Genomic DNA, 115,343 nt, shown 5'->3' with positions numbered 1-115,343 from the left:
ATGGGGCTGAGATAGCCGCTCAGGGGCGGAGGCAGGCGCTCGTGGTACGCAACGCGGACGGGGAGCAGCACCGGGTGGCCATGCTGCGCCTGGAGCCGCTGCGCCAGCTCGATCTCCGTGCGCGCCATCTCACTGTTGACGGAGAACGGGGACAGCAGCGAGATGAAGAAGTCCGCCTGGCGGATCTCCGCATCGATGCGCTCCGCCCACTTCTCGCCCACGAGCATGGAGGTGTCGATGAAGACCTCATGGGAGACCTTGAGCGCCTTGACCAGGGCGTTGGCGAGGTCCTGATCCGGCGTGACATCGCGCTTGTAGCTGATGAAGACACGGGCCATAGGGGTGGGTTTGTCGTCCCGCAGCTCAGGGCAGGTTGGGACACGTCTTTCGATAGGGAGCAACCCCGCTCACATCCGCGGGCCACTCCTGAGGCTTCAGGTTCCGAGGCAGCAACGCGCAGGCAAGCTGGAGCCAATCCGCGGTGAGCACGGGCCACACGCGCGCGGAGCCATCCGCACTGGCCGTGGCCAGATGCGTGCCATCCGGGCTGAAGGCCACGTCCAGCACCCGGCTCTCGTGAGGCAGGCGCGCCACCCGGTGGCCAGTGGCCGCATCCCACAGGCGCGCCGAGTCGTCCTCGCTGGCCGTGGCCACGCGCGTCCCGTCCAAGCTGAAGGCCACGGCGGTGACGGAGAGATCGTGCGGCAGTTGCACCTTCTGTCGGCCCGTGGCCGCGTCCCACAAGCGCGCCGTGCTGTCATCGCTGGCGGTCGCCAGCGTCTTCCCATCCGGGCTGAAGGCCAGCGCGGTGACGACGAGTTCGTGCCGCAGCGGCGGGCCCAGCGGTTCGCCCGTGGCCACGCTCCACAGGCGCGCCGTCTTGTCCTCACTGGCGGTGGCCAGGGTTGCTCCATCCGGGCTGAAGGCGACGGCTCGGATACTGGCCTCGTGCCGCAGGGGCCTGGCCTGGGGCTCTCCCGTGGCCACGCACCACAGGTGCACGGAGCCATCATCGCTGCCGGTGGCCAGCGTCTTCCCATCCGGGCTGAAGGCCAGGGTCATGACGGCCTGCTCATGAGGCAGCTGCCACTGTTCGCGGCCAGTGGCCACGTCCCAGAGCCTCGCGGTCCGGTCTTCGCTGGCGGTAGCAACCTGAGAGCCATCCGGGCTGAACGTTACCGCCACCACCTTGTCGTTATGAGGCAGGCGCGCCAGGAGCGTGCCGGCGGGAAGGCTCCACAGACGCGCGGTCTTGTCCTCGCTGGCCGTGGCCACGACTCGGCCGTCTGGACTGAAGGCCACGGCACGGACGCGGGCCTCATGCTGCAGAGGATTGGCCACCGCTTCGCCCGTATCCGCACGCCACAGGTGCGCGGCATTACCTTCACTGGCGGTGGCCAGCACTTGGCTGTCGGGGCTGAACGCCACGACCGTGACAGCCTTGTCGTGAGGTAGGAGCACGAGCGGGGGGCTCGGCACCGTCCCCCAAAGCTGCGCCGTCCTGCCCTCGCTGGCGGTGGCCAGCCCCTGGCCATCGCTGCTGAACGCTACGGAGTTAACGGCGCTCTCGTGCGGCAGGAGAACCAGTTGCTGCCCGGTGCCTACCTCCCACAAGCGTGCCGTCCGGTCCGCGCTTGCGGTGGCCACGGTCCTGCCATCCGGGCCAAAAGCCACAGCGGTGACGGCCTTGTCATGAGCCAGGAGAACGCTGGGCAGCCGGGTGTCCGTCTCCCACAGGCGCGCGGTCTTGTCCTCGCTCGCGGTAGCCAGGAGCTTGCCATCCGGGCTGAAGGCCACCGAGAGGACACGGCCCTTGTGCTGCATGGGGTTGCCCACCCGCTTGCCGGTGGCCGCGTCCCACAAGCGCGCCGTCCGATCCGCGCTCGCGGTGGCCAGGAGCTTGCCATCCGGGCTGAAGGCCACAGCGGTGATGGGCCTCCGATGGGTGATGGGCGCGGACAGAAACTCGCCGGTGGTCGTGTTCCACAGGCGCGCGGTGCCATCATCGCAGCCGGTGACGAGCCGCATCCCATCTGGGCTGAAGGCCACGGAGTTGACGGAGCCGATGTGCTTCAAGGGCTGGGTGCGAGGCTCCCCGGTGTCTGTGCTCCACAGGCGCGCGGTGCCATCATCACTCCCGGTGGCCAGCATCATCCCATCCGGGCTGAAGGCTACCGCGGTCACGGCGTTGTCATGCGGCAGCCGCAGCTTCAGCTCACCCGTGGAGACGTCCCACAGCCGTGCCGTCTTGTCCTCGCTGGCGGTGACCACCACGCGGCCATCCGGACTGAAGGCCGTGGCCAGGACGTTGTCATCGTGAGCCAGCCGCACCCTGGAACGGCGCAGTTGGACGAGCGCGCGGATGAGCGAATCCATGGCCTCGGCGGAGGAATTGAGCCGCACGGCCTCTGTGGAGAGCGCGGTGCTGGTGGTCAGTGCCGAGGACGCCCTGCGCAGGGTGGCATCTGCCTGACTGATGAGTACATAGGAGGCGGCCTCGTGCAGCTTCTTGTCGGCCTCGGCTCGGGCCCGGGCGTTCTCCTGCTCGGCCAGGGCCTTCTTGTCCAGCGCCAGCTTCGCCTCGGCCTGTAGCCGCAGCGCCTCCACGCGAAACTTCTCGGCCTCGCTCTTCGCCCGGCTGGCGTCATCCTGGAGCTTGAGCGTCTCCTTCTGGGCTTGCTCGCGGAGGCTGCTCGCCTCCTCCTGCGCCTGGCGCTTTTCATCCTCGGCTTCCTTGCGGTTCTGCTGCGCCAGGTTCGCCTCCGCACGAACCGCCTTGGCTGCTCGCTCCGCCTCCGCGAGCTGCTGGTACAAGAGCACCGAGGCAGGCAGGAGCACGATGAAACCCACGATCACCAGCCCCAGCGCCGCCAGCCGCACCACCCGCCAGTCCACCGGGAGCTGGTTCCGTGCCCAGGCCACGGTGAAGACACGCTCATAGATGGTGTTGCGCACCCGAAGCGCCTCACCCTCCCGGCGTACCACCCCCGAGAGCTTGAGGTGCGCCTTCATCAGCGACCGTTCCTCGTCGGGCACGCGCCGGCCGCGCCGGATGTCCTGATAGGTCCGGAGCACGCGCTCTGGATCCGGCGCCCTCCGGGTCAGCATGTCGCGGACGAACACCAGGTTGTTGTCCTGGAAGCTCTTCTCCGTGAAGAAGGTCCGCTCCACCACGTGCTGCACGCGCTGCCGGGTCCAGCCGCCACCAGCCACGTCCCTGTGCTCGTCGACCAGGGCCTGGCACAGCCGCTGCGTCAGGTAGGGGTGGCCTTTCGTCCACTCGAGCACCCACTCCAGTACTCGCTGCCCTTGCTCGGACGAGTCCGCCAGCCCCTGCGCCAGGGGCGCGGCTTCCTCCAGGGTGAAGTCCGTCAGTTCCACCCGTTGCCCCAGGTTGAAGGGGGTGCGCGTCTCGTCCTGGATGAGGTCTCCGGGAGTGGCCACCCCCACGAGCACGAAGGAGAGCCGCGTCAGGTCCGGGTTGCCCGCCCGCGCGTTGTAGAGGTAGCGGACGGCCGCGTAGAAGTCATCCGTGAAGCCCATGCCCAGGGTGGTGTCGATCTCATCCACGAACACCACCACGCGCTCCGGGACTTCCGCGAGCACCACCTCCTCCAGGAAGCGCGTCATCCGCTGCACGGGGCCCTGGTCGTGGTGGCTGCTCCACCACTCGGCGGCATCCGTGCTCAGCTCAAGCTGCTCCTGGATGACGACCAGCAGCCCCACGTACCACTGGTCCGCCGTCACCTGCTTGCCAATGCGTGTCAGGTCGATGATGACCGAGCGGATGCCCTCCTCGTAGAGCTGCTCAGCGGTGCGCACCATCAGGCTCGACTTGCCCATCTGGCGCGCGGTGAGCACGAAGGCAAACGTGCCATCCCTGCACAGCGAGAGCATCTCTGGATCGGCTCGCCTGGCGAGGTAGACACCTCCGCCGGCCTGCACCGTGCCGCCCACTGTGAACAGACTCATGTTGCTTACGCTCCGAGGGTCATCGAGCCCCATCCACCACATCCCTCTTCCTCGGGAGAGGGCCGCTCACCGCCCTGCGAGCTGGCGGCGCGTGGGTCAAGGTTCTGCAAGCCATTGAATCGCGCTGCGAACCGCTCAATCAGCGCGCAACTGCGGAGTGTTTCGCCTTGTGTTCCGCCAGGAAGCCCGCATCCGAGAGCAGCCACTCCGCTGCTTCATGCAAGAGCGCCGCCACCCCTCCACCCGGTCGGCCCGCTCGCCCTCCTGCCCCACATTCGCAGGAGAGGTCCTGCGTTGACGCGTCAATGGCGCGTCAATGGCACGTCAGGCTCCGACTTGTGGAGACAATCTGCGGGAAGCGCGGGATTTCGATCGCGGCGAGCGAGATTGCCCATGCCCCTGCGACGCATCAAGACCTTGTCAGTTCGAGGCGTTACCTCGTCAGACTGGCAGCGGTCACGCGGAGCGTTGACCCGCGTTTCCGGGAGATCGCGTCAAGTGAAGGGAGCTGACGCGTGAGCTTGCGCGTATTGACGCGTCAATGGACGCCCCTCTCCTCGAGGCAGCCGCCCTCCTCGTGGGGAGCCTCCCTGGCGTGTGGCTTGCAATCCACCCTTCCAGAGCGTCTCACACGCTCTGAGGAGGTTGGAATTGAAGACGCCGTCATGGAGGGAAGTCCCCACCCTGCCCCCAACCTGGATGAAGCTGCTGCTGCTGCTCGTGAGCACCAGCCTGGGTTGCAGCCAGCCGTCAGAACCCGAGGCTCCCCCCAAGAGCCCGGAGCCCCGGGGGAGCTCGCTCTCCCTCCTTCGGGAGTGGAGTTTGACAGATACTCTCGCTACGGGCCGCACGTATCACACAGCGACGCGGTTGCCTTCTGGCAAGGTGCTGGTGGCCGGAGGCTGGGGCGAAGTGGAAGGCAGTCTCGCCAGCGCGGAGGTGTATGACCCTGCCGCCGGGACATGGAGCCCCACGGGCTCCATGTCCACAGCCCGCCGCAGGCACACGGCCACCCGCTTGCCCTCCGGCCAGGTATTGGCCGCCGGAGGCGAGGGCGGAGGGTCGAGCACTACCAACACCCCCTTCAACAGCGCGGAGCTGTACGACCCGGCCACAGGGACGTGGAGCCCTACGGGCTCCATGATCACGGCTCGCGAAGAATACACGGCGACGATGCTGACCTCTGGCAAGGTGCTGGTCGCCGGGGGTTGGGGCAGCGGTTACCTCAACAGCGCGGAGCTGTACGACCCGGCCACGGGGACCTGGAAGAAGACGGGCCCCCTGCACACAGCTCGCGGCTACCACACGGCGACGCTGCTGCCCTCGGGCAAAGTGCTGGTGGCCGGGGGCTACGACTTCTTCGGGGCCGGCTACTTCAACAGCGCCGAGGTGTACGATCCGGCCACAGGGGCCTGGAGAACCACAGGAGCCATGAACACCGCTCGCGCCCACCACACGGCGACACTGCTGCCCTCGGGCAAAGTGCTGGTGGCAGGAGGCTCGAACGATCACTCGCTTGCCTCTGCGGAGCTGTACGATCCGGCCACAGAGACTTGGAGCCTAGCGGGCACCATGGCCTCGGCACGCCTGGACCACACAGCCACGCTGTTGCCTTCTGGCAAGGTGCTGGTCGCCGGATTCAGTGAGAGCGAGCTGTACGACCCGCTCACGGAGTCCTGGAGCCCCGCCGGCTCTCTGGTCGCGGCCCGACGGAACCATCGGGCGGAGACACTGCCCTCGGGCTGTGTGTTGCTCACGGGAGGCTGGGGCTCCAGTGCATTTATCGACATCGCGGAGGTGTACTGCGACTCCAACTTGGTGGTGGCTCCGGCCTATGGCTCGATCACCTCTGACAACACGCCCACCTACAGCGGCACCGCGGAGGTGGGCAGCACCATCACCGTCTACGTGGACGACATCTGGATCGGAGCTACGACGGCCGACGGCTCGGGAGTCTGGAGCCTCCAGCAGCCTCAGGAGCTGGCGAATGGCCCCCATACGGTGCGGGCGCAGACCACAGACACCGGGGACAATGCCAGCACTGAATCGTTTGCCAGCACCTTCACCGTGGACACCCGCACTCCTGCCGTCCCGGTGGTCACCGCTCCCCTCAGCGACTCGGCGACGAACGACAAGACACCGACCTACAGCGGCACGGCCGAGGCGGGGAGCACCATTACGGTGTTCGTGGACGGAGTCGAGAGAGGCGTGACGACAGTGACGCCTTCGAGAGAGTGGAGCTTGCTGCAGCCGGAGGAGCTCGGGGAGGCCGTCCATGCGGTGAGCGCCCGAGCAACGGATACAGCGGGAAATACCAGCACCCCCTCGAACAGCATCTCCTTCACAGTCGACACCACGCCGCCCGAAGTGCCTGTAGTGGACATGCCTGAGGCCATCTACACCGTGAAGCCCACCATTACCGGGACGGCGGAGGCCCAGAACAAGGTGACGGTGTGGCTCGATGACACAGAGATCAAAACCGTCACCGCGGACACAAAGGGGCGCTGGAGTTTCACACTTGACACGGAACTCCAGTGGGCCAGCCACTCCGTCTCGGTCATGGCCACGGACCCAGCGGCTAACAACAGCCTTCGCTCAGGCGAGTACTCGTTCACCGTTCAGCGAAGCCATTATAGCTTGGGTTGTGCCACCGCTTCTCCCCTGTCCGTCACCTGGGTCCTGCTCACCTGGGCCCTCTCTCTGGGCAGGCGCCACCGGCAGCGGACGTGACAGTGCCAATAGCGCTCATGCGGAACCAAGGACGTCGCGGGGTCTTCGGCAACCACACAGCGGCTGGAACTCCTACGAAAACCACCCTCGAACGTTCTGAAACGTTCTCCGGGAAGCCTCCCTATCAGTGACTGGTACTGGCAGGATCCGCGCCCAATAGAGCCCAATCAGCTTTGCGGCGGGATCTGAATCCGGCCCTCGGCAGAAGACTGGTGAGCCACCTCCATGGAAGCGGTTCTTTTCGACCGCGAAGGACCCGAAGCCGCGGAGCTATGCGAGTGGGAGTTCCAGCATAGCCGTGGCTCCCTTCCCCAATCCCTCGCTCTCCAACGTAAGCTTCCCTCCCAGCGTCTTGGCCGCCTGCACGCTCGAGTGCAGCCCCAACCCCTGTCCATCCTCGCGCGTCGTGAAGCCTCGCGAGAAGAGCTGCTCGCGGTGCTCGGGCGCGATCCCCTTGCCCGTGTCCACCACCTCGATGCGGGCCGTGCTCCCATTCGCCGTCAGCCGCACGTGCAGTTTCCGCTGGGACACAGGCAGCCCGCTCAAGGCGCTGCGCGCGTTGCTGATCAGGTTGATGAGGATCTGCAACACCCGGTGCTTGTCCAACCGCACCTTGGGCACCATGCCCAGTTCCTGCGTCACCTGCACACCGTGGCGCTGCAACATCGGCATCTGGATGCTCAACGCATCCTCGATGATCCTTGAGAGATCGCACTCCTCGGGCAGCAGCGAGCTGCGCGCGTATGCCTGCTGCACCTGGATGATGGCCCGCAGGTGCTCGATCTGCTTGTTCAGCTCCCTCGTCCCATCCTTCAACGCCGAGTGCTCTCGCAGCAGCTCCTCCGCGAGGCTGGAGAGATAGGCCGGGAGATTCCCCCCCTGCGGGTCCTGGGTGAGGAAGTCCGCCAGGTCCGCTCGATGCTCATCGATCATCGCCGCCACCTGCTTCACCCGGCTCACCCGTGAGGCCTCCACCTGCTCTCGCACCGTCTGCAGATTGACGATGGCGCTCGTCAGCACGTTCCCCACGTTGTGGAGCATGCTCGCCGCCATCTCCGCCGACGCCGTGTCTCGAGGCGCCTCCGCAGGCCGCGTCTGCGCCTTCTGCAGCTCCCACGTGCGCTCCTCCAGGCGCTGCTTGAGCTCGTCATGGGCACGCCTCAGCCCCACCTCGGAGCGCTGCAGCTCCGCATGCCTCCTCGCGTTCTCCAGCGAGATCGCCGCCTGCTCCGCCAGGTGCCCCAGCAGAGAAAGATGGGCGGCCGTGAAGGCTCGCGGCGTGAGATCGTTCTCCAGGTACAGCAGCCCGTGGAACTCTTCGCCCCGCATCAGCGGCAGGCAGAGCACCGACCGGGCCTGGCCGCGCCCCAGCCACGAATCGGCCGAGAATGGGTGCGGCTGGGAGGTATCACTCAGCAGCACGTGCTCCCGCGTCCGCCGGACGTAGGTCAGCAGCGCCCACGGCAGGTTCTCCTCCACGGTGCGATCGGCGGAGCCCACTGGAGCCGCCCCCGACAACGCAGCCACCGTGAGCGAGTCCCCCTGCGGGAGCAGCAGCGCTCCCCACCGCGCGCTCGTCGTCTCCAGCGCCACGCGCACCACTGTCGTCGTCAACTGCGACAGGCTCAGTTCGCCAGACACCGCCTGCTGCGCCTTTGCCAGCGTGTGCGCCTCGAGCTGCGTCGAGCTCACGTCGCTCAACGATCCCCGAAACGCCGTCACGGAGACCAGGTGCGGCCACTGGGCCGCCATGTGCCTCGCCTTCCCCCGTGCCCCCCACTGCACCCATGCCTCCCACGACTGCCGCGCGTAGACCTCGGCGACCGTCGGCGCCTGGCGCTCGTACCAGAACCGCGCCGCCAGCTCGCTGGCCAATCCCACGTTCTGGATGAAGCCGTACGCTCGCGCCGAGAAGATCGCCTCCTCGTACGTCCGCAGGGCCTCCTCCGTCCGGCCCGTGATCCGCGCCAGCTCCGCGGAGACCATCCTCTCCGGAGCACGGAAGTTTTCGGAGCAATGGCTCGCCCACTCCTCCAGCTGCTGCTCGTGCTCGCGAATCACCTCCAAGTACCGCGACTGTTCCCGCGGCTGCGCCCCCCGGTAGCACGCCGCCAGCGTCAACGCGTGGAAGAGGTGGAAGTCCATCTGCTGGATGTGCCCCGGGCAAGACCAGAGCAGCTCGCCCGCCTTGGTTCCCGCCTCCCGCGCCTGCTCGTACGCGCCGCACATGAAGCGCGACTGCATCTTCAGGATCCAGTACCAGCACTGCATCGTGCTGTGGTGCCGAGGCGTCAGTCCGGCCTCGAACGCCGCCTCGTCGAAGTCATCTCCGCTCAGCGTGTCGAACGAACGCGAAAGCCCTCGCAGCTGCTGCACGTAGCGCTGGGTGTGCAGGATGGAGTCCCGCACCGCCGGGTACCCAGCCTTGTGCAGGAAGTCGAGCCGCACCACGGACTCCTGGTACACCTCATCCAACGAGTGCCCCAACGCCAGCCGGTCCGTGACGATGTGCGTCGAGCAGTAGCAGGCCACCTGGAAGTCCCCGGCCTGGAGCGCGTGCTGGAACGCACTCCGGATGAGCTCCAGCGAACGCGAGATGGGGCGCGTCCAATAGTTGATGAGCTCCAGCGAGTAGAGCACCCGTCCCCGCGAGGACGTGAAGCTATGACGCTCGACGAGCGCGGACGCCAGCTCGCCAAAGGCATAGCCCTGCGCGTACCGCTTGAAAGCCACCCCCTGCATCAACCCGTACCAGGCGTACCCATTCACGCTGGCCTCCGAGTTGCCGTGTCGCAAGCTCAGGGAGACCATCCGGCACAGGTGCAGGACCAGCAGGTTGAAGTTGGAGATGAAGGCCGGCATGAACAGCGCGGACAGCACGTCCATCACCGCCTTCATCTCCGGATCCGTCATCAGCGGCAGCGCGACGAGGCTCGCGATTGGACGCTCTCCCAGGAGCGACACCACCTCCTCGTTCGCGGCCGTGACTTCCTCCCACGTGGGGCTCGCGGACATCGGCATGCCGAACCGCGCAAGGCACTCCAGGAGGCTGGTAAGCGCCTCCTGACCCTCATTCGCCGCGAGGTGGATGTCGCTCTTCAGCCGGTAGACGGCTGCCATCTCCGCCCGCGAGCGGGCACGCAACTGCAGCTCGCCCACCAGCCGCCGTGTCTCGGTGGCGCCGCCGCTCATGAACTCGTTGCGGCCCCGGTCCAGTTGGACCTTGAAGGCCAGCTCCCGGTCCGTCTCCCAAGGGTCTCCTGGTAGCAGCTCGAAGGCCGTCCGGAAGAAGGTGACCGCCGAGCGGAACGCCGTCGACGAGGAAGCCTTCCAGCCCGCCTCGGCGTTCAACCGCGCCAGGCGAAGCCGCTCCGCAGGCTCCGTGATCAGCCCAGCCCCGGCGTTGAGCTGCCCCACCACATCGAAGAGCTTCTCGCGGACCTCTTCGGGAGACAGGCTCGCCAGCAGCATCCGGCCGATGCGCAGGTGCACGGCCTTGCGCTCCGACTCGGGGATCAACGCATAGGCCGCCTGCTGGATGCGGTCATGGAGGAACCGGTACTGCTCCGGCTCGGCACGCACCAACATGCCCTCCTGGAGCGCCTGCTCGAGCCCGGACTCCACCTCGACCGGCGGCATCCCGGAGATGATGACCAACAGATGGAGCGAGAAGCTGCCGCCCGCGCACGATGCCAGCTGCAGCAACTGCTGCGTCCGCAGCGGCAGCTGGCGCAGCTTGCTCACCATGAAGTCGACGACGTTGTCCGAGTACTCCCTGGCTCGGACTCCGTCCGCATCCCATCGCCACCGCCCCTCGGGCGTGCGCACCAGCAGCCCGTCCTGCACCAGCGTCGTCATCAGCTGGATGAGGAAGAAAGGGTTGCCGCCCGTCTTCTCGTAGACCAAGGCAGACAGAGGCCCGACGACGGCCTGCTCGGCTCCCGGCAGCGTGTCGGCGACAAGCTGCTGCACCTGCTGGAGGTTCAGCGCCTCCAGGTGGATGTCGCTCATCAGCGCGCCCGCCTCGCGCAACTCCGTCAGCGCTTGCACCAGCGGGTGCGAAGGGCTCACCTCGTTCTCGCGGTAGGCCCCGATCGCCAGCAGCGGCGGCGTGTCCGGGTGGGTGAACATGAACTGGAGCAGCCGCAGGCTGGCCAGATCGGCCCACTGGAGATCGTCCAGGAAGACGACGAGTGGATGCTGGGGGGTGGAGAACACACCCAGGAACTTCTGGAGCAGCCGGTTGAAGCGCTTCTGCGCATCCAGCGGAGGAAGCTCCGGAGCCGGCGGCTGCCGCCCCACGACGAGCTCCAGTTGGGGCACCACGTCCAAGAGCAGCTGCCCCTGCCCCTCTAACGCCTGACGCAGCCGCTCCCGCCAGCGCGCCAGCTCCTCGTCCGTGCCCGCCAGCAGCTGCTGCGTCAGTGCGCGGAGGGCCTGCGCCATCGTGGATAGGGGAACATCCTGCTGGAACTGATCGAACTTGCACGTGAGGAAGAAGCCGCGCTGGCGCACCACCGGCTTGTGCAGCTCGGACACCAGCGAGGACTTGCCGATGCCCGAGTACCCGCTGACCAGCATGAGCTCCGGGCGCTCCTCCCGAGCCACCCGCTCAAAGGCCTGGTGCAACGCGGCCACCTGCGCATCCCGCCCGTAGAACCGCTGGGGGAGCTGGAAGCGGCTGGGGGTGTCCCGCTGCCCCAGCGCAAAGTCCTCCACCACGCCCTGGCTCAGGGCCTTGCGGCACCGCTCGAGATCGGCCCGCAGCCCCTCGGCGCTCTGGTAGCGCTCCTCGGCCAGCTTGGCCAGGAGCTTCATCACGATGGCGGACAGCACCGGGGGAATGGTGGGGCTGTGCTCGTGAGGAGGCTGCGGGCTCAGCGCCAGGTGCGCGTGGAACCACTCCAGCGCGTCCTTCCCCTGGAAGGGCCGGCGGCCCGTGAGCAGCTCGTAGAGCAGGATGCCTAGCGAATAGAAGTCGCTGCGGTAATCCACCGCGCGGTTCATCCGCCCCGTCTGCTCCGGGGACATATAGGCCAGCGTCCCCTCGATCAGCGTGGGCGGCGCCGCGTCCACGTGCTCCACGGCCTGGAGCGTCGCGATGCCGAAGTCGATCAGGCACGCATCTCCATCCGGCGTGATGAGGATGTTCGAGGGCTTGAGGTCCTTGTGGATGACACCGCAGCGGTGGACGCCCTCAAGGATCGACGCCAGGCGGATGGCCAGCTCCAGCACCCGCTCCACCGGGAACGGCTCGTCCAGGAGCTCGCTCAGGGGCGAGCCGGTGACTTCCTCCAGCAGAAGCGCCGGACGCTCCTCGTGCTCCTCGTAGCCCAGGGCCCGGATGACCCCCCGGACCTCGCGCAGCCGTTGAAGGATGCCGTACTCCTGCCGGTAACGCGCACACTCGCGCGGCCCGGGAGTCAGCGACACAGGCGTCTTGAGGCTGAGACGCAAGCCATCCGCGTCACGCACCGCGTGAAGCAGCGGGTGCGTGCTGGCCGACCGAATCGCCCCCACGAGGGTGTAGCCAGGAAAATCGAGCATGCGGCAGGAATTGTCCTGGGACAGGCTAGATGGCTCACTCAACACACCGGAAGCTGCTCCCAGTCCAGTGGTTGACCACCCTACATACCTGAACGCCCTCCTGCCTGGAGCGCGTTTGACCCTCCCCCCTAGAAGCCCTCAGGCCGTCCCCGGGTACGGCGGGACGGCCTGAGAGAGCCCAACCGGCTCGGCTGGCTCAGTTGCAGGTCAGCCAGCTGCACTTGCCCGAGAGGCACTCGCGGTTCGCCGTGCACAGCGCGCCCTTGGGCTGCTTGTTCCGGCACGCGCCGAGGTTGAGCCCCACGCCGCAGTACTGGTTGGTGGCGCAATCGTTGTCACCATCGCAGATGCAGGTGCCCACGGTGCCCGAGCAGCCCTCGGAGGTGGAGCACGCAGCGCTGATGCACTCCTGGGCGAAGCGGCAGGAGTCTCCCACCGCCTTGGAGCTGGGCGCGTAGGCCTTGCCGCAGATCTGCGGGTACTGCGCCTCGCGGGTGGCCTTGGGCACGTAGGCCGCCACGCCGCTGGTGTCGATGTCCGCCGCCGCATCCGCCATGCCCGTGCGCGTGCTGTTGGCCCGCTCCCACATCTGGATGAACTTCTCCGTGGAGTTCTCCAGGCCCGTGGTGTTCACGCCCAGTTGCTTGAGATCCCGGACGACATCCGGCAGCAGGCCCACATGGGCCAGGCCGTACTCGTCGAAGTCCGTGCCCAACCGAGGAGGCCCGCTCACGCGCTGCTGGTTCATCTGCGCATCCGCCTCGGCCTTGAAGCCCGCCGAGCACGCCCCGTAGTTGCCGAAGCGCGGGCGCGTCTGCTGGATGAAGCCGTTGAGATCCGCGCCGAAGGCCATGGGCACCTTCAGGCCGATGCGGCCGAACTCGTAAGCCTGCGCCAACGAGCGCGTGGAGCCCTGGCAGGTGTTGGCCACCGTCGTCTTCGTGTACGTGCGCGTCTCGTCATGCGCGGTGCGCAGGCCGAACATGCCGCCCGTCTGCCGCAGGTACTGCACCACCCAGGCGGGAGTCGTCTTCTCGTTGGCCGCCAGGTCCGGGTTCATCACCTCGCGGAAGTGGCCGTGCGAGACGAGCAGCGGGTAGTACGTGCGCGCCTGGGAGATGGCGAACGTGTCCTGGATGCTGCGCTCGGACATGTGCGCGATGTCGACGACCATCCCCTTGTTCATCATCTCCTGGACCAGCGCCTTGCCGTCCGCCGTGAGCCCCTTCACGTTGCGGCAGTTGGTGTCCACGTCGAAGCCCAGCGTGAAGCCAGAACCCGTGAGGCCGCAGTCCGTGTCGATGTGGCAGTTCTCCAGGAACTGGGCGGCCTGGAAGATGGCGTTGTGCGGCGCCGCGCCGCCGAAGCGGTTGTCCAGCTGGTGCACCGGCTGCAGCGAGCGCACGCCCAACGAGTAGACGCGGTCCAGCTCGGTGCGCCAGTCCTTGGTGCCGAACAGCTTGCTGGACTCGATGGAGAGCACGATGGCCAGCTTGCCGGAGGCGATGATCTGCCGGGCGTGCGCCGGGGACAGGGCGATCTCCGCCCACGAGGTGCGCGCATCGAAGTCCCGCGCCATCTGCAATTGCACGTCCACGTCCGACATCTCGTCGCAGGCGCGCTTGAGATTCTGGGTGGGCAGCACCTTGCAGAGGAACTCGTTGCTCACCAGCGACACCATCACCAGGGACATGCCGCCCTGGTACGCCTTCTGGAGCCAGCCCTCCCACGCCTGTTGGTGCGCGATGGTGTCCCAGCGCGGCCATTGCGTGTTCACGTTCATGCGGCCCAGGTGAATTCCGGTGTCGCCCTCGGTGCCCTCGATCTTGCCGATGAACTCCGAGCCCACCGCGCCGCTGATGCCGAACAACTGCGAGAGCACCGGCACGCCGCTCAGGTTCACGTTGCCCGAGTTGGGGCACAGGTTGAGCAGGCTGCTCAAGTCCATGCGCACGCGCGCGTGATCGCTCTCGGGCATGCCTCCATCGCAGCTGGCGAGCGTCCCGGTATAGCTGCCGTGGAACCAGCCGCCGCCGAAGGCCTCCTCGGCGAACATGTGGTGGTGCAGCTCGGCGAAGCCCGGCGCCGCCAGTGGCTGGGCCGCCGTACCGGTGGGAGCCGCGGCCGCCGGAGGTGTCTCCAGTTCCTCCTCCGTCACCGGGTTGCAGCCCTGACACAGCGCCAGGATCGATGCGAACGAGAGGGCCAGACTGCCGAAGCGTCTCCTCATGCGGTGCTCCTTCCGAGTCGGGGGAAAGCGCTCCACGAAGTGACAGAGTCTGACCTTTTTTTCAACGAATCCGACTTAAACATTGCATCCCGATTAAAATGTATTCGGCGTGGAGCGTCAGCAGGCCGGGCCGCCGGGCCGCCGCCAGCCCCCACACCCGAGGGTGCATTGGGGATTTCCCCAACCCCATCCTCCCAGGAGGCTCGTCTCGCAGGCGCTTCGTCCATGGGGGAGGCCGTGTCGCTTCAGGTTCCTGGCTACCTCGACCCGCTGAAAATCCATGAGGGGCGCCGATACATCGTCTTGCGTGTCCGAGAGGAGCGCTCGGGTGCTCCCCGGATCCTCAAGACGGTCCAGCCCGGCCCCCTGGCGGCCCGAGCCGCCGCCGCGCTGCGCCACGAGCACCGGCTGCTGAGCGGGCTGGATGTCCCGGGCGTGGTGAAGCCCCTTGCCCTGCAGGAGGTAGAGGGCACTCCAGCGCTCGTCCTGGAGGATGCTGGCCCGATCGATCTCGAGAAGCACCTGGGGCAGAAGCCCCTCGAGCTCGACCGCTTCCTGGAGCTGGCCCTCCAGCTGATCTCCATCCTCCGGCAGCTCCACCGACGCAACGTCCTCCACCTGGACATCAACCCCTCCAATCTCGTCCTGGGGCCCGACGGGAAGCGGGTGACGTTGATCGACTTCGGCACCGCGACGAAGACCGCGGGCTTCGTGGGCGAGGCCGAGGGGACGCTCGCATACATCGCTCCCGAGCAGACGGGACGGATGAACCGGCTCGTCGACCACCGCGCGGATCTCTACTCCTGCGGCGCCACGCTCTACGAGCTGCTCACGGGTGTGCCGCCCTTCATCTCGGCGGATCCGGCCGAGATCATCCACGCACAGCTCGCCAGGCCTCCCCTCCCCCCGCACCAGCTCAACGCCTCCATCCCTCGGCTGCTCTCGGACATCGTCCTCAAGCTGCTCTCGAAGATGCCCGAGAAGCGATACCAGAGCGCCGAGGGCCTGGAGGCCGATCTGCGCGAGGCTTCGCGGCAGTGGCGGCACTCGGGCACCATCACTCCCTTCGCACTCGGCTGGCACGATCTGAGCCGGGAGCTCGTCATCTCCGACAAGCTCTATGGGCGCGATGCGGAGCTGAGCGAGCTGGGCAGTGCCGTGAAGCGTGTGCGCAGCGGGCCCAGCGAGCTCATGCTCGTCTCGGGAGAGGCGGGCTCTGGCAAATCCTCGCTCGTCCAGGAGCTGCGCGGGCGGTTCGAGCAAGGGGCCTGGTTCCTCTTCGGCAAGTGCGACCCACTCCATGGCCACGTGCCTCATGCCTCGCTGAGGGAGGCGCTTCGAGGGCTCGTTCAAGGCCTGCTCCGGGAACCTCCCTCCGTCCACCTCATCTGGCGCAAGCGCCTGCGGGAGGCGCTGGGCACCCGCGTCGCCCGGATGGCTCGCATCGTTCCCGAGTTGGAGTACCTGCTCGGCGAAAAGCCCTCTTCGTCTCGGCTGGGGCCCGCCGAGACGGAGCACTACTTCCAGCTCACGCTCCAGTGCTTCATCCAGGCGTTCGCCACCGCGGAGCGCCCGCTCGTCCTCTTCATGGATGATCTGCAGTGGGCGGACGTCGGCTCGCTCCACCTGCTTTGCGGGCTGGCCACGACGCGGGAACTCCGCCACGTGCTGCTCCTGGGGGCGTTCCGCTCCAACGAGGTCGGCCCCCTGCATCCGCTGACGCGCACCCTCGAGGCGATGCGGGTCATGGGCGTCCCCCTGAGAACCCTCGAGGTCCCCCCGCTGGAGCTGCGCGATCTCACCCGGCTCTGCAGCGACTCGCTCCACGTCCGTCCCCGGCGAGCTGAGCCCCTGGCGGAGCTCCTGCTCCACAAAACCGCGGGGAACCCCTTCTTCGTCAAGCAGTTGCTGCGGTTCCTCCACCACTCGGGGCTCCTGTCCTTCGACTCCGAGCAGGGACGATGGAGCTGGGATCCGGCTCGACTCTCCCAGGTGCAGGTCACCGAGAACGTGGTCGAAGTCCTGCTGCCCGCCATCCGCCGGCTTCCCGTGCTCACGCAGCGGCTGCTCCAGATTGCCTCCTGCCTCCGGCACCGGGTGGATCTCTGGCTCCTGGCCGCCGTGGCGGAGCTGTCCATCGAGGACACGGCGGGTGCGCTGTGGAGCGCCCTCCAGCAAGGAATCCTCGTCCCCGACAGCCGGGGTCCCCGCTTCAAGAGAGGGATGAGCCAGCCTGGTGACGACGGCCCCATGTACTCCGCCGCCTACTGCTTCGCTCACGACCGGATCCAACAGGCCCTGTACTCACTGCTCTCCGACGAGGAGAAGCGCCACCTCCACCGGCGGATCGGGCGCCAACTGCTGGAGGGCGTCTCCGAGCACGAGCGGGACGAGCGCATCTTCGACGTGGCCGATCACTTCGACATGGGCATGGAGTCCCACGAGAGGCTGGAGCCCTCCGAGCGGCTCCAGCTCGCCGAGCTGTATCTCCAGGCCGGCAGCAAGGCGGAGGCGACCTCGGCCTTCAGCTCCGCGCTCGTCTACCTGCGGCATGGGCTCGCGCTCCTCCCCTCCGAAGCCTGGCAATCCCGCCATGAGCTGGCCCTGGCGCTCCACCAGCAAGCCGCGGAGTGCGCGCACCTCACTGGAGACCATGCCCTCGCCGAAGCGATCATCCAGGCCGCGCTGCCTCAGGTGACCTCGGATCTCGAACGGGTGGGCCTCTACGAAGTCCACGTCCTCGCCTACAGCATCATGCACAACTATGAGGAGGCGCTCCGGTGGGGAAAGGAAGGCCTGCGGCTCATGGGGGAAGCGCCACCCGAGAGCGAGCCCGAGCTCCAACGGGCCATCGCGGAGGAGTCTACCGCTGTGAGCGGGCTCCTCCGGGGCCGTACCCGAGAGGCGCTCCTCGCCGCTCCCTCCACGCAGGATGCGCGCCTGATCACCCTCATGCGGCTGATGTCGAGCACCGTCATGGCCGCCTATTTCGAGGACAAGCTGCGGCTGTTCGCCTTCATCCAGACGCGAATGCTCCACCTCTCCTTGGAGCATGGCCACACCCGTCACTCTTCGCATGCGTACCTGGCCTACGCGTTCACGCTGGGGGCGGACACGGGCGATTACGACACCGGTATGATGCTCGGTGAGATCGGAGTGGAGCTGAGCCGCCGCTCCGGCGACCTGGTGCAGGAGTGCCGGTGCCTGACCACGTTCGCCGGGAGCGTGAACTTCTGGCGAGCGCCGTACCACACCAACCTCCCGTTGTTGCGGAGGGCCATGGCAGCCGGGCTGGAAGGCAACGAGTTCCTGTTCGCCAGCTATGCCACCACGCAGATCGTGGAGAACCTGTTCGCCATGGGAACGGAGCTGCCGCGCGTCCACGCGGAATGCGAAGCCAGCCTGGCAAGCGTCCAACGGGTCGGCCACCAGGACATGGCGGACCTGCTCTTCGGCTACCGTCAGGCCATCCTGTGCCTCCAGGATCGGACCGACCAGCGGGCTCGCTATGACGATGAGGCCTTCTCCGAGAAAGCGTTCCTGCACTCCATCCGTGACAGCCCCCTGGTCGCCTGCGAGTACCGGATCCTGCGCCTGCAGACGTCGTATTTGTTGGGAGACATCGCCGATGCCCTGGAGATGTCTCGCGCCGTGGAAGTGAACTTCCAGCTCGTCAAGCCCCTGCTGCCCGCGATCGACTACACCTTCTATACGGCGCTGGCGCTCGCGGCGTATCACCCCGTGGCTCCAGTCTCTGAGAAGGACACCGTCCGAGCACGGCTCGAGAAGCACCTGCATGTGCTCGAAACGTGGGCCCGGGGCTGTCCCGAGAACTTCCGCCAGAAGCACCTGCTGGTCGCCGCCGAGTTCGCCCGCATCGAGGGGCGCCAGCTCGATGCGATGCGCCTGTATGACTCGGCCATCGACTCCGCCCGCCAGAACGAGTTCCGCCAGGACGAGGCCCTCGCCCACGACCGCGCGGGCCGCTTCTATTACACCCTGGGTCACCGCCGCATCGCCGTGCCCTACCTCCGCGCCGCCATGAAGGGCTTTGCCCGCTGGGGCGCCACCGCCAAGGCCGTGCTCCTGGAGGAGGAGTTCCCGGACATCGCTCTCTCCGAGGCGCTCCCCTGGAAGATCCCCACCACGCGAGAGCAGAGCATCGCGAGTGGGACCGGCTTGGATCTGCTCGGCATCCTCAAGGCCTCGGAGACGCTCTCGAGCGAAGTGGTCCTCGATCGGCTCCTCGAGAAGCTGATGACGGTCTGTCTCGAGGTCGCGGGCGCGCAGCGCGGTGCCCTCCTGCTGCATGAGGGCGGTACCCTCTCCGTGCGCGCCGTGGGCTCGGTCTCCGAGCCCGTCTCCCTCGAGCACACGCCCTTCCACGCCTCCCCCCATGTTCCCCCGTCCCTGGTGACCCATGCCTACGACTCGGGGGAGGCACTCGTCCTCGCTGACGCTCGAAAGAGCCCCTTCCGCCTGGATCCCTATGTCGTCGCGCACAACCTGAAGTCCGCGCTCGTCGTTCCCATCCGGCGCCAGGCCTCCTCCGTGGGGGTGCTGTACCTCGAGAACAACCTCGCCACCCGGGCCTTCCCTCCCAACCGGGTGCAGGTCCTCAAGCTGTTGTCCTCGCAGATGGCCATCGCTCTGGAGAACAGCCTGCTCTTCGAGCGGCTCCAGGTCGAAGTCGAGGAGCGCCGCCGCGCCGAGCGCGCGGTCCGGTTCCTCGCGGAGTCCTCCATGGCCCTGGCCGAGTCCCTCGACTACGAGACGATCCTGTCCCGCGTCGCGCGGCTCGCCGTCCCCTTCCTCGCGGACTGCTGCACGGTGCTCGTGCCCGATGAGCACCAGAACAGCCATGTCGCGGCCATCGCTTGTGCCAACCCCACCCGGGAGGAGGCACTGCGGGAGCTCCAGGAGAACCATCCCCCCACGGGGGACTCACGCCGTCTGGAGGAGGTGACGCTTCGCACAGGACAGCCGCAGTTCCTGCCGGACCTGTCCGAGGAGCGGCTCCAGGCGCTGGGACTGGAGGCGGAGCACGTGGAGCACCTGCGCCCGCTGGGCATCCAATCCACCATGGCCGTGCCACTGCTCGCCCAGGACCAGCGGATCGGTGCCCTCAGCTTCCTCTCGGGTGCTCCGGAGCGCCGTTATGGGCCCGCCGATCTGGCGCTCGCGCAGGAGCTGGCACGCCGCGCCGCTCTCTCGTTGGACCATGCGCGGCTCTACCGCGAAGCCCAGGAGGCCATCCGCCTGCGCGATGAGTTCCTCTCCATCGCCGCCCACGAGCTGTACACCCCCCTCACCTCCCTCCAGCTCTCGATGCAGGGGCTCCAGCGGACATCTCCTTCTCCCGAGGATCTCTCCCGCGTCTCCCGGACTGCCCAGCGGCAGATCCGCCGCCTCACCCGGCTCGTCGACGAGCTGCTCTCCGTCGCCCGGCTCCAGCAGGCGTCGATGCACCTCCACATCGAGGATGTCGATCTGCTCGCCATCGCTCGAGACGTCATCGAGCACTTCAGCGAGGAGTCGGCACGCTCGGGGACGCCGCTCCGGCTCCACTCGGAGGGCTCCGTCATCGGCCACTGGGACAGGCTGCGCCTGGAACAGGTCGTCACCAACCTGCTCGGCAACGCGCTCAAGTTCGGCGGCGGCAAGCCCATCGAAGTCACCGTCAGCGGGGACGAGGGCATGGCGCTCCTCACCGTCCAGGATCACGGCATCGGCATCCCGGAGGACAAGCTCCACCGCATCTTCGGACGCTTCGAGCGCGCCGTCTCCTCGCGAGAGTACGGCGGACTGGGCCTGGGGCTCTACATCGTCCACGAGATCGTCGCGGCGCTCGGCGGTGCCATCCACGTGGACAGCACCCCAGGGGTCGGCACCTGCTTCACCGTCTCGCTGCCCCGCGCCGGGCCCGCGGCTTCCCGGGAGAAGCCCGCTTCCGTCATGGAGCATGCGTGACGCGGTTGTGCCTCCTCAGGGCACCCAGCGCGCGCGGCGGCTGATCCAGGACTGCCCACCGCGCCCGTCTCGCACCACGGCCCAGAAGGTGACGATCTGCTCGGAGCCTCCCTCCTCGGGCGGTTCCCACTCCGTGCGGTGCCGGCCCACCTGGCCACCGAGGTCCGCGCCACCCGTCTCCTGGAGCGAAAACTCACCGAAGGTGGCGTGCCAGGACACCTTCCACGCCTCCGTAAGGTTCACCGACTTGGAGCGCAGGCCGGGCACCACGTAGTGCTCCTCGAATGCCGACACGTCCTCCGTGCCCATGACGAAGGGCCCCATGCCACGCAGCTCCGGCAGTACGTCCGTCGCCCAGGGCGCATCGTCGAGCTTCAGGCCAGGCAGCTCCGGGTTGACGTTGGGGCTCATGCCCTCCACCACCGGGCACCAGAAGACCATCAGCTTCTGCGCGTACACCTCCTCGTCGCCCGCCCGGGCGTGGAGCACCAGTGGCATGCGCAGCCCGCCCAGCCCCTGGTACGGATCCTTCTCCAGGACGCGCCGCAGCAACGGCGTGCCGTCCTCCGCCAAGGTGTCTCCGGGGCGGATGGTGAGCAAGAGCTCATTCTCATAGGTAGAGCCCTCCACCAACTGCACCCGGTTGGCGGTGTCCGAGCACGTCTCGTCCTCCGGATCCGCGCACGCCCACAGCGTGTACTGAATGGCGCGGCCATCTCCGTGGGGATCCGCCAGCAGCGCCCGGAACGTCACGGGATCCTTCAGCGAGTCGATCACCGCGTCGGTGAGCTCACACTCGGAAGCCATCAGCTCTGGGCGCTCGGTGGAGAGCCCGAGCACGCGGAAGTCATGCACCAGGTCCGGCCTGTCCTCGGGCTCTACGCAGGCCACGGACCCCAGCACGAGCAACAGACTCGACCACTTCACACAGGCCTTCATGTCAGAAGCTTCCTTTCACGCCGAGGACAGGGAGGAGCGGGATGCCCGGCAGCTCGTACTGTTCGCGGTAGCGGTAGTCGTCGAGGGAGAACTCGGCGTTCTTCCGGTTGTAGAGGTTCTGCACGTCCAGGTACGCAGTGAGCGTCCAGCTCTGGAACTGCCAGCTCTTGTCCACGCGCATGTCGAGCTGGTGGAAGCTGCCAGCGCGCGCGGAGAAGTACGGCCCCTGGATGGGCGAGTACCCGTTTCCATCCGAGCCGTACACGTCATACGGGTGCACGAGGGGCGTCGACGGGCGGCCCGTGGTGTAGCGGAAGCGTCCGCCCAGCTCCCAGCCATTGCCCAGCAGGTAGCCGGCTACCACGGTGAGGATGTGCGTCTGATCCCACGGGCTCAGGCCGTACGCGTTGTCTCCCGAGCCGCCACCGCCGAAGGGGCTCTCGGTGATAGCGGGCATGGGCCCGGCACGGCCGTCCTCCGCGCGGCTGAAGGTGTAGGAAACCCAGCCGTGCAACTTGTCCGTGGCGGAGGCGCGATCCTTCTTCAGCATCAGCTCCACGCCGAGCGCCTTGCCGACACCGTCATTGCTGTAGCGCTCCTGAAGGATGGCACCGCTGTCCTGGGGGATGAGCTGCCCGGGAGACACCACGTTCTTGAAACGGCGGTTGAAGAAGCCCGTCACATCCACGTTCAGCACATCCAGGAGCCGCTGCTCGACTCCAAGGCTGGCCTGGAAGGCCCGCTGATAGCCGAGCCTCGGGTTGCCGTATGGCAGCAGGATGAACTGGAAGGTCTCCGGGTGCTGGCTGTAGAGACCCGCGGAGCCCTTGAGGGTGGTCCGTTCACTGGCCGCGTACCGGAGCCACAGCCGGGGATCCAGGGCCAGGTTGTCCTTGCCGTTGGCGTGCTGGAGGTTGCCTCGCACGCCCGGGGTGACGGTGAGCGGGCCCAGCTTGTAGTCCGCCTCCAGGAACAGCCCGCCGTCGAAGCCGTTGACGGTGAGATCCGCGCTGAACAGTTCCGCCTCGGGCTCGGCACCAGGGAAGGGCACGTACTCCGTGCCTCCGGGCGCGGGGGCTTGCACGTCCAGATTCACGTGCTCGAAGTACGCGTCGAAGCCGGTGCGCAGGGAGAGAGAGGAGTTCAGCTCCACCGACAGCAGCTCTCGAGCGCCCGCAGAGTAGAAGGTGTCGTTCTCCTTGTACGAGCCGAACTCCAGATGGCTCTTGTCGATGCCCACGTAGGGAGTGAAAGACGAGGACAGCTTGCCCCACCGGTACGTCCAGTCTCCCTTGATGCGATGGAAGTGGGTGTGCGTGCCGAGCTTGATGTCCCTCGCCTCGTCATCTCCGGAGGCGACGATCCCGAGTTGATCATCCGCACCGAAGGCCATGATGTGGCCCGTGCTGCGTGCGGCACCGGGAGCGGGGGCGTCCTTGGAGCGGAGGCCGAAGTCCACGCGGACCTGGTAGTCCCAGTACTTCGGCACCACCGAGATCGTGCTCCCCTCATCATCGGGGATGAAGAGGGGTATCAGGGCATCCACATACGAGCGTCGAGCCGCGGCGGCCACGCTGACGCCGTCGGTGATGGCGGCCTCGATGAAGAAGCCCGCGTCCATCACATCCACCTTCACCGAGCCATGCAGCGTGTCGCTGGCGCCCTTGCGCGTGGCCACGTCCACCACTCCGCCCACCGCTCGGCCGTACTGACTGCCGTACCCACCCGGGTAAAAGTCGAGCGAGTCGATGAACTCGGCGTTGACCACCGACGGGCCGCCCAGCAGGTGGAACAGCAGGGGGATGCGCACCCCGTCCATCAGCGTCGCCGTCTGTCCCGGGTTGGAGCCGCGCACCAGCAGCTCTCCCGAGATGAAGGGAGCGCGCGCCACGCCGGGCAGGGTCTGGATGACGCGGATCGGATCGCCGAAGGTGCCGGGCGTCTTCTGTGCCTCCTCGCGAGACACCGTGCGGCGGACCACTTCCTTCTTCGGCCGCTCGGAGCGCACCACCGTCTCGAAGGCTCCGCCGGTGGGCACCAGGTAGAAGACGATCTCCGTGGTCTCGTTGGGCTTGAGCGTCTCCGTCGTCTGGTAGAGCTGGAAGTTGGAGGCTACCACGCGCACGGCGCAGAGGCCGGGCTCGACCTGGAGGGTGAAGCGTCCTTCCCCGTCCGAGAGGGCCTCGGGCGCGTCGGGATCGTCTCCGCAACGAACGGTGGCTCCTGCCACGCGCGAACGGCTGCCGCGTGAGATGAGCTGGCCGGTGAGCGTCGCCAGAGGCTTCTTCTCCTCCTGGGGCGCGGAGTCCGAAGCCGTGGCGGGCACGGAGAGGGTGAAGTGGTAGACGTACTCCACCTGCACGGGGGCCGGCACGCCATCCACCTCCGCGGGGGAGAACTGGAAGGCTCGCACCGCCTCGAGAGCGGCTTCGTCGAAGCCATGGCCTACCGGCTCGGCGAGCTGCGCATCGGAGACGGTGCCGTCCTCGGCGATGGTGATGATCATCTTCACGTCGGCGGTGAGCCCCTGGGCGGCAGCCTCGGGGGGATACTTCGCATCCACCGGCTTCATGAGGACGGGAGCCTTGGTGAGCTGCGGAGCGGGCTTCGGGGCCTCCGCGGCGGGCTTCTGCGGAGAGGTCTGCTCCTGGGCGAGTGCGGGCGCACCCGTCAGGAGCGAGGCTGCGATGAGCGCAGCTCGGGCGTTCAAATTCGAGGACATGGCAGGAATGGAAAGGGAGTGAGTGAGAGCGAACGCTCAGTCGAGCAGGAACGTGTACGCGTACTTCATCTCGGTGGAGACGGCCTCGCCGCCCTTGATGGCCGGCTTGAAGCGGAAGCGCAGGATGGCGTCGCGCGCCGCCTCGTTCAGCCCGTAGCCGGGGCCCGACACCACGCGGGCAGCCACCACGCGCCCTTCAGTGTCGATGGTGATGGCCAGCGTCACCGTGCCCTCGATGCCCGCCCGGCGCGCCTCGTCCGGGTAGGGGATCTTCACTTCGCCAGCCAACTGGGGCTCGCTGTCCACCTGGTAGATCGGCGTGTACTTCGGTGCCGAGTAGGCCTTCACCTGCTGGGGTGCGGCGGCCTTGTCCGCGGTGCGCCCGTACAGCGTGTTGCCCACCGGCGCCGCGAAACCGCCCGAGTTCGTCGTGGAGGACATCGAGATGCCCACCACCAGGGGAGCCGCCTTGGTCGGAGGAGGCGCATCATTGGGCGGAGGAGGCGCGTCCACCGGAGGCGGAGGCAGTGGCTTGGGGGCCTGGGCGACCTTCACCTGGGGCTTGGGGACGATGCGCGGCTTGGGAGGCTCGGGCTTGGGCTCCTCCTTCACCTCGGGAGGAGGAGGCGGCGGCGGCTTCTGCACCTCCACCATCACCAACTCCACGGGCCGCTGGGGTGTGGACACGCTCACCGGCCGGGTGTGGAGGAAGATCAGCGCCCCGCCGTGCAGCGCGAGGGAGCCTGCCACGAAGCCCACCAGCCACCGCGAGCCGCCGCGCCGTGGGAGCTGCAGCGCGCCGTTATCGAGAACCATCTGGCTCATGGAAGCACCGTTCAGAGCTGCGCCGGCGTGGGGGCCGCATCCTTCTGGATGTTGAGGGCGAACTTCGCGATGCCCTGCCCCTTCACCACGTCGATGAGGTGCATGACCTGGCCATAGGGCAGTGACTGGTCGGCACTGATGATGGCGCGGGTGTCCTTGTCCTTGGCCAGCGCCTCGATGATCTTCTTCGACAGCGCGTCCTCGCTGACCTCGGTGCCGTCGAAGAAGAGCTTGCCCTCCTTGTCGAGCACCACGTTGACGAGCCCCTGCACTGTCTCTCCGCCGTTGGCGGCGCGGGGCAGATCCACCTCGACCGTCTCGCGCACGATGAAGTTGGCCGTGACCATGAAGATGATGAGCAGCACCAGGACGATGTCCACCAGCGGCGTGACGTTGATACCGGTGATCTCGTCGTCGTTCTCCGCAGCTCCGCCGGCCATGACTAGCGACCCTCCGAGCGAAGGCTGCCCACGAGCGCGTGCCCCAGGGCGTTGGTGCGGCTGGTGAGCGTCTTGAGCTGACGGTTGAAAAAGTTGAAGGCAACCACCGCGGGGATGGCGACGGCCAGCCCCACCGCTGTGGCGACGAGCGCCTCGGAGATGCCGGCCATGACCGTCTCCTGGATGGCCGCGCCCTTGGCGTTCATGGAGCCCAGATCGTGGAACGCCTTGATGATGCCGAGCACGGTGCCGAACAGGCCGATGAACGGCGCGTTGTTGCCCAGGGTGCCCAGGAAGGACAGGAAGCGTTCGTACTGGGGCCGCTCGCGAGCCATGGTGGAGGCGATGACCTGCTCCACGGTGTCCGGGCCCTGCGGAGAGGAAGCCAGTCCCTCGAGGATGACGGCGGCCTCCATGCCTCGACGGCCTGTCACCGACTCGCGGACGGCGTCGAACTCCCCCCGGGCCAAGCGCAGAGCCAGGGTCTCCGAGTCCTGCAGCCGGTGGCGGGCGAAGTACAGCGCGCGCTCGAGCATGATGGCGATGGACAGCACCGATAGGGTCACAAGTAGCCAGAGCACCCACTCGGCACTGGAGAGCGTCACACCCAGCAACTTGCTGCTCAACCAGCCCACGCCCGGGGCAGGAGCCTGGGCGAACAAGACCATGGACGGCATGTGTTTCCCCTCGTGTACGACGATTGTGCGAAGGGAACACCGCACCCCCGGTCAGGTGTCACCGGCACGACTCTCGAGACCGTTCGCCACGTCGCACGCGCCGTCGTGCGCTTCATCCAGCCGGCGCACGTCGGCGCCGAGGTGACTCCCCCGTGAAGCGGCGAAAGACACGGCGGAAGGCCGCCGCGTCCGCGTAGCCCACCCGTGCAGCGACGTCCTCGACCGAGACGTGCGTCGTCTCGAGAAGATGGACGGCACGGCTCACGCGGATGCGCTGCACGAACTCGTGCGGCGTCATTCCGAGACTGGCGTGGACTCGGCGCGCGAGCGTGCGTGGAGACAGCGCGGCCACGCGGGAGAGCTCGTCCAGAGACAGTTGACGGCCGACGTTCTGGAAGATGAAGCGTTCGACCGCTTGCAGCGCGGGGTCGGACACGCGCAGATGCTCCGTCACCATGTAGCGCGCCTGGGACGGCCGCTCGTCGAGCACAAGGTAGCGCGCCACGAGATGCGCCACGGAAGGTCCCAGCAGCCGCGCGGCGATCGCGAGCATGAGGTCGGCGTGGGCCAGCGAGGAGCCCGCGGTCAGGATGTCCCCAGCGTCGACCACCATGCGGTCGGCCGAGAGCGACACCCGGGGGAATCGCCGCGCGAACTCCGGCACGAGCCACCACGACGTCGTCGCGGACTGTCCATCGAGGAGACCGGACGCGGCGAGCACGAACGTGGCCGAGCACGACGCGGCGAGCATCACGCCCTTGGCGGCTGCCTCTGGAAGGAGGCCCGCGGCACGTCGCGCGTCCTCGCGAGCCAGCAACTGCTCGACGGTTCGCCCGCTGGCGGAGAACAGCCCGGGCAAGACGACGACATCGCCCTTGCGGAGGCCTCGAAGACTGAACGCCCCTTCCACGGCGATGGTGCGCCCAGCGGCGGAACGCACCGGCTGGCCGTCGAGTGAAACCACGCGCTGGGACAGCGCCTTCGTTCCACGAGGGATAGGGGTCCGCCCAGCCTCGGCGAGGAACGACGCCGTGCTGACGACGTCGAGCGCCACGCCGAGCGAGCCGTCAGCAACGCCTTCCAGGAGCAAGTGCACGAACATATGGCAAGGATAGACCGAACATTGTCGATTCTGCCACTGGCTCGAACCGCGCGTCGTTGCGAAAAGGAGGTCATGAACATTCAGCAATCCGTCGCGCTCGTCACGGGCGCCAGCCGGGGCCTCGGTCTCAGCATCGTGAAAGCGCTGGTCGAGCGCGGCGCCAGGAAGGTCTACGCAGCAGCTCGCACTCCCACCCCGAGTTCCATCGCCGGCGTCGTGCCAGTGGTCCTCGACGTGACGAAGCCCGATACCATCGCGGCGGCGGCTCGCGAGCTCGGCGACGTCACCCTTGTCGTGAACAACGCCGGCGTCCTGCGAACACGCAGGCTGCTTGCGGGAGACATCGTCGCGAGCGCGCGCGAGGAGTTCGAGACTAATTTTTTCGGGCTCCTCGCGGTGAGTGAGGCCTTCGCACCCGTCCTCGCGAAGAACGGCGGCGGCGCGATTCTCAACGTTCTGTCGGTGCTCAGTTGGGTGGCACCGCCCGGCTCGGCGACCTACTGCGCCTCGAAAGCCGCGGCGTGGGCGCTGACCAACGGACTACGGGCAGAACTCGAGCCGCAAGGCACGCAGGTGACCGCCGTGCACGCCGGCTACATCGACACGGACATGGTGCGCGAACTCGATGTCCCGAAGGTGCGGCCAGAGGAAGTCGCGCGACTGGCACTGGAGGGTGTGGAGGCTGGCGCCGACGAGGTGCTCGTCGACGAGCTCACAAGGCGGGTGAAAGACGGCTTGTCACGCGGGCTGTATCTCCGTCCCCCCTCGAAACCGACTCGCTGAGCGAGCGAAAGGACCCAACATGACCATGAAAATCGGGCAACTGACTGCTCCCAACCTGACTCTCGAAGCGGCCAACGGCGTGAGGTACGCCTACCGGCGGTTCGGCAAGAACGACGGCTCGGCGACGCCGCTCGTGTGCTTCGTTCACTATCGCGCCAATCTCGACAACTGGGACCCGGCCCTGGTCGACGCGCTCGCTGAAGAGCGTGAGATCATCCTGATGGACAACGTCGGCGTCGCGGGCTCGAGCGGCAGGACGCCGGACACGGTCACCGAGATGGCTCACGGCGCCATCGCCTTCGTCGATGCGCTCAAGCTGGCGCGTGTCGACCTCCTGGGCTTCTCGCTGGGTGGCTTCGTGGCGCAAGAGTTCGCCCTGATGAGGCCCCATCAGGTGCGCCGCCTGGTCCTCGCCGGAACGGGCCCCCAAGGCGGCGAGGGCATGCACATGTACGTGCCGGAAGTGCTCGAGATCGCGCTGCGCGAAAAGATCGACGCGGAGGCAATACTGACCATCTTCTTCGAAAAATCGGAGTCGAGTCGCGCCAAGGGCCGCGAGTTCATCGCGCGCCTTCGCCTGCGGCAGACCGATCGAGACGTTGCCGTGACCCGGGAGACGACCCACGCGCACCTGACCGCCATCTCGACCTGGGGTATCCCGGACGCGTCGAAGCTCTCGCGCCTCGCGGCGATCAAGCAGCCGACGCTGGTGGCCAACGGCGACAACGACATCATGGTACCGACGACCAACTCCTACCTGATGGCCCGACACCTTGCGAATGCACAACTGCGAATCTACCCGGACGCTGGGCACGCATTCTTGTTCCAGTATCCAGAAGAGTTCGCTGCTGACGTGAACCGCTTCCTCGGCCGCTAGCCGGAACGTTGAGCAAGGCAATCCCAGGAGCGCAAAATGAGCGAGCAAAGCACCGTGAGCGTCGAACGCTCGACGCCGAAGATCGCAACCATCACGTTCTCGAACCCAGCCGCGAACGTCATCGTGCCAGAGACAGTGAAACGGCTGCACGAGCTTGTCGTCGAGCTCTCGAATGACGATCAAGTACAGGTCGTCATCTTCACGAGCAGCACCAGCGGCTTCTACTTCAACCATTTCGATCTGCGGCAAGCCGACAAGTTCCCGTTCACGCCGGGCCCAGGCTCCGTCCCGGCCTGGGTCGACCTGGTGATTCGCCTCTCGAAAGCACCCTTCGTGAGCATCGCGAAGATTCGTGGACGAACCCGCGGAGGCGGCAACGAGCTCGCTCTGGCCTGCGATCTGCGCTACGCGAGCCGCGAGCACGCCAGCTTCGGACAGCCGGAAGTCGGCACCGGCATCGTGCCCGGGGGAGGTGGCAGCGAACGCCTTCCACGCCTCATCGGGCGTGACCGCGCCCTCGAAGCGATCCTCACCAGCCAGGACTACGACGCGGAACTCGCCGAGCGATATGGCTGGGTCACGCGAACCTTGCCCGACGTCGAGCTCGATCGCTTCGTGGACCAGCTCGCGGCCCGACTGGCTTCGTTCGACAAGGCCGTCATGACGGCCGCCAAGGCCCAGATCAACCGGGCGTCACTGCCCCCGGACGCCGACTTTGCAACAGCCTATGGGGAGTACACGAAGTCGCTGACGCAACCTGGCTTCCAGACGAGCTTCGCGCGGCTCGGTAAGCACTTCGCCGCGAAGGGCCTCGACGTCGAGCTTCGGCTCGGCGAGTACCTCGGCATCGTCGACGAGCCCCGCTGAAGCAGGCGCGCCGCGCTGTTCAGATACGAAGGCCGAAGAGCAACCCGAGCCACATACGGTCCGGGTTCTCGCCCTTCCCCACCGTCCACTGAGGCATCCAGCTGATCCAGCGGTCCTCGAGCTCTTCGGGCACGTCGTAGAGGTTCACCGAAACTCCGCCAAACAGGGCGAGCCTCCGCTTCAGCTCCCGGCCCACCATCAGCCGCGTCCGGATCAGATGATTTTTGGGGGCGTTGCCGAAGATATGCGTGCTCCACGAGCCATAGCTCATGTCCGTATCCAGGTAATACGACGGAGTCAGGTTGAAGTGCAGTCCAAGCCCCAGGAACAGGAAGGAGCGGTACGTCTTCTCCCAGGGCTGGACGCCTTCGACGAGCAACACGTAGACGCGCTGGCTGCCGTACTTCAAGCCCACGCTGACGGGGGAAATGTCGTCCGCCCACACCTCGAAGGCCAGCCGCCCCTTGCGCACGATGCTGAGCGCGCCGATGGGCACCGTCACATCCTCGGCGATGTTGAGCAGCCCCAGCTGCAAGCCCCGCACCTCGTTGCCCACGTTGAGCAGGCCAATCTGCGATCCGGAGACATCCCCGGCGATGTTGACGAGGCCCACCTGCACGCCCCTCAGCACCTCCGTCGCGTTGACGATTCCGGCCTGCATTCCACGCATCGCCGCATCCGTCCGGTTGGCGGTGACGCTCATCTGCAGCCCGGTGAAGGAACCCTCGGCGATGTTGACCAGGCCTGCCAGTTGCACGCCCTTGCCATCGCCGAACGCGAGGTTCCCGCCGAGCGCCGCCTGCCCTCCCCACACCTCGCCGCCCGCCACGTTGACGAGCCCCGAAGCCTGGAGCCCCTCCATCGTCCCATCCACCCAGGTGACGCCACCGGACACCGCCATGCCACGGACCTGGAGCGAGCGCGCGCTGAAGAAGCCCAGTGAGACATGGTTCAGGCTGCGGGGTCCCCACAGCGTGTTCGTGGCCAGGGGAGGCAGCAAGGACAGGTTCAGCGGCACGGTGGGCGCGTCCACGGAGCTCCGCTCCTCCTCGGGCGCCGCGCCTCCGCCGCGCTGGGCGGTGTGCGTGAGCGTCATGGGCACGAAGTCCCCCGCGTTCAGCTCCGCCTCCTCGCGGCCAGCCACCACCAGCTCCGCCTCGAAGCGCTGCTGGGGACGCTCCAGGGTGACGTGGTAGCGGCCCGGCTCCAGGCCGAGCGACAGACGCCGCCCCGCGGGCTTCTGTAGCTCCGCCACGAGCTGATTGCCCCAGTTGCGCACGAAGAGCCGGCCCTCCACCTCCGGCGCCAGTCCCATCCGGGCCTGCGAGCCGCGGAGATCCGTCATCACCAGATCGCCACTGCCCGCCAGCTGGATGTCATAAGCCGCATGCTGGGGCCCCCCCTGGGTGCTCTCCGTGCGCGCGAGCGTCTCGTGGTAGGCGAACTGGTAGGCCTCGTCCAGCGTGACGCGGTTGTCTCCGTTCGTGTCCGCGGCGCCGCGCAGGCCAGAGAGCAGGAAGTACGTGAAGAAGGAGGCACCAATGGAGTCCGCCTCCTGCGCCACCTCGTCCGCGGAGCTGGAGGCCAGAAACGCGTGCCCACGCACCTGTGACGAGACGTCCGAGAGGAAGGCCAGCCGGTGCGCGCCTCCCTTGAAACGGGTGAGCGCGCCGGAGCCACACGAGTCGAGGATGGCGATGCGCACATCCACCGGGATCTCGGAGAGCAGCCGGCGCAGGTCCGTGTAGGAGAGACGCTCTCCGCGCGGCAGCAGGCCGTCCGCATCCGAGTGCCCCGAGTAGTAGAGCACCAGCTCGCGCCGAGCCTCCCGAGAGGGGTTACTGGAGATGAGCTGGCGCATCCGATCGAGCGCCGACACCAGCGAGCTTCGATCCGCCTCGAGCACCAGCAGCCGATCCCCTACGGACACCCCGCCCAGCTCTTCCAGCACCCGAGAGACGGCCATTGAGTCCGAACTGGCGTAGCGCAGCCGCTCGCGCCCGGCCCCTCCCTCGCTCGAGCCGATGATGAGGGCATAGCGCCGGATGGCGGCACGCGGCTCCTCGGACGGAGCGGCAGCAGCCGTGGCTGCCACCATCAACCCCAGCGTGCCCAGCAGCGCGGCCACGCGTCTCCACCCGTCGGCGGCTCTCTCAACCATGAGTCATGACCGCGATCCCCGGACCGGACCGCCCCAAGCCCTCTCCTTACTCCAAGCCTCCGCTCGGGCGCGAGTCCCCCGCGCCGAGTCAGAACCTGTCCGACAAGCACACAGGTTCGTTCCGCTCGCGCCCGACAGGGGCAGCTCTCGGGGCGGATCATCGGCCCGCAAAGCAGAAAGGCGGCCGGGATCCCTTTCGGGCCCGTGCCGCCTTCCCCTGCCAGCGAGCTGCCCCGCCGAAGCCGGGCTCCCACCGACTCAGCGAGAACTAGTAAGCGTTGTTCTCGGCGAAGCTCTTCATCGTCTTCTTGTTCAGGGTGTCGTTGGAGCTGGCACCGTCGTTGGACACGCTGGAGTTACCAGCGAGCGCCGCGGCGGAGGCGCCGAACAGCTTGCGGATGTTGTCGCCGAACAGCGTGATCACGCCGATCGCCGCGATCGCGATCAGGGCCACGATGATGATGTACTCGGTCATGCCTTGACCACGAGCCTTGCGCAGCTGCTTCTTCGGAAGGGCCTTCATGAGTAACTCCCTGGGGGTATTGGCGGTGGGGAAACGGCACCCTTCAATGTCGAGGGCAGGCGGACAGTAGAGGGATCAGACTCCGCGTACTATCGGTCATCGGGAGGATGGCTGGAAATGTCCGTAATCCCAGGAATTTAAGTCACACTGGAAGGCCTGGGAGGGCTCAGGGAGCCCCCGGAGCTGCCACTGTGGGGGTAGGACCTGGGGCGTTACAGTCCTGTGGCACCACCTCGCAGAGTGCCGCGAGGGCCTTGGTCAGCTCAGAATCCTCGGGGTGAGCGCGCAGATGTTGCTGCCCCAGCGCGACGGCCTCGGAGAGCCCGGAGACGGGCGTCCACGCGGTGCGCGAGGCCCAGGCCCGAGCCGTCACCAGCCGCAGCCAGGCAGAGACGAAATGGCGATCCTCGCGCCCCTGATCCAGCGCGGGGGCGAGCACTGACTCGGCCAGGGCCAGGTCCTTCTGGGCGAGCGTGGTGTTGGCCAGCGCCAGCCGTGCCTCCAGGCTGTCCGGGGCGAGCGAGAACCAGAGCGCCGCGGCGCCGCGCAGGAGCGGATCATTGAGGGCGTGGTTGCGATCGAGGTTGCGGTACAGGGCAGCTGCCTGCTGGGCGGTGGGCGGATGCTCCTGGAGGTAACGGTGGATCCACAGCCGTGAGCCTCCATCCGGGCCCCGGCGCTCGTCGTGGACACGCGTCTCCTGGTTCTGGAGGAAGAAGGCCACCGGAGCAGCGTACTCGAGCAGGTTGCGGTCATCCGTGTTGATGGGGCCCGCTCCAGCGAACTCGCCCTGCCCCGCGTCGCTGTGCACCTGCTTGGCGAGCAGGCCGAACACGTCGTGGATGTCGGCACGGGCCAGATCCTCACGTACCTCTGGGAGCGCCATGCGCTCGGCCACCTGGCGCGCGTCGAAGGTCAGCGGCTTGCGGCTGGCGACGAGGATGAGGTCCGTGGGGCCCAGCCAGGTGGTGGCGTAGGGGAACGTCTCGCGCAGGGTGCGCATGACGAGCTTGAGGATCTCCTCGCTGCTCTCGTAGGTGTGGATCCACTGCACCAGGATGCCGTCGTCGGTGAGGTGCTGATCCACGGTGCGGAAGAAGTCCCGCGAGAAGAGGCCCGAGACGCCCGCCACCCAGGGGTTGGACGGCTCGCTGATGACGAGATCGTACTGGAGCGGCGCGAGCGCCATGAACGTCTTGGCATCGTCGATGTGGACGTGCGTGCGCGGATCATCCACGGCGTTGCGGTTGAAGGCCTTGAAGAGGCGAGCCGCTTCGACGACGGCGGGAGAGATCTCCACCATGTCCAGACGCTTGACGGGGTGGGCCAGCACGGAGCCGGCGGTGACACCCGAGCCGGCGCCGACGATGAGCACATTCTCCGGAGGGCGCGGGTGCAGCAGCATGCCCAACTGGCCCAGGAGGATCTGCGTCTCCATATCCAGGCCGCTGGAAGCATCCACCTTCCCGTTGAGCTTCATGAACCGGTGCCCGTTCTTCAGCTCTCCCACGAGAACGGTGGCGAAGGTGTCGTCCTGGTAGAAGAGCGGCTGGATGCTCCGCTCGAAGCTGGAGACGGCCGCGGCATAGGTCTCGGGCGGCGCCTCGCGCATGCGGAACGAGGTGATGCCCGACAGGGCGACGGCCCAACCGCGCATGGGCAGCAGGAACAGCAGCCCACAGGCTACGCCGATGCCCAGGGGCCAGAAGGCTCGGACGGGTTGGGCAGGACGGCTCGGGACGGCGGCAAAGGCCACACCGGCCGCCACCAGGTGGCCCACCAGCCCGGCGATGAAGTTGCCCTCCATGCCCCACCACGGCATCAGCACCAGCCCGCCGAGTGCGGCACCGGTGATGGTGCCCACGGTGTTCCACAGGTAGACGCCGCCGAGTTGCCGCCCCACCTCGGCCACCTTCGCGGTGGCCACGCGCGCCGCCGCCGGGAAGGCCGCGCCCATGAAGAAGGTGGGCACCAGCAGCACCACGCAGCAGAACGCGAAGGTGAGGAACTGGAAGTAGGGCCACGTGTCCAGCGAGCGGTTCATCATGAACTGCGCTTTACGGAACAGGTACGGCAGCCGGACGTAGAGCGGCAGCGCCATGCACACGCTCGCCACCAGCGCCACCTGCAGCCACGCGAAGAGGCGCAGGAGGTCTCCCCTGCCCTTGCGCGTCATCAGCCAGAAGCTGCCCAGGCCGATGCCCAGGATGAACGCCGTGAGGATGAGCGTGAAGGCGTACGTGGAAGCGCCCAGGACGATGGACAGCAGGCGGATCCACGTCACCTGGTAGAGCATCGAGGTGAAGCCGGACAGCGCCACGCCCAGCAGCGCGGCCCTCACCGCCGCGTGGGGATAGGAGAGCGAATCCCCGTCCTCGGCGGCGGCTCCGTCGGCTGGAGCGCCCTGGCCCTGGGTGAGCGCGGGCGGATGCTTGCGAGCCAGCGCCAGCGCCCCGAGCGCCAGTAGGATGTTGAGGCTCGCGGCCAGCTTCGCCGACAGGGACAGGCCCAGCGCCGGCACCAGGCTCACACCCGCGAGGAACACGCCCAGTGCGGCCCCCAGGCTGTTGACGGCGTACAGGCGAGCCAGCTCGCGCCGCACATGGGCCAGCGAGGCGGAGAAGTGCCGCACCAGCGCCGGCAGCGTGCCTCCCATCAGCATGGTGGGCACCACGAGGGACAGCGCCGCCAGCCCCAGCTTGGGCACCACCCGCACCCCATCCGGCACCTTTACCGCCACGGACAGGTACGCCGCGCTCAGCACCTGGAGCACCGAGGGGAACAGGAGCGCGTAGAGCCCCACCCCCAGCTCCAGCAGGCCGTACATGGCCAGGGGGTTCTTCACCCGGTCAGCTGTTCGCCCGAAAACATATGCCCCCAGTGCCAGCCCGCCCATGAAGGTGGCGAGCACCACGGAGTGCGCCTGCCCGCTATTCCCCAGGACATTGGCGAGATACTTGGACCAGACGAGCTCGTAGACGAGGGCGGTCGCCCCGGACAGGAAGAGGAAGCTTGAAACCAGATTCTTCGGAAAGCCCATGGGGACAGGGCGGAACCTTACTCGTTATGTTCTGGGCCGACCAATGAACGCCCAGCTCCTGCAAGCACTCCAGCTCGTCTGGTCTCCAAGCCTCCGGGTCACCCGCGCCGAGGGTGACTGCGTCGCCGTGCTTCGCCGCCCCGCCGCGGAACTTCAGGATGTGCCGCTGCACTTAGCCCTGGGCATCACCCCCGAGCGCGCCCACGAGTTGGACGCCCGCGCCCGGGAGGATCGCCGCGCCGTGGAGTTCATCTCCGCCCGGATCGGCCCCAAGCCCCGCCCGCCAGAGGCCGAGCGTCAGGGCCCCTCGCTCGAACACCCGCTCTCCCGCCATGACGAGCCCGCGCCGCTCCGCCTCGTGCTGGGCCTGGAGGCAGGCGAGCCCACGGCCATCATCCAGGATCTGGATGGGTTGCTGGACGGGGCCCCACCGGTGCAGATCTCCAAACTCTCTTCCTCGCTCAGCCATGAGATTCGCAACCCGCTCAGCTCCGTGAAGATGGCGGTGCAGACACTGCAACGGAACACGACCCTGTCGGACCGGGACAAGCGCCGCTTGACGATCGCCAATCGGGAGATCCGCACCATGGAGCGGATGCTCTGGCTGCTCTCCGAGTACGGCCGCGACAGCGTGCCCAACATGGATCAACAGCCGCTGCGCACCGTGGTCCAGGAGGCCCAGGCCATGGTGGCGCCCGAGATGGCCGAGCGCCGCATCGAGCTGAAAGTCGAGGAGGATCCGGAGCTACCCCGGGTGCGGGTGGATGCCACACGACTGAGGCCGGTGCTCGCCCAGCTCCTGCTCAACATCTCCATGGGCCAGCCCGAGGACTCCCACGTGAACGTCCAGTTGCGTCGAGGCCCCGAGGGCCGACCTCTGATGGTGCTCAAGGACTCCGCCGCCGCCCTGCCCCCGGAGGAGCGAGGCACGCTCTTCGAGCCCTTCGGCTCTCGCTTGGCACGGGGGGCAGGCCTCTCCCTCGCGGCGCTCCGACGTGTCATGCTCAACCAGGGGGGTGACATCTCCGCCGAGGGAAGCTCGGAGCCAGGAATGGTGTTCACACTCACCTTTGCCGTGTGAGTGAGCTGCATGGAGACCCTTCTCATCATCGATGACGACGTGGGGCTCCTGGAGAATCTCCAGATGCACTTCGAGGAGATCCTCCAGGATGGCGCACCGCGCTATCACGTGGTGACGGCCACCAACGCCGCCGCGGGCCTGAAGGCCGCCCAGGATGCCATGCCCAGCGTGGTCATCCTGGACATGATGCTGCCGGACCGCAGCGGCCTGGAGATCATCGAGGAGCTGAAGACGCTGTGCGGCGACGCGCGCATCATCCTCGTCACCGCGCACCACGACATGGAGACGACGATCCGAGCCATGAAGGCCGGAGCGTTCGACTACATCCACAAGCCCTTCCCCGAGCCGGCCGCGCTGGATCTCGTCGTCGAGCGGGCGCTGGAGTATCGGCAGCTCTCGCGCCGCGCCGCCTCGATGAGCGTGGAGAACGCGGCCGCGCGCCTGGGCGACATCGTCGGCACCAGCCCGCTCATGCAGCAGCTCGTCAAGGAGATCGGCAAGGTGACGAGCAGCCGCGCCACGGTGCTCATCAACGGCGAGAGCGGCACGGGCAAGGAGCTGTTCGCCCGCGTCATCCACAACTACTCGTACGACGAGACCAAGCCCTTCATCGGCATCAACTGCTCGGCCATCGTGGACACGCTGCTGGAGAGCGAGCTGTTCGGCCACGAGAAGGGCTCGTTCACCGGGGCCACCAGCACCAAGCCGGGCAAGTTCGAGCTGGCCGAGGACGGCACCGTCTTCCTGGACGAGATTGGCGACATGTCGCTCATGCTCCAGGCCAAGCTGCTGCGCGTGCTGCAGGAGCGCGAGTTCGAGCGCGTGGGTGGCGTCAAGCGCGTGAAGCTGCGCGCCCGCATCATCGCCGCCACGCACCGCAACCTGGCCGACGAGGTGGCGGCCGGGCGCTTCCGAGAGGACCTCTACCAGCGTCTCAAGGTCATCACGATCACCATCCCACCCCTGCGCGAGCGCCGCGAGGACATCCCCCTGCTGGTGCACCACCTGCTGGAGCGCATCAACGAGAAGGTGCACAAGCGGGTGACGCGGGTGCCTCCGGAGGTGCTCGAGCACCTCTCCCGGCTGCCCTGGCGCGGCAACGTGCGAGAGTTGGAGAACGTCCTCACCCGCGCCGTGGTGCTGGCTCCGGGCGAGGTGCTGCTGGGAGACGATCTGCCTGCCCTGGAGGCCGGGGCCCCCGAACCGGGCCGCGCCACCGCCACTCCCACCCCGGTGCCCCTCCTGACGGCCCCGGCGGTGGACGACGCCAGCCAGATCCCCACCCTGGAAGAGGCCGAGCGCATGTTGATCCAGCGCGCCATGGCCGTGACCAAGGGCCACAAGGGCAAGGTTTGCCAGATTCTTGGAATCAGCCGGCCGACCTTGGAGCGCAAGCTCCAGAAATTCGGGCTTTCCCAGTCGGTCCCCTCGTCGCTCGGTGGACAGGGCTAGCGTCGCGTGCAGGCACGTCTCGTTCAGGACAGTGTCGCAGCGCCGACAGAGCCCCCTGGAAATTGAACGTTTCGTTCACGTTGATCAGACTGTTTGAACGTTCTGTTTCAAGTTTTGGACACAGCGCTCGCCACAAATTGGACCTTGATCGCTAAGTACGCGGCATTGCTCGGTTTGTTACCCCGGAGGCATTTCATTCCGGGGTTGGCACAAAGCTTGGAAAGAAGGTTCCTCGTTCGGCACTCCGGGATTCCTCCCCACCCACCTTGTTCGCAGGAGAGTACTCAATGCACGGCTTCAACCGTCCCCTCGGTCCCATCGGTTCCAACGTCGTTGCCCCGCTGCAGACCACCAGCTCTGGAATGATGGTGACCGCGAACAAGATCGTCCCCGGCCAGGAGGCGATCGACTTCAAGGGCTACTTCAAGGTTGAGTCCTTCCCGCACAACTCGGTCATCTATCGCTATGGCGACACGACGGACCGCGTGTACCTGCTGAAGTCGGGCCGCGTGCGGCTGATGCGAGTGGGCAAGAACGGCACCCGCTCGGTGGTGAGCATCCTTCGCCCTGGCGAGATCTTTGGTGAGGTGTTCCGCCCCGAGGGCACCACCATCGAGGAGATGGCGGTGGCTTCCGGCGAGGCCGAGGTGTGGTCCATCGAGGGCCGTGACTTCCGCGCTCAGCTCGAGGCCCGCCCGGCGCTGGCCCTGGACGTGGTTCGCGCCTACGCCGAGCGCGTGCGTGCACTCCGCAAGCGCGTGCTGGGCCTGACGTTCAAGGAGGTTCCGGCCCGCCTGGCGGACACCCTGCTCACCCTGGTCGAGGCGCACGGCGAGCGCTGCCCGCACGGCGGTGAGACGGACCTGCGCGGGATTACCCAGCAGGACCTGGCGGATCTGGTGGGCGCGTCCCGCTCGTTCGTGTCCACGCTCATCAACGAGATGAAGCGCGAGGGCGTGCTCGGCAACGTGGGCCGCATCCTCTGCGTGCGTGACCAGAAGGCGCTGCGGAAGATCGCTGGCAAGGAGAAGTAATCCCTGACAGCCCCCTGAGAGTGAACGAACGAATGGGCTCGGCCGCGAGAAGCGGTCGGGCCCGTCGTGCTTTTGGGGCCCGTAAGGCTCGCGGCGCCGCTATCCTGCCGGGCCTCGATCAGCCACCACGCCCGGGATCCATGACTGCCCCAGCCGAGTCCACTCCTCACCGCACGTACACCGAGCGCCGCGCCGCCGCCCAGGCCAGGCTGGCCGTGTTGGATCGGGTCAGCGCGCGCTATGCGAACCTCCGAGGCCTCACGTTCCTGGGAGCGGCGGGCATCGCGGGCCTCACCGGCTTTGGGAAGCTGCCGAAGCCCTACTGGTGGGCAGTGGTGGGGGCCATCGTCTTCTACGCCGTGCTCGCCGTGCTGCACCACTATGTGTTCCGCCGCGAGGCGCGGGAGCGGCTGTACGTCACGTTGAACGAGCGGGGCCTGGCCCGGCTGAGTGGAGCGTGGCGCGAGTTCATGGACCGTGGGGAGCGCTTCCTCTCCTCTTCGCACCTGTACACGCCGGACCTGGATGTGTTCGGCCAGGCCAGCCTCTTCCAGTTGTTGAACGAGACGGCGACGAAAGCGGGCGAGGAGCGGCTCGCATCCTGGCTGTCGAGCTCGGCCTCGGCCGAAGAGGTGGTGGCGAGACAGGGAGCAGCCCAGGAGCTGGCGCCGCTCGTGGCGTTCCGGCAGGACGTGTGCGTGGAGGCGCGGGTGGTGTCTCGGGAGAAGGCGGATCCGAGCCACTTCATTCAATGGGCCGAGGCGGGTCCGTCGCTCGACTCGATCCGCTGGTCACGGCCGCTGGCGATCATCCTGCCGCCCATCACGCTCACACTCTACGTGCTCGGCCAGTTCAGCGTGGTTCCGGGGTGGGTGTGGTGGTTGGGACTCTTCGTGCAGCTCGGGATAGCGATGGCCACGCTCCGGACGCTTCGGGAGATGGAAGCGAAGATGTCCGCCGGAGAGGAAGGCTTCGTGCGCTATGCGCCCCTCTTCGCCCGAGTGGAGGGCCAGGAGGTTCGCCACCCGTTGCTCCAGCGGCTCCAGTCTGGCCTGCAGCGTCCGGGCGAGCCCCGGGTGTCCGCGCACTTCCATCGCTTCAGCCGGCTGTACTCGTGGGTGGAGTTCAAGCGGCACCAGTTCCATCCCCTGGTGCACCTGTTCACGCTGTGGGACATCCACGCGCTGTTCGCGCTGGAGAACTGGCGGGCCAAGCACGGCAAGGAGGTGCGCCGCTGGTTCGAGGCGCTCGCGGAGCTGGAGGCACTCTCGTGCCTGGCGGGCTTCGCGCACGATCGGCCGGCCTTCGTCTGGCCCGCGCTGGTGACTGAGGGGCCAAGGGTGGAGGCGAAAGAGCTGGGCCACCCGCTGCTGGACAGCCCGGTGCCCAACGACGTGTCTCTGCCGGGGCCTCGGCACGCGCTGCTCATCACGGGCTCGAACATGTCCGGGAAGACGACGCTGATGCGTGCGGTGGGTGCCAACGTGGTGCTGGCGCTAGCCGGAGCGCCCGTGTGCGCGCGGGAGTTCACGCTGTCTCCGCTCCAGGTGCTCACGAGCATGCGGGTGAAGGACTCGCTGGAGCGAGGCGTGTCCTACTTTTACGCGGAAGTGCAGCGCATCAAGGCCGTGCTGGACGCGGCCCAGGCGGCGAAGGGACAGAGCCTGTTCCTTCTCGATGAGATCCTCCTGGGCACGAACACGCGCGAGCGGCAGATCGCCTCTCGCGAGGTGCTGCGGCTGCTGCTGGGCACGGGAGCCTGCGGGGCAGTGACGACGCACGATCTGTCCCTGGCTGCGCTGGCGGACGAGCCGGGAGCGCACGTGGTCAACGTCCACTTCCGAGACCATCTCGAGGGCGAGAAGATGGTGTTCGACTACAAGCTGCGGACGGGGGTGGTGGACACGACCAATGCGCTCCGGGTGCTGCGCATGGCGGGAGTCCCCGTCACGGAGGCCGAGCCATCGACCTGAACTTGCTCATCGCCCTGGACGCCCTTCTCCGGGAGGGCAGCGTCACCGGAGCCGCCCGGCGGCTGAACCTCAGCGCTCCGGCCATGAGCCGGACCCTGGCGCGCATCCGCGAGGCCGTGGGAGACCCGATCCTGGTTCGAGCAGGCCGCAAGCTCGTCCCAACGCCTCATGCCCTGGCGCTTCAGAGTCGCGTGCACGAGACCGTGGAGCAGGCCTCCGGGCTGCTGAGGCCAAGCAGGCCCCTGGAGCCCTCGACGCTCGAGCGCGTCTTCACCCTGAGGGCGGGCGATGCACTGGCCGGAATGCTCTCCGAGCCGCTCATCCGCCTGTTCCAGGCCGAGGCGCCCCGAGTCGTGGCGCGCTTCGTCCCCGAGGGAGAGGAAGACGTCGGAGCCCTCCGAGATGGCCAGGTGGACCTCGATCTGGGCGCCATCGGTCCCATGGGCCCTGAGGTGCGGGTCCAGGCCCTGTTCCGAGACCGCTTCGTCGCCGTCGTGAGGCGTGGCCATCCGCTGCTGCGAGGCCGCTTCTCGCTCAAGCGGCTGGCCGAGCATCCGCACATCTCCGTCTCCCGGCGCGGGAAGCTGCGTGGGCCGCTGGACGACCTCCTCGAGGAGGCGGGCGTCACGCGGCGGGTGGTCCTGACCCTCCCCTCCATGTTCGCCGCGCTGGCGGCCGTCGCTGGCTCGGACATGGTCGCGGCCGTCTCGGAGCGTTTCTCGGAGCACTTCCGGGACACGCTGGGCCTGGAGAAGATCCCCCTGCCCGCGAGCCTGCCCGTGATGACCATCTCGCAAGCGTGGCATCCGCGTTTCGATGCGGACCCGGGCCATCGCTGGCTCCGCGAGTGCGTTCGCCGCGTGTGCCCCACGATGAAGTCCCGAGCGTAGAGGAGCCTTCCCAGATTGCGTCCCGTGCAATCATTCAGTGCATGAGTTGCACTGGTGGCAAGTCTGCTGGCCGGACAAGAGTTCTCCCGAACCTTGAAGCACGGAGAACTCACATGCCCCATTCACTGAAGACTCCCGCCATCGCCTCGGTGCTCGACCGACTCTTCACTGAAGCCGAGAAGAATGACCCCGCCATCCTGGCTCCCCTCGCGGAGGAGACCCGCCGCCAAGGGGGAGCACTGGATGATCGCAAGCTGGCTGGAGCACTGAGCCAGGCGTTCATTCCCGTCTCCCGAGACGTGGGACAACTGCTCTACATGATGGTCCGGACCAGCCGCTCCCGGCATGTGGTCGAGTTCGGGACCTCGTTTGGGATCTCGACGATCTTCCTCGCCGCGGCGCTGAAGGACTCTGGCGGAGGCAAGGTGATCACCACCGAGTTGGAGCCTCACAAGGTGCGCCGGGCTCGAGAGCACATCGCGGAGGCCGGGCTCTCGGAGTTCGTCGAGGTGCGCGAGGGCGACGCCCGGGAGACGCTGCGTGACGTGGCTCCGGAGATCGACTTCGTGCTGCTCGACGGGTGGAAGGGGCTATACCTCCCGGTCCTCCAGCTCCTGGAGCCGAAGCTGCGCCGAGGCACCCTCCTCGTCGCGGACGACATCGAACTCATGCCGGAGATGGTCGCGCCCTACGTCCAGTACGTGCACAGCGAGGACAGCCCCTACCTCGCGGTGAAGGTGCCGATGGGCGACGGGCTGGACGTCGCCATGTGGACGCGCTGAACTCTCGCGGACAGGAAGACCCCCTGTCGGGCGCGACCGGAACGAACCTGTATCCTAGTCCTACAGGTTCGGAAACAGCCTCGCCCGAGGGGGCACCTTGCCCCAAGCCATGTGCCCCTGTGCCGCCGAGCGCTACCGGAGGGCCGCTAGAGTGGCCTCGGACTCGGAGACCAGCGCACGGACCAGGTCCGCAGCGGACACATCCCGGCTGAGCGCCGCAGCCTGCCCCGCCCAGAGCGCCATGAGCCGGGTATCCCCTTGCTTTGCCGCTGCGCCCCTCAAACCGATCGTGGCGTAGTGCTGAACGGGAAACGGGAGAATGGCCTCACTGTCCGAGAGCGTCTCGATGAACTCGTTGGAGATCATCCGGCCCGGGCGTCCCGTGAACGCGCGGGTGATGCGCATCGAATCATCACGAGCCCCCCGGAGCGCCGTCTTGTGAGCCGGCGCGGTGCCAGCCTCGCGGCACGTCATGAAGGCCGTGCCGAGCTGCACCGCCACCGCGCCGAGCACCCGGGCAGCCAGGATGCCCCGGCCATCCATGATGCCTCCGCTCGCGATGACCGGGAGCTTCACGGCATCGACGACCTGTGGGACGAGGGCCATCGTCCCCACCAGGCCCGCCTCGAAAGGAACAGCGAAGGTGCCTCGATGGCCGCCCGCCTCCGAACCCTGGGCGACAATGAAGTCCACGCCCGCAGCCTCGAGCTGCCGTGCCTCCTCGACGTTCGTAGCCGTTCCCGCCACCAGGATGCCGCGTGACTTGAACGCCTCAAGCACATGGGCCGGCGGGATGCCAAACGTGAAGCTGAAGAGGGCGGGAGAACACTCGAGCACCGCCTCGACCTGCTTGAAGAAGTCCGGAAGCGCGGTCGCGGGAGACTGGGGCGCAGGAAGCCCGAGCTGCTCGTGATAGCGCGCCAGGATCGCCAGCATGGGAGCCGGATCCGCGCCGGGAGCGCTCACAGGAGCGAACAGGTTGATGGCAAACGGCCGCTGCGTGAGCGCACGCACCGCCTGGGCCTGCCGAACGATCTCCTCGGGCCGCAGATAGGAGGCTCCCATCGAGCCCAACCCACCCGCGTTCGAGACCGCCGCCACCAGCTCGGGCGTGGTGATACCTCCGCCCATGGGAGCCTGGATGATCGGATGCGCCACACCAAGCCGCTCCGGAAACCTGCGCCACGCACTGGAATCCGCCACAGGGCACCTCCCGCTTCCTTTCCTGGCATAAACCCGAATGCCCAGCAACCAGCCGGGCAGAGGGCCCCGCTCCTGTGGCATCCTCGCGACACCCACATGGCCGCCCCCGCTTCCGCCCCCACCGCACAACATTGGGTGCTGCGTCTCTTCTTCGTTTCGGGCCTCTCGGGGATCCTCTTCGAGGTCCTCTGGACGCGGATCTTCACGTACCTGCTCGGGGGCACCACCCACAGCGTCACCGCCGTCATCACGGCGTTCATGCTTGGGCTCGGGCTGGGCTCCTACCTCTTCGGGAGGATCTCGGACCGGCAGACCCAGCCCCTGCGCCTCTATGGCCTGCTCGAACTCGGAGTCGCCTTCAGCGGGCTCCTCGCGTTCTATGCCTTCCGCCACATCGAATCGCTCTACTCGGCCCTCTATGCCTGGGCGCCGCAAGCGACCATCAAGTGGCTCGTCTTCTTCATCGCCTTCGTCTTCGTCTCGCTCTCGGCCACGCTCATCGGCGGCACCCTGCCCGTGCTCGCACGGTACGTGGTGGATCGGGACGATGGGTTGAAGGCCCGGCTGGGCCAGCTCTACTCCATCAACACCCTGGGAGCGGCCGCGGGCGCCATCCTCATGATCGGGCTGGTGTGGGTGCTGGGCTATGAGGTGGGCTACCACCTCGCGCTCATGCTCAACGCCGTGACGGGATTGGGAGCCCTGCTCCTGTCCCGCCGCCACGGCCCGACACCCACCACGCTCACTGAAGCGTCCCCCGCCCCTGCGCCTTCCCCCGAAGCGGGCGAGACGCTCGACGGCCGCATCCTCCTGCCCGCCTTCGCGGTGTCCGGCTTCTGTGCGCTCGCGTACGAGGTCATCTGGTTCCGCCTGCTCGACTTCCTCCTGCTGGGCCGGTTGACCACCTTCGCCTGCGTCCTGTCCGTGTACCTGCTGGGCATCAGCCTGGGCAGCCTCGCGTTCAGCCGCTGGAGCCCCGCGGGCCTGAGCGATCTCAAGCTCTTCGTGGCCTTCGAGACCGTGCTGGGATTCCTCGGGCTCCTCAGCCTGCCGCTGCTGTCCGTGATCAGCGGAGCAGGCCACCGCTCGCTCAGCATCGCCGTGGGCTTCCTCATCCTCTTCGCCATGACGCTGCTGCTCGGCGGCCTCTTTCCCCTGGCGGGCAAGCTCCACGCGGCGCCGCTGCGCCTGCTGGGGAGATCCGTGGGCAGCATCTACTCGGCGAACACCGCGGGCTCGGTGCTGGGCTCGTTCCTGACGGGCTTCGTGCTCTTCCCGGCCATCGGCACATCGGCGACGCTCCTGCTTGTCGCCATGCTCAACCTGGCCGTCGCCGTGGGCGTGGCGGGCCTCGCGATCCGGCCCATGAGCGCCAAGTGGCTCGGGATGGGTGCGCTGCTCACGGCGGTGGGGCTGGCGGGCTGGCTCGGAGACGACTGGCTCACGCGCTACTACGAGCACGTGAGCCTCCGCCCGGACTTCCACATCATCGCCGAGAGAGAGAGCAGCCTGCAGCCCGTGATGGTGGCCGAGAACCCCCAGGGAGAGCGAGTCCTCCTCGGAGGCCCCTTCCAGTCCGGCGAGACCGTGCCCGCGCGGCGGCAGACGCAGAAGCTCCAGGCGCATCTGCCAATGCTCGTCCACTCGAACCCGCAGCGGGTGCTGGAGATCGGCTACGGCGTGGGCGAGCTCGCGCGGACGCTGCTGCTCTACCAGCCGGAGTTGCTGCACCTCGTCGAGCTCGACGAAAACATGGTCCCCATGGCCGAGCAGTACTTCGGAGCGCTCAACGAGCACGCCAGCACCCGGCCCAACGTGCGCGTGGACGTGATGGACGGCCGGCACTTCCTGAAGATGAGCCAGGAGCAGTACGACGTCATCATGTCGGACTCGATGATCCTCGCGAGCGAGGGCAGCCTCCGGCTCTACACGGAGGAGCACTTCATCGAGGCGCGCAAGCATCTGCGTCCTGGAGGCGTGGCGCTCGCGTGGCTGCCGCTCAACGCGGGAACCACGAAGGCGATGGTCATCCTGAAGACCTTCCAGAAGGTCTTCCCGCAGAGCCTGCTCTGGCTGCCGCTGGGCCTCAACACACAGGAGGCGTTCATCGTCGGCTTCCGGGACGAGGCGCGGATCGATCTGGCGGCCTGGCAGCAGAAGTTCGACCACGTGGCGCGCGCGGATCTCGGGGCCTTCGGCTGGGATTCGCCGGGGCTCTTCTTCGCCAGCTTCCGAGCCGGGCCGGAGCGGCTGAAGGAGATCGCCGACCGGGTCCCCCTGCTGAACCGGGACATGAACCCGGTGCTGGATTTCCTCCCCCAGGAGACACCCGCTGAGATCGATGCCGCCGTCCGGCAGCTCATCGCCGCGCCGCCGGGCTCCGTCTTCGCTCACTTGCAGGCCAGCGCCTCGCAGAGCCAGGAACTGGAAGCACTGCGGGACGAGACCCGGCGCGTCCACGAGGCGGACCAGATCTTCTTCCAAGGTGTCGAGACCCTCGATCGGTTCGGAGCCCGGCCGCCGGAAGAGGTGCTGGCGAACGCCGAGGCGCTGACGGCCGACTTCCGCAAGGCGCTCGAGGTGTACCCCCGGCACCACGCCGCCGCCGTGTGGATGGCCCAGGTGCTGGGGCTGGCGGCGAAGGTGCAGCCCCCGCTGGATCCCGACCGTACTCGCGGGCTCCTGGAGGAAGCCAGCCGCTACAACCCGTCGGACCTCGCGGTGGCCGAGGCGCTCGCGCGATTGGCGCTCGAGAGAGGTGACAAGGACGAGGCCCACAAGTACATCGAACGGGTTCGCACGCTCGCGCCCTACTCCCGGCTCGCCGCCACGGAGATTCCATGACTGAAGCTCCCGCCACGCTCAGCCGCCCTCGCTTCCGCTTCCTGTGCGCGCTCCTGTTCTGCACGGGGATGACGTCGCTCATCTTCCAGATCATCTGGCTGCGGGGCTTCAGCATCATCCTCGGCAGCACCATCTATTCGATGGCGTGCGTGGTCACCGTCTTCATGCTCGGTTTGGCGCTCGGGAGCCTGGCGATGTCCCGGCTGCTGAAGAACGGTCAGCGGCTGGCGGCGAGTCCGCTGGCGGCCTATGGCACGGTGGAGCTGTTGGTGGGGCTCAGCTCGCTGCTCGTGACGTGGACGCTCTTCACCCACCAGAACTTCTACCTCTCGCTGTCCGGCTCGCCCAACTCGCCGCTGCTGTCCCGTGTGGCCGCGCAGTTCTCGGTGTGCCTGGGGCTCATCGGCATCCCGACCGCGCTCATGGGGATGACGCTCCCGCTGCTGAGCCAGCTCGTAGTGGACCGGAGACAGGTGTCCGCGCTCTACGGTGTGAACACCATCGGCGCGGCCACGGGGAGCATCATCTCCAGCTTCGTCCTCATCTACTACCTCGGCTGCATCCGGGCCGGCGCGGTCGCCACGGCGATCAACGCCGTCATCTTCGCCGTGGCCCTGGCGAGCAACCGCTTCTTCCCACCCGTTCCCCAGTCCGCCACGGAGGAGCCAGCCCCGAGCCCTTCCAACACTCCCGAGGGCCGGATGCTGAGCCGCCCGCTGATGCTGGCGCTCGCGCTGTTCTCGGGCTTCGTAGCGCTCTCCTGCGAGATCACCTGGACGCGCTTCCTGTCGCTGTGCTTCGGCAACCGCATCTACGTCACGAGCATCACCCTGGCGATCATCCTGCTCTTCATGGGCCAGGCGGCGCGAATGAGCAGCGCCATGCTCCGAGGGACGACGCCGCTGTGGCGCATCCTCCTGTACGCGTGCTCGCTGACGGTGATCTCCTTCGCGGCGGCGCTCCTGCTGGAGCGCTCGGCCTTCCAGCCGACGCAGCCGGGGCTCGTGGTGGCCTTCATCCTGCTGATGGTGGTGTTCCCAGCCACGACGCTCGGGTTGATCTTCCCGCTCACGCTCGCGGCGCGGCCAGCCGGGGTGACAAACGGGGCGAGCTGGGTGGGGCTCGTATACGGCATGAACACGCTGGCCAGCCTCATGGGCTCACTGGCGAGTGGCTACGTGCTCATCAACTTCATCGGCTCGAATGGTCTCATCGCCTTCAACTCCGTGCTGCTGCTGATCGCCCTGGCGGGGCTGGCGTACGGCTTCCGCCCGCAGTTCCGGCTCACGGACCATGCGCTGGGCGGAGTGGCGGTGCTCGCCTTCCTGGCCATCATCGCGCCACGGAGCCTCCAGGTGCCGCCGGTGGTGGATGCCGACAAGGCCGTGGTGCGGAGTGAGGACGCGCACGGCATCTTCAGCGTGGTGCGCGTAGACGACAAGCGGCTCCGGGTGCTGAACAACCGGACGGACCTCGTGTACCTCTACGGAGAGGCCAGCACGCAGTATGTGCAGGAGACGCAGGCCTTCCTGCCCATCCTCTACGCGCCGAAGTTGGACAAGGTGCTGAACATCGGCCTGGGCTACGGCATCACGGCAGGCGCGTTCTCACGCGTGTCGGAGGTGAGCTCCATCGACGCGGTCGAGATCGTCCCGGCGCTTGTGGACCACACGAAGCTGTTCAGCCCGGGCAACCACGACTACTTCTCCAATCCTCGCGTGCGGATCCACGTCACGGATGGGCGCCACTTCCTGGCGACGACGCCTGACCGCTACGACATCATCTCGATCAACGTCACGGATCCGTACCTGCCGGGGACCTCGAGCTTCTACAGCCGCGAGTTCTACGAGCTGGCGCGCTCGCGGATGACACCTGGGGGCGTGCTGGCACAGCACATCTTCGGGCCGGACATGGCGGCGCTATACCACGGCATCCACGAGGTGTTCCCGTACGTGAAGGGCATCCCCTCCTACGGGAACGGAATGACGGTCATCGCCTCGATGGAGCCGCTGCAGCCGCGCCAGCGGGACCTCTTCATGCAGCACTACGACGAGGGCCGCGCGCTGCTGGGGACCATCGGCATCAAGGACGGGATGGCCGGCTTCGAGCGGCTGGTGGCCATGGGGGACGAATCGCTCAAAGAGCTGTCCTCCCGGGCCCCCGAGTTCGAGAACAGCGACGACATGCCGGTGCTGGAGTTCCGCCGGCTGCCGGGCCAGGTGGGCCTCTTCCACTCGAACAACTGAAGAGGCTCCGGCCGCGGCGCGCTATGGAGACTTCGCCCACTGCTCGCGCAGGTCGTCGTAACGCTCGCCCAGGATGGAAAGGACTTCGTGCTTCACCGAGAACTGGAGCACGTCCCCCTTCTTGAAGCTCATGTCCACGATGACCTTGTTCTCGTTGATGCTGCTGGTGCTCACGATGGTGGTGCCGTCGTCCAGCGTCCCGGTGACGGTCCACTGAATCCAGTCCCAGGCTTCACCTCCTACGAGTTGCCCGGTGAACCCCGTGTTGGGATCCGTGAGCGTCGAGCCCTGCACCCGGAAATTGAAGATGGTCTCCGCCACGTTCTGATCCGCGTCCCGCGTCAGCACGTCCTCGATGATGAGGCTCTGAGGTCCATTGAAGACCCGCCTCAGCAGGGTTTCTCCCTGCGCGGTGACCTGTCCGTCGGCGGAGCGGGTCGTGTTGATGCCCTTGTAGTAATAGGTCTGCACCTGCTCGTTGAGATCCGAGCTACAGCCCAGGCCCGACATCGTTCCGAGCACCAGGGCCATCACCGCCACAGACTGCCGCATTCGCATGGACGCTTCTCCCCAAAGAAACGGGCCCCTCCCTATGCACGGGAGAGGCCCTTTCCGAAGTCAGCAGGCTGTCCGAATCGAGGCTACTTCGCCACCTCGACGAGCGCCGCGGCGCCCATCCCTCCACCAATGCACATCGTGACGACGCCGTAGCGGCCGTTGCGGCGCTTCAGCTCGTACAGGATGGTGCCGACCAGTCGCGCACCGGACACGCCCAGCGGGTGACCCAGGGCGATGGCGCCGCCGTTCGGGTTCACCTTGTCCAGCGGGATGCCCAGCTCGCGGATGCAGTGCAGCGCCTGGGCGGCAAAGGCCTCGTTGAGCTCGAAGACGTCGATGTCCTCGATCTTCAGCTTGTTCTTCGCCAGCAGCTTCTTCACCGCCGGGATGGGCCCCACGCCCATGATCTCCGGAGGCACGCCGGCCACCTGGTAGTCCAGGAAGTAGCCCAGCGGCTTCACCCCGAGCGCCTTCGCCTTCTCCTCGCTCATCACCACCGCCGCCGCCGCGCCATCCGTCAGCGGAGACGCGTTACCCGCCGTCACCACGCCCTTGGCGTTGAAGGCCGGCTTGAGCTTCGCCAGGCCCTCCAGCGTGGTGTCCGGGCGCAGGATGGTGTCGAACGTGACGGTGACCTGCTTGGGCTTGCCGTCGTCGTCGTACATCGTCGTGGCGATGGGGAGGATCTCGTCCTTGAACTTCCCCTGCTCGCGGGCCGTGGCTGCCCGGCGCTGGGACTCGTAGGCGAACTTGTCCGCATCCGCCCGCGTCACGTTGTAGCGGCTGGCGATGTTCTCCGCCGTGGCGCCCATGGAGGTGTAGACCTCCGGGTGCTTCTCCATGATCTCCGGGTTGGCGCTCACCTTGTTGCCGCCCATGGGGACCATCGTCATCGTCTCGGTGCCACCGGCGACCGCCACCTGGATCATCCCCGCCTGGATGGCCTGCGCCGCCTGGGCGATGGCCTGGGTACCCGACGAGCAGAAGCGGTTGATGGTCATCGCCGGCACGGAGTCCGGCAGGCCACCCAGCAGCGCGGCCTGGCGCGCGACGTTCATGCCCTGCTCGGCCTCGGGCATGGCGCAGCCGAGGATGACGTCCTCGACTTCGTCCGGCTTCAGCCCGGGAACCCGAGCCACCGCCTCCTTGATGACATGGGCCGCGAGCGTGTCGGGCCGCGTGTCCTTGAACTCTCCCTTGTGGGCGCGGGTGAACGGCGTCCGCACCGCGCTGGCAATCACGACTCGACCGGCCATGTTTCGTCTCCTCGCCTGGAGAGCATCCAGGCATTCAAGGTCTTCATCTGAATCGCTCTGAGAAGGTTGGATAAGAGCCGCGCGCTAGTTCCGCAGCGGCTTGCCCTTCTCCAGCATGAACATGAGCCGATCCTGCGTCTTCGACTCGCCAATGAGGCTCAGGAACGCCTCAAGCTCCAGTTCCAGCAGCCGCTCCTCGGTGACCAGCGCGGAGGGGCTGGTGTCGCCACCGGTGAGCACGCGCGCCAGCTTCTGGCCGATCTTCCGGTCGTGCTCGGAGATCTGGTTGTTGAGCTGCATGTCGTACAGCATCATGTCGATGGTGGCGGCGCCGCTGGGCCCAGGCAGGCGGAAGCGGGTGGGCCGAGGCGGCTGGAAGCCCGAGGCCGCCATGCCCAGCACGCGGGCCTTGGCGTCCATGAGCAGGAAGTCGCGGTTGGCGCTGATGCCGTCGGTGGCCTTGAGGAAGCCCGCCTCGCGAGCCTCTTCGGCGCTGGTGGCCACCTTCGCGGTGCCGATGGACAGGAACACCTTCTTGAGGAAGGGCAGCGGATCGAAATCCTTGTCCGTGGAGTACGGGCCGTAGACGTTGCGCAGCAGTTGCATGTTGCCGCCGCCGCCGGGGATGAGGCCCACGCCGACCTCGACGAGGCCCATGTACAGCTCGGCCGAGGCCTGGATGGCGTTGCCGCCCATCGTCACCTCCGCGCCGCCGCCCAGGGTGAGGTTGAAGGGCGCCGTCACCACCGGCACGCCGCTGTAGCGCATGCGCTGGTTGGCCGCTTGGAAGGCCGCCGCCATCTTCCGGATGGCGTCGAACTCGTCGCTCTTGGCCGCCATCAGCATGGCCATGATGTTGGCGCCCGCCGAGAAGTTCGACCCGTCGTTGCCGATCACCAGGCCCTGGAAGTTCTTCTCCGTCTCGTCCAGCGCGGTGTTCATCATCGCGATGATCTCATCGTCGATGGAGTTCATCTTCGAGTGGAACTCGAGCAGGGTGACGCCGTCACCCATGTCCCACAGCGAGGCGCTGTCGTTGCCGGTGATCTTCTTGTTGCCGCGCTTGAGGTACTCCACGCGCAGGGTGCGCGGGCTCTCCTGCACGGGCTTCACGGACTTGCTGGGGATGTCCCAGTAGGTGTCCCGGCCGTCCTGCACGCCGTAGAAGGACTCGCGGCCGGCGGCCAGCATCTCCTCCACCCAGGCGGCGGGCTGGATGCCCAGTTCCTTCATGCGCGCCACGCCGGCCTTCACGCCGTAGGCATCCCACGTCTCGAAGGGCCCGAGGTCCCACCCGAAGCCCCAGCGCACGCCGCGGTCGACGTTGACGATGTCGTCGGCGATCTCGGGGATGCGGCGGCTGGAGTAGGCCAGCACGTCCAGCGTGACGCGCTCGGCGAACTTGGCGGCCTTGTCCTGGCCCTTCATCACCGTGGCGATGCGCTCGCGCACATCCTCCACTTCCTTGGCGGCGCCCAGGGACTCGAAGCGCACCTTGTTCTGCGGCCGGTAATCGAGCGTCTTGAGATCCAACGCGTGGATCTCCTTCTCGCCGTCTCCGCCACCGCCCTTGGCCTTCTTGTAGAAGCCGGAGCCGCTCTTGTCGCCGAGCATGCCCTTCTCCACCATCTTCTGGAGGAAGTCGGGGATGGCGAACGTGTCGCGCTTCTCGTCCTGGGTGAGCGTGTCGTAACAGTTCTTCGCCACGTGGACGAAGGTGTCCAGACCGACGATGTCCGCGGTGCGGAAGACGGCGGACTTGGGCCGCCCCATGGCCGGGCCAAAGATCTTGTCGACCTCCTCCACGGTCATCTCCGCCTCACGCATCTCGGAGATGGTCTTCATCATCCCGTACACGCCGATGCGGTTGGCGATGAAGTTGGTGGTGTCCTTGCCGTAGACGATGCCCTTGCCGAGCACCGCCTCGCCAAAGCCGTGGATGGTGCGCACCACCTCGGGGTCGGTCTCCTGACCGGCGACGAGCTCCAGCAGCTTCATGTAGCGCACGGGGTTGAAGAAGTGCGTGACGAGGAAGTGCTTGCGGAACTCGGGGCCGCGGCCCTGGAGCATGCCGGCGATGGAGAGGCCCGAGGTGTTGGAGCTGACGATGGCGTCCTTGCGGGCGTACTGCTCGACCTTGGCGAACAGGGCCTGCTTGACGGCCATGTCCTCCTTCACGACTTCGATGACCCAGTCGCACTCGGCGATGCGGGCCATGTCGTCCTCGAAGTTGCCCACCTCGATGGCGGTGAACACCTGCTCGGAGACGATGGGGCTGGGGCGCTGCTTGCGCATGTTGGCCAGCGCTCCCAGGACGAACTTGTTGCGGAAGGCCTTGGAGCTGGTGTCCTCGCCTGGAGCGGCCTTGGGGGGGACGATGTCCAGCAGCAGAGCGCGCACACCCGAGTTGGCCAGGTGCGCGGCGATGCCACTGCCCATCACGCCCGCGCCCAGCACTGCCACTTTGCGGATCCGCGTCTTCATCAAAAAGGCTCCCTGAGGGGAAGAAGGGACTGCACAAATGTCGGCGTTTGACCCGAAAGTCAATCGAGAGTCTCGCCACCGGGTCGCCCTTGCGACTACAACCGTCGCCCCCATGCCCCGCCTCGACCCACACTCGTACAACGACAGCACGCAGCCGGAGACCGAATCCCTTGACTGGAGGGCCCGTGTGGACTTCCGGACTCGGAGGCTGCACGCGGAGGTGACCCTCACCCTCAAGGAGGCCTCCGCGGGACCGTTGGATCTGGACACTCGGGAACTCGACATCCGTGCAGTGGTGGATGCCCAGGGGAAACCGCTCCCCTTCAACCTGGCGCCGCCGGAGCCCATCCTCGGCAGCCGGCTGCGGATTGAATTGCCGGCGGGATTGAGGCAGCTGACAGTGCGCTATCGCACCTCGCCCCAGGCGAGCGCCCTCCAGTGGCTCACGCCCTCGCAGACGGCGGGCGGGCAGCACCCGTTCCTGTTCAGCCAGTGCCAGGCGATCCACGCACGGTCGGTGATTCCGCTCCAGGACACGCCGCGCATCCGCATCCGGTACACGGCGGCGCTGACGATTCCGAAGGCGCTCAAGGCGGTGATGGCGGCGGGATTCGTGAAGCGCGAGGAGCCCGGGGTGGAGGCGGTGGAGCACTACGAGATGCCGCAGCCGATTCCGCCGTACCTGCTGGCCTTCGCGGTGGGGAGCCTGGCACCCAAGGAGCTGGGGCCACGCTCGCGGGTGTGGGCCGAGCCGGAGCTGCTGGAGGATGCGGCCTCCGAGTTCGAGGACGTGGACGCGATGCTGCGGGTGGCCGAGTCCCTGTTCGGGAAGTATGACTGGGAGCGGTTCGATCTGCTCACGATGCCGCCTTCGTTCCCGTACGGCGGCATGGAGAACCCGCGGCTGACGTTCCTCACGCCCACGCTGCTTGCGGGGGACAAGAGCCTCGTGAATGTCGTGGCGCACGAGCTGGCGCACTCGTGGACGGGGAACCTGGTGACGAACGCCTCGGCCGAGCACTTCTGGCTGAACGAGGGCTTCACCGTGTTCGCCGAGCGCCGCATCCTGGAGGCGCTAGAGGGGCCGGAGCTGGCGGCGCTCCATGCCGCGCTGGGCCGCCGCTCGCTGGAGACGGCGATCGAGCACTTCCGAGCGCACCCTCAGCTCACGGCGCTGCGCACGCACCTGACGGGCATCGATCCGGACGATGTCTTCTCGCAGATTCCCTACGAGAAGGGCTACTTGATGCTGTGCGCGATGGAGGCTGCCGCGGGGCGTCCGGCCTTCGACGCGTACCTGAGGAAGTACATCGACACGTTCCGGTTCCAGGCGCTCACCACGGAGGACTGGGTGGCCTTCACCGAGCGCGAGCTGCCGGGAGTGCTTGGCAAGGTGAACGCGGAGGCCTACCTGAACCAGCCGGGGATTCCGTCCGGAGCGCCCTCACCGCGCTCGAGCCGGTTGGAGGAGTTGCAGCGGCTCAAGGGCACGGTGCCCTCGCGCGAGGAGGTAAAGGAGTGGACGCCAGCGGAGTGGCAGCTCTTCCTGGAGTGGCTGCCCACGAGCACGCCGCGCGACACACTGAGGGCGCTGGACGAGCGCTTCCAGTTCACGAAGAGCCGCAACTCGGAGGTGCTGTTGTCCTGGCTGTTGGCGGCGCTGCGGGTGCACTACGCGCCGGCGCTGGAGCGCACCGAGCAGTTCCTGGGCGAGGTGGGCCGGATGAAGTACCTCAAGCCCCTCTACAGCCTGCTGCACGCCTCCAAGGAGTACCGGCCGAAGGCGCGCGAGCTGTTCCAGAAATACGGGGAGCGCTACCACCCCATCGCCCGGCAGGGCATCGAGGGCATCCTCTCCCGCGCGTGAGGCTCAGCTGGACTGGCTCTCCAGGTGATCCGGCGTGACGCACCTCAGTCCGAGGTGACGTCGTTCACATGGTTGTAGGGCTGCCCCGCCGGGATGACGTCGCCCTGGTCGGTGGACCGCTCCTCCGTGGAGATGCTCCACACGTCCGGCGAGTCGGAGGCGTTGTTATCGATGTCTCCAGCGCACGCCACGGTGATGGAGCACTCCGGGCACTCCCCCGAGACGCCCACCTGTGCGGCCACATCCGGAGGCAGGTCCTTGAACGTAAAGGGGCGCAGGGTTGGGAACTTGAAGGTGTCCACACCGATGGCTTCGACTCCCTCCACCGGCGTGGCCTGAGCGGCACCGCGCTCCTCCACGGGCCCTGGCCCCAGGAAGTACGCGTAGCGGTTGCCCCGCTCCGGCGTGAAGCCGATCTTCGCGAGGTCCTTCACATCTCCGCCCTGCTCCTTGGCCATCCGGGCAGAGACGTAGAAGGCCTTCAGGTTCGTCATGCACTCCGACTGCTTCGCCCGGGCCTGATACCGGATGAAGTTGGGGATGGCGATCGCCGAGAGGATTCCCAGGCACGGGCAAGCCAGCACCACCACTCCCGCCCCGATGAGGACGAAGAGCAACGTCCGGCTCATGCCCTTCTTCGGCACCACCAACACGTTGCCGCAGACACAGGTGACACTGGAACCCGGCTGCGCTCCGGTCACGTCCACCGGCTTGCCGCACTTCGGACAGTTGATCGTCATCGTCCCCCCTGCTCGAACTTCAGCGCCCCACAGCGTCCAGGCGCTTCTTTGTCAGCTCCAGGTACTTCGGATCCAGGTCGATGCCCGTGTAGCGCCGGCCCAGCTTCAGCGCCGCCACACCCGAGGTGCCGCTGCCATTGAACGGGTCCAGGATCGCCGCGTCCTCCGGCGTGCTCGCCTCGATGATGCGCTCCAGCAGCGCCACCGGCTTCTGCGTCGGGTGGCTGCCGAACGCCTTCTCCTCACGGCGCGGAGCAATCTGCGTCCACATCCGCCCGGCGCCGTCGGCCGTGAGCTCCTCCTCGCCCGTGCGAGGCAGGTTCCACACGTCGCGCATCTGCTTTCCGCCGTTCTCCGCCTTCATCCGCGCGTAGTTGAACGTGTGCTGCAGCGTCTTCGTCTGCCGCGGCGACGCCCAGATGAGCAGCTCCGTCGAGTGCGTGAAGTAGCGGCACGACAGGTTCGGGCTGGCGTTCGGCTTGTACCAGGTCACCGTGTTCAGCAGCTTGAACCCCAGCTTCTGCATCGCGAAGCCCACGTTGAAGATGACGTGCTGGGTGCCGCTCACCCACAGCGTGCCCGTGGGCTTGAGCGCGCGCTGGCAGGCCTTCAGCCACTCGGTGGTGAAGCGGTGGTCCTCCTCCACGCCGCGAGACACGTCCCACGCGCCCTTCTGCACCGAGGCGCGCTTGCCGCTCTTGCACGTGAAGCCACCGTTGGACAGGAAGTACGGCGGGTCCGCGAAGATCAGATCGAACTGCTGCTCGGGGAACTGGTTCATCAGCTCCACGCTGTCACCCTGGTACAGCCGGTACGCATCACCCTTCGCGAACAGGCTCTCGCTCAGGGAGCGGTCAGCAATCTTCAGCGCTGTGGCTTCCGCGGACATCTCGCCTCCGTCTCGGGACATCGTTGACGCGGCGGAATGTGCGGGCAGATGCGTGCTACGTCCAAATTTCGACCTGTAGCACTTGAAAACTTGACCCCCTGAAACGCCGCGAGCAGGGCGGGAGCGCTTCCGAAGAAGCCTCCGTCACCCTGCTCGACGGAACAGCACGGACTGAGTCAGGCGGTGTTACGCCTTGGTCTCGGCCTTCTTGCCCTTCTTGCCAGCGGCCGGAGCGGCAGCCTCGCCACCGGCGGCAGCAGCCTCCTTGGCGGCGTTGGTGGCGGCGTACTTCTTCCGGAAGCGGTCGACGCGGCCCTGCGTGTCGAGCAGCTTGTACTTACCGGTGAAGAAGGGGTGGCAGTTCGAGCAGATTTCCACCTGGAACGAGCCGCGCGTGGACTTGGTCTCGACGATGTTGCCGCAGGCACAGGTGATGCGAGCGGGGGGATAGACCGGGTGCAGTTCAGGCTTCATGACGACATCTCCAGTGCGCCTTGCCCCCACCCACCCTTGGGCAGGAGGTCCGGCGATTGAGGTGGCCGGCGCTTATAACGGCGCGCCGGGTGCTACACAAGCCCGCCCAGCCCTCAGTGGTGCCCCGAGCCGGCCGGCTCGATGCGCTCCACCAGTTTCTGGACGGTTGGATCCGAGGGTTTATCGGTTCCAAGCTGGATGTACGACAATTGATGCGTACGGGCCAAACCCGTTGCGTCGAGTTTGGCCTCTTTCTGCAAGGCCGTCCGGCGGGCCTCGAAGGTGGCGATCGTCTCCTCGAGTGCCTTCCGGGCAGCCGGATCCTGGGTGGCGACCAGCCGCTCCTTCGCCCGGTTCAGGTTGGCCTCCAGGTTCTTCAGGTTCTCCTTGGCCTGGCCCGCGGTGTTCAGGTCCTGGAAGGTGCCCGGACCCGACACGGCCAGTTCCAGGCGAGCCACCTGCCGACCTCGCTCCCCCGGAGGAATCACGACGGCCAGGCCATCCCTGTAGGCCACACCCGTACCGCGCCCCTCATGGGACTGGATGACGAAGTCCACGCCCTCGGCCTGGGAGGCAAGCTTCCGAGCCACATCGTAGGGCATGGCCGCGAGCACGACGACGACGTCCACCTTCTCCTTCTCACGCAGGCGCTTCGCCTCCGCGAGCACGGCCGGAGCCGCAGGCTGGCCCTGGCAGTCGGGCAGCGCGCCCTCGGGAGAGGCGCCCACGATGCCGAACTTGAGCCCCGCGACGGTGGCCACCGTGGAGGCCGGGAACACCGCCTTGCCCGCCTTGTCCACGAGGTTGGCGGACAGCACCTTCATCTTCGCGCCCTTGGCCGTGCTCTTCAGGAAGTCCAGCCCCAGCGTCAGGTCGCGCGCGCCCGCGGCCATGGCCACGGTGCCCATCGCGTCCATCTGCTTGAGGATCAGCTCCGCCCGGGCCTTCTCGGTCGGATCGGCTCCCTTCGCGGGGTACTTGAAGAGCGCATTGCCCGCATCCAACACGAGCACCGGCACGTCCTTCGCGCGCTCCGCTTCAATCGCCATCTTTCGTCTGGCCAGACCGCCAGACGGGTTGTGGATTCAACCACAGGGGGCGATCTCGCCCCCGTTGTCTCCGGTAAAGATGAGCACCGCCTTCTTCGGAGCCGCGCCGGCCACGAATGGCACGAGCAGCAGCGCCAGCGCGGCGAGCGCCAGGGCACGCAGTCTCATTTGGTTCCCTTCTTCGCGGGCGCCGGTGCGGGCGCCGGTTTCGTGGGGGCGGGAGCCGGCTTCTTCTTCGCCTTGTCCAGCTCCGCGATTCGCGCCTTGGCCGTCTTCGCCTCCTCGGACTTGGGGAAGCTCTTGACGAGCTCCTCCAGCGCCAGCCGCGACTCCTCCGTCATCTTCAGCTTGGCGAAGCACTCCGAGGAGCGCAGGTACGCCTGCGGCGCCGACGGCGTCTTCGCGAAGTCCTGGATCACCTTGCCGTACTCGAAGAGGGCCTCGCGGCACTTGTCCTCGGTGAAGTACGTCTCTCCCATGCCGAAGTGGGCCTCGCCCATGAGGGGATCCTTGGCCCACTTCTTCATGAACTCCGAATAGAGCTGGCGCGCCAGGGGCAACTCGCCGGCCTTCGCCTTCTCCTGGGCCAACGCGAGGAACTCCTTCTTGTCCTCGGGGCGCTTCAGGGTTTCGGCCTGCTTCTTGGCCTCGGCTTCCTTCAGCGCATCCGGGCCCTGCTGCGTCAGCTGCTTCTTCTCCGCATCGGTGGTGAGCTTGCCGATCCCCGTCTCCAGCTCGCCGATCTTATAGAGGTACGTCTCTACCTGCCCGCGCAGGTTGGCCAGGTCCTCCACCGTCTTCTGGAGCTGGATGCCGATGTCCGCGTCGTTGCGCCGCGAGCCCGACTCCAGACTCTCCAGGGCCTTGGTCACCTCGACGACCTTCTCGTCGATGCGGGGGAGCGTGGCGGCGAGCTGCTCGCGCGCCTGCTTCAACTCCTCGTTCATCCGGGTGTTGTCGGCGGTGAGCTTGTCGACCTTGGCCTCGAGCGCACGGCCGCGGCTGGCCGGGTAGAAGCAACCCGACAGCAGGACCAGGGAGAGCACGGCGAGCCTTCTCATAGGGGCGCGCATCTTACGGCCAAACCCCGCGCGCGTCCGATCCTTCTCACGGGCATTGTCGCCTGCCCGCCTGTCAGCGGGGTTTGCCCCCGCCCTCCATCCGCTCGATGGCCTTGGCGCAGGCCACCCGGAGGCGGGAGTGGTTGAGGAAGAAGGGGGTGGCCCGGGCCCGTCCCTCCTCCAGGGAGCGGAGGGCTCGGCGATACTCGGAGGCGGCCTCGAGGAACGCCTCCCTCAGTTCGAGCAGCATCCCCAGCAGGTAGCGCGCGGCGGAGAGATCCGGGTCCAGCGCCAGGCAGCGCCGCAGGTAGTCCTCCGTCTGGGAGTCCGCCTCCCCCACCCCTTCGAGCACCAGGGCGAAGAGGCTGTCGGCCTCGACGAACAAGGGGTGCTCCTCGGAGCGGTCCGGGGCGTGCTGAGGGTGAGGGGAGCCGATGGCGGGGAACGATCCGGACACAGGCGAACCCGAGGACCACGCAGCAGGAGGCACAGCGGGGAAACGCCCCGACTCCCTCCGCGGATCGCTCCCCACCGTGGCGAAGCTTCCGGACTCCCTCCGCGGATCGGGCGACACGGCGGGGAAACGCCCCGACTCTTTCCGTGGAGCGCTCCCTACCGTGGCATGGCGGCCCGAGTCCCGCCGCGGGTCGGGCGGCACGGAGGCAAAAGTCCCCGAGTCCCGCCTCGGCTCCGCAGCAACGGTGGAGTGGCGCCCCGAATCCCTCCTGGGTGCGCTTCCCACGGCGGCGTAACGCCCCGAATCCCTCCGCGGCTCATTCCCGGGAGCAGGTTCTCTCGGCCACTCGGGAGCGAGAGCAGACGGCTGGGGCGACACGGTGGCCTCACGAGGCCGCTCCGAGCCCCCCGAGGGCACAACCACTGGGAAGGAGCCCGCGTCTCTCTTGCGCTCAGGGCCCGAGGAGGGCGGAGCTGGGAGATGGTGCTGCGCTCGGACATAGAAGAAGGCGTGGTCACTGCGAATGATGCGCAGGCTCGATGGGGCGTGCAGCAGGGGCTCCGCGGCGGAGAGCACCAACGTGCCCCCGGGCACGAGCCGCTCGGCCAGGGCCAGCACCACCCGATCGAACGCCTCCGTGGTGAAATAGATGAGGACGTTGCGGCAGAAGATGACGTCGAAGCCCTCGCCCCCACCCGAGCTGGGGTACGGCGTCTCCATCAGGTTGTGGAGCTGAAAGTACGCGCGCTCGCGCAGCTCGGGCACCAGCAGTCCACGCGCCCCGTCGGGAACGAAGTAACGCTCGCGCAGCGCGCCCGGGAGGCGGCGGATCTGATCCGCGGAGAAGCTCAGCGTCCGAGCACGGTTGAGCGCCGCCTCGGAGATGTCGGTCCCCAGCACCGAGCTGCCCGGATCCGCTCCGGCCTCGTCCATCATCATCAGGAGCGTGGCCACCTCTTCGCCCGTGGCGCAGCCCGCGCTCCAGAAGCGCAGCGGCCGCCCCGACGCCTGGGCCACCAGCGGATCGAGCACCTGCGTGCGGAAATCCCCCAGCTGCACCTCGTCCCGGAACAGATCCGTCTTGTGCACCGCCACCACGGAGATGAGCGTGGACAGCTCCGCCGCACCCGATGGGGTCTGCAGGTGCAACAGGTACTGCTGCTCCGAGAGCGAACCCCTCAGCACCGCCAGCCGCTCGTCCAGCCTCCGCCGCTGGTTGTCACTCAGGGCCATGCCCGTCCGCGTAGTGATGTACGCGTGGATGAGCGAGCCTGGCCGAGTGGGCGTCACGCCGTCACCGCCCCTGGGCGAGCGCTTCCCCGCGCGACAGCTTCACCAGCGCCGCACCCACCTCATCCCCATGGACGAGGTGATCCACCGCATTGCGCTCCACGGCCGCGCCGGGCATGCCGAACACGACGCAGGACTCCTCGTTCTGAGCCAGGGTGAGCCCACCGGCCTGCTTGATGGCCAGCATGCCCGCCGCGCCGTCCTCACCCATGCCCGTGAGGATGACGCCCAGCGCGCGCCGCCCGTAGGCCTTGGCCGCGCTCTCCAGCAGCACCGTGGCGGACGGCATGTGCCCGTCCCGCTCCACGCCCGGCTTGAGCGCCACGCGCCCCCGGAACGGGATGACCATGTGCATGCCCGGTGGAGCGATCAGCACGTGCCCCGGCATCAGCAGCTCGCCGTCCTGCGCCAGCCGGACCTTCAGCCGGCACGAGTTGGCCAGCCAGCCCGCGAGCGACTCGGCGAAGGCGGCGTTGATGTGCTGCACGATGGCAATAGGTGCCGGGAAGTCCGAGGGCAGCTCGGACAGCATCCGGTGAAGCACCTGCGGCCCACCCGTCGACGCGGCCACCGCCACCATGCCCATGCTCGGCGGCAGCAGCGAGGGCAGCTCATTGCGCACTGGCGGGGTGATTTTCTTGTGCTGGCGGATGTGGCGGATGACTCGCACCGAGGCCAGCAGCTTCAGCTCCTTGGCCAGGTTCCACGCCTCGAGCCCATCATCGATGGACGGCTTCACGCGCAGCCCCAGGGCGCCCAGCTCCAGCGCCCGGCACGTCAGCTCCGGCGCCTGCTGCCGAGGATCGGCCGTGAGCACCAGGATGGGGGTCGGGCACTCAGCCATGATGTGCTCCACGGCGGTGAGCCCATCCATCACCGGCATGTCCACGTCCATGGTGACGACGCTGGGGCGCAGCTCCTTGACCTTCGCGAGCGCCTCCTTCCCGTCGACGCACGTGCCCACGACCTGGAGATCCGGGTCCTGGCCCAGTGCTTCGCAGATGAGCTGTCGGCAGATGAGCGAGTCATCCACCACCAGCACCGACACTTTCTTGACCATTACCTGTGCATACCCCGTGCGCGACACGAGGAGTATACCCAATGACTTCGCCTGTCTCCGGGTGGCCTTTACCCCAGCAGGCGCTTCACCACGTCCACGAGGTCCTGACGGACGAGGTCGCCCTTGGTGATGTAGCCGTTGGCCCCGGCCGCCAACCCCTTCTTCCGGTCCTCCTCGCCCCCACGGGTGGTGAGGATGATGACCGGGAGTCGGTTAAGCGTCTCATGGGCCTTGAGCTGGCGGGTGAGCTCCAGGCCGTCCAGGCCGGGCATCTCCAGGTCGGTGACGACCAGGTCCACCGGCGAATCCGAGAGCAGGTGGAGGGCCTCGCCGCCATCCGAGGCCACGAGGATGTCGTACCCCACCGCCTCCAGGAGGGCGGAGATGAGCTCGCGGGTGAGGGGTGAGTCATCCACGACCAGGATCCGGCGGCGTTGAACTTCGACGGCCCGGGGAGCCGCCCGAGGCAGGCGGACGGAGAGCGAGCCGTGGGCTCCCGCCGTCAGGTAGGCGGCCGAGAGCACCATCGCCAGTCGGCCATCGGCCAGGGTGGTGGCGCCGGTGAGGTGCCCGAAGCGGGCGAGGAGGCCTCGCAGCGGGAGGATGGCTTGGACGCGCTCCTCGAGCACGCGCTCCACGGCCAGCGCGGCGGTGGCGCCCTGGCTGCGAACCACGAGCACCAGCTCGCCCTCGCTCGGACGGCGCTCCGGAGCCAGCCCTAGCAGCGTGGACAGGTGGCCGAAGGGCAGCACCCGGCCGTCCGCGTTCAGCGCCGGCCGCCCGGCCAGCTCCGTCATGGAGGAGAGGTCCAGCTTGAGGGCCCGGGTGACATGGGCGGCGCTCAGGGCGAGCGTCTCGTCCCCTGCCTTCACGAAGAGCAGCGGCGCCACCGTGAGGGAGACGGGGACGCGGATCTCGAAGATGGTGCCCCACCCGGGCGCGGACTCGACGCCCACGTCTCCGCCCAGGGTCTGCACGGCAGTGCGCACGGCATCCAGCCCCACGCCGCGGCCGGAGATGTGCGTCACCTCCTCGCGCGAGGAGAAACCGGAGAGGAAGATGAGCTCACGGGCCTGGGCCTCGGTGAGGGCTCCGGCGGCCATCTCGTCCAGGAAGCCCTTGCGGACGGCCACCTTGCGCAGCATGACGGTGTCCAGCCCCAGGCCGTCGTCCTCGACGCGCAGGACGATGCGGTTGCCCTCGCGCGAGGCGCGCAGCGTCAGACACCCCTTGGGCTTCTTGCCCGCGGCCACGCGGTCGACGCGAGTCTCCAGGCCGTGGTCCAGCGCATTGCGGATCAGGTGCAGCAGGGGTTCGCGCAGCGCCTCGACCACGGCGCGATCGGCCCGGGTGTCCTCGCCGTCCACGACGAGGTCCACTTCCTTGCCCAGCTCGCGGGCCATGTCCCGCACCACGCGGGGATAGGGCTCGAAGAGGACCGAGAGCGGCAGCATGCGGATGCGATGCACCTCCTCGACCACCTGCCCGAGATCCCTCAGCTCCTCGTTGGCCAGCAGCTTCGCCTCGCGATGGAGCGCGGCGGCCTGGTCCTTGGCCTTGCTCAACTTGGCCGCGAGCGCGGAGCCCGCGGGCCCCAGATCCTCGGCCTCACGTGCGAGCTGGGCCAGGTCCCGAGCCAGCGCCAGACGGCGGGCATTGGCCAGCTCCCGGCGGCGCACCACCTGGGAGAGGTTGGTGACGGCGCTGGTGAGCAGATCCAGGCTGCCCACGTCGATGCGGACCGAGCTGTCCGCGCGCATCTCCGGGCGTGAAGACGAGGTTGGACCCGGCGCTCCGGAGGGAGCTGACCCCGAAGTGGTTGACCCCGGTGGGCGGGGAGGCTGCGGCGGCGATGGATTCGGAACAGGCGGGCGGGTCGTACCGGCCGCTCCCGAAGGCGCGGAGCCCCCCATCGCAGGGGCGGAAGCAGTTCCCGATGGCACGGGCGGAGACGTCGGGATGGGCGGTCGGGTATTGGAACCGGAGCTCCGAGACCAGGACGACTGCGGATTCTGCGCAGGCTTCGGGGAAGGAGGCGTCGGCGCCGGTGTCTTTACCGAACCGGACGGGGGCTGCGTCGTCGGGACTGGGGGCGCGGTTGGCACGGGAGGCAGCACCACCGGCTCGGGCATGGAGCCCCCGAGCTGGATCTGCTCGACCTTGGTGCGATCCCGCAGCCACGACACCAGCTTCTCGACCTCGGGAGCATCATCCGAGGCCACCAGCCCCGAGAGCACCATGACCGCATCCGCGGACTTCAGGAGCGCATCCGCGGAATCGTGGGAGAGGGCGTACTGGGTGGTCTCGATGGAGCGGACCAGTTCCTCCATCTCATGGACGAGGACGTTGATGCTGTCGAAGCCCATCATCCGGGCTTCGCCCTTGAGGCCATGGAGCTCCCGGAGCGCCTTGCGCCCCGTCTCCACGTTGCCTCCGGACTCGAGCTCCACGATGGCGCGGTTGATGCGCTCGAGGCGCACCCCGACCAGGTCGCGGAACTGTTTGAGCAGCCTGTCCCGGGGAGTCACCCTTCACTCCTCGGCGGCGGCTGCTGGCTGATCTGGAACCGCTCCACCACGTTGCGCAGGTCCAGCGCGAGCACCAGCAGGTCACCATTGGCGGTGCTCACCTGCTTGGTGGCGTTGAGGCTCTGCTGGGTGATGCGGAGGATGTCCGCCATGGTATCGGCGAGCTGGTCGGTGCCCGTCTGCTGCTGCTGAGTGGCCAGCGAGATGGAGCGCACGGCATCGGACGTCTGCCCGGCCAGATCCAGGATCTGCTTGAGGGACTCGGAGACCTGCTGCGCGAGCTGGGTGCCAGTGTCCGTGGCGCGCACGCCTCCCTCGGTGGCGGCCACCGCCGCGCGCGAGGCCTCTCGAACCTCCTCGATGAGCCCCTCGATCTCCTTGGTGGACTCCAGGACGTTCTCGGCCAGGCGGCGCATCTCCGCGGCCACCAGCGAGAAGCCCCGGCCCACCTCGCCCGCCTTGGTGCCCTCCAGCTCCGCGTTGAGCGCCAGCAGGTCCGACTTGTCGGCCACGCCGTTGATGAACTCGACCACCTTGCCGATCTGCTGCACCCGCTTGTTCAACCGGGTGACGGCCGAGGCGATGGCCTGGTTGTCGTTGCGCATGCGGCTCATGGAGGCCAGGAAGGCCTCGGCACTGCCCTGCCCTCCCTGGGCGGCCGCGAGGGTGCGCTGGGCGATCTCCGCCACCGAACCCGCGTTCTCCGCGATCTGCCGCGCGCTCCGGGCCAGCTCCTCGGTGGTGGCGCTCGTCTCGTCCAGCGAGCTGGCCTGCTCGGCGGCACCGGCCTCGTAGCGGCCCGAGGTGGCCAGTATCTCCTCCGTGGTGGCGCTGATCTGCGCTCCCGCACGCTGCAACTGCGAGAGCACATCCGCCAGGTGCGCCCGCATCATCGCGAAGGCGGCGGAGACACCCCACACCTCATCCTCCGCGGGGATGAGCCGAGGGGCGGCGAGATTTCCATCCGCGATGCGCCGCGCCTCATCGGCGAGCTCACGGATGGGGCGTCCCACCAGCGTGCCCCCCAGATACGCGGTGGTGAGCGCCAGACCGAACACGAGCAGGCACAGCGCCCCACCCGAGGTGAAGGCTTCCACGCGCAGCTCGTGCACGCGCACCGCCTGCTCGTGCGCGGGTGTGGCGAGCACCTGCTCATAGGCGCGCTCCGCCAGCGCCGAGGCGAGGTTGGAGGAGAGCACCGCGGGCGTCACCACGGCGATGCCGGTGAAGAGCACCAGCCGGGCGCGGATCTGCGCGCGCCGGGGCATGGCGGAGATGATCTGCGCCTGCGTCAACCCGAGCTCGCTCAGCCACAACACCACCTGGCGGGCCCGCAACGTCACCAGGCAGTGGACGAGCAGCGCGGTGATGGGCCCGAAGAGCAGCCCCAGGTAGGCCACCCTCAGGCCCGTGTGCCAGCTCACGCCATCGACCGTACACACCAGGGCGCCCAGCACCACCGTGGCGAGGAGCCACATCATCAATGACTTGACGAACGTGGTGTCCGCGGCGCTGGTGGCCTCGACCGCGGCCTGGGCCAGATTCTCCGGCGTAGGAGACAGATCGCCGCGCTCCAGCCCGCGCAGCACGCGCAGGCGCCGCAGCAGCATGCCGCCGCCAGCCACCGTGGAGAGCACGCAGGCCAGCGCGCCCAGGGACATGAGCAGGTGGAAAGCACGGTCCAGCTTCTGCTCCATGGTGAGCCAGGCGTAATAGAACGCCAGCGCGGCCCCCACGAGGTTGCCCACGGGGACAGGGATCGCCAGGTGCCGGCTGAAGGAAGCCCGCCGCGCGGTGCCGCTCGTGCTCATTCGGCTAGCCCTCTCTCCCGGCCAGTTGGAAGCGCTCCACCACGAGTTTCAAGTCCCTCGCCAGTGCGGACAAATCGCTATTGGCCGCCACCATCTGCTTGGTCGCCGAGGCGTTCTGCTCCGTCACCCGGAGGATGTCTCCCATGGCGGCGGCGAGCTGGTCGGTGCCCGTCTGCTGCTGCTGGGTGGCCAGCGAGATGGAGCGCACGGCGTGGGACGTCTGCCGTGCCAGCTCGAGGATGAGGCTCAGGCTCTCGTCCACCTGCGCCGCGAGCAGCGTGCCCGCCTCGGTCGTCTTCAGCCCGGCCTCCGTGGCCATCACCGCCGCGTGCGTGGCATCGCGGATCTCCTCGATGAGCTGCTCGATGGTGCGCGTGGAACGGATGACGTTCTCGGCCAGGCGGCGCATCTCCGCGGCCACCAGTGAGAAGCCCCGGCCCACCTCACCCGCCTTGGTGCCCTCCAGCTCCGCGTTGAGCGCCAGCAGGTCCGTCTTGTCGGCGATCTCGTTGATGAACTCGACCACCTTGCCGATCTGCTGCACCCGCTTGTTCAGCCGCACCACCGCGTCCGCGATGGACTGGTTGTCCTCCTTCATCCGCTGCATGGCGGTGAGGAAGGCAGCGGCGTTGCGCTGGCCGCCCTGGGCCGCGGCGAACGTCCTCTCGGCGATACCCGCCACGGACTCGGCGTTGCCGGCGATCTGCTGCGCGCTCCGGGCCAGCTCCTCCGTGGTAGCGCTCGTCTCATTGAGAGAGCTGGACTGCTCGTCCGCGCCCATCTCCTGCTCCGAGGAAGTCGCCACCAGTTGCTCGGTCGTGCTGGAGATCTGCATGCCCGCACGCCGCATCTGCGCCAGCGCCTGCCCCAACTGGGCCTGCATCTGCACGAAGGCGGCCGACGCGGCCCACACCTCGTCTTCGGCAGGGATGACGCGAGGCGGGCGCAGGTCGCCCTTGGCGATGCGCGTGGCGTCCTCGGTGATGGCGCTCAGCGGCTCGGACAGCGCGGCGCCGGCGGCGTAGGCCGTGCCCAACACCAGCAGGATGACGAACGCCGACAGCAACCCCAACGAGACGCTGTGCTCGCTCTGGGCCTGGGCCACCACCGCCTCCTGCGCCGCGTGGTTGCCGGCCTGAACGATCTCGTCCATGACGCGCACCGCGCGCGCCACGGAGACGTCCAGGATGAAGATGGACGGGCAGAGCACGGCGATGGCGGTGAAGATGAGCAGCCGCCGACGGATGTTCTGCCGCTGGGGCGGCACCGCGGTGATGACCTCCAGCGCGGACAGGCCCTCGTTCGCGATGCGCTCAGCGGCCGTGCGGCTGCGGCGCACCACCAACAGGTACACGAGCAGCGCGCTCAAGGGCCCCAGCGCCAGCACCACCAGCGCGATGCGCACGCTCAGCAGCCACGGCTGGTCCACCAGCGGCGGGAAGGCGAGCGACACCAACAAGGTGCCGCCCAACCAGCCCAGCAGCGTGAACCAGAAGCAGCGCTCGGGGATGGCGCGCGCCTCCTGGAGCGCCTGGCGAAGATTGTCCGGCGTGGACGGCAGGCGGCCCCCCTCCACGGCCCTCAGCACCCGCATCGCCCGCCGCTCGAGCAACCGGGTGAGCCCCAAGCTCAGCACCAACGCCAGGGCCACCAACATGAGGAAGGAGAGCCATGCACCCTCGGGCGGCGAGTACTCCAACTGCCCGTGGGTCAGCGCCAGCACCACGCCCACGCCACCGCCCAGCCAGGACGGCCGGGTCAACCACCGCGTCAGCCCCTTCAGCCCCGAGCTCATGCCGCCTCCCGGGAAGCACTCGCGAGGAAGTGCTCGAACTCCACCAGCCGCACCAGCGGCCACAGCTCGCCGCGAATGAAGAGGAACCCCAGCAGGCTGCCCCCGGCCATCCGCTCCATCAGCGCGGGCATGGGCAGCACGCGGTGCATCTCCGCGTCGATCTCCAACGTGTCCACCCCCACCGTCTCACCGGAGGGCGCCAGCAGCACCCGAGCCGAGCCCCCGGCCTCTCCGAAGGCCTGGCGCGCCGAACGTGCACGCCCCGCATGGAGCGCGGGCGCATCAATGACGGCCACGTCCACCGCGGGGAACGCGATGCGGTACTCGCCGGCATGACACAGGAGTGTCCCACTGACCCTCAGCCCAGCCATGGCTCAGGCCCCCTGGCTGAGGTGATCGAACAGCCCTTCGGCGTCAATCACCGCCACATCCCGCTGGGCACCCTTGGCCGGGCCGCGCAGGTGCAGGTGCACACCGCTGGCGCCCAACGGCTCCAAGCTGCCCGCGACCAGGGAGACTCCCGCCACGGTGCTGGCGGTGAGCGCCAGCGACCCTCGAGGCAGGCGGACGAGCACCGCGCGCCGCGTGGACTGGCTGCCGGTTCCCACCAGCAGCCCCATGTCCACCACGGGAATGACTTCTCCCCGGTGCGCGAATACGCCCAGCAGGTAGGCCGGGGCACCCGGTACCCGCGTCAGCTCGGGGAAGGTGACCACCTCCGCCGCGCTCTCCGCAGGTACCGCGTACCAACTGCTACCACATGCAAACACAAGGTAGGATTGTCGCCCTTCGGACTCAGAGACGCCCATCGAGCGAGAGCCTACCTCAGATCAGCGGCGAAACTCGACGCGGCGGTTCTGAGCCCACGCTTCCTCGTCTGCCGCCTGGTTGACCGGGCGAGTCTCCCCGTAGCCCACGGTGTCCAGGCTCTTGGCTGCGATGCCGAGCGTGGTGAGGTACTTCTTCACGGCGGCGGCGCGGCGGTTGGAGAGCTGGAGGTTGTACTCCTCGGTACCGCGCTCGTCGGCATGGCCCTCGAGGGTGATCTTCCCGGTGACCTTGGTGGCCTTCATGCAGGCAACCAGCTCGGACAGACGGCTCTGGCCCTCGGAGGAGAGGGTGGCCTCGTTGAAGCCGAAGCGGACGGGCTCCCAGTTGCACTCCTGGGCACCGGCCGAGACGCACTTGCCGGCCTGGCACTGCTGGCCCTCGCCGCAGTCGGAGTTGGTGGTGCAGGTATTCTCGGGGGCCTGGCAGCGGCCGCCCTGGCACTTGCCGCCGTTGCACTGGTCATCGCCCTTGCACTGGGCGGGGGCGCACTTGCCGGCCTCGCAGATGCGGCCCGAGCCGCACTGATTGTCCAGGGTGCACTCGGGGCCCTTGGGCACGCACTTGTTGGCCTGGCAGGTGAAGCCGTCCTTGCAGTTGGCGTCGGTGGCGCACTCCTGGCAGGTGCCCTGGACGCAGACCTCGCCGTGCTCCTTGCAGGCCTCGTCGTTCTCGCAGTTGGGGTAGGGCTTGGGGCAGCCCGTCATCAGAGCCATGGCGAGAGCGAGCCCTGCCACCATCGAAATTCGCCGCATCGTTCCCTCCCAGAAGTTCGTTGAGCCCCGTCCGGGGGACGGGTTGAGGGGGTCGCGTGTAGTCTCAAGACGGCGAGTGAGTCAAAGCAATTTGTCCCGGCCGCTGCATTGCATCAAGCCCACCGAAGCACGGCTGAAGTCCTTGAAACCCCTAATTCTTTCCCGAACAGTGTGGCACGGCGGCCACACCCCGAAGTCCAAGGTCCACGACCCATGCCCGCATCCGTCCTCATCGTCGATGACGAGAAGAACATCCTGCTCACGCTGAGCCAGTCCCTCCAGTTGGCAGGCTACCGGACGGAGCTGGCGAGCTCCGGGCAGGTGGCGCTGGACGTCATCTCGGCACGGCCGGTGGACGCGGTGCTGATGGACGTGAAGATGCCGGACATGGACGGGTTGACGGCTCTGGCGCGCCTGCACGAGCTCAAGCCGGAGCTGCCCGTCATCATGATGTCGGGGCACGGCACCATCGACACGGCGGTGAAGGCCACGCAGTTGGGGGCGAGGGACTTCCTGGAGAAGCCCCTCGCGCGGGACAGGCTGCTGGTGGCGCTGCGCAACGCGCTCAAGCACCAGGCGGTGATCGAGGAGTTGCAGGAACTGCGGGCACAGCTGGGCCGCTACGACATGGTGGGCACGGGCCCGGCCATGCAGCGGATCTTCTCGTTGATCCAGCGCACGGCGCCGTCCGAGGGCCGTGTGCTGATCACGGGAGAGAACGGCACGGGCAAGGAGCTGATTGCGCGGGCGCTGCACCAGAACTCGAGGCGCAAGGCGGGTCCGTTCGTGAAGCTCAACTGCGCGGCGGTGCCGCACGAGCTGATCGAGAGCGAGCTGTTCGGCCACGAGAAGGGCGCGTTCACGGGTGCGGTGAGCGTGAGGCGAGGGAAGTTCGAGCTGGCGCACGAGGGGACGCTCTTCCTGGACGAGATCGGCGACATGCCGGCGGCCATGCAGGCCAAGCTGCTGCGGGTGCTGCAGGAGGGCGAGTTGGAGCGCGTGGGCGGCGCGGAGACGATCAAGGTGGACGTGCGCGTCATCGCCGCGACGAACAAGAACCTGGAGAAGGAGATCGCAGGGGGCCACTTCCGCGAGGACCTCTACTACCGCATCAACGTGGTGCAGATTCACTCGCCGCCGCTGCGGGAGAGGCGCGAGGACCTGCCGGATCTGATCGACACGTTCCTGCAGGAGGCGTGCGCGCGGAATGGGCGCAAGCCGTTGAAGCTGTCCCCTGAGGCCCTGTCGGTGATGGCCTCCTATGACTATCCGGGCAATGTGCGGGAGCTGCGCAACCTGGTGGAGCGGCTGGCCATCCTCTGCGAGGGACCGACCGTCTCGGGCACAGAGGCGCTGGAGTTGCTGCCACGAGGCCGTGTCCCGCTCTCACCTTTGCCCGTGAGCGCCCTACCCGCCTCTCCGCCCCCCTTGCCGGTGGCCACCGCCTCCGCGCCTGTTCCTGCGGTGAGCGAAGCGGTTGCGCCGCGTCCACCAGAGCCGGCTGCTGCTCCCACCGGCTTCCATCCCCGGGCGGACCGTACCTTCCGAGAGCAGGTGGAGGACGCGGAGCGAGAGATCATCCTCTTCACGCTGGCGCACACGCAGGACAACGTGACGGAGGCCGCGCGCCTGCTGGATCTGGAGCGTGGGCACTTCTACAAGAAGATGAAGGCACTGGGCCTGCGGCGCGGCCCGTCCGGTGACGCCACCACCTGATGCCCTCAGCAGCGGACATCCACCTCAGGCGGCCAGGCGCTCGATGCAGGCCGGCACATCATTGGCGGGCGAATTGACCACGCGCGCCACCTCATAAGCATCGAGGAAGTCGTCAGCGCACGGCACCAGCAGCGGCTGCAACTTCGCGGCGTCCATGGCCTCCGGACGCAACCACTGCTCTTGTCCCTCCGGCGAGAGGATGACGGGCATCCGATCATGGAGCGGCGCCATCAGCGCATTGGGGCCCGTGGTGATGATGCAACAGGTGCGCACCACCTCGCCGGTGTCCGGAGCCGTCCACTCCTCCCACAGCCCAGCGATGGCGAACGGCTTGCGATCCTTGCGGTGGAAGAAGAACGGCGTCTTCGGCTTGGTCGTCTGCTTCCACTCGTAGAAGCCATCCACCAGGAGCAGGCAGCGCTTGCGCTTCAGCGCGGAGCGGAAGCTGGGCTTCTCGGCCACCGTCTCGCAGCGCGCGTTGATGAGCTTGTTCGCGATGGACGCGTCCTTCGCCCAGGACGGGATGAGCCCCCAACGGAACGCATCCAGCATCCGCTGCCCGTCATTGGCCACCACGGGCATCATCTGGGTCGGGGCAAGATTGAACCGGGGACGCTCGATCGCGGAGCGGATGCCAACAAGGCCGAACTCTCGCGCAATATCCACAGCAGGGGTCTGGACGGTTACACGGCCGCACATGGGGCCAAGTATCACCCGTGATCCGGGCATCCACCAAGCATTAGGGTGGCCTGCCAGCCGCGCGAGCCCCCCTTCGAGCGCGCCCTGTGCACGCGGGCCTCCACAAAAGAAAACCGGCGTGAGGCCGGAGTCGCTCCGTCCCCACGCCGGCAAGTCACAACAACCGAGCGCTGACTACTGGGTGATGTTCAGCGCCGTGTCATCGACGAAGAAGCTCGTCTGCAGCGAGGAGTCCTCGGTGCCGTTGAAGTACACGCGGATCGTCTGGCCCTTGTACGCGGACAGGTCGAACGTCTTCTGCGCGTACGCGGTGGACTTGTTCAGGTTGCTGTAGGTGGCCAGCGTCGCCAGCGTGGTGCCCGAGGTGTTGCGCACCGTCACCGTGAGCTTGTCGTACTGCGTGCTCGTGGTGGTCTCCGAGGTGGTGATCTTCAGCCAGAAGCTGAACGAGGCGCTGCAGGCCGTCGACGGGATGGTCACGTCCTGGTACGCGTACTCCGTGGACGTGCTGCCGTTGCCGTTCAGCCACGCCTTGTAGGTGCCCGCGTACGGAGCGCTCCCGCTGGTCGTACCGTTGATGACGCCCGTGGGGGCCGTCCAACCCGTGTTGCCGCTCTCGAAGCCCGGGTTGGCCAGGAGCTGCGTCGTGGTGGAGCAGCTGCCCTGGACATTGTCCACCGTGACGGCCACCGCGCTCGAGGTCGCCGTGTTGCCGGCCGCGTCGAAGGCCTTCGTGGTCAGCGAGTAGCTGCCGTTGGTCACCGCGCCGGTGTTCCAGTCCACGCTGAACGGCGAGGAGGTGTCGGTGCCGATCAGCGTGCTGCCCGCGTAGAACTCCACCTTCGTCACGCCCACGTTGTCCGAGGCGCTGGCGCTGATGGTAGTGGTGCCGCTCAGCGTGGAGCCGCCCGCCGGAGCGGTGATGGAGGTGGAGGGCGGCGTGGTATCAGCCGGGCCGCTGCCGATGAAGCCGCTGTAGAGCAGCACGTTGGGAGAACCGGTGCCCGGGCTGGTGACCACGCCCGCGGTGCCGTTGGTGACCAGCGCATCACGCACCTGCTGCGGCGTGGCCGTGGGGTTGGCGCTCAGGTACAGCGCCGCCACACCGGCCACGTGCGGGCTGGCCATGGAGGTGCCGCTCATGCTGGTGCTGGACGTGTCGCTGCTGTACGAGGCCGAGGTGATGCTCGAGCCCGGCCCGAAGATGTCCACGCAGGTGCCGTAGTTCGAGTACGACGCGCGCGCGTCCGAGCTCGTGGTGGCGCCCACGGTGATGGCGGCGGGGAGCCGGGCCGGCGAGTAGTTGCAGGCGCTCGAGCTGTCGTTGCCCGCGGCGATGGCGTACACCACACCCGCGGCGATCGAGTTAGCGATCGCGTCATCCAGCGGCTGCGAGGCATCGCCCCCGAGGCTCATGTTGGCCACGGCCGGCTTGACGTGGTTGGCGGTGACCCAGTCCACGCCCGCGATGACCTGGGCGTCATCCCCGTAGCCAGTGCAGTCCAGCACGCGCACCGGGTGGAGCGTCACGCCCTTGGCGATGCCCCACGTGGTGCCACCCACCGTGCCCGCCACGTGCGTGCCGTGGCCGTGGCAGTCGGTGGCGTCGGTGTCGTTGTCGATCGCATCGAACCCGTTGCCGACGCGGCCCGTGAACTGGGAGTGCGTCTTCCGCATGCCGGTGTCGATGATGTACGCGTGAACGTTGCTGGCCGTGTTCGGGTAGTTGTAGGTGCTGTCCAGCGGGCGGTTGCGCTGATCCACGCGGTCGATGCCCCAGGTGGCGCCCGTCTGCGTGCCCACCACGTGCACGTAGCCGTTCTCCTGCACGTAGGCCACGCGCGGATCGGCGAGCAGCTTCTGGACCTCGGCCTCGGTCAGCTTCATCGCGAAGCCCTTGAGCGCCGCCTTGTACGTGTGGAGCACCTGGCCGTTGTGCTTGAGGGCCATTTCCTGCGCCACACTCTCCGGGCCTACTTGCGCCACGCCCTTGAGATCATCCTTCAGCACGACGATGTACTGCCCGGGGACCGGCCGCGCGCTCCTCAGGAGCTGAGCCATCTGGCCGATCTCCTGCTTCGGCTCGTCGGCCTGGACATCCTGGCCCTCCATGCCACCGCACGCGGTGATCGCAAGGAAGGAGATGGTGCACGCAGCTTGCTTGATGCGCTTCATTCGACCTCTCGGGGGATTAGGGGAATGACTGGCGCCACGAGGCGCCGGGTGAAACGGCGCGTGAAGGTACCCGCCGCCATTCATTACGGTCAATCCCTGTTTGGTCGAATTACTGGCTTTTGCGTGCAATCCCTTACTTATCGCAATGACGCAATTTTTCAGGTTCGCAGTATTGCAACCCAGTAGCACCTGTCTCCAGGCGGCGCGGGCCTTACGCGGGAAGTTTGATGCCTGAGAGCCGCTGGTAGAGCTCCACGGCGTTCCCATCGGTCATGCCGGAGATGTAGTCGGTGACGCAGAGAAGGCGCTGGTATGGAGAGAGGCGCCGGATGGCCTCGTGGCGATCCGGCTCGTGCGCGCCAGGACGCTGGAGGAACTCCAGAGGGAGGAGCTGGCGCAGCTTCTTCTCCTCCTTGTTGGGTGAGTCCTTGACGACGGCGGAGGCGAACATGTCCAGCAGCCCTCCGAGTGTCCTGAAACCGGCGCTCTCGATCTGCAGGACGCGCTCGCTCTCGTAGCCCTTCTCGCGGGTGATGCGAGTGATCTCCTTGAGGAGACCACTCACGCTCTCCCGAGCCGAGGCGAGCGACTGTTCCCAGCGCCCCTGCTCCATCTCCCCCACCACCTCCGAGAACAGCACGACGCACTCGTGGATGAGCACGCCAATGGCGCTCGAGCGCAGCGCCCCCAGGCGGCTCTCGGGCTGGAGCTCCGCCGGAGGAATGTAGCCCCCTCGCACCCGCGCCACGTTCTCCAGCAGCGCGCACGCCTTGTCGATGGGGATGAGGCCCAGCATGGCCGAGTCCTCCAGATCGATGACGGCGTAGCAGATGTCATCCGCCGCCTCGACGAGGAAGGCGAGCGGGTGGCGGGCAAACACTCCGGGCCCTCGCTCCTGCAGACAGAGCCGCCGGTACGCCTCGCATGCGAGCGCCGCGTCGTCCTGGAAATATCCGAACTTCTTCTCCGAGATGCGGCTCTTGTCCCGCTCGCGGCCCGGGATGACGGAGGGGCGGGGGTACTTGCTCATGGCCCCGAGCGTCGCCACCGTATAGCGCATGCCACCCTGCCGCTCGCGCGCCTGGAGCCGGCTGAGGATGCGGAAACCCTGCGCGTTGCCTTCGAAGTTCACCAGGTCCTTCCACTCGGTCTCCGTGGCGAACGGGCTCGGGGCGCTGGGGGACGATTCCGCGGGCGGCACGAGCTTCTTCTCGGCCCAGTGCTGGATGGCAGCCTCTCCCGAGTGCCCGAACGGCGGGTTGCCGATGTCATGCGCCAGGCAGGCCGCCGCGACGAGCGTGCCCAGATGCGAGGGATCCACCTTCACGTTCTGGCGGTTCAGCGCCTTACCGGCCAACTGGCCCAGCGTGCGCCCCACGCACGAGGCCTCGATGCTGTGGGTCAACCGCGTCCGCGTGTAGTCGCTCGTGGAGAGCGGAAACACCTGCGTCTTGTCATGCAGCCGGCGGAAGGCGCTGGAGAAGACGATGCGGTCGTAGTCCTTGTCGAACTCGGTCCGCTCATCCTGGAGCTCGGGCGTGCGAGTGGAGCCCAGGCGATGCCCGGACAGCAGCTGTTGCCATCGCTCGTTACGTTCCGTGCTCACGGCGCTTCCTCCTCGGGGGGGCGGGCGGCGCATCCTGCTCCCTCACGCCCGCGACGCCAACCCCCGCCAGGAGGCGTCATGGAGATGGACGCGCGGGGCACTCCTGGGCAGCCTTGGGCCCGCAGAACCCGATGACTTCACTGGAGGTACATATGCGGTTGAAGGCGCTGTGCATGACGGTCTCGCTGATGGTGGCTCCTGGAGTGGCGCTCGCGCAGGGCCCGCTCGACTCGATCAAGAAGGCCGCGGGCAAGGAAGTGGGCGATGCGGGCAAGGCCGCGCTGGAGAAGAAGATCAACTCCAAGCTGAAGCAGGATGCCAGCAAGAACCAGTGCAGCTTCAAGTCCGGCACCGACGTGCTGGAGCCCGGCTGTGATCAGAAGCTCAAGAAGCTCACGTCCGCGCTCGTGGACGCGAAGAAGCAACTCGATTCCGGCGGCGTGAAGAACTACAAGTTCGAGGTGTCCGGCCACACCGACTCGAGCGGCGACGCGGCGAAGAACAAGGAGCTCAGCGAGAAGCGCGCCGCCGTCATCGTGAAGGAGCTGGTGGCGCGAGGCATTGCCAAGGACGAGATCATCGCGGTGGGCCGCGGCTCGGAGCAGATGCTGGTGAAGCCCGACGACACGGCGGCGAAGAAGGCGAAGAACCGGCGCTACGAGATCCAGGTCCGCCTCTGAGCGGCCGCTGAGGCCCGCGGGTGCCCCCGCGTCCAGGCTCGACGCGAGGGCCCTGCTGGCCGAGGACTATGGACTACGCGCCCAGCACCTGCTTGGCGCGGGCGTAGTAGGCCTCGCGGCTGGACAGGCCGTTGTAGCCGCCGTTGATGCGCCGGGTGATCTCGCGGAAGTTGCCCGCGTCCGCGTAAGTGTTCAGGTTGCGGCTGTTCCAGAACCACGCGGCGGTGCGGAAGCCCACGTCCACGTCCGCCGCGCGCTTGGGGTTGTTCTCCAGATCGATGCCCAGCGCCTTGCCCGCCGCCCGGTAGTTGTTGCGGCCCGTGAGCTGGATGGGGCCCCGACCCTTGTAGCGAACGCCGTCACCCGGGTAGATGTTGCCCAGGTCCTTGCGGCCCTCGTACGCCGCGCCCGAAGCGATCTCCTCGAAGTAGCGGAACTCACCGCTCTCGTGCGCCAGCTGCGCCAGGAAGGCGGCCTGGCGCTTCGGAGTGTTGATGCCCGCCTCGGCCATGGCCTTGTTGAGGTGCGGCAAGCACTCGCGAGCCCGGGCATCCGACAGGTGCGGCATGATCTGCTTGAGCTGCTGCAGCGACACGCCTCCGGAGACAGGGCCCGGATCCGTGGGCTTCGTCGGAGCGGCGGCCAGCGCGGCCCACGTCTTGGCTCCCACGACACCGTCCGCGGTCAGGCCCTTGGCGCTCTGGAAGGACTTCACCGCGGCCTCGGTCCCCGGACCGAAGACGCCATCCGCGGCACCCGGGCTGAAGCCGTGCGCGGCCAGCTTCTTCTGGAGATCCACCACCGCCGAGCCGCGAGCCCCCTGCTTGAGTACGGGCTGGGAGGACGGAGGCGGCGCGTTGAGCGCGTTCCATGTCTGCGGCCCGACGATGCCGTCGGCGGTCAGCCCCTTGGCGCGCTGAAAGGACTTCACCGCGGTCGTGGTCTTCGGGCCGAAGACTCCATCCGCCGAGCCCGGGCTGAACCCCGCCGCCGCGAGCTTGCGCTGCAGGTCCACCACCTGCGAGCCACGCGCGCCCTCCTTGAGGGTGGGCGGCGCCAGGGTCGTTGCGGCCAGGGGGAGCGCCGTCGCGCGAACGGTCGAAGTCGAAAGCGTGGTCATGGCGAAAGCTCCAATTTCTCAGCGAGTGAGATGACAACCCTGTTATCGGTGGGTAGCTGTAGGAGTTGCGCGGACATCCGAAAAAGATTCTCGCGAAGGGAAACCGGGGAGCCCCCGAGGCACGCCCCGCCCGTGAGCCGGGCAAGCCGCTCTGCCTGAGGGCTGACAACTGCTCGATTTCAGGGTGGTTTTGACAGGCGGGAAGCGGTGGATACGTTGAGCCCCGCATGTCCGGACACCTGCACCGCATCGCCCGCTGGCTGAGGCTGGGGCTGACAAGCCTGGCGCTCGCTCTGGGCGCGGTGCCTGCACATGCACTCCCCGCCGCTCGCGCCGAGGTGACGCTCTCGGTCGAGCGGCGTGACTCCCCGAAGCAGCGCGAGGCAGCTCAGGCGGCTGTGCACGTGCCTGCCGCGGTGGGATCCTTCCTCCAGGTCCACGCGCGAGCCGAGTCCCCGAGACTGGCCCCTGAGACGCGCCCGCCAGGTCCTCCGCGCCGCTTGTTCATCGCTCACCGAGCGCTTCTCCACTGAGCCGTTCCGGGTCCCTGTTCCTGGAACGCCTTTCCCTTCAGCTCGTGGAGCAACTCGTGACACCCCATCCTCGTGGGGTGCGTGCCCGTGCGCGCGCCCTCTTCAAGTTCTTCGTTCGTATCCTGCGGTTCCTCTTCATCCTCGGACTGGTGATGCTGCCCAGCCCACTTGTCATGGTCCTGGCAGCCATCCTGGATCCCGCCCGACGCAACCTGCCGGCCGAGGTCCTTCGCAAGAAGTGACACGGCCACCGCAAGGAATCCTCCGAAGGAGTCAGCGCTGGGCGGACAGGAACCACTCTGCCGCCTCGCGCGCGATCTCCGCGGGGACGGTGTGCGCGCCGTCGAACTCCCGGTAGAGCACGTCGTAGCCCACGCCCTCGAGCCTGGGCACGAGGCGCCGACTGCACGGGTCGATGGGGAGCACCTGATCATCTGTCCCGTGGGAGACGAAGATGCGTGGCTGGCCATGCTGCTCCTGCGGCGCGGCGAACCCCGGGGAGAACGCGAGGACGTGCGTGAACATGTCTCCGTTGGAGATCCCCAGCGAGAGGGCATACGAGGCGCCATCGGAGAAGCCACCGATGGCCACGTGCGCCGGGTCCACCGCGTAGTGCTCGAAGACAAACGAGAGCGCCTGATCGATGAAGAGCACGTCCGGCCCGTAGCTCCCTCGGATGACATCCCACGTCGCGCCCCGAGACTCCGGCACGAGAACGATGATGCCCTCCGTGTCGGCCAGCTTCTGGAGGATTCCCAGAGCGTGCTGCGCGTGGCCCCCCGCCCCATGGAGCATCACCACCAACGGCGCTGGATGGTCCGCGCGATAGATCTCGGGCACGTAGAGGAAGCCATCGCGCTTGCCTCCGAGACCGAGCGGCATCTTTCCGCGCGGACGGCTATCGAACATGGGGCGCAGAGGCCGAGCCTCCAGCCGACCCATGCGTGCCAGGTTCTCGTTCAACCGGGTTGCTCTTATTCCATGCATGGTTGCGGTCGTCCTTCCAGGGTTTGTGGCTTCACACCCGAGGCCCAGCAGAAGCGCCGCCACGAGCCCCCCTGCACCACGGCAGCGAGGGGCTCGCCACAGCCCTCCAGCGTGGAGGCGGGCATGCCGATTCCTCATGTCGTCTCACCTCGGTCTCGCGATCACCCCGCTGCCTTCCCCAGGAGCCCTCTGAGGGGCCTCTCACGGGTGTTGGCATGTCGGAGCAGTGCGTCACGAAACGGAACTCCTGCGATAACGCCTGCATCCCCCCTCTCGCTTCCGATTGCAGTCGCCTGCCCGGCCAGCATCCATACAATCGCGGCCATGCGCCTCACCGACAGCTCCATCGAGCCCACCCGCCTGCACCTCTGGGGAGCGCGCGCCGCGCTCGAAGTCCGATGCCCGCTGCCGGGAGTGCTGCGCCTGCGCCACTCGCCCTCTTCAGCGGGCGTGGGATTCCTTCACCCGCAGCTGGCGCACAAGCAATCCTGGGCGGTGATTTCCGATGACGCCCTGCCGCTGCAGGTCCGCCGCGAGGGAGAGACGATCCACATCAGCGCGGAAGGCGTGGCGCTGGAGCTGTCGGCTGCAACGGGGACATGGGTCTTCCGGGACGTGGAGGGCCGGGAGCTCGCGCGGTGCGAGTCGGTGTCGGGCGAGTCCTCGCCGAACATGCCGCTGAACCACCACCGGACGCGGCTGGCGCTGGCCGCGCCTCCGGACGAGGCGTACCTGGGCTTTGGGGAGAAGGTGGGCAGCCTGGACAAGCGAGGGATGCGCCTCACGTTCTGGAACACGGATGTGATGCCGCACCACCCGGATACGGATCCGCTCTACATCTCCATCCCCTTCTGCCTGGGCCTGCGCGCGGGCACCGCGTGGGGCTTCTTCCTGGACGAGACGTGGCGCTCCGAGGTGGACGTGGCCTACGGAGAGCCGGACCGGGTGCGGTGGGAGAGCTGGGGACCGGAGCTGGATGTGTACCTCTTCGTGGGGCCGCACCCGGCGGACGTGGTGCGCCGGTATGCGGCGCTGACGGGCCGGCCACCGCTGCCTCCGCTGTGGAGCCTGGGGGCGCAGCAGTCGCGTTGGGGCTACGAGAGCGCGGACGACATTCGCGGTGTCATCCAGGCGTACCGTTCGCGGGGACTGCCGCTGGACGCGGTGTACCTCGATATCGACTACCTGGACGCGTACAAGGTGTGGACGTGGGATCGCTCGCGGTTCCCGGATCCGCAGGGGCTCACGCGCGAGGCGGCGAGCGCGGGTGTGAAGCTGGTGCCCATCATCAACCCCAACGTGAAGGCCGAGCCCGGCTACGCCACTTATGAGGAGGCGAAGGAACAGGACTACCTGGTGCGGGCCGACAGCGGGGACGTGCTGGTGGGCGAAGTCTGGGCACGGCCCGCGGTGTTCCCGGACTTCACACGCCCGGAGGTGCAGCAGTGGTGGGGAGACTGGCATCAGGAGTTCCTCGAGCAGGGCATCGCGGGCTTCTGGAACGACATGAACGAGCCGGCGTGCTTCGAGCTGATCGAGGCCACGGGGAGCGTGTCGGCGATGGGCGGGCGGATGGAGGAGGCCAAGCGGCGGGAGGGCAAGACGCTGCCGTACGCGGCGAGGCACGGGAAGAAGCGGCACTTGGAGGTGCACAACGCCTACGGCATGGCGATGACGAAGGCGGCCTTCGAGGGCTTCCAGAGGCACGCGCCACACCGCCGCCCCTTCCTGCTGACACGGGCGGGGTACGCGGGGATCCAGCGCTACGCGGCGGCCTGGACGGGAGACAACTCGAGCCACTGGGAGCACCTGGAGCTGTCGATGCCGATGCTCATGGGGCTGGGGCTGTCGGGAGTGCCTTTCACGGGAGTGGACATCCCGGGCTTCATCGGCCGGCCGAGCGCGGAGCTGTTCACGCGGTGGACGCAGTTGGGGACGTTCTACCCGCTGATGCGCAACCACGCGGCGAAGCCGATGCCGTTCCAGGAGCCGTGGCGCTTTGGCGAGAAGTTCCAGGAGCTGGCGAAGGCAGCGATGGAGCGGCGGTACCGGCTGCTGCCCACGTTGTACTCGCTGATGCAGGAGGCCGCGGAGACGGGGTTGCCGGTGCTGCGTCCACTGCTGATGCTGGACCCGGCGGACCCGGAGGCGCTGCGAGCGTTCGACCAGTTCCTCTTCGGCAGGGATCTGCTGGTGGCGCCCATTACGAAGCCGGGGCACACGAAGCGGCTGGTGTACCTGCCGAAGGGCCAGTGGCTGGAGTGGCCCAACATGGAGCGGGCCGAGGCAGTGCGCGAGGGTGGGCAGCACATCATCGGAGAAGGCCGGCTGGACACGGTGCCGATCTGGCTCCGTGCGGGGGGAGCGGTCGCGCTCACTAAGCCCGCGCTGCACACGACGACGGCGAACTGGGAACACCTCGAGTGGCACATCCACGCGGGACCGGACGTGCGCACGCGGCTCTACGAGGATGAGGGTGACGGGTACGGGGAGTCACGAATCTCCCTCATCACCGGAGGCATGGACCGCGGCCGGTTCTGGCTGGATCGGAAGGTCCAGGGCAACCTGGCCTCCCCTCGCCAGCGGGAGACGCTGTACATCTATGGAGTGAAGGGCGTGCGCTCCGTCACGGGAGCATTGGAGCTGGGCTCCATGAAGGACGGCGTCCTCGAGATACCCATGAGCGCGAACTGGGAGCGGCTCGTGGTGAACTTCTGAGCCGCTGCGCCGGGTGTGGGGTCATCCCGCCACGGCGGCGGAAGGTGAGCCCTCGGCCGAAGCCTCTGTCTGTCCCTGTTCCAGTTGCTTCTTCACCGGGATGAAGGTCATGGCCCGCTCGGCCAGCGCGGTGATCGTCAACGAGGGATTGACGCCTGGGTTCGCGGAGACAGCGGAGCCGTCGATGACATACAGGCCCTCATAGCCATGCACGCGGTGCTGGGCGTCGATGACGCCCGTCTGCACTGAGTCCCCCATGCAGCTCCCGCCGAGGATGTGCGCCGTCGTGGGGATGCCCAGCACCGTCTCGTTGGCCAGGCTCATCGGCATGCCGCCGATCTTATCTGCGACACGGTGGGCCAACTCCGCGGCTTCGGGGATGTTGGCCGTGGGAGCAGGCCCCGCCTTGAGCGCCGTGGTCAGTCCCATGCGCAACCCCGTCATGAGCCCACGGCCGCGCTTCATGCTCAGGTACCCGTCCAGCATGCGCATGTAGAGGAGGATGATCGTCTGCTTGGCGTAGTCGCGCGCCACCATCACCCGGAGCAGTTGGAGCGGATGGCGGAACATCACTCCGATGAGCCGGGCCAGCCGTGTCATGGGCCCCTCCCCCGTGACGTACGGCGCCGAGAGCGTCCGGAAGAAGCCCGATCCCGCCGAGTAGCGCACCGGCTCCAGATGCGAGTGCTCGTCCGTGTGGAGGATGGAACCGATCGCGATGCCCTTGGACAGATCCTTGTCCGTCTTCGGAGTCACCACGCCGATGAGTGCCTCGGAGTTGGTGCGGACTCCGTCTCCCACCCGGTCTGAGAGCCGCGGGAGCCCCTCCGGGCTCGCCTTGAGCTTCAGCAGCAGGTCCACCGTGCCAAGAACGCCTCCCGCGAAGATGACGTTGCATGCGGTGAAGCGCCGCTTGCGCCGGAAGAAGACCGATGTGCCCTCCAGGGCCTCCACCTCATAGCCGCCGCCCTCCAGCGGACGCACCCACGTGACCTCCGTGTCCGCGTGGATGGTCAGCCCTCGCTTCTCCGCGAGATAGAGGTAGTTCTTGTCCAGCGTGTTCTTCGCACCGAAGCGGCAACCGAGCATGCAGCCGCCGCACGAGTTACAGCCGGTCCGCTCGGGGCCCTCGCCGTTGAAGTACGGATCCGGCACGGTGACGCCCGGCTTGCCGAAGTACACGGCCACGGTGGTGGGCTGGAAATCCATGCGGCCCATCTCCTTGCCCACCTCCTGGATGATCTGATCCGGGTAGGTGGTCAGCGGATTCACCGTGGCCCCGAGCATCCGCCGAGCCTTCTCGTAGTGCGGCGCCAGCTCGGTCTTCCAATCCGCCAACCGGCTCCAGTCGCCGTTCTGGAAGAAGTAGTCCTTCGGGATGGGCAGCGTGTTCGCGTAGACGAGCGAGCCACCGCCCACGCCCACCCCCGAGAGCACGGTGACGTGGCGGAAGAACGTCATCTTGAACAGCCCGCGCCAGCCGAGCTGCGGCATCCACAGCCAGCGCTTGAGGTTCCAGTTCGTCTTGGGGAAGTCCTGGGCCTGGAGGCGCCGGCCCTTCTCCAGCATCACCACGCGATAGCCCTTCTCCGTCAGCCGCAGCGCGCTCACGCTGCCGCCAAACCCCGAGCCGATGATGAGCCAGTCGCAGTCCATCCGAATCTTCCTCCGCGAAGCCGTGCCAGCCGTGCTCGGTCCAGCAGTGTCCCAACAGTAGAACCTTTAATATCGCAGGCACGCCAAGTCCGGGGCAGCCCCTCCGCCCATCAGCTGAAAGCCCGCTCCCCTGGTACCACCCTTGGCGGCTTCACGAAGCCCCTGCCGCTCAGGCCCGCAGAACGGTCACCTTGCGGCCCGAGGAAGTCTGGGACTCCTCGAAGGAGCCCTGCGGCTTGCCACCCGCCTGCTTCCGGCGATCGAAGATGACAAGTACCCCCTCCTCCAATCCCAAGCGCTCCAGGTAGATCTCCAGCTGTACCAGTCCCTCGGCCAGCGGGTCCGCCTCCTGCTCTCGCCACACCTTCAGCTCCAACGCATGCTGCTGCCACTGTCGTTGGCCCTGCTCCAGGTAGGGCCAGCGCACCAGCAAATCGATGCGTCCTCGGCCTACGCCGTACTCCCGCTCGACGAAGCCCCCGCCGTTCACCACGCGCTGGAGGAAAGCCATGAGCACCAACTGCGGTGCCACCTCGTGGTAGCTGACTCCGGCGGCCAGCACATCGCAGTGCAGCCGCCAGAAGGCCACGAACTCCCGGAGGAACCGCTCGAAGTCCAGCCGACCATCCGGCAGAACGAAGCTCTTGGGTTCAGCCTGGATCTGCAGTTCGACGTCCCCGGCGAGCACCCGCGCAATGACTTCCCGGTAGATGGGATTGGCCACTCGCAACGGGTTGTCCGAAGCGCACAACCCGAGATCCCGGACGTACTGCACGTCGTCCTGGTAGGTGTCGCTGGCCGTAACAGTACCGGCCATCAACGGCTCCAGGACTCGACGTACTCGCGGCTCGTGCAGACGGGCCACCAAGGAGTCCAGGTGCGTGGCGCGTTCGAGAATCAGGCGCTCCTTGGCTCGCTCCACATGATCAATCGTGATGGGCTCGCTCACGGGCACGGCCATCTTCTCGATGATCTCCCGGGCCACCGCATTGACGAGCCATGGCTGGCCTCGCGTCAGCTCGAAGGCGCGCGCCACGGCATCCTCGCTGAAACGCTGACCCGTCTCAGCGGTGTGCTGCGCGTACAGGTCTGCCACTTCGTCCTGGCTGAAGTCACCGAGCCGGAGTGACTCGAGCTTGATGTTGAAGGGGCTGGCGGTGCCGAGCCGCTCGGGGTCTCCGCCGCTGGCGGCCTTGTAGTCCCGCACGTCCCGCAGTCCGCACAGGACGACAGAAGAGGGGAAGGCGTCAGGACGATGGGAGAAACCGGCACGCAATTGGCGCAGCACGCTGATAAGGCTCTGGCCGCGCAGCGCATCGATCTCGTCCAGGAAAAGCACCAGCGGCCGGGGACACACCTGAGCCCAGGCAGAGAGGTTGGTCAGCACCAGCCCTTCATCCCCTTCGAGCTGAAAGGGAGGCGGGCGCAGTTCCGCGGGAAGGTTCAGCTGCGCGAACAGCGCCAACGTGCGCAGGAGGGCTCGCTGCGCCGAGCCATAGTTGTCCCCCGCCGCTTCTCCCTCTTCGCAGGAGAAGTGAAGCGCCGCATAGCGACCGGAATCCGTCAACCGCCTCGCCAGGGCTTGCAGCGCCGTGGTCTTGCCCGTCTGCCGTGGCGCATGCACCACGAAGTATCCCATCTGGTCCACCAGACCGGGCGCCTCGGGCAGCCGACGCTCGGCGGGGATCATGTAGTGCAGGTCCGGCAGACACGGCCCGGCGGTATTGAAGCGGCGAGCCATTCGCTCCGTCAGCTCCGGAATTCGGCCCACACGGGCGCGTGGTCCGAGGGCTGCTTGCCCTTACGCTCCTCGCGATCGATCTCCGCCTTCTCCAACCGCTCCACCAGTGGCGCCGTGGCGAAGATGTGGTCGATGCGCACGCCCTTGTTCTTCGGAAACCCCAGCTCCCGGTAGTCCCACCAGCTGAACTTCTGCTCGGCCGGGTGCAGCTTCCGGAACGTGTCCGTCAGCCCGAACGCGCACAGCCGCTGCAGCGCGTCCCGCTCCCTCAACGTGAACAGCGTCTGCCCCTCCCACAACGCTGGATCCCACACGTCGATGTTCTCGGGCGCCACGTTCCAGTCGCCGCACAGCACCAACGGCTGGCTCGGCTGGTGGCGAGTGTCCAGGTAGCGCCGCAGCCGCGTATACCACTCCAGCTTGTACACGTACGCTGGCGAGTCCACCGCCTGCCCGTTCGGCGCGTACACACTCACCACCCGCACCCCGTTCACCGTCGCCGCCACCACGCGCGCCTGCGGATCCTCCACGTCGTCCGAGATCCCCTGCACCACGTCCTGGGGCTCCGCCTTCGAGAGGATGGCCACGCCGTTGTACGTCTTCTGCCCGTGCAGCGCCGCGTGGTAGCCCAGCTCGCGCACGGCCTCCGTGGGGAAGTCCTTCTCCACGCACTTGAGTTCCTGCAGGCAGAGCACGTCTGGCTGGTGGTTCTTCAGCCAGTTGAGCAAGCGCTCCTGGCGCGCCCGCACCGAGTTCACGTTCCAGGTGGCGATCTTCATCGCGCGGCACCGTCGCACGTCACCCGCGTCCCTTCCACGCTTTTCCCTACCCCCTGCGGCCCTCTGGACACACTTCTCCCCGCTTTCGAGGGAAATCCTCCTGGCACGGGCATCGCAATGAGACCGGGCAGGAGACCGTCATGATGAAGGCCCCTGTGTCCTGCCCCTCGAAGCCCCACCTGACCTCGGCGCTCGTCCCCGCGCTGGTCGCCCTGGCGCTCATCGCCCACCAGGGTCTCCAGGGTTCGTATCCCTCGCGGCTCACTGCGTCCGACACGGCTGTCGAGGTGTCCTCTCCTGTCGAGGCGCTCATCCCCTCCTTCCTCGCCCTGCCCCGCTCGGCGCCCAAGCCGCTCGCACCCCCAGTGGAGGAGCCACCCGTCCCTGCGGATACGCTGCCCCTCGCCCATGGGCACCTGAGCCGCGTGAACCACGGCGTGCGCGCCCGGACGCTGCACGAGTTGGGCGATCTCTCCGGTGCCCTCACCGAGTACCGACGCGCCCTCTACGACAACCCCGAGGATGAAGAGACCCTGAACGCCATTGCCCGCCTGGGACGCCTCACGGGAAAGACGGAGCTCGCCGTGCTCGCCCTCGACCAAATCGGGCGCCTGAATCCGGACGAGGCCTCCCCGCTTGTCCAGCAGGCACGCCTCCTCATCTCCGTGGGCCGCTCCACCGAGGCCATCCGCGTGGGCGAGGTGGCCATCTCGCGAGATCCCGAGGAGCCAGATGCCTATCTGGTGCTCGGGCGTGCGTACATGGCCGCGGGCAACCTCTCCGAGGCCATCCTCCGCTTCCAGCAGGCCGTCCACCTGGCACCCGAGCACGGCTACGCCCTCAACAACCTCGGCCTCGCCTGGCTGCGCGCCAACGAGAATGCCAAGGCCGCCGAGGTGCTCGCCCGCGCCGCCGCCCTGCTGCCCCAGGTGGCCTATGTCCACAACAACCTCGGCGTGGCCTACGAGCGTCTCGGCCGCACCGACGAGGCCCAGGCCGCCTATGCCACCGCCACCCGGCTCTCCCCGCGCTATGTCAAGGCGCGCGTCAACGTGGACCGCATGAACAAGGTGGCAAGCCTCGGTGTCATACCCTCCGAGTCGTCCCAGGGTGATGGGCCCGGGGGGCTGCTCACCGAGGACTCGGGCCAGTAGGGCCCGAAACGGGCGTTGGAGCTGACGGTTCCCGTTGCCCGTACATCGGTCTAACGTGCGTCCCCTTCTCACCGAGCCCCATGACTCCGGCCCGAGCGATGCCCCAACCTCCTGAAGTCCCCTCCACTCCCGAGCCTCCCGCGCCGCCGCTGGCCCCACCGCCCGCGAGCCCAGGCCTCGGTGCCCGCATCTGGAAGTGGGCGAAGCGGCTGCTCATCGTCGGGGCCGTGGGTCTGGTGCTGGCGGTGGCCGCGGGCGTGGGTGCCTACCTCTACTTCAGCCGGGACCTGCCCTCCGTGGAGGCCCTGCGCCACTACCAGCCTCCCCAAGTGACGAAGGTCACCTGCGGTGATGGTTCGCTGTGCGCCGAGTTCTACAAGGAGCGCCGCACGCTCGTGCAGATCGAGGAGCTGCCTCAGCACGTGCGCGACGCGTTCCTCGCCGCCGAGGACGCGGACTTCTACAAGCACGAGGGCCTGGACTTCTTCGGCATCACCCGCGCGGCGCTCAAGAACCTCATCCCCGGCAGCCGCAAGTCCGGCGCATCGACCATCACGCAGCAGGTGGTGAAGAACCTGCTGCTCACTCCCGAGCGCAGCCTGGGCCGGAAGATCCGCGAGTGGATCCTCACTCCGCGTGTGGAGCAGGCGCTCACCAAGGATCAGATCCTCAACCTCTACATCAACCAGATCTACTACGGGCAGCGGCGCTACGGGCTCGAGGAGGCGGCGCTCTACTACTTCGGCAAGCACGCGAAGGACCTGAGCATCGGCGAGGCCGCGGTGCTGGCGGGAACGCCGCAGTCGCCCCATCGCATCAACCCCGAGACGAACATGGTGCGCGCCAAGGCGCGCCAGCGCTACGTGCTGGGCCAGCTGATCCAGCACGGCTTCCTCCCCAAGGAGAAGGTGGAGCCGGAGTTGGACAAGCCCATCGCCCTGGCGCCTCGGCCCCCGCCCCCTGTGGGCGCGTATTACGCCGAGGAGATCCGCCGCACCCTCATCGAGCGCTACGGCGAGGAGGCGGTGCTCGAGGGCGGCCTGCGCGTGGAGATCGCCATGGTGCCCAAGCTGCAGGCCACAGCGGAGGAGTCGGTGCGCAACGGCCTGGAGGCGTTGGATCGGCGCCAGGGCTATCGCGGCCCGCTGGGGACGATGGAAGCCGGCCGCTTCGAGCGCCTCAAGGGCCTCATCGCCCATCGCATCGAGGAGGCGGGCCGGCGGCAGAAGGATTCGGAGTACGTGGCGGACCTGGCTCCGCTGGCCAAGGTGAGCCCGGAGCCCAAGCCCACCGACGAGGACGAGGGCGCGGAGGAGCAACGTCCGGAACTCACTCCCGAGGGCGAGGCACCTCCGTCCCCCGAGGAGGCCCTGGTGGGCTCCGTGCCGCTCCGCCCGCTGAAGGAGGGCTTACGGCTGGCCGGCTATGTCACCTCGGTGGACGACAAGAAGGGGATCGCCCGGGTGGATCTCGTGGGCCGCACCGCGGAACTCTCCTTCCCCACCGTGAAGTGGGCGCGGCAGAAGGGCAAGAGCGCCCCGTCGAGCATCTCGGACGTGTTCGAGGTGGGCCAGTTGGTGCGCGTGCGCGTCCTCAAGGCCCTGCCTGCTCCGGCCAACATCGAGGCCACGCTCGATCAAATCCCCGTCGTGCAGGGCGGACTGGTGGTCATCAACCCGGCCAACCGGAACGTGGTGGCCCTGGTGGGTGGCTATGACTTCGAACGCTCGCCCTTCAACCGCGCCACCCAGGCCCATCGGCAGCCAGGTTCGTCCTTCAAGCCCTTCCTCTATGCCGCCGCGCTGGGCAGCGGCCGCTTCACGCCGCTGAGCACGGTGAACGACGCGCCCGAGGCCGTCCGCGACCCGTACACGGGCAAGCAGTGGAAGCCGAAGAACTTCGACGGCAAGTTCGAGGGCCCCATGACGCTGCGCACGGCCCTGACCAAGTCCAAGAACACCGTCTCCGTGCGCCTGATCGAGGCCATCACCCCCGCCGCGGCCATCGACTATGCGAAGCGCGCGGGCATCCATTCGCCGATGCCGGAGAACCTGACGCTGGCGCTCGGCACCGGTGAGGTGACGATGCTCGAGGCCGTCAATGCCTATGCAACGCTCCAGTCCCTGGGGCGCTATGCCGAGCCGCTCCTGCTGCTGCGCGTCCAGACCGCCCAGGGCAAGGTGCTGGAGGAGCACACCCCTGCCTTCGAAGAGACGCTGCCCCCGGCGGTGGCCTACCTCGCCGTCACGATGATGCGCGCCGTGGTGGAGGAGGGCACGGCCACCGCGGTGAAGGAGCTGAACCGCCCCGCAGCGGGCAAGACGGGCACCACCAACGAGTCGAAGGACACCTGGTTCTCCGGCTTCACCATGGACTGGGTCGCCAGCGCCTGGGTGGGCTTCGATGATGCCACGCCCCTGGGCAGCTCAGAGACGGGTGGCCGTGCCGCCCTGCCCATCTGGTTGGACTTCATGCGCGTGGCGCACCAGGGCCTGCCCGTGCGCGACTTCGAGGTGCCGCCCGGCATCGTCCAGGTGCGCATCGATCCGGCCACTGGCCTGCTCGCCGGCAACTCCATGCCCGGACGGCTCGAGCCCTTTCTCGAGGGCACCCAGCCCACCGCCGAGGCCCCACCCGTGGGGACCGTGGACACGAGCAACTTCTTCCTCGACGACGGCAAGCGGAGATGACAGTGCGCCGAGCCTTCGCCACGCTCCTGGTGTCCACGCTCGCCTTCGCCGCCGAGCCTCCAGTTGCTCCGGCCGGCACGAAGGCCGCTGCTCCGGCCAGTTCGAGCGCATCCACTCCCGCGGGACCACCGTCCATCGAACAGCTCGTCCAGTTCGTGGCCGAGGACGTGCTCGCGCTCAAGCCCGAGCCTCCCATCGCACTGCACCTGAGCAGCCCGGCTCCTGAGTTGCAGCGCGCGTTCGGGACGGTGCTGGCCTCACGGCTCGCCGCCGAGGAGATGGGTCCCGTCGTGCTGAATGCCCCCTCTCCCGAGGCCGCCGAAACCCTCGCCCGGGAGCGCGGGGCTCGCTCGCTCGTGCGCATCACAGTCTCCGTGCAGGGTGGAGAGGTGAGTGCCCGGGGCGATGTGCTGGGCACCTGGGTGAACTTCTGGTCCGGGGACACCCCGAGCCGTCCCACCACACCGGCTGCCGCGCTGGCTCGATCGGTGGAGGCGGATTCCGGAGCACTGGCTCTCGCCGCCATCTCGCCGCTCACGTCCGCCTCGTCCCCGATGGCCGTAGCGAGCGGGCCACGCGCCGTGCGCCTCATGGGCGCGGTGATGATCCACCTCGAGCAGGCTCCTGCCGCCCTGGCCGCAGGCGATCTGGATGGGGATGGCAAGGATGAGGTGATCGTCCTCACCGAGCGAGCCGTCTCCGTCTTCGCCGACGACGGGCGCCTCCTGGCGCAGCGGGACTTCGACAGCCTCCCGCCAAGCGCGACTCCACCCCGCGAACCCTTCGGCACCGTGGCCATCATCCCCCAGCCCGCGCGCATCGCGGCCTGGTCCGCCCGCTACTCGCATGGCGAGGTGCTCGTGTTCGACAAGCCCAAGGGTGCCCTGCGTCCCCTCGGCCCGCTCGACTCAGCCCCGCTGGGCGCCAACGAGCGCGGCACCTTCACCCAGGGACAGACCACGTTCATCGCCGAGGTGCGGCTCGGAGAGGGGCGGATCCTCAATGTCCCCGCGCCCTTCACCACCGCGAGCATGGTCCCTCCGCGCATGCTCTTCGTTCACCTGGATGGCTCGGCCTCGCTGTATCCGCGCCCTACTGCCCCGCCTATTCGCATCCAGGGCCTCGGCGCCGGGAGCACCCTCGGAGATCTCGACGGGGATGGGACGCCGGAGCTGATCACCACCTCGCCTCAAGTGTTCCCCGTCCCGGACGTGGTGCGCGTCTTCCCGCTCGCCGGAGACGATCCCACCACCCACGGAGTGCTCTGGCAGAGCGCCCTTCCCCCAGGCCGAGCCCTCCAGGTGGTCACCGCCGATCTGGACGGGGACAAGCATCGCGAGGTGCTGGTGGGGCTCGCGCTCCCGGACGGCTCCGGTGAAGTCTTCCTCATGCGCCAGGGTGCGCCATGACGCTCCGACACGCTCTCGCCTGCCTCCTCCTGCTCTGCGCCACCTCCGCGCTCGCGGCCGGCCGCGTCCCCTATGGGGGCGAATTGCGCCTGGCCCACACGGGCTCCTCCGAGCCCCTCGGCGATCCCACCCTCGCGGACTCGCCGGTGCGCGCCACGCTCTTCAGCCTGCAATCCCGCTCCGTGTGCCGGCTGGACCCCAGCGGCGCCCCTCGCCTCAGCTTTGCCCGCGAAGTGTCCCGGCCCGTGGGCCAGACGGTGCGCATCACCCTGCCCTCGCTCGCGATGACCTCCACGCTGGTCCGCGCGTGGACGCGATTCACCGGTCCCGAGGCGCCCAGTCCCTACCGCGCGCTGCTGTTCCCCGTGCAGACGGAGGGCCGGCAGCTCTCCTCCAACGGCACCACCTTGGAGCTGCCCCTGTCCTTCCCGTGGCCGGACATGGAGCGCGCGCTGTGCCACCCCGCGCTCGCCGTGCCACTCCCCACCACCGCGCTCTCGCAAGGGCCGTTTGCCGCCACTGCCGCGCCGGGGCGGCTCGAGGCCCGAATCGGCTACCCCGAGGGGCGGCCCTACCTGGATCGCCTCACGCTCACCGCGACGGATGAACGCGGACTCGCGCGGATGTGGGCCATGAATCCCAGGGAGGTGCAGCTGGAGCTGGGTGTGATTCCGGATTCCGGAAGCCTCACCGGTGTGGCCCTCTACGCCACCTACCTCACCTTCTCGCCGCGCCGAGTGCCCGCGGACTTCCGACAGGCTTTCGAGAGCGCCATTGATCGCGAGGATCTCACCCGCCTCTTCGTCCGTGCGCCGGCCGTGCCCATGCCGTACCTGCTGCCGCCCGCGTTGCTGTCCCAAGCGCCCAAGCCTCGTCCGAGCGCACCGCCCTCGAGCGGAGGCAGGACGGTGACACTGCTCTACGACGTCACCAATGAGGATCAGCGTGCGGTGGCCGAGCGCATCCAGGTGAAGCTCCACGATCGCGGCTACAAGGTCGCCCTGGAGCCGCAGCCTCGCACCATCCTCCGCTCGCGCTGGGCCAAGGGAGACTTCGATCTGATGCTCCAGTCCCTGCTGCTGCCGCCCGTGCCGGGCCCGGCGCTGGCCGTGGTCCTGGACGCAGCCGGGCGGAAGGATCTGCTCGGCGTGGAGCTACCGCTCATCGGCGGCGTGCCGGATGCGGCCGCGCGAGATGCAAGGGCCCGGGAACGAGCCATGGCACTGGGCCCCTCGGTGCCGATCCTTCCCCTCTATGCACAGGGGCTGGGAGTGCGCGTGGCGCCGGAGCTGGGAGGCCTCATGATGGACGCCCAGGGGCTCCCCGTGCTCGACGGCGTGTACATCCAGCCCACCGAGCCGGCGCCCGCCGCGGCACCCAAGTAAGGAGGCGTCCCCCATGCGATTGAGGACCCGGCTCGCGCTCGCCTTTGCCCTGCTGGCGCTGGTGCCTCTGGCCGTCGTGGTCCCCCTCACCCTCAGCCGCCTGCGCACCACCCTCTCGCGCGAACTCGACGCGCGGATGGAGGGCGCCACCACCTCCGCCCAGGAGGCTTTGGAGCGCTCCGCCGAGCGCGCTCAGCGCGCCATCGAGGAGCTGGTGGATAGCACGGCGATGGAGGACCTGGCTCGGGACGCGCAGGAAGCGCCCACCCGCGTCATCCAGGCCGACACCGCCGAGGGACTGATGAAGAGCCGAGGCCTCACGGTGCTGAGCCTCTTCGATCGCCAGGGCACCACGCTGTCCTCCGGCCATCTGCCGGCGCGCCGAGGCGATCCGGATCCCGAGCTCTTCGCCGTCACCCAGCAGGAGGCCTCCAAGCCCGTGTCGGCGCGAGTGAGCGTGCGAAGCGACGCAGGGCTGCGAGACGTTCCCGCGCTCGTCATCGCCCGCCCGAAGGACTACGGCAACCTGAGGCTGTGGGTGGTGGGTGGGGTGCAGTTGGATGAGGGCCTCGCCCAGCACCTGGCGCGCATCACCCAGGCCCAGGTGTCGCTGCGCTCGGGAGACACGGTGGTTGCCCAGGCGGGCAGTGCGGCTCCGCCCACGGTGGAGCGCGTGATTCCCCTGGGGAACGCGGCCGCGGTGCGGCTCACCTTCAGCCGTGCCGCGGTGCTGGAGGCGGAGCGCGGCGTCACCAACGCCTTCCTCGTACTGGCCGGCTTCGGGCTGGCGTTCGCGATGCTGCTGGGGCTGCTCATGTCCCGCCGCATCACCCGGCCCGTGGAGGCGCTCACCGAGGGTGCTCGCCGCGTGGGGGAAGGAGCCAGGGACGTGCAGGTGACGGCCCAGGCCAGCGGTGAGGTGGCGGAGTTGGTGCGAGCCTTCAATCACATGACCTCCGAGCTGCGCTCCACCACCGAGCGTCTGGTGGCCAGCGAGCGCATCGCCGCGTGGCAGGAGGTCGCGCGCCGGCTGGCGCACGAGATCAAGAACCCCCTCACGCCCATCCAGATGTCGCTGGAGACGCTGCTGGCCGCGCAGAGCGCGCAGGACGCACGCTTCCCCACTCTCTTCCGAGACAGCGCCGCGGTGGTGCTGGAGGAGGTGGATCGACTGCGGAGGATCGTCGACGAGTTCAGTCGCTTCGCGCGGCTGCCCAAGCCGCAGCTGGCGCCGGTGGATCTGGGAGAGCTGGCGCAGAGCGTGCTGTCCCTCTACGCCACGCCGCCGGAGGGCATCACGCTGCTGCCCACGCTGCAGACGGGCGTGGTGGCGCGCGCGGACCGCGACCAGCTCACGCAGGTGCTGGTGAACCTGGTGAAGAACGCGGAGGAGGCCATGAAGGACAAGGGTGGCTCCGTGCGCGTGCGGGTGAAGGGCACGGAGACGGACGCCATCGTGGAGGTGGAGGATACCGGCCCGGGGATTCCTCCCGAGCACCGAGCCCGCATCTTCGAGCCCTACTTCACCACCAAGGAGGGAGGCACCGGCCTGGGGCTGGCCATCGCCGCGCGAATCCTCCAGGAGCACGGCGGCAAGCTGGAGGTGGGCGGAGAGCCGGGCGAGGGCGCACGCTTCAGCGTGGTGCTGCCTCGCGCCCTCTGACTCAGTCCTTGACGGGCGTGGCCTTGAGGGCGGCCTTGCCCTCCTTCACGTAGACCTGGAACTTCACCGTCCGGCACGCGTACTTCTGGACGAGCTGCTCCTTGTTCTTGCGCAGCTTCTGCACGAACTTGTCGTACGTGAGCCCGTCGGACGGCTCGCTGCACTTCTCGCGGGTGATGACGAACTCCCGGAACACTTCCTGGAAGTGGAACTCCTCCTCGGAGAAGGCGTCCCCGCTGTTGCCCAGGAACTGCTGGTAATTCGCGCCCGGAAGCGGGATGGCCTGCTGGGCCGAATCGTTCCACGGCACCGGAGCCACCGCGGGAGCAGGAACCGGAGCCGGCGTCGGGTATGGCGCGGGCAACGGCAGCTCCTGGGTCGGAGGACGAGCGGCGGCCTGGAGCAGCTCGCGCGGAATGGCGGCCACGCGCGTCGTCTCCGGGCTGTCCATCGCGACCGCTGCAGCGTACGGATCCGCGGCCTGCTGGAGCGAGTACGCCGCCGTAGGGAGCTCCTCGAAGTGGAACGCACCCGCCCGAGCCGTCGCCGTAGCCACTCCATTGCCCCCTGGCGGAGGCTGCGCCTGACTCGGATCGGAGTCGAACGGCATCGGCGCGGAGCCATAAGGCTGCCCAGCGTATGGATCCGCCTCTTGCGGAGCAAACGGATCCGCGGCCTGTCCGGCATAGGCCTGCGCCTCATAAGGCTGCGGCTGCGATTGCGGCGGAGGGGGGAACGCGAAGGGAGCTGGCGTGGGCGTCGGCGCCACAGCCGCAGGCGCGTCATACGCCGAGGGTGGCGGAGCAAACGGGAAGTCGTTCCCAGGCACGGCCGTGGCCGCACCCGTCAGCTCGAGCCCCGGATGCGTGGCCGGAGGAGGCTCGGCGGGAGCGGCGGCGTACTGCGGATGCGGGGCCGGAGCCTGCGGCGGAGCCATGTTCGCCATCGCGCTCCCGAGTCCCAGCGTGTCGCCCGAGGACTCGGACTCCGAGTCGTCCTTGCGCTTGCTGGAGCCCATGAGCGCCGTCCACACCAGGCTCAGGCCCAGCAGGCCCGCCAGGCCGAAGAGCGCATTGCGCTGATACGCCGCGAGCGTCCCCATCAGCTTCGTGCCGGTCAGGGCCACCACCTCATAGGGAGTGCCCTCCAGGGCGCGGCGGGTGCCCACCACGAGCGGAGCCTGGCCACCGAGGTAGTCCTTGCCGGTGGTGAGCACCGGCAACTGCACGGGGCCCAGCGCCTCCACCTTCCCGCTCTGCACGGCCACCGCAGGCCCACCCACCTTGAGCGTGCCGAAGGACTTCTCGAGCAACGGCTTCTCAGCGCCACCACTGGCCGCCAGCGCATCTCCCTTCACCAGCCCGAGCGCGCTCACTCCCGAAGCCTTCACCGCGTTGTCCAGGGAGCCTTCAGGCAGCAGCGGCACGCCCACCACCAGCGTCGCGCTCAGCTGCGTCTCCAGCTTCTCCGCGCCCGGGATGCGAACGAACTTCCACCCCAGCGGCACGGAGGCGAAGGCATGTGGCGCGCCAAAGGCATCCACCACCGAGGAAGCCTCCGCCTGGCTCAGCGCCTTGATGTCCAGCGCCTCCGCGTTCGACGAGGGCTCCTCACCGGGGCGCGCGTACCAGGCACCGCCCTCGGTCACCACGCCGATCACCACGCCCGGCAGCTCCTTGGGCAGCAGCGCCTCCGCGGCAGCCCGCACCGGCGCAAAGCGCTCGGCTGTCACCGGCTCCGAGCCACTCAGCTCCTGCGTGGCGGTGACGAGCTCGGCGCTGGTAGCAAGCTTCAGTGCCAGCGCACGAGCGATGCCTCGGTTCGCCTCCAGTGTGCGCACCACCTCCGCAGTGCCAGCGGCAGCCTGGGCCTGCGCATCCTCGATGGCGCGCGCTCCCATCGGCTTCGACAGGAGGAGGAGGTGAGCCAGCCCCAGGCCGATGGCCAGGAGTGCGAAAATGAGGAACTTGACGCGAACCATCGCCGTCCTTTGGCCCTGGTAGGTAAGGGTTCCCGCTTATAGCGTTCACCGCTCCGAGCCAGCAAGAATCGACGACGGCTCTACCCCAGGGCCCGGGCGTCCCGCCAACGGCCTGGATGCCCGAGCCCCCGGTTGCTCGCTCTACTAGTAGGGAGCCGCGTCCGAGGCCACATCCTGCGACAGCCCCTGGTTCGACACGTCTCGCCGCCGCTCCAGCGTCCGCTTCAACGCGTTCTCCATGCGATCACGCGATGCATCAATCGCCTGATGCAGTGTCTCGGACGTCTCCGTGACGTGGATGGCCGACAGGCCCGGCAGCCGCACCGTCACGCGGCACTCCTTGTCCACACCACCCTTGGGGCCGTTGATGTCCACCAGCGAGATGTCGATCTCCGACGCCTCCTGGTCGTCACACAGCCGCTCGATGTGGTCCACCAGGTGCTCCTGCACATATGCCTTCAGCCCATCCGACAGGGACAGATGCACGCCCCGCATCAACACCTTCATGTGATCACCTCCGGTCTTGAAGATGAGCAGCCTTGCTCTGGCTGGTGAGGGGGACATTCCCTGCTCCCTTGCTTCCCTTCCAAGCAACGGAGTGAGCTTCCCCGCCGTACCGGACGTTCCGCGCACTCACATGGGTTGCTCAGTCGCATGGGCACTGGGACGGACCGCATCAGGGTGTTGCTGGTCGAGGACGATGGCGACAGCCGGGAGCTCCTGGCGGAGATCCTGGAGGTCGACTTCGAGGTGAGCACGGCGGGGGATGGGCTTTCGGGCCTGGCGGCTTTCGAAGCGGATCATCCAGACGTCGTCGTCACGGACGAGTCACTGCCAGGCCTGTGTGGCACGGCGCTCGCCCAACGGGTGAAGGAGCTGTCTCCCGAGGCCCGTGTCATCCTCGTCTCCGGCTACGCACAGGTGGAGGGCTCGGAGCACTGTGACGTGGTGCTGCGCAAGCCCATCGACGTGGACCGACTGTCCGCTGCCGTGGAAAGTCTCGGGGAGTCCGCGCGCCACTGACCCCCCCGTGCTAATTTCGAGGGCAGGCCCCAGTATGTGGGGGAGGGAGGGAGCGATGAAATACTGCGTCGAGTGCGGCTCGGAGTACCAGGACCACGTGACGGAGTGTGCCGACTGTCCCGGGAGCCAGCTGGTGGATGCGGAGACCATGCGCCAGCGCCGGCTCCCCCTGCCGCATGAGCGGGACACCCGGGAGTTCATCCGTGTGGGCACCGCCGAGGATCCGCTCACCGCGGAAGACTACGTCCGACTGTTGGAGGCCGAACACATCCCCGTCTTCTCGCGGCCGCGCCGCGGGGGCACGGTGGACGTGCTGACTACGGGAAATCCCCACCCCTGGTGGGAGATCCTCGTGCCCGAAGATCAGGTGCAGAAGGCCACCGAGTTGCTGGCTCGCGAGAAGGCGCAGCTGGATGCCACGGCCGAAGAGGCCGCGCAGGCCGCCGAGGAAGAGGAGCGCGAGACGGAGAACGCCGTCAGCGCTCCAGGCACGGCCACCTGAGCCGGGGGCGTCACTGGGAGCGGACAACCGCTCCCTTGCCTGCCTCATCGGGATGGTGAGCCTCGAAGAGACTCACCCCCGTCACCTTCCACTTCGTGTACCGCGCGTTGCGCGCGAGGAACGTCTCCAGGTCCTCGTCGACGACGCGGAAGTAGCCGTTGCGTGCCGCGTGGCGCAGCCACGTGCGCTTGCCCTTCTGCACCACGAAGCCCAGGTGGGTGATGCGGGTGGCCTTGAGCGGCAGATCATCCCGGACGATGACCATGATGGTGCCCGAGGGGATCTGCCGCGCGTGTGCCAGCAGCCGCTCCAGCGGGATGATGTCGAGCGAGAACGTCCCCACCGGCTGCCGGTCCTTGGGCAGCTTCAGCTCCTGCGAGGAGCGGGACGTCCACGTGCGCGCGGTGATGACCTTGCGCACCTGGGCGGTGTCCTCTCCGCCGTAGCGGCGCGTGACGTCCGTGAGGAAGCCCTTGCGCACGTTGTTGGGCAGCCACTGGGCCTCCATGAGGTGGTTGCGATCCTCATAGACGGGGCTGCTCGCGTAACGGATGTGCTCGAGCAGCGTGGGCACCTCGGCGTCCTGGCGCGCCAGGCTGAGCGCGAGCGTCTCCTCCACGAAGGTGAGACAGTCCACGGCATCCGTGCGGAACGTCGGATCCGGATCCACGCCGCTGCCCTCGCCCAGCGGCGAGGCCAGGTAGCGCGTGCCGAGGAAGCGCTCGCTCACGTGCAGCAGCCGCTGGTCGAGCTGGGCCCCGGGCTCCGCGGCCTTCAGGAGGGTGGCGCGCTGCTCGGGCGTCAACTCCGCCCATCCTCCAGGCACGGGGGAAGAGGGAGCCTGCGTCAGGAGCAGTGTCGAGGTGAGCGCGAAGGCGAGACTGATCATTTCACCATGCCCGCCTTGCGGAGGATGCCCTTGCGCTGATCATCGGCGAGTTGCAGCGTCTCCAGCTCCTTCTCGTAGGCGAGCTTCTCGTCGCCCTTGGCCTGGTAGGAGGCCAGCACGAGCCAGTCCAGCATCTTCTTGTCCCCGCCCTGGTACAGCAGGCGCGCGGCACCCGCGGCCAGCGAGCGGTCCGCGTCGTTGAGGAGCGGCGTGAGCGCGGGGGTGGCCTTCTTCGCGGGCACCCCCTCGTAGAGCTCCAGACCCTGACGGCGCACGTACTTGTCCTGCGCGCCGAGCAGCTTGTTGGCGAACGTGAAGCCGTCATCGGAGCCCATCAGGCACAGCCCCTTGGCCGCGGCGAAGCGGGTGCTCTCGGAGTCGCTGTTGAGGTACGCCTTGAGGGAGGGAGCCTGCTTCACGTCTCCGGCCCGTCCGGCGCCGATGAGCATCTCCGCGCGCACATCCACCTCCGCCTCATTCTTGGCCGCCTCCAGCAGGAGCTTGCTCATGGAGGGGTTGCGCGAAGCCCCCAGCGCCTTGGCCGCCTCCTTGCGTACCCCGAGGCTCTTGTCCTCCAACAGCGGCACCAGCACGAGCACGTTCCGGCTTTGCAGCCGACCCAGGCCCTGCGCGGCATACATGCGCACCGTGCTGTCCTCATCCTGCGCCAGTCTCACGAGGACAGGCTCCGCGCTGCGCACCTCGAGCCCGGCCAACGTGGCGACGATGTTGCGGCGCGGGCGATCCTCCAGCACCTTGCGCAGCAACTGCGTGAGCGACTCGGCCGCGTAGTCCCGCTCGCCGATGTAGCGCAGGCGGGAGACCACATTGGCCACCGAGCCGCCCCGCAGCAGCGACTCGATCTGCTCATCCACCTGGACCCGGCCGCTGAGCCGCTTCTGGGTGGCACGAGGCCCCGCCGCCAGCGCCAGCGAAGCGATCAGGAAAAGGGCCAAGCCTAGGGAACGGGAGGACATGCGCACGGTGTCGGACGATGACAAGGCCCGTGCCAACCTGTCAAAACCCTGGCCAACTCGCCTGGCTGCCCCCTGGATGTGCCCGATTCTTGACCCCCCTGGACTCGATTGATACGACCTGAACATTCGTAGTCCAGCCTCTCACCTCAAGGCCTGTCCATGAAGCAGCTGACGGTACTGGTGGCAGTGGTGGGCGCCCTCGCCGGGTGCGGCCCGGTGCGCTCTACGGCCAACATCCTCGACGCGGAGGTCCAGATCCAGGCAGCCCGCACCGCCGGAGCCGAGAAGCTGGCTCCCTACGAGTGGACCTCCGCCAACCTCTACATCCACAAGGCGCGTGAGGAGGTGGGGTACTCGGACTACCAGGCCGGCGTGGACTTCGCCGTCAAGGCATCCAAGTACGCCAACGAGGCTCGCGAGAAGGCCATGGCCACCGCGGGCTCCGAGTCCACCTCCGCCACTGATACCCGCCCCACCCCCTGACGTGTGAGCGACCTCCGATGAAGCGATTCCTCGCCACCGCGCTGCTGCTTGCCTGCTCCGCCTGTGTCAGCGGATCCAAGATCCGCGCTGACTCCGAGGTCATCCAGGCGGATGTGGAGCGCGCCCGCCGCAGCGGGGCCTTGCGCTGCGCCCCGGTGGAGCTGGCCACGGCCGAAGCCAACCTCGACTTTGCCCGTGGCGAGCTGAGCCAGGGCAGCAGTTTCCGCGCCTCCGAGCACATCCGCACCGCGGAGACTTCCATCAAGCGGGCGCTGGAGCTCTCCAAGAGCTGCGGCCCCCAGCGCGTGGTGGTGCGCGAGAAGCCGGATCAGCCCCAGCAACCCCAGCAACCCCAGCAGCCTCAGCAGCCCCAACAGCCCCAGCAGCAGGTGGTGGTGCGCATCGAGGAGACGGACACCGACGGTGACGGCATCCTCGACAAGGATGATCCCTGCCAGGATCAGCCGGAGGACAAGGATAATTTCGAGGACCAGGACGGCTGCCCGGATCCCGACAACGACAAGGACGGGGTGCTGGACGGCGACGACAAGTGCCCGCTCATCCCGGGCCTGAAGGACAACGCCGGCTGCCCGGAGGAAGCGCCGAAGGACCGGGACAACGACGGCATCGTCGACAAGCTGGACAAGTGCCCGGATCAGGCCGAGGACCACGACGGCTTCCAGGATCAGGACGGCTGCCCCGAGCTGGACAACGACAACGACGGCATCGTCGACTCGGCGGACAAGTGCCCGAACGACGTGGGCCCGATCCAGAACCTGGGCTGCCCCATCGTCGACAAGGACGGCGACGGCATCAACGATCCGCAGGACAAGTGCCCGGACGAGCCCGAGGACAAGGACGGCTTCAAGGACGACGACGGTTGCCCGGACCTGGACAACGACAGTGACGGCATCCCGGACGGTCAGGACAAGTGCCCGAACGATGCGGGTCCGGCCGAGAACGCGGGCTGCCCCGACACCGACCTGGACAAGGACGGCATCAACGACCGGCTCGACAAGTGCCCGGCCGATGCGGGCCCGGCGGAGAACAACGGCTGCCCGGATAAGGACACGGATCGGGACGGCATCGTCGACCGGCTCGACAAGTGCCCCGAGCAGCCCGGTGTCCCCGAGGAGAAGGGCTGCCCCAAGAAGTACAAGAACGTCGAAGTCCTCAAGGACAAGATCCAGATCAAGAAGCAGATCAAGTTCGCCACGAACTCGGCGAAGATCATCGGCAAGGACAGCCTCGCGGTCCTGGCGGACGTGGCCCAGGTGCTGAAGGACACGCCGTCCATCAAGCGGGTGCGCATCGAGGGCCACACGGACTCGGTGGGCAACGACACGTCGAACCTGAAGCTGTCGCAGAAGCGCGCGGACTCGGTGATGGCGCAGCTGATCAAGCTGGGCATCGATCCGGGCCGGCTGGAGGCGGTGGGCTTCGGCGAAACGAAGCCGATCGCGTCCAACGCGACGAAGGCAGGCCGCGCGGAGAACCGCCGGACCGAGTTCAACATCGTCGACGATCAGGCCCCGGCGACGCCCCCGGCGCCGTAAGGGGCCGGGCCCCCGGGCCAGACGGGGTGCGGGCCTCGAGCCCCACCCCGCCACCTCCGGGGCTCAGCCTTCCTTGAGCAGTTCGGCGAGGACCTCGGTGGCGTAGGCGCCACGCGCCAGCTCGAAGGCGAGCACCAGGTCCTCTCCTTCGGGCGAGAACTCGGGGTTGCCGATCCGGACGCGGTAGGGCCTCCGGGTTCCCTCGGTCTCTCCGCCTCCGCGCTTGAAGTCCGAGAGCGTCATGCCCTCCTCGGTCAGCAGCGCGGCTTCGGCCTCAGCCACGACATGGGCGGCGGGCGTCATCTTCGGACCGAAGATGGGGCCGGCCGGGCTCACCTCGAAGGCGGCCACGCGCGGGCCATCCACCTCTGGCGCCTCGCAGACAAAAAGGCCACCGGTGTCCTCCTTGCGCAGCACGTCTCCCAGGAGCGCCTGATCAAAGGTGCCCGCGCGGAGCCGAGCGGCCAGGGCCCGGTTGAAGAGAAGGGACTGGAAGGCGGACAGGTACAGCTTGCGCTGGAAGCGATCCGGCCGCTGCGGCAGCCTCTGGCCCAGCAGGAGCGCCTTGCCCTTCTCGGCGTTGTCCCGCTCTCGACCGAAGCGCTGCTCTCCGAAGTAGTTGGGCACACCTCTCGCCACCAACCGGGAGAGGGACTCGCGCGCCGCGCCCAGGTCCTTCACGCCTCGCAGGCGCAGCCGGAAGCGGTTGCCCTTGAGGTGCCCGGTCCGCAGCTTGTTGCCGTGCCGGCGCGCCCACAGCACGCTCACGCCCTCCATCGAGAACTCGGACAGCCTCGCCTCCGCCCGGGCCGGCACGGAGAGCAATTGCCGGGTGACGGCATGGCGATCCTTCATGCCCGCCACGCCCACCTCGCCCTCGGGGAAGCCCAGCGTCTGGGCCAGAGCCTTCACCACCTCGCGCGTGTCCCTGCCGCGCTTCTCCACCCAGAGATAGAGGTGCTCCCCTTCCCCGCCCGGCAGATACGCGGGAAGTTCCTCGACCTCGAAGTCCTCGGGGACGAGCTTGAAGGCGCCGCCGCAGCCAGGCACCTCCTCCGTGAGCCGAGGCAGATCCGTCACGGCGTCTCGAGCGTGGCGAGCAGTTCCTTCACACGCCGGGCAAGGTCCTCATCCGCGCGGGACTCCAGCAGCTCTCCCGCCTGGAAGAGGAGGAAGAACATCACGTCGCTGAGCGCCTGCTTGAAGGAGGCGATGGGCTCGGAGCCCAGGTGTCCGCGGTGACGCTCGAAGGCCTCGATGAGCCGCTGCTCGGGCAAGGAGCCATCGCCCGCGAGCGACAGCCCCTCCAGCACCGGGGAGGACGACAGCGCCTGCCCGGAGAGCGCCGCATTCGCCGAGGCGATGAACTCGGTGTCCATGCTCTGCCGAGCCACCTCGTCGCGGATCTCCCGGAAGATGAGGTTGAAGACGCGGGCCACCTCGCGGTGATCCACCCGGCTCTGCTTCACCGCGGCGGCGGGCCTCGCGGGGGAGGCCGGGGTGGAGGCCCGCTCCGGAGGCGCAGCCACGGGCACGAGCGGCTTCTCGGAGAGCACCGCGTAGCCGCCCTCGAGCAGGCGGAAGACGACCTTGGTGATGTCGAACTCGGACAGCTTGGCGGCGTGCCCCAACTCGAGCAGGGTGCGCTTGCCGTCCAGCATGGCAAGCACGCGGTCCTCGTCCGCCTCCAACTTGCCGTCCGAGGCGCGCTTCCGGCCCACATAGAGCCGCCCGTGGGGGATGCGCTTCCGGAAGTGCGCCATCTCGTCGATCTTCCGGATGCTGTCCATCAACAAGCTCTGCGTCGTGAGCTGGATGTTGTGGGTGGTCTTGTCGTCCACCGGCTGATCGATGAGGAAGAACGAGCCCTCGCGGCACAGAACGATGGCGTGGAAGATCTCGCTCACCTGATGGGTGACGCACTTGAACAGATCGTGCGCCTGCAGGTAGCCCCGCTCCACCAGGGCGCGGCCCACCTTGGAGGGAGGCTGTTCGCGCAGCACCTCTTCGATCTTCGCGCGCTCCACGTAGCCCAGACGGATGAGCACCTCGCCCAGCCGGTCCGCGGGATCATCGGAGCTGGCGCCCCGCACTTCACCCTCGCGCAGGGTGATGGAGCGCTCGCCACCCGGGGTGCGCACGCGGACGATGCCGCTCCAGCGCGACTGGCTGAGGAAGGCGATCAGGTCCGACAGCGGGAAGCCACCGGCATCTCCCGCGAGCACCACCCGAGGCGCGGGGATGGTGCGGCCCTCGGCGGGCACGCGCGAGAAGACGAGCAGATCCGGCCCCGTGGGCATCAGCGCGTACGAGCCCGACCGGCCCACCAGCGCTGGCGGCCCCTGGCGCTCCTCGGGGACGAGTTGGGAAGACCCGTCGATGCGAAAGCGAGGCGGTGTCATCCCTGAGCGTTCAGTCCGCGGCCCACGCGTTGTTGTTGGCGCGCCACTCGAGCTCGTCCTCGAGGCTCTGGGTCAGCACATCCAGCTCGGGCGGCAGCTTGAAGGAGCGTCCATTGTAGAAGATGGAGGGAGTGCCGGTGATGCCGGCCGCCTTGCCCTGGGCCCGGAAGCCTTCCAGTTCCTGCTTATAGGAGTCTCCCTTGAGCACTTCCTGGAGCTTGGCGCCGGGCAGGCCGAGCTGGGTGGCCAGCGACGGCAGCGAAGCGACAGACAGGTTGGCCTGGTTGGCGAAGAGGGCGTCATGCATCTCCCAGAACTTGCCCTGGTCGCGAGCCCACAGCGCCGCCTGGCCGGCGGGGATGGCGTTGGCGTGCATGGGCAGCGGGAAGGGCAGGTAGCAGAAGCGCACCTTGGTGGGGTTCTTCCGGGCGAAGTCCTCGAGCACGGGACGGGCCTTGCCGCAGTAGGGGCACTCGAAGTCGGAGAACTCGGCCACCGTCACCGGGGCGTTGGCGTCCCCCATGCACATGCGCGGGTCCACCTTCAGCTCCACGCGCGGCTCGCGGTAGGCGGCGTAGTACTGGGAGATGGCGACGATCGTCTCGCTGGCCGAGCCGCCCTGCGCCACGAACGAGGCCGCCAGGCGCGCCATCCGCTTGGCGTGCTTGCAGGGGGTGTGCTGCCGCAGGCACTGGCCCAGGCTGTGGGGACAGCCGCAGTAGCAGAACTCGTCGCTGAGGATGGTGGACAGCTCGCGCTGGGCCGCGGGCGGCAGCGAGGAGAAGTCCATGCCCGGAATGCCCGTGAGCACCGCGGCAGGGTTGGCCGAGGGCGCCGCGGCGGCCGGAGGCGGCGTCGCGGGCGCGGGCGGAGGGGTCGCCGGCGTGGCGGACGGTGGGGTAGAGCCCCCCTTGTCGCCCGGGGCGACCTCAGGGGTCTTGGTACAGGCCAGCCCTGTCAGGGACACGGCGGCCAGCAGGAGGACAGCGCGCTTCCAGCAGTAGGAGGACACGCCGGGGGGTCTTAGCTACGCGCGCAAGGCTTGTAAAGGAAGGCGGGCTTTGTCAGTGAAGGACCGCTCATGCCCAAAGTCTTGCTGCTGCATACCGGGGGAACGCTGGGGATGGCTGGAGGGCGGCCTTCCGCGCTGCGGCCCTCGGCCTTCTTCCGGACGCTGAAAGCGCGTGTCCCGGAGCTCTTCGACCTGGCCGACATCGAGCTGGAGCTGTTCTCCAACCTGGACAGCTCGGAAATGCAGCCAGAGCTGTGGAGCGGCATGGCGGCCCACCTGTACCGGAGGCTGCCGGACTTCGACGGGGCGGTGGTGACGCACGGCACGGACACGCTGGCCTTCACGGCCAGTGCGCTCTCCTTCATGCTCCGGGGACTGCCTCGGCCGGTGGTGCTTACCGGTTCGCAGCGCCCGCTGGGGAAGATCCGGACGGACGCGCGGCTCAACCTCATCGACTCGGTGCTCTCGGCGCTCAATGGTCCACGCGAGGTGACGATCTGCTTCGACTCCCACCTCTACCGAGGCAACCGCACCCGCAAGGTAAAGGTGGCCGAGTATGACGCCTTCGAGAGCCCCAACTTCCCGGTGCTGGGCACGCTGGGGGTGGACGCCACTTTCGAGCCGGGCCTTCGTCCCAAGGGGGCCTTCCGGCTCCTAGAGAAGCTGGATCCGCGCGTCTTCCTCCTGAAGGTGTACCCAGGGCTGGACCCGGCGCTGCCCCTGGCGCTGCTGCCGCACGTACGCGGCCTGGTCCTTGAGGCGTACGGGGCGGGGAACTTCCCGATCGATCCCTCCCTTGGCCGCTCACTCCGCCCGCTGTTCGCCCAGGCCCGGGAGCGCAACATCCCCGTAGTGGTGGTGAGCCAGGCCTTCCGCAACGGAGTGGACCTCACCCTATACGAGTCCGGGGTGGCCGCCTTGGAGGAGGGAGCCATTGGTGGAGGGGACATGACGCCCTCTGCGGCGCTGGTGAAGCTGATGCAGGCGCTGGCCTACCACTCGTCCTTGGACGCGGTGCGCCGCTTCATCCAGGCTCCGGTGGCCGGTGAGCTGACGGTGGGGCGCCCCCCTGCCCCACCCGCCGCCCCCCAGCGGAGGCGCAAGCTACACGCCCGGTGAAGGGGGCATGTGCCACATTGGCGGTGTGTGTGCTTGCCGCCACGAAATACCGGCCCTTAAGATGGGGGGGAGATGTCCGAGGAGAAGACAAACGTCCATTCGATCGCGGACCTGCTGAGCAACGCTCAGCAGCAGAGCGCCTATCTGATCGTGATCAGCGCCAAGTCCGCGGCCGGTATTGGACGGATGTTCAAGCTGGATCGCTCGGAGACGGTGCTTGGCCGCAGTGCGGAGGCCCAGTTCCAGGTCGAGGACGACGGCATTTCCCGCAAGCACGCCAAGGTGGTGGCGCTGGGGGACGGGCGTTTCCAGTTGGTGGACCTGGGTAGCACCAATGGCACGTACCTCAACGGCCTGCGGGTGAATACGGCGCCGCTGTACGACGGCGACAAGATCCAGATCGGCTCGAACACGGTCCTCAAGTTCTCCATCCAGGACCAGCTCGAGGAGCAGTACCAGCGCAGCATCTACGAGTCGGCCACGCGCGACGGGCTCACGCGGCTCTACAACAAGAAGTACTTCATGGAGACGCTGCGCAAGGAGTTCGCCTACTGCCTGCGTCACCGGGTGCCGCTGTCGCTGGTGATGTTCGACGTGGACCACTTCAAGAAGATCAACGACGTCTACGGGCACCCGGCCGGTGACTACGTGCTGACGCGCATTGCCCAGCGCGTGAGCGACACGGTGCGCACCGAGGACCTGCTGGCGCGCTACGGCGGCGAGGAGTTCGCGCTGATGCTGCGCGAGTCCGAGGAAGCCCAGGCGCTGGCGTGTGCCGAGCGGTGCCGGCAGGCGGTGGACCGCAGCGACTTCATCTTCAGCGGCACGCCTATCAAGGTGACGATCAGCCTGGGCGTAGCGACGCTGCTGGATTCGGACTTCGCCCAGCCGGAGGACCTGCTGGCGGCGGCGGACAAGTACCTGTACCGGGCCAAGCGCGCGGGCCGGAACCGGGTGGACGCCAAGGTCACCAGCGGCCCCTGAGCTTCGGGCTGCGGCACCTCAGCGGTTGGAGAAGCCCAGCCGCTTGAGCACCTCGCGGGACACGTGCTGCACGTGCGAGTCGGAGTCCTTCTCGGCCGCCTGGCTCAGCGCGGAGATGGCGAAGGGGCCTCCGAGCACCCCAAGCGCCTGCGCCGCGGCGACGCGGACAGCGGGGACGGGATCCTTCTCGAGACTCTGGGAGAGCGCCTTGACGTGCCGATCCTTTCCCAGGCGCTCAAGGGCACGTGCCGAAGCCTGTCGCACCTCCGCACTCTCCGAGCCGAGCAACTGAGCGATGTCATCAGCGAGCCCCGTCTTCCGCTTGAGGGCCGCGGTGTCGACCGCCGCGACGACGACTTCGGGGGCAGGATCTTCCAAGGAGGGTTTGACTACCTCGCTCACCTCCCCTTGCCAGGGTCCGGCCATGGCACGGAGGGCTCCAGCGCGAAGCGGCGGCTGGGCCTCCTTCAAGAACGGCAGCACGCGCTGGGTGCGTTCCCCGGAGTTCCCATCACACTCAGAGAGCTGGGCGAGTGCCTCGCCCCGAATGGAGAGGGGCTGCGTCACGTCCTCCGCCACGGTGAGCAGCGCCGGCTGGCAGGTCTTCTCGTGAGCCAGCGCCTCCAACCAGGGCCTCTGCACAGCGAGTTCCGCACCGGACTGCAGCCGCTTTCCGACCGCCTGGACCAGCGTAAGCCCCTCGGCCTGGGCCAACCCGCGCGCGGCGGCCTGTCGCACATGGGTGTCCGGGTCCTGCAGGGCATGGTCCAGTTCCCGCTGGGCCAGAGGCCCATAGAGGCGCAGCCGTCGCACCGCGTTGGCCCGCGTCAACGACTCCGCAGAGGAGAGCTCCGACTGCAGAGCCTGCAACTGCTGAGAGTAGATGGCGAAGAGCCGGTTCACGCGTTCCTGATCCGGCTGCTGGGCCGCCTCGACAAGCATCCGGCCCACGGAAGTGTCGTTGCGCTCGGCGAAGCCGAGCAAGGCCCCGGCCACCGCCTCGTCTCCGGACTCCGGGCGATTCTCCATGGCGTCGATCACCACCCGAGCGGCGGAGACCTTGAGGAAAGGGGCCAGGTGCGACAAGGCCCGCACACGGGTCCCCGCGTCGGGGGAGTACAGCTCCACCTCCAGTTCCTGGCGGATGGCGTCCTTCCGGGCCTGGACGCGCGCGGCAGCTGCAACGCCCTTGTCCCCCGCCCCCTGCAGGAAGGCCGAAGGGGTGCTTCCCGCCTCGGCGGCGGCCCGGGCGGCAGTGAGGCAGGCAGGCAGGTCCGCCGTGGCCTGGGTCCCCGTTACCCACTCGGCCAGGGCACGAGGCTCGGACACTCCACGGGCCTTGGCACTGGCGCGCACGGCGGCCCAGCGGATCCGCCAATCCTCATCCGTGAGGGCCGAACTCAGCGAACTCTGGGGTACCGGCTTCACGTCCCCGAGCATCAGCACCCAGTCCTGGGTACCACCCTGGACGATGCACAGCCGACAGACCTTCGCCCTGAGGGATGGCTCCTGCACGTGCCGCTGGCAGGCCTTCCAACAACCGGTGGTCCCCGCGCCGCCACGAGGATCGGCCGACAGCACCAGGAGCAGGAGCAGAGCGGGAGTCACGGGCGCACTACTTTAGCCGAAGCCCCCCTTTCATTTTGGAGGGCGTCCTTGCGTTTTGTCGGCCGCTGCGCCATATCCGCTGCCTTTTTCACGACTTTTGACGCACAGCGGAAGGAGGTGACTGCATTGCCCGGTATTCGAGTCAAGGAGGGTGAGTCTATCGAGAGCGCCCTCAAGCGCTTCAAGAAGGCCACCGAGAAGGCGGGAATCCTCTCCGAGATCCGCAAGCGCGAGCACTACGAGAAGCCCTCCGTGAAGCGCAAGAAGAAGGCCCTCGCCGCCAAGAAGCGCGCGGTGAAGAAGGCGCGCAAGTCGTTCTAGCGCCTGTGTGAGCCGGGGCGCTGCTTCCGTCAGCCGCCCTGGCTCGCAACCGTCGTCCCTCCCCTTCCCACTCAGGTTGGAGTCATTGCCATGGCTACCCTCAAGGAGCGCCTCGACGCGGACCTCAAGGACGCGATGAGGTCCAAGAACGAGCTGAACACGAGCGTCATCCGGATGCTCAAGAGCGCCATCAAGTACAAGGAAGTGGAGCCCGGGGCCTCCGCCCTGGACGACGCCGGCATCGAGAAGGTCATCGCCGGTCTGATCAAGCAGCGCCGCGACTCCGTTGATCAGTACAAGGCCGGTGGCCGCGATGATCTGGCCCAGAAGGAAGAGGCCGAGATCAGCGTCCTCCAGAAGTACCTGCCCCAGCAGCTCTCCGCGGACGAGCTCCGCGCCGAAGTGGCTGCCGCCATCACCGCCGTGGGCGCCAAGGGCCCCAAGGACATGGGCGCCGTCATGAAGGCCGTGCAGCCCAAGGTGCAGGGCCGCGCCGAGGGCCGCGCCATCTCGGAAGAGGTCAAGGCGCAGCTGGCCAAGCTGTCCTGATCCTTCGGGAACCCGGCTCCCGCCCCGCTCACCGGGTCGGGAGCTTGCCCCGGGCACGATCCAACGTTAAGGGCTATTCCCAGCCCGCCACGTCCGCCCACTTGGGCGGCGCTGATCCGGTGGGAGGAGCCGCACCCGTGCCTACCTCGCTGGAGCAGAGCCGTTCCGTGCCGCGCCAGCGGGCCCCCCTCCCCCTCTTCCCTACCACCGCCCAAGGACTAGATTCAGAGCCATCCTGGGGCCAGGTGCTCATCCCAGAGGCCTGGACGTCTCAACCCGGGACGTCGGAGCCGTGGGGCATGCTCACCGGCAATTTCCCAGCCGAGGGTCAGTCCACGTGATCCCTGAGCACAAGATCGAAGAAATCCTCGAGCGGGTGGACCTGGTCTCTCTCATCTCCCGCCACGTGGAGCTCAAGAAGTCCGGGCGCGAGTACAAGGGCCGCTGCCCCTTCCACCAGGAGAAGACGCCCTCCTTCTACGTCGTCCCGGAGAAGCGCTTCTACTTCTGCCACGGCTGCCGGGCGAGCGGGGATGCTGTCTCCTTCGTCCAGCGCTACCTGGGGAAGACCTTCGTGGACGCGGTGAAGGACCTCGCCCGCGAGGTGGGCGTGGACGTCGAGGCCGCCCAGGATCCTGGCTCGAAGGAGCGCCAGCAGATCAAGGAAGTCACGGATCTGGCCGCCGAGCACTTCCGCACCCAGCTCTGGCAGGACGAGGGCCGTACAGCCCGGCAGTACCTGGCCAACCGTGGCGTCTCCGAGGAGACCGCCCACGCCTTCGGGCTCGGCTGGGCGCCCAACACCTGGAGCCTGCTGGCCGACAAACTCACCAAGAACGGCATGACCGATTGGGGAGTCAAGGCGGGCCTCGTCCAGCGCCGCAACAACTCGGACGGCTACTACGACTTCTTCCGCAGCCGGGTGATGGTGCCCATCCGCGCCCCCGAGGGCCGCCCCATCGCCTTCGGAGGCCGCCTGCTCGGTGCGGAGGAGGGCCCCAAGTACCTCAACTCCAAGGAATCCCGGCTCTACAACAAGAGCGAGACGCTCTACGGCATGGATCAGGCCCGCGACGAGATCCGCCGGCGCAAGGCGGCCATCCTCGTGGAGGGGTACTTCGACTGCATCGGCCTGCACCAGGTGGGAGTGCGCCACGCCGTGGCCCTGTGCTCCACCGCCATCACCCCGGGCCACCTTCAACTCCTGCGCCGCACCGAGGCCCAGCAACTCATCCTCCTGCTGGATGGAGACCAGGCCGGCCTCAACGCGGTCGAGCGGCTTGCCGGTCCCCTGCTCGCCGCCGGAGCAGCCGCCCGAGTTGCCCTGCTGCCCCAAGGGGATGATCCCGACACGTTCGCGCGTCGGGAAGGATCAGACGGCGTGGATCGCCTCCTCCAGGACGCCCAGCCGTTGACCTCCCACATCTTCGCCACCGTCCTGCCCAATGGCGCCAAGGCAAGCTTCGAAGAAAAAATGGCGGCGCTCGAGCGGCTCAAACCGATGACGGCCCTGATCCCCCTGGGGCTGGTCCGCTCGGCCTTCCTCAACGCCGTGGGCGGCCACTTCGGCCTGCCGGTGGGAGACCTGGAAGCCGCCCTTCGCCCTACGAAACCCGCTCCCAAGCCCGCCCAGCCTCCAGCCCCCCAAGGAGCCTCCGGCGCCCAGCGGCCCACCACGGCGGACAGGCCCGTTTCCGTGCGCCCTCCGGACGCCATGGAGGCCCTCTACGTCGCCGCGACCCTGCGCGAGCCGCGCCTCCTGGCCAGAGATCCCTATCGGGCATGCGATGAAATATCCCACACGAGCCTTCGTGTGGTGCTCGCCCAGGCGACCTCGGGCAACGGCACGGAGGATGCGCTCTTCGAGGCCGCCGAGCCGGTGAAGCGGGCCCTCGAGGTGGCCATGCGCCAACTCCCCGAGGGCGGGGCCGCATTGGAGCAGGCATTCCTCGCGGTGTGCCGCACCCTGACGCTGCGGCGCGTCGAGGAACAGCTCCGTTATATTGAGAAGGCCACGAAGCAGACTCCTGGCGCGTCCGAACTCACGGAGGAGACAAAGCGGCTGCTTCAGGAACGCATCGCGTTGGTGGCTCTTCAGAAACGCATCAAGGAGGAGCTTCGCCCCTCGGTGCCGGGAACAAAGGCCCCTCTGCAACCGGTTTGAGTTCGCGTTTGTAACTTTCTAGTACTTTGCGGTAGATCGGCCGGCTCGCTCCAGGCCAAGACCCTGTTTTCTAAGGAGAAGTACCCGAATGCCGACGCAGAAGCCCTCGAAGGGGTCCGTGAAGCCCAAGAAGAAGGTGGATCCGACGATCCGCAAGAAGAAGACGGGGGCGGACAGCGCCGCGGCGGCCAAGGGTGCAGCGAAGGCCGCAGCTGCGATTGCCGAGGAGCGCGCGGAGGCCGTGGCCACCGCGACGGAGAAGCTCAAGAAGCGCAAGAGCACCACCGAGGCCTCCGCCGACGACATCGATCCCGAGGAGGCCGCGGAAGAGGCGGCCGCCGCCGTCCACGTCGATCCCGACGCGGTGGAGGACGAGGTCGAGGAAGAGGCCATCGCCGAGCGCAAGGAAGTGAAGGACCTGCTGGCCGCGGGGCGAGAGAAGGGCTTCCTCACCTATGACGAGGTGAATGACGCGCTGCCCGCGGACATCGTGTCGTCGGATCAGATCGACGACGTGATGAGCATGTTCGGCGACAACGACATCGAGATCGTCGACGCGCAGAAGCAGGCGCAGTCCAACGAGATCAAGCCCACCGTCGCCGTCGAGGAGGAGAACAAGCAGGAGTCCGACGAGGAGGAGCAGGACGAGGACGACGAGCCGGGTGGCAAGTCGAACGATCCGGTCCGCCTGTACCTGCGCAAGATGGGCAGCGTGAGCCTCCTCACCCGCGAGGGCGAGGTGGAGATCGCCAAGCGCATCGAGGAGGGCGAGAAGGAAGTGCTGCGCGCCCTGCTGGCCTGCCGCGTGGCCGTGGCGGAGATCCTCGACATCGGCAACAAGCTGAAGACGGGCAAGCTGCGCGTGCGCGACGTCATCAAGGACGCGCCCGAGGAGGCTCAGGCCGAGGGTGCGGAGGATGCTCCCGAGGAGGGCGCCGAGGGTGAGCAGCCGCAGCAGCTGGCCCAGAGCGAGCTCAACAAGATCGAGCAGATCAACAAGCAGATCGAGCGCTTCCGCAAGTTCGCCAAGGACTGCGAAGTCCTGGAGGAGGAGCTCTCCGGGAAGAAGAAGCTCACCGACGTCAAGAAGAAGGAAGTGAAGCAGGAGGTGAAGGATCTCCGGACCAAGATGATGGAGGTCCTGGAGGAGATGCGGCTGAACAAGAAGCAGGTGGACCGCATCGTCCTGAACCTGCGCCAGCTCATCGAGCGCGTGGACAAGGCCGAGGAAGAGCTGCGGGACATCGAGCGCCGCAACGTGGTGAACATGAAGGAGCTGCGGCCTCAGTTGAAGGAGGCGCGCGAGAACCCGAACACGGCCAAGAAGCTGCAGAAGCAGCTGAACTTCACGCCGGAGCAGCTCGAGGCGCTGGACCGCGACGTGCGCACGGCAGTGCGGAAGATCAAGAAGGTGGAGGAGGAGGCCAACCTCCCCGTCGAGGCGCTGCGGCGCAACTACGACGCCATCCGCCTGGGCGAGAAGCGGGCCGAGCGCGCCAAGAGCGAGCTGGTGGAGGCCAACCTGCGCCTGGTGGTGTCCATCGCGAAGAAGTACACGAACCGCGGCCTTCAGTTCCTGGACCTGATCCAGGAGGGCAACATCGGCCTGATGAAGGCGGTGGACAAGTTCGAGTACAAGCGCGGCTACAAGTTCTCCACGTACGCCACGTGGTGGATCCGGCAGGCGATCACCCGCGCGATCGCGGATCAGGCGCGCACCATCCGCATCCCGGTGCACATGATCGAGACGATCAACAAGCTCATCCGCACCAGCCGCTACCTGGTGCAGGAGATCGGCCGCGAGCCCACTCCGGAGGAGATCGCGGAGAAGATGGAGCTGCCGCTCGACAAGGTGCGCAAGGTGCTGAAGATCGCCAAGGAGCCGATCTCGCTGGAGACTCCGATTGGCGAGGAAGAGGACAGCCACCTGGGCGACTTCATCGAGGACAAGAGCCTGGTGTCGCCGGCGGATGCGGTGATCAACATGAACCTGGCGGAGCAGACCCGCAAGGTGCTGGCGACGCTGACGCCGCGCGAGGAGAAGGTGCTGCGCATGCGCTTCGGCATTGGCGAGAAGAGCGACCACACGCTGGAAGAGGTGGGTCAGGACTTCGAGGTGACGCGCGAGCGCATCCGCCAGATCGAGGCGAAGGCGCTGCGAAAGCTGCGTCACCCCAGCCGCTCCAAGCGCCTGCGCTCCTTCGTGGAGAGCTGAGCGCGGGGTGGTGAGCCCGGCTCCTGAGGGAGCCGGTGCCCCTTGTCAGTGCTACGGGCGGCGGGATACTCATTCCCGTCGCCCGTTGTCGTTTTTGAGAAGGGCCCTTAGCTCAGCGGTCAGAGCTGTCGGCTCATAACCGATTGGTCCCCGGTTCGAATCCGGGAGGGCCCACTCGCCGTAACCCCTCCCCTCGCCTCGGGATTTTCCGCCCGAGGCGCTGGGGCGGGAAGCGGCTCCCTCGAAGTTCCGCCGTGAGCTCTACAACCGCCCAGACATGCTCAAGAGGTTCCCGAATGGCTTCGGGCCTGGCACCTGACCCGCGCTTCTTCGTGCTCAAGCACGACGCGTCCGGGCCGTGCGACACCCAGTCGCTCGCCGTCGATTCCACCCACTTCGGCAGGGCACCTCGGTGCCCGCAGTGCGGAGACTCCATCGGCATGCGGACATGGCTTCCTCCTCATCAAGTCGAGTTGGAACTGCATGGCGAGTGTGCCGGAGACTTCGTGAAAGGCCCTGGCTACGACGTGCTCCTCTCCGAGCGCATGGCCAAGGCTTTTCAAGAGGATGGTTTGACGGGATTGAGCGGCTTCCATCCCGTCGAGGTGGTCCGCATCCGCGGGAAACGCAAGGGACCTGAGGCATCCGCCCTCCCCCGCTATGTCGCCGTGACGCCCTGCTTTGGTCGCGGAGCCGTGGATGAGGCACGCACCCGCATCCGCCGCTCAGAGCCCATAACGTGCCCCGAGTGCCAGTCTGCGGGAGTGGACACCCTCCACGGCTTCGCTCTGGAGCCAGACACCTGGCAGGGCGAGGACGTGTTCCGCCCCCGAGGCCTTCAAGGAAACATCGTCGTTTCCGAGCGCTTCGCCACGTTCGTCCATCGCCAAGGCCTGACAAACATGAAGCTGATTTGGGCTTGCCCCGGTTTAGTGGACACGGGAGTTATGCTGCCAACCTATCAGGTAGTGCGGCCCGTTCATAGTCCCTCGGGCTCAGGTAGCCGAGGCTCGAGTGTCGGCGCTTGCGGTTGTA

At 67.7% G+C, this 115,343-nt stretch carries 81 protein-coding genes, 1 tRNA gene and 1 pseudogene (1 of these 83 running past the window's edge); 36 read left to right on the top strand and 47 right to left on the bottom strand.

Translation table 11 applies throughout. The features are described 5' to 3' along the window. Together KY501_RS26450 and KY501_RS26445 are read right to left on the bottom strand one after the other, a co-directional pair. Window positions 1-338 carry the beginning of an AAA-like domain-containing protein gene (locus KY501_RS26450; RefSeq protein ID WP_224366228.1) on the bottom strand. 1,204 nt of this gene lie to the left of the window's left edge, so 338 of the gene's 1,542 nt are visible here — the first part of the coding sequence; it begins with the start codon at window positions 336-338; the stop codon falls past the left edge of the window. Between the two features lie 25 nt (window positions 339-363). After that, window positions 364-3,972 (bottom strand): WD40 domain-containing protein, encoded by a 3,609-nt coding sequence (locus tag KY501_RS26445; RefSeq protein WP_224366227.1) that lies wholly within the window; start codon window positions 3,970-3,972, stop codon window positions 364-366. Between the two features lie 651 nt (window positions 3,973-4,623). Between KY501_RS26445 and KY501_RS26440 the strand changes: the two genes are divergently transcribed. Next, window positions 4,624-6,702, top strand: coding sequence for an Ig-like domain-containing protein (locus tag KY501_RS26440; protein WP_224366226.1), 2,079 nt, complete (start codon window positions 4,624-4,626; stop codon window positions 6,700-6,702). Window positions 6,703-6,972: 270 nt separating this feature from the next. On the opposite strand, the gene KY501_RS26435 is transcribed toward KY501_RS26440, so the two are convergent. Further along, window positions 6,973-12,249, bottom strand: a complete 5,277-nt coding sequence (locus KY501_RS26435) for a trifunctional serine/threonine-protein kinase/ATP-binding protein/sensor histidine kinase (RefSeq protein ID WP_224366225.1) — start codon at window positions 12,247-12,249, stop codon at window positions 6,973-6,975. A 196-nt stretch (window positions 12,250-12,445) separates the two neighbouring features. Then, complete coding sequence (locus KY501_RS26430; protein ID WP_224366224.1) at window positions 12,446-14,479, bottom strand: membrane dipeptidase; 2,034 nt, start codon at window positions 14,477-14,479, stop codon at window positions 12,446-12,448. A gap of 237 nt (window positions 14,480-14,716) precedes the next feature. Here KY501_RS26430 and KY501_RS26425 point away from each other — a divergent pair, with 237 nt between their 5' ends. Further along, entirely contained in the window at window positions 14,717-20,449 is a 5,733-nt protein-coding gene (locus KY501_RS26425) for a sensor histidine kinase (protein WP_224366223.1), read from the top strand. Window positions 20,450-20,464: 15 nt separating this feature from the next. On the opposite strand, the gene KY501_RS26420 is transcribed toward KY501_RS26425, so the two are convergent. From KY501_RS26420 to KY501_RS26395, 6 genes are all read right to left on the bottom strand, one after another. Next, window positions 20,465-21,388, bottom strand: coding sequence for a hypothetical protein (locus tag KY501_RS26420; RefSeq protein WP_224366222.1), 924 nt, complete (start codon window positions 21,386-21,388; stop codon window positions 20,465-20,467). 1 nt (window position 21,389) lies between these two features. Then, window positions 21,390-24,110 (bottom strand): TonB family protein, encoded by a 2,721-nt coding sequence (locus KY501_RS26415; protein WP_224366221.1) that lies wholly within the window; start codon window positions 24,108-24,110, stop codon window positions 21,390-21,392. Window positions 24,111-24,146: 36 nt separating this feature from the next. After that, window positions 24,147-24,935 carry an energy transducer TonB gene (locus KY501_RS26410; RefSeq protein WP_224366220.1) on the bottom strand — a complete coding sequence of 263 codons (789 nt, stop codon included), beginning with the start codon at window positions 24,933-24,935 and terminating at the stop codon, window positions 24,147-24,149. 11 nt (window positions 24,936-24,946) lie between these two features. Then, window positions 24,947-25,375, bottom strand: a complete 429-nt coding sequence (locus KY501_RS26405; RefSeq protein ID WP_224366219.1) for an ExbD/TolR family protein — start codon at window positions 25,373-25,375, stop codon at window positions 24,947-24,949. A gap of 2 nt (window positions 25,376-25,377) precedes the next feature. Next, window positions 25,378-26,052: a MotA/TolQ/ExbB proton channel family protein gene (locus KY501_RS26400; RefSeq protein WP_224366218.1), complete on the bottom strand. Its 675-nt coding sequence runs from the start codon at window positions 26,050-26,052 to the stop codon at window positions 25,378-25,380. A gap of 112 nt (window positions 26,053-26,164) precedes the next feature. Next, window positions 26,165-27,154 (bottom strand): GlxA family transcriptional regulator, encoded by a 990-nt coding sequence (locus KY501_RS26395; RefSeq protein WP_224366217.1) that lies wholly within the window; start codon window positions 27,152-27,154, stop codon window positions 26,165-26,167. Window positions 27,155-27,226: 72 nt separating this feature from the next. Here KY501_RS26395 and KY501_RS26390 point away from each other — a divergent pair, with 72 nt between their 5' ends. The 3 genes from KY501_RS26390 to KY501_RS26380 are packed head-to-tail and all read left to right on the top strand — an operon-like array spanning window position 27,227 to window position 29,681. Next, window positions 27,227-27,937, top strand: a complete 711-nt coding sequence (locus KY501_RS26390; RefSeq protein WP_224366216.1) for an SDR family oxidoreductase — start codon at window positions 27,227-27,229, stop codon at window positions 27,935-27,937. Window positions 27,938-27,956: 19 nt separating this feature from the next. Then, window positions 27,957-28,814, top strand: coding sequence for an alpha/beta fold hydrolase (locus tag KY501_RS26385; protein ID WP_224366215.1), 858 nt, complete (start codon window positions 27,957-27,959; stop codon window positions 28,812-28,814). Between the two features lie 36 nt (window positions 28,815-28,850). Further along, on the top strand, window positions 28,851-29,681 hold the full coding sequence (locus KY501_RS26380; protein ID WP_224366214.1) for an enoyl-CoA hydratase/isomerase family protein: 831 nt from the start codon (window positions 28,851-28,853) through the stop codon (window positions 29,679-29,681). Between the two features lie 19 nt (window positions 29,682-29,700). On the opposite strand, the gene KY501_RS26375 is transcribed toward KY501_RS26380, so the two are convergent. The 3 genes from KY501_RS26375 to KY501_RS26365 form a co-directional block, all read right to left on the bottom strand. After that, on the bottom strand, window positions 29,701-31,842 hold the full coding sequence (locus tag KY501_RS26375) for a caspase family protein (RefSeq protein WP_224366213.1): 2,142 nt from the start codon (window positions 31,840-31,842) through the stop codon (window positions 29,701-29,703). Window positions 31,843-32,110: 268 nt separating this feature from the next. Continuing rightward, window positions 32,111-32,365 carry a hypothetical protein gene (locus KY501_RS26370; RefSeq protein ID WP_224366212.1) on the bottom strand — a complete coding sequence of 85 codons (255 nt, stop codon included), beginning with the start codon at window positions 32,363-32,365 and terminating at the stop codon, window positions 32,111-32,113. Window positions 32,366-32,531: 166 nt separating this feature from the next. Continuing rightward, entirely contained in the window at window positions 32,532-35,405 is a 2,874-nt protein-coding gene (locus KY501_RS26365) for a fused MFS/spermidine synthase (RefSeq protein ID WP_224366211.1), read from the bottom strand. Between the two features lie 43 nt (window positions 35,406-35,448). Between KY501_RS26365 and KY501_RS26360 the strand changes: the two genes are divergently transcribed. The 6 genes from KY501_RS26360 to KY501_RS26335 all read left to right on the top strand — a co-directional run bounded on the left by KY501_RS26360 (window position 35,449) and on the right by KY501_RS26335 (window position 42,617). Further along, entirely contained in the window at window positions 35,449-36,486 is a 1,038-nt protein-coding gene (locus KY501_RS26360; RefSeq protein ID WP_224366210.1) for a sensor histidine kinase, read from the top strand. A 9-nt stretch (window positions 36,487-36,495) separates the two neighbouring features. Continuing rightward, complete coding sequence (locus tag KY501_RS26355; protein ID WP_224366209.1) at window positions 36,496-37,938, top strand: sigma-54-dependent transcriptional regulator; 1,443 nt, start codon at window positions 36,496-36,498, stop codon at window positions 37,936-37,938. 287 nt (window positions 37,939-38,225) lie between these two features. After that, window positions 38,226-38,972: a Crp/Fnr family transcriptional regulator MrpC gene (gene mrpC / locus KY501_RS26350; RefSeq protein ID WP_224243812.1), complete on the top strand. Its 747-nt coding sequence runs from the start codon at window positions 38,226-38,228 to the stop codon at window positions 38,970-38,972. Between the two features lie 140 nt (window positions 38,973-39,112). Then, a complete protein-coding gene (locus tag KY501_RS26345) occupies window positions 39,113-40,945 on the top strand; it encodes a MutS-related protein (RefSeq protein ID WP_224366208.1) in 1,833 nt (610 codons plus the stop codon). A gap of 2 nt (window positions 40,946-40,947) precedes the next feature. Then, a complete protein-coding gene (locus KY501_RS26340) occupies window positions 40,948-41,835 on the top strand; it encodes a LysR family transcriptional regulator (RefSeq protein ID WP_224366207.1) in 888 nt (295 codons plus the stop codon). A gap of 113 nt (window positions 41,836-41,948) precedes the next feature. Further along, the gene (locus KY501_RS26335) at window positions 41,949-42,617 is read left to right on the top strand and encodes an O-methyltransferase (protein ID WP_224366206.1); all 669 of its coding nucleotides are present in this window, start codon (window positions 41,949-41,951) and stop codon (window positions 42,615-42,617) included. Window positions 42,618-42,749: 132 nt separating this feature from the next. Here the strand turns inward: KY501_RS26335 and KY501_RS26330 are convergent, their stop codons facing one another. Next, entirely contained in the window at window positions 42,750-43,775 is a 1,026-nt protein-coding gene (locus tag KY501_RS26330) for an NAD(P)H-dependent flavin oxidoreductase (RefSeq protein ID WP_224366205.1), read from the bottom strand. A gap of 141 nt (window positions 43,776-43,916) precedes the next feature. Here KY501_RS26330 and KY501_RS26325 point away from each other — a divergent pair, with 141 nt between their 5' ends. Then, window positions 43,917-46,664, top strand: coding sequence for a fused MFS/spermidine synthase (locus KY501_RS26325; RefSeq protein WP_224366204.1), 2,748 nt, complete (start codon window positions 43,917-43,919; stop codon window positions 46,662-46,664). Further along, on the top strand, window positions 46,661-48,910 hold the full coding sequence (locus KY501_RS26320; protein WP_224366203.1) for a fused MFS/spermidine synthase: 2,250 nt from the start codon (window positions 46,661-46,663) through the stop codon (window positions 48,908-48,910). The genes KY501_RS26325 and KY501_RS26320 overlap by 4 nt, the downstream gene beginning before the upstream one ends. Window positions 48,911-48,931: 21 nt before the next feature. Here KY501_RS26320 and KY501_RS26315 read toward each other — a convergent pair whose 3' ends face one another. The 3 genes from KY501_RS26315 to KY501_RS26305 all read right to left on the bottom strand — a co-directional run bounded on the left by KY501_RS26315 (window position 48,932) and on the right by KY501_RS26305 (window position 53,208). Then, entirely contained in the window at window positions 48,932-49,468 is a 537-nt protein-coding gene (locus KY501_RS26315; RefSeq protein ID WP_224366202.1) for a hypothetical protein, read from the bottom strand. An 83-nt stretch (window positions 49,469-49,551) separates the two neighbouring features. Beyond that, window positions 49,552-50,724 carry a thiolase family protein gene (locus KY501_RS26310; RefSeq protein WP_224366201.1) on the bottom strand — a complete coding sequence of 391 codons (1,173 nt, stop codon included), beginning with the start codon at window positions 50,722-50,724 and terminating at the stop codon, window positions 49,552-49,554. Window positions 50,725-50,808: 84 nt separating this feature from the next. Continuing rightward, window positions 50,809-53,208 (bottom strand): 3-hydroxyacyl-CoA dehydrogenase/enoyl-CoA hydratase family protein, encoded by a 2,400-nt coding sequence (locus KY501_RS26305; RefSeq protein ID WP_224366200.1) that lies wholly within the window; start codon window positions 53,206-53,208, stop codon window positions 50,809-50,811. Window positions 53,209-53,320: 112 nt separating this feature from the next. Here KY501_RS26305 and KY501_RS26300 point away from each other — a divergent pair, with 112 nt between their 5' ends. Then, a complete protein-coding gene (locus tag KY501_RS26300; RefSeq protein WP_224366199.1) occupies window positions 53,321-55,075 on the top strand; it encodes a M1 family metallopeptidase in 1,755 nt (584 codons plus the stop codon). Between the two features lie 44 nt (window positions 55,076-55,119). On the opposite strand, the gene KY501_RS26295 is transcribed toward KY501_RS26300, so the two are convergent. The 14 genes and pseudogenes from KY501_RS26295 to KY501_RS26235 form a co-directional block, all read right to left on the bottom strand. Then, window positions 55,120-55,815 carry a fimbrial protein gene (locus tag KY501_RS26295; RefSeq protein WP_224366198.1) on the bottom strand — a complete coding sequence of 232 codons (696 nt, stop codon included), beginning with the start codon at window positions 55,813-55,815 and terminating at the stop codon, window positions 55,120-55,122. A 19-nt stretch (window positions 55,816-55,834) separates the two neighbouring features. Further along, window positions 55,835-56,704 carry a DNA-methyltransferase gene (locus KY501_RS26290; RefSeq protein ID WP_224366197.1) on the bottom strand — a complete coding sequence of 290 codons (870 nt, stop codon included), beginning with the start codon at window positions 56,702-56,704 and terminating at the stop codon, window positions 55,835-55,837. A 258-nt stretch (window positions 56,705-56,962) separates the two neighbouring features. After that, window positions 56,963-57,178, bottom strand: a pseudogene (gene rpmE / locus KY501_RS26285) (50S ribosomal protein L31); the annotation flags it as partial. A gap of 113 nt (window positions 57,179-57,291) precedes the next feature. Then, window positions 57,292-58,227 (bottom strand): bifunctional UDP-sugar hydrolase/5'-nucleotidase, encoded by a 936-nt coding sequence (locus tag KY501_RS26280; protein WP_224366196.1) that lies wholly within the window; start codon window positions 58,225-58,227, stop codon window positions 57,292-57,294. A gap of 36 nt (window positions 58,228-58,263) precedes the next feature. After that, on the bottom strand, window positions 58,264-58,395 hold the full coding sequence (locus KY501_RS53265) for a hypothetical protein (RefSeq protein WP_255636873.1): 132 nt from the start codon (window positions 58,393-58,395) through the stop codon (window positions 58,264-58,266). Then, a complete protein-coding gene (locus KY501_RS26275) occupies window positions 58,392-59,288 on the bottom strand; it encodes a tetratricopeptide repeat protein (protein ID WP_224366195.1) in 897 nt (298 codons plus the stop codon). Before KY501_RS26275 ends, KY501_RS53265 begins: the two co-directional genes overlap by 4 nt. Before the next feature lie 73 nt (window positions 59,289-59,361). Further along, entirely contained in the window at window positions 59,362-61,035 is a 1,674-nt protein-coding gene (locus tag KY501_RS26270) for a CheR family methyltransferase (RefSeq protein WP_224366194.1), read from the bottom strand. Window positions 61,036-61,039: 4 nt separating this feature from the next. Beyond that, the gene (gene cheB, locus KY501_RS26265) at window positions 61,040-62,095 is read right to left on the bottom strand and encodes a chemotaxis-specific protein-glutamate methyltransferase CheB (protein ID WP_224366193.1); all 1,056 of its coding nucleotides are present in this window, start codon (window positions 62,093-62,095) and stop codon (window positions 61,040-61,042) included. A gap of 68 nt (window positions 62,096-62,163) precedes the next feature. Further along, the gene (locus KY501_RS26260) at window positions 62,164-64,623 is read right to left on the bottom strand and encodes a hybrid sensor histidine kinase/response regulator (RefSeq protein ID WP_224366192.1); all 2,460 of its coding nucleotides are present in this window, start codon (window positions 64,621-64,623) and stop codon (window positions 62,164-62,166) included. Further along, window positions 64,620-66,434 (bottom strand): methyl-accepting chemotaxis protein, encoded by a 1,815-nt coding sequence (locus KY501_RS26255; RefSeq protein WP_224366191.1) that lies wholly within the window; start codon window positions 66,432-66,434, stop codon window positions 64,620-64,622. The genes KY501_RS26260 and KY501_RS26255 overlap by 4 nt, the downstream gene beginning before the upstream one ends. 4 nt (window positions 66,435-66,438) lie before the next feature. Continuing rightward, on the bottom strand, window positions 66,439-68,229 hold the full coding sequence (locus KY501_RS26250) for a methyl-accepting chemotaxis protein (protein WP_224366190.1): 1,791 nt from the start codon (window positions 68,227-68,229) through the stop codon (window positions 66,439-66,441). Then, complete coding sequence (locus KY501_RS26245; protein WP_224366189.1) at window positions 68,226-68,600, bottom strand: protein CrdC; 375 nt, start codon at window positions 68,598-68,600, stop codon at window positions 68,226-68,228. Before KY501_RS26245 ends, KY501_RS26250 begins: the two co-directional genes overlap by 4 nt. Window positions 68,601-68,603: 3 nt before the next feature. Next, the gene (locus KY501_RS26240; protein ID WP_224366188.1) at window positions 68,604-69,038 is read right to left on the bottom strand and encodes a chemotaxis protein CheW; all 435 of its coding nucleotides are present in this window, start codon (window positions 69,036-69,038) and stop codon (window positions 68,604-68,606) included. A gap of 21 nt (window positions 69,039-69,059) precedes the next feature. Next, window positions 69,060-69,812: an OmpA family protein gene (locus KY501_RS26235; RefSeq protein WP_224366187.1), complete on the bottom strand. Its 753-nt coding sequence runs from the start codon at window positions 69,810-69,812 to the stop codon at window positions 69,060-69,062. Window positions 69,813-70,025: 213 nt separating this feature from the next. On the opposite strand from KY501_RS26235, the gene KY501_RS26230 reads away from it, so the two are divergent. Beyond that, window positions 70,026-71,528: a sigma-54-dependent transcriptional regulator gene (locus tag KY501_RS26230; protein WP_224366186.1), complete on the top strand. Its 1,503-nt coding sequence runs from the start codon at window positions 70,026-70,028 to the stop codon at window positions 71,526-71,528. 24 nt (window positions 71,529-71,552) lie between these two features. Here KY501_RS26230 and KY501_RS26225 read toward each other — a convergent pair whose 3' ends face one another. The 3 genes from KY501_RS26225 to dgt all read right to left on the bottom strand — a co-directional run bounded on the left by KY501_RS26225 (window position 71,553) and on the right by dgt (window position 76,008). After that, window positions 71,553-72,227, bottom strand: coding sequence for an SOS response-associated peptidase (locus KY501_RS26225; RefSeq protein ID WP_224366185.1), 675 nt, complete (start codon window positions 72,225-72,227; stop codon window positions 71,553-71,555). A gap of 174 nt (window positions 72,228-72,401) precedes the next feature. Beyond that, window positions 72,402-74,402 carry a S8 family serine peptidase gene (locus KY501_RS26220; RefSeq protein WP_224366184.1) on the bottom strand — a complete coding sequence of 667 codons (2,001 nt, stop codon included), beginning with the start codon at window positions 74,400-74,402 and terminating at the stop codon, window positions 72,402-72,404. Window positions 74,403-74,613: 211 nt separating this feature from the next. Next, on the bottom strand, window positions 74,614-76,008 hold the full coding sequence (dgt, locus tag KY501_RS26215; RefSeq protein ID WP_224366183.1) for a dGTP triphosphohydrolase: 1,395 nt from the start codon (window positions 76,006-76,008) through the stop codon (window positions 74,614-74,616). 152 nt (window positions 76,009-76,160) lie between these two features. Here dgt and KY501_RS26210 point away from each other — a divergent pair, with 152 nt between their 5' ends. Beyond that, the gene (locus KY501_RS26210; RefSeq protein ID WP_224366182.1) at window positions 76,161-76,688 is read left to right on the top strand and encodes an OmpA family protein; all 528 of its coding nucleotides are present in this window, start codon (window positions 76,161-76,163) and stop codon (window positions 76,686-76,688) included. A 73-nt stretch (window positions 76,689-76,761) separates the two neighbouring features. Here KY501_RS26210 and KY501_RS26205 read toward each other — a convergent pair whose 3' ends face one another. After that, complete coding sequence (locus KY501_RS26205; protein WP_224366181.1) at window positions 76,762-77,808, bottom strand: peptidoglycan-binding protein; 1,047 nt, start codon at window positions 77,806-77,808, stop codon at window positions 76,762-76,764. Between the two features lie 227 nt (window positions 77,809-78,035). On the opposite strand from KY501_RS26205, the gene KY501_RS26200 reads away from it, so the two are divergent. Both KY501_RS26200 and KY501_RS26195 read left to right on the top strand, forming a co-directional pair. Further along, entirely contained in the window at window positions 78,036-78,341 is a 306-nt protein-coding gene (locus KY501_RS26200; protein WP_224366180.1) for a hypothetical protein, read from the top strand. Window positions 78,342-78,397: 56 nt separating this feature from the next. Further along, window positions 78,398-78,583 carry a hypothetical protein gene (locus KY501_RS26195; RefSeq protein ID WP_224366179.1) on the top strand — a complete coding sequence of 62 codons (186 nt, stop codon included), beginning with the start codon at window positions 78,398-78,400 and terminating at the stop codon, window positions 78,581-78,583. Between the two features lie 31 nt (window positions 78,584-78,614). On the opposite strand, the gene KY501_RS26190 is transcribed toward KY501_RS26195, so the two are convergent. Then, window positions 78,615-79,304, bottom strand: coding sequence for an alpha/beta hydrolase (locus KY501_RS26190; RefSeq protein WP_224366178.1), 690 nt, complete (start codon window positions 79,302-79,304; stop codon window positions 78,615-78,617). A gap of 348 nt (window positions 79,305-79,652) precedes the next feature. Here KY501_RS26190 and KY501_RS26185 point away from each other — a divergent pair, with 348 nt between their 5' ends. Next, the gene (locus KY501_RS26185) at window positions 79,653-82,046 is read left to right on the top strand and encodes a glycoside hydrolase family 31 protein (protein WP_224366177.1); all 2,394 of its coding nucleotides are present in this window, start codon (window positions 79,653-79,655) and stop codon (window positions 82,044-82,046) included. A 21-nt stretch (window positions 82,047-82,067) separates the two neighbouring features. Here KY501_RS26185 and KY501_RS26180 read toward each other — a convergent pair whose 3' ends face one another. The 3 genes from KY501_RS26180 to xth form a co-directional block, all read right to left on the bottom strand. Beyond that, window positions 82,068-83,702 (bottom strand): GMC oxidoreductase, encoded by a 1,635-nt coding sequence (locus KY501_RS26180; protein WP_224366176.1) that lies wholly within the window; start codon window positions 83,700-83,702, stop codon window positions 82,068-82,070. A gap of 169 nt (window positions 83,703-83,871) precedes the next feature. Beyond that, entirely contained in the window at window positions 83,872-85,443 is a 1,572-nt protein-coding gene (locus KY501_RS26175; RefSeq protein ID WP_224366175.1) for an ATP-binding protein, read from the bottom strand. 8 nt (window positions 85,444-85,451) lie between these two features. Next, window positions 85,452-86,222, bottom strand: coding sequence for an exodeoxyribonuclease III (gene xth, locus KY501_RS26170; RefSeq protein WP_224366174.1), 771 nt, complete (start codon window positions 86,220-86,222; stop codon window positions 85,452-85,454). Between the two features lie 140 nt (window positions 86,223-86,362). Between xth and KY501_RS26165 the strand changes: the two genes are divergently transcribed. From KY501_RS26165 to KY501_RS26145, 5 genes are all read left to right on the top strand, one after another. Further along, window positions 86,363-87,376: a tetratricopeptide repeat protein gene (locus KY501_RS26165; RefSeq protein WP_224366173.1), complete on the top strand. Its 1,014-nt coding sequence runs from the start codon at window positions 86,363-86,365 to the stop codon at window positions 87,374-87,376. Between the two features lie 98 nt (window positions 87,377-87,474). Further along, window positions 87,475-90,066, top strand: coding sequence for a penicillin-binding protein 1A (locus tag KY501_RS26160; protein WP_373691643.1), 2,592 nt, complete (start codon window positions 87,475-87,477; stop codon window positions 90,064-90,066). Further along, window positions 90,063-91,475: an FG-GAP repeat domain-containing protein gene (locus KY501_RS26155; RefSeq protein WP_224366171.1), complete on the top strand. Its 1,413-nt coding sequence runs from the start codon at window positions 90,063-90,065 to the stop codon at window positions 91,473-91,475. The genes KY501_RS26160 and KY501_RS26155 overlap by 4 nt, the downstream gene beginning before the upstream one ends. Next, window positions 91,472-92,860, top strand: coding sequence for an ABC transporter substrate-binding protein (locus KY501_RS26150; protein WP_224366170.1), 1,389 nt, complete (start codon window positions 91,472-91,474; stop codon window positions 92,858-92,860). The genes KY501_RS26155 and KY501_RS26150 overlap by 4 nt, the downstream gene beginning before the upstream one ends. A 13-nt stretch (window positions 92,861-92,873) precedes the next feature. Beyond that, window positions 92,874-94,523, top strand: coding sequence for an ATP-binding protein (locus tag KY501_RS26145; protein ID WP_224366169.1), 1,650 nt, complete (start codon window positions 92,874-92,876; stop codon window positions 94,521-94,523). A 1-nt stretch (window position 94,524) separates the two neighbouring features. Here KY501_RS26145 and KY501_RS26140 read toward each other — a convergent pair whose 3' ends face one another. Together KY501_RS26140 and KY501_RS26135 are read right to left on the bottom strand one after the other, a co-directional pair. Next, window positions 94,525-96,504, bottom strand: coding sequence for an MXAN_5187 family protein (locus KY501_RS26140; RefSeq protein WP_224366168.1), 1,980 nt, complete (start codon window positions 96,502-96,504; stop codon window positions 94,525-94,527). A gap of 144 nt (window positions 96,505-96,648) precedes the next feature. Beyond that, a complete protein-coding gene (locus KY501_RS26135; RefSeq protein WP_224366167.1) occupies window positions 96,649-97,011 on the bottom strand; it encodes an HPF/RaiA family ribosome-associated protein in 363 nt (120 codons plus the stop codon). Window positions 97,012-97,158: 147 nt separating this feature from the next. On the opposite strand from KY501_RS26135, the gene KY501_RS26130 reads away from it, so the two are divergent. Together KY501_RS26130 and KY501_RS26125 are read left to right on the top strand one after the other, a co-directional pair. Continuing rightward, the gene (locus KY501_RS26130) at window positions 97,159-97,527 is read left to right on the top strand and encodes a response regulator (RefSeq protein ID WP_224366166.1); all 369 of its coding nucleotides are present in this window, start codon (window positions 97,159-97,161) and stop codon (window positions 97,525-97,527) included. A gap of 55 nt (window positions 97,528-97,582) precedes the next feature. After that, window positions 97,583-98,029 (top strand): putative signal transducing protein, encoded by a 447-nt coding sequence (locus tag KY501_RS26125; protein ID WP_224366165.1) that lies wholly within the window; start codon window positions 97,583-97,585, stop codon window positions 98,027-98,029. A gap of 10 nt (window positions 98,030-98,039) precedes the next feature. Here the strand turns inward: KY501_RS26125 and KY501_RS26120 are convergent, their stop codons facing one another. Both KY501_RS26120 and KY501_RS26115 read right to left on the bottom strand, forming a co-directional pair. Then, window positions 98,040-98,918, bottom strand: coding sequence for an N-acetylmuramoyl-L-alanine amidase-like domain-containing protein (locus tag KY501_RS26120; protein WP_224366164.1), 879 nt, complete (start codon window positions 98,916-98,918; stop codon window positions 98,040-98,042). Beyond that, on the bottom strand, window positions 98,915-99,874 hold the full coding sequence (locus KY501_RS26115) for a HEAT repeat domain-containing protein (protein ID WP_224366163.1): 960 nt from the start codon (window positions 99,872-99,874) through the stop codon (window positions 98,915-98,917). Before KY501_RS26115 ends, KY501_RS26120 begins: the two co-directional genes overlap by 4 nt. 180 nt (window positions 99,875-100,054) lie before the next feature. On the opposite strand from KY501_RS26115, the gene KY501_RS26110 reads away from it, so the two are divergent. Further along, window positions 100,055-100,378 carry a DUF4398 domain-containing protein gene (locus KY501_RS26110; RefSeq protein ID WP_224366162.1) on the top strand — a complete coding sequence of 108 codons (324 nt, stop codon included), beginning with the start codon at window positions 100,055-100,057 and terminating at the stop codon, window positions 100,376-100,378. Window positions 100,379-100,395: 17 nt separating this feature from the next. Beyond that, window positions 100,396-101,934, top strand: coding sequence for an OmpA family protein (locus KY501_RS26105; RefSeq protein WP_224366161.1), 1,539 nt, complete (start codon window positions 100,396-100,398; stop codon window positions 101,932-101,934). A 63-nt stretch (window positions 101,935-101,997) separates the two neighbouring features. Here KY501_RS26105 and truD read toward each other — a convergent pair whose 3' ends face one another. Genes truD through KY501_RS26090 form a run of 3 tightly spaced genes read right to left on the bottom strand, consistent with a single transcriptional unit; the run spans window position 101,998 to window position 105,348 of the window. Then, window positions 101,998-103,014, bottom strand: a complete 1,017-nt coding sequence (truD, locus tag KY501_RS26100) for a tRNA pseudouridine(13) synthase TruD (RefSeq protein WP_224366160.1) — start codon at window positions 103,012-103,014, stop codon at window positions 101,998-102,000. After that, window positions 103,011-104,336 carry a DUF4388 domain-containing protein gene (locus KY501_RS26095; RefSeq protein ID WP_224366159.1) on the bottom strand — a complete coding sequence of 442 codons (1,326 nt, stop codon included), beginning with the start codon at window positions 104,334-104,336 and terminating at the stop codon, window positions 103,011-103,013. Before KY501_RS26095 ends, truD begins: the two co-directional genes overlap by 4 nt. Before the next feature lie 10 nt (window positions 104,337-104,346). Continuing rightward, window positions 104,347-105,348, bottom strand: coding sequence for a DsbA family protein (locus KY501_RS26090; protein WP_224366158.1), 1,002 nt, complete (start codon window positions 105,346-105,348; stop codon window positions 104,347-104,349). Window positions 105,349-105,417: 69 nt separating this feature from the next. Between KY501_RS26090 and KY501_RS26085 the strand changes: the two genes are divergently transcribed. Together KY501_RS26085 and KY501_RS26080 are read left to right on the top strand one after the other, a co-directional pair. Further along, entirely contained in the window at window positions 105,418-106,467 is a 1,050-nt protein-coding gene (locus tag KY501_RS26085; protein ID WP_224366157.1) for an asparaginase, read from the top strand. Between the two features lie 72 nt (window positions 106,468-106,539). Beyond that, window positions 106,540-107,451 (top strand): GGDEF domain-containing protein, encoded by a 912-nt coding sequence (locus KY501_RS26080; protein WP_224366156.1) that lies wholly within the window; start codon window positions 106,540-106,542, stop codon window positions 107,449-107,451. Between the two features lie 18 nt (window positions 107,452-107,469). Here the strand turns inward: KY501_RS26080 and KY501_RS26075 are convergent, their stop codons facing one another. Then, window positions 107,470-109,059 carry a HEAT repeat domain-containing protein gene (locus KY501_RS26075; protein ID WP_224366155.1) on the bottom strand — a complete coding sequence of 530 codons (1,590 nt, stop codon included), beginning with the start codon at window positions 109,057-109,059 and terminating at the stop codon, window positions 107,470-107,472. A gap of 126 nt (window positions 109,060-109,185) precedes the next feature. Between KY501_RS26075 and rpsU the strand changes: the two genes are divergently transcribed. The 6 genes from rpsU to KY501_RS26045 all read left to right on the top strand — a co-directional run. Continuing rightward, on the top strand, window positions 109,186-109,380 hold the full coding sequence (gene rpsU / locus KY501_RS26070) for a 30S ribosomal protein S21 (RefSeq protein WP_002614080.1): 195 nt from the start codon (window positions 109,186-109,188) through the stop codon (window positions 109,378-109,380). Window positions 109,381-109,470: 90 nt separating this feature from the next. After that, a complete protein-coding gene (locus tag KY501_RS26065; protein WP_224366154.1) occupies window positions 109,471-109,929 on the top strand; it encodes a GatB/YqeY domain-containing protein in 459 nt (152 codons plus the stop codon). A 337-nt stretch (window positions 109,930-110,266) separates the two neighbouring features. Then, on the top strand, window positions 110,267-112,093 hold the full coding sequence (gene dnaG, locus KY501_RS26060; protein ID WP_224366153.1) for a DNA primase: 1,827 nt from the start codon (window positions 110,267-110,269) through the stop codon (window positions 112,091-112,093). 88 nt (window positions 112,094-112,181) lie between these two features. Beyond that, a complete protein-coding gene (rpoD, locus tag KY501_RS26055; protein WP_224366152.1) occupies window positions 112,182-114,308 on the top strand; it encodes an RNA polymerase sigma factor RpoD in 2,127 nt (708 codons plus the stop codon). 101 nt (window positions 114,309-114,409) lie between these two features. Beyond that, window positions 114,410-114,482 (top strand) — tRNA-Ile (locus KY501_RS26050). A gap of 122 nt (window positions 114,483-114,604) precedes the next feature. Beyond that, window positions 114,605-115,343: hypothetical protein (locus KY501_RS26045; RefSeq protein ID WP_224366427.1), on the top strand; the 739-nt coding region annotated here is incomplete at its 3' end.

This window comes from Hyalangium versicolor (genome assembly GCF_020103695.1).
GTDB lineage: Bacteria > Myxococcota > Myxococcia > Myxococcales > Myxococcaceae > Hyalangium > Hyalangium versicolor.
This window is presented reverse-complemented; position numbering and strand designations above follow the sequence as displayed.

Excerpts from the sequence above, each read along its gene's own strand:
- KY501_RS26445 (WP_224366227.1), bottom strand. The coding sequence starts at position 3,972 with ATGAGTCTGTTCACAGTGGGCGGCACGGTGCAGGCCGGCGGAGGTGTC.
- KY501_RS26435 (WP_224366225.1), bottom strand. The coding sequence starts at position 12,249 with ATGCTCGATTTTCCTGGCTACACCCTCGTGGGGGCGATTCGGTCGGCC.
- KY501_RS26430 (WP_224366224.1), bottom strand. The coding sequence starts at position 14,479 with ATGAGGAGACGCTTCGGCAGTCTGGCCCTCTCGTTCGCATCGATCCTG.
- KY501_RS26420 (WP_224366222.1), bottom strand. The coding sequence starts at position 21,388 with ATGAAGGCCTGTGTGAAGTGGTCGAGTCTGTTGCTCGTGCTGGGGTCC.
- KY501_RS26415 (WP_224366221.1), bottom strand. The coding sequence starts at position 24,110 with ATGTCCTCGAATTTGAACGCCCGAGCTGCGCTCATCGCAGCCTCGCTC.
- KY501_RS26410 (WP_224366220.1), bottom strand. The coding sequence starts at position 24,935 with ATGAGCCAGATGGTTCTCGATAACGGCGCGCTGCAGCTCCCACGGCGC.
- KY501_RS26405 (WP_224366219.1), bottom strand. The coding sequence starts at position 25,375 with ATGGCCGGCGGAGCTGCGGAGAACGACGACGAGATCACCGGTATCAAC.
- KY501_RS26400 (WP_224366218.1), bottom strand. The coding sequence starts at position 26,052 with ATGCCGTCCATGGTCTTGTTCGCCCAGGCTCCTGCCCCGGGCGTGGGC.
- KY501_RS26395 (WP_224366217.1), bottom strand. The coding sequence starts at position 27,154 with ATGTTCGTGCACTTGCTCCTGGAAGGCGTTGCTGACGGCTCGCTCGGC.
- KY501_RS26390 (WP_224366216.1), top strand. The coding sequence starts at position 27,227 with ATGAACATTCAGCAATCCGTCGCGCTCGTCACGGGCGCCAGCCGGGGC.
- KY501_RS26385 (WP_224366215.1), top strand. The coding sequence starts at position 27,957 with ATGACCATGAAAATCGGGCAACTGACTGCTCCCAACCTGACTCTCGAA.
- KY501_RS26380 (WP_224366214.1), top strand. The coding sequence starts at position 28,851 with ATGAGCGAGCAAAGCACCGTGAGCGTCGAACGCTCGACGCCGAAGATC.
- KY501_RS26375 (WP_224366213.1), bottom strand. The coding sequence starts at position 31,842 with ATGGTTGAGAGAGCCGCCGACGGGTGGAGACGCGTGGCCGCGCTGCTG.
- KY501_RS26370 (WP_224366212.1), bottom strand. The coding sequence starts at position 32,365 with ATGAAGGCCCTTCCGAAGAAGCAGCTGCGCAAGGCTCGTGGTCAAGGC.
- KY501_RS26365 (WP_224366211.1), bottom strand. The coding sequence starts at position 35,405 with ATGGGCTTTCCGAAGAATCTGGTTTCAAGCTTCCTCTTCCTGTCCGGG.
- KY501_RS26360 (WP_224366210.1), top strand. The coding sequence starts at position 35,449 with ATGAACGCCCAGCTCCTGCAAGCACTCCAGCTCGTCTGGTCTCCAAGC.
- KY501_RS26355 (WP_224366209.1), top strand. The coding sequence starts at position 36,496 with ATGGAGACCCTTCTCATCATCGATGACGACGTGGGGCTCCTGGAGAAT.
- mrpC (WP_224243812.1), top strand. The coding sequence starts at position 38,226 with ATGCACGGCTTCAACCGTCCCCTCGGTCCCATCGGTTCCAACGTCGTT.
- KY501_RS26345 (WP_224366208.1), top strand. The coding sequence starts at position 39,113 with ATGACTGCCCCAGCCGAGTCCACTCCTCACCGCACGTACACCGAGCGC.
- KY501_RS26335 (WP_224366206.1), top strand. The coding sequence starts at position 41,949 with ATGCCCCATTCACTGAAGACTCCCGCCATCGCCTCGGTGCTCGACCGA.
- KY501_RS26325 (WP_224366204.1), top strand. The coding sequence starts at position 43,917 with ATGGCCGCCCCCGCTTCCGCCCCCACCGCACAACATTGGGTGCTGCGT.
- KY501_RS26320 (WP_224366203.1), top strand. The coding sequence starts at position 46,661 with ATGACTGAAGCTCCCGCCACGCTCAGCCGCCCTCGCTTCCGCTTCCTG.
- KY501_RS26315 (WP_224366202.1), bottom strand. The coding sequence starts at position 49,468 with ATGCGAATGCGGCAGTCTGTGGCGGTGATGGCCCTGGTGCTCGGAACG.
- KY501_RS26310 (WP_224366201.1), bottom strand. The coding sequence starts at position 50,724 with ATGGCCGGTCGAGTCGTGATTGCCAGCGCGGTGCGGACGCCGTTCACC.
- KY501_RS26305 (WP_224366200.1), bottom strand. The coding sequence starts at position 53,208 with ATGAAGACGCGGATCCGCAAAGTGGCAGTGCTGGGCGCGGGCGTGATG.
- KY501_RS26300 (WP_224366199.1), top strand. The coding sequence starts at position 53,321 with ATGCCCCGCCTCGACCCACACTCGTACAACGACAGCACGCAGCCGGAG.
- KY501_RS26295 (WP_224366198.1), bottom strand. The coding sequence starts at position 55,815 with ATGACGATCAACTGTCCGAAGTGCGGCAAGCCGGTGGACGTGACCGGA.
- KY501_RS26290 (WP_224366197.1), bottom strand. The coding sequence starts at position 56,704 with ATGTCCGCGGAAGCCACAGCGCTGAAGATTGCTGACCGCTCCCTGAGC.
- KY501_RS26280 (WP_224366196.1), bottom strand. The coding sequence starts at position 58,227 with ATGGCGATTGAAGCGGAGCGCGCGAAGGACGTGCCGGTGCTCGTGTTG.
- KY501_RS53265 (WP_255636873.1), bottom strand. The coding sequence starts at position 58,395 with ATGAGACTGCGTGCCCTGGCGCTCGCCGCGCTGGCGCTGCTGCTCGTG.
- KY501_RS26275 (WP_224366195.1), bottom strand. The coding sequence starts at position 59,288 with ATGAGAAGGCTCGCCGTGCTCTCCCTGGTCCTGCTGTCGGGTTGCTTC.
- cheB (WP_224366193.1), bottom strand. The coding sequence starts at position 62,095 with ATGGTCAAGAAAGTGTCGGTGCTGGTGGTGGATGACTCGCTCATCTGC.
- KY501_RS26255 (WP_224366191.1), bottom strand. The coding sequence starts at position 66,434 with ATGAGCACGAGCGGCACCGCGCGGCGGGCTTCCTTCAGCCGGCACCTG.
- KY501_RS26250 (WP_224366190.1), bottom strand. The coding sequence starts at position 68,229 with ATGAGCTCGGGGCTGAAGGGGCTGACGCGGTGGTTGACCCGGCCGTCC.
- KY501_RS26245 (WP_224366189.1), bottom strand. The coding sequence starts at position 68,600 with ATGGCTGGGCTGAGGGTCAGTGGGACACTCCTGTGTCATGCCGGCGAG.
- KY501_RS26240 (WP_224366188.1), bottom strand. The coding sequence starts at position 69,038 with ATGGGCGTCTCTGAGTCCGAAGGGCGACAATCCTACCTTGTGTTTGCA.
- KY501_RS26235 (WP_224366187.1), bottom strand. The coding sequence starts at position 69,812 with ATGCGGCGAATTTCGATGGTGGCAGGGCTCGCTCTCGCCATGGCTCTG.
- KY501_RS26230 (WP_224366186.1), top strand. The coding sequence starts at position 70,026 with ATGCCCGCATCCGTCCTCATCGTCGATGACGAGAAGAACATCCTGCTC.
- KY501_RS26225 (WP_224366185.1), bottom strand. The coding sequence starts at position 72,227 with ATGTGCGGCCGTGTAACCGTCCAGACCCCTGCTGTGGATATTGCGCGA.
- KY501_RS26220 (WP_224366184.1), bottom strand. The coding sequence starts at position 74,402 with ATGAAGCGCATCAAGCAAGCTGCGTGCACCATCTCCTTCCTTGCGATC.
- KY501_RS26210 (WP_224366182.1), top strand. The coding sequence starts at position 76,161 with ATGCGGTTGAAGGCGCTGTGCATGACGGTCTCGCTGATGGTGGCTCCT.
- KY501_RS26205 (WP_224366181.1), bottom strand. The coding sequence starts at position 77,808 with ATGACCACGCTTTCGACTTCGACCGTTCGCGCGACGGCGCTCCCCCTG.
- KY501_RS26200 (WP_224366180.1), top strand. The coding sequence starts at position 78,036 with ATGTCCGGACACCTGCACCGCATCGCCCGCTGGCTGAGGCTGGGGCTG.
- KY501_RS26185 (WP_224366177.1), top strand. The coding sequence starts at position 79,653 with ATGCGCCTCACCGACAGCTCCATCGAGCCCACCCGCCTGCACCTCTGG.
- KY501_RS26180 (WP_224366176.1), bottom strand. The coding sequence starts at position 83,702 with ATGGACTGCGACTGGCTCATCATCGGCTCGGGGTTTGGCGGCAGCGTG.
- KY501_RS26175 (WP_224366175.1), bottom strand. The coding sequence starts at position 85,443 with ATGGCTCGCCGCTTCAATACCGCCGGGCCGTGTCTGCCGGACCTGCAC.
- xth (WP_224366174.1), bottom strand. The coding sequence starts at position 86,222 with ATGAAGATCGCCACCTGGAACGTGAACTCGGTGCGGGCGCGCCAGGAG.
- KY501_RS26165 (WP_224366173.1), top strand. The coding sequence starts at position 86,363 with ATGATGAAGGCCCCTGTGTCCTGCCCCTCGAAGCCCCACCTGACCTCG.
- KY501_RS26160 (WP_373691643.1), top strand. The coding sequence starts at position 87,475 with ATGCCCCAACCTCCTGAAGTCCCCTCCACTCCCGAGCCTCCCGCGCCG.
- KY501_RS26155 (WP_224366171.1), top strand. The coding sequence starts at position 90,063 with ATGACAGTGCGCCGAGCCTTCGCCACGCTCCTGGTGTCCACGCTCGCC.
- KY501_RS26150 (WP_224366170.1), top strand. The coding sequence starts at position 91,472 with ATGACGCTCCGACACGCTCTCGCCTGCCTCCTCCTGCTCTGCGCCACC.
- KY501_RS26145 (WP_224366169.1), top strand. The coding sequence starts at position 92,874 with ATGCGATTGAGGACCCGGCTCGCGCTCGCCTTTGCCCTGCTGGCGCTG.
- KY501_RS26140 (WP_224366168.1), bottom strand. The coding sequence starts at position 96,504 with ATGGTTCGCGTCAAGTTCCTCATTTTCGCACTCCTGGCCATCGGCCTG.
- KY501_RS26135 (WP_224366167.1), bottom strand. The coding sequence starts at position 97,011 with ATGAAGGTGTTGATGCGGGGCGTGCATCTGTCCCTGTCGGATGGGCTG.
- KY501_RS26130 (WP_224366166.1), top strand. The coding sequence starts at position 97,159 with ATGGGCACTGGGACGGACCGCATCAGGGTGTTGCTGGTCGAGGACGAT.
- KY501_RS26125 (WP_224366165.1), top strand. The coding sequence starts at position 97,583 with ATGAAATACTGCGTCGAGTGCGGCTCGGAGTACCAGGACCACGTGACG.
- KY501_RS26120 (WP_224366164.1), bottom strand. The coding sequence starts at position 98,918 with ATGATCAGTCTCGCCTTCGCGCTCACCTCGACACTGCTCCTGACGCAG.
- KY501_RS26110 (WP_224366162.1), top strand. The coding sequence starts at position 100,055 with ATGAAGCAGCTGACGGTACTGGTGGCAGTGGTGGGCGCCCTCGCCGGG.
- KY501_RS26105 (WP_224366161.1), top strand. The coding sequence starts at position 100,396 with ATGAAGCGATTCCTCGCCACCGCGCTGCTGCTTGCCTGCTCCGCCTGT.
- KY501_RS26095 (WP_224366159.1), bottom strand. The coding sequence starts at position 104,336 with ATGACACCGCCTCGCTTTCGCATCGACGGGTCTTCCCAACTCGTCCCC.
- KY501_RS26085 (WP_224366157.1), top strand. The coding sequence starts at position 105,418 with ATGCCCAAAGTCTTGCTGCTGCATACCGGGGGAACGCTGGGGATGGCT.
- KY501_RS26080 (WP_224366156.1), top strand. The coding sequence starts at position 106,540 with ATGTCCGAGGAGAAGACAAACGTCCATTCGATCGCGGACCTGCTGAGC.
- KY501_RS26065 (WP_224366154.1), top strand. The coding sequence starts at position 109,471 with ATGGCTACCCTCAAGGAGCGCCTCGACGCGGACCTCAAGGACGCGATG.
- rpoD (WP_224366152.1), top strand. The coding sequence starts at position 112,182 with ATGCCGACGCAGAAGCCCTCGAAGGGGTCCGTGAAGCCCAAGAAGAAG.